The sequence below is a fragment of the Streptomyces sp. NPDC096310 genome, from assembly GCF_044763125.1.
Lineage (GTDB): Bacteria > Actinomycetota > Actinomycetes > Streptomycetales > Streptomycetaceae > Streptomyces.
This window is the reverse complement of the sequence record NZ_JBIWFO010000029.1, coordinates 1-85,629: the sequence shown is the minus strand read 5'-3', so window position 1 is coordinate 85,629 and position 85,629 is coordinate 1. Positions and strand designations below refer to the sequence as shown.

General features: G+C 71.8%; 73 protein-coding genes, 1 pseudogene and 1 riboswitch. Of the genes and pseudogenes, 21 read left to right on the top strand and 53 right to left on the bottom strand.

Annotated features, from left to right (window positions below):
- Positions 1–83 precede the first annotated feature (83 nt).
- Positions 84–674, top strand: coding sequence for a recombinase family protein (locus ACIQ7D_RS33590; RefSeq protein WP_403944283.1), 591 nt, complete (start codon positions 84–86; stop codon positions 672–674).
- Between the two features lie 26 nt (positions 675–700).
- On the opposite strand, the gene ACIQ7D_RS33585 is transcribed toward ACIQ7D_RS33590, so the two are convergent.
- Positions 701–1,303 (bottom strand): recombinase family protein, encoded by a 603-nt coding sequence (locus tag ACIQ7D_RS33585; protein WP_403944280.1) that lies wholly within the window; start codon positions 1,301–1,303, stop codon positions 701–703.
- 225 nt (positions 1,304–1,528) lie between these two features.
- Positions 1,529–2,368, bottom strand: a complete 840-nt coding sequence (locus tag ACIQ7D_RS33580; protein ID WP_403944278.1) for a helix-turn-helix transcriptional regulator — start codon at positions 2,366–2,368, stop codon at positions 1,529–1,531.
- A 109-nt stretch (positions 2,369–2,477) separates the two neighbouring features.
- Between ACIQ7D_RS33580 and ACIQ7D_RS33575 the strand changes: the two genes are divergently transcribed.
- The gene (locus ACIQ7D_RS33575) at positions 2,478–2,678 is read left to right on the top strand and encodes a hypothetical protein (protein WP_403944277.1); all 201 of its coding nucleotides are present in this window, start codon (positions 2,478–2,480) and stop codon (positions 2,676–2,678) included.
- Positions 2,656–2,997, top strand: a complete 342-nt coding sequence (locus ACIQ7D_RS33570; protein ID WP_403944275.1) for a hypothetical protein — start codon at positions 2,656–2,658, stop codon at positions 2,995–2,997. The genes ACIQ7D_RS33575 and ACIQ7D_RS33570 overlap by 23 nt, the downstream gene beginning before the upstream one ends.
- 233 nt (positions 2,998–3,230) lie before the next feature.
- Here the strand turns inward: ACIQ7D_RS33570 and ACIQ7D_RS33565 are convergent, their stop codons facing one another.
- Positions 3,231–4,247, bottom strand: a complete 1,017-nt coding sequence (locus ACIQ7D_RS33565; protein WP_403944273.1) for a helix-turn-helix transcriptional regulator — start codon at positions 4,245–4,247, stop codon at positions 3,231–3,233.
- 61 nt (positions 4,248–4,308) lie between these two features.
- Between ACIQ7D_RS33565 and ACIQ7D_RS33560 the strand changes: the two genes are divergently transcribed.
- Complete coding sequence (locus tag ACIQ7D_RS33560) at positions 4,309–4,764, top strand: VOC family protein (protein WP_403944270.1); 456 nt, start codon at positions 4,309–4,311, stop codon at positions 4,762–4,764.
- 208 nt (positions 4,765–4,972) lie between these two features.
- On the opposite strand, the gene ACIQ7D_RS33555 is transcribed toward ACIQ7D_RS33560, so the two are convergent.
- Positions 4,973–6,397, bottom strand: coding sequence for a DUF4158 domain-containing protein (locus ACIQ7D_RS33555; protein WP_403944295.1), 1,425 nt, complete (start codon positions 6,395–6,397; stop codon positions 4,973–4,975).
- A 351-nt stretch (positions 6,398–6,748) separates the two neighbouring features.
- Between ACIQ7D_RS33555 and ACIQ7D_RS33550 the strand changes: the two genes are divergently transcribed.
- On the top strand, positions 6,749–6,886 hold the full coding sequence (locus ACIQ7D_RS33550; protein ID WP_403944268.1) for a hypothetical protein: 138 nt from the start codon (positions 6,749–6,751) through the stop codon (positions 6,884–6,886).
- A gap of 154 nt (positions 6,887–7,040) precedes the next feature.
- Here ACIQ7D_RS33550 and ACIQ7D_RS33545 read toward each other — a convergent pair whose 3' ends face one another.
- The 6 genes from ACIQ7D_RS33545 to dut form a co-directional block, all read right to left on the bottom strand.
- Entirely contained in the window at positions 7,041–7,829 is a 789-nt protein-coding gene (locus ACIQ7D_RS33545; protein WP_403944266.1) for a DUF3159 domain-containing protein, read from the bottom strand.
- 3 nt (positions 7,830–7,832) lie between these two features.
- Entirely contained in the window at positions 7,833–8,219 is a 387-nt protein-coding gene (locus ACIQ7D_RS33540) for an OB-fold nucleic acid binding domain-containing protein (RefSeq protein WP_385006388.1), read from the bottom strand.
- A gap of 69 nt (positions 8,220–8,288) precedes the next feature.
- Positions 8,289–8,978 carry a response regulator gene (locus ACIQ7D_RS33535; protein WP_365819145.1) on the bottom strand — a complete coding sequence of 230 codons (690 nt, stop codon included), beginning with the start codon at positions 8,976–8,978 and terminating at the stop codon, positions 8,289–8,291.
- A gap of 26 nt (positions 8,979–9,004) precedes the next feature.
- Entirely contained in the window at positions 9,005–11,548 is a 2,544-nt protein-coding gene (locus ACIQ7D_RS33530) for an ATP-binding protein (RefSeq protein ID WP_403944264.1), read from the bottom strand.
- A 260-nt stretch (positions 11,549–11,808) separates the two neighbouring features.
- Complete coding sequence (locus ACIQ7D_RS33525; RefSeq protein ID WP_403944262.1) at positions 11,809–12,600, bottom strand: DUF3710 domain-containing protein; 792 nt, start codon at positions 12,598–12,600, stop codon at positions 11,809–11,811.
- 1 nt (position 12,601) lies between these two features.
- On the bottom strand, positions 12,602–13,156 hold the full coding sequence (gene dut / locus ACIQ7D_RS33520; protein ID WP_403944294.1) for a dUTP diphosphatase: 555 nt from the start codon (positions 13,154–13,156) through the stop codon (positions 12,602–12,604).
- A 67-nt stretch (positions 13,157–13,223) separates the two neighbouring features.
- Between dut and ACIQ7D_RS33515 the strand changes: the two genes are divergently transcribed.
- Entirely contained in the window at positions 13,224–13,682 is a 459-nt protein-coding gene (locus ACIQ7D_RS33515; RefSeq protein ID WP_403944260.1) for a DUF3093 domain-containing protein, read from the top strand.
- A gap of 92 nt (positions 13,683–13,774) precedes the next feature.
- Here ACIQ7D_RS33515 and ACIQ7D_RS33510 read toward each other — a convergent pair whose 3' ends face one another.
- From ACIQ7D_RS33510 to ACIQ7D_RS33495, 4 genes are all read right to left on the bottom strand, one after another.
- Complete coding sequence (locus ACIQ7D_RS33510; protein WP_403944258.1) at positions 13,775–14,698, bottom strand: hypothetical protein; 924 nt, start codon at positions 14,696–14,698, stop codon at positions 13,775–13,777.
- Positions 14,699–14,711: 13 nt separating this feature from the next.
- Positions 14,712–15,008, bottom strand: a complete 297-nt coding sequence (locus tag ACIQ7D_RS33505; protein WP_030350183.1) for a DUF4193 domain-containing protein — start codon at positions 15,006–15,008, stop codon at positions 14,712–14,714.
- A gap of 406 nt (positions 15,009–15,414) precedes the next feature.
- Complete coding sequence (locus ACIQ7D_RS33500; RefSeq protein ID WP_403944257.1) at positions 15,415–16,647, bottom strand: sensor histidine kinase; 1,233 nt, start codon at positions 16,645–16,647, stop codon at positions 15,415–15,417.
- Between the two features lie 4 nt (positions 16,648–16,651).
- The gene (locus ACIQ7D_RS33495; RefSeq protein ID WP_329821498.1) at positions 16,652–17,305 is read right to left on the bottom strand and encodes a response regulator transcription factor; all 654 of its coding nucleotides are present in this window, start codon (positions 17,303–17,305) and stop codon (positions 16,652–16,654) included.
- Positions 17,306–17,640: 335 nt separating this feature from the next.
- Between ACIQ7D_RS33495 and ACIQ7D_RS33490 the strand changes: the two genes are divergently transcribed.
- Positions 17,641–17,814, top strand: coding sequence for a hypothetical protein (locus ACIQ7D_RS33490; protein WP_329821500.1), 174 nt, complete (start codon positions 17,641–17,643; stop codon positions 17,812–17,814).
- 208 nt (positions 17,815–18,022) lie between these two features.
- On the opposite strand, the gene ACIQ7D_RS33485 is transcribed toward ACIQ7D_RS33490, so the two are convergent.
- Positions 18,023–18,823 (bottom strand): inositol monophosphatase family protein, encoded by an 801-nt coding sequence (locus ACIQ7D_RS33485; RefSeq protein WP_403944254.1) that lies wholly within the window; start codon positions 18,821–18,823, stop codon positions 18,023–18,025.
- A gap of 11 nt (positions 18,824–18,834) precedes the next feature.
- Positions 18,835–19,962, bottom strand: coding sequence for a ferrochelatase (locus ACIQ7D_RS33480; RefSeq protein ID WP_403944251.1), 1,128 nt, complete (start codon positions 19,960–19,962; stop codon positions 18,835–18,837).
- 165 nt (positions 19,963–20,127) lie between these two features.
- On the opposite strand from ACIQ7D_RS33480, the gene ACIQ7D_RS33475 reads away from it, so the two are divergent.
- Both ACIQ7D_RS33475 and ACIQ7D_RS33470 read left to right on the top strand, forming a co-directional pair.
- Positions 20,128–21,390 carry an MFS transporter gene (locus tag ACIQ7D_RS33475; RefSeq protein WP_403944292.1) on the top strand — a complete coding sequence of 421 codons (1,263 nt, stop codon included), beginning with the start codon at positions 20,128–20,130 and terminating at the stop codon, positions 21,388–21,390.
- On the top strand, positions 21,335–22,669 hold the full coding sequence (locus tag ACIQ7D_RS33470; protein ID WP_403944249.1) for a D-arabinono-1,4-lactone oxidase: 1,335 nt from the start codon (positions 21,335–21,337) through the stop codon (positions 22,667–22,669). The genes ACIQ7D_RS33475 and ACIQ7D_RS33470 overlap by 56 nt, the downstream gene beginning before the upstream one ends.
- Positions 22,670–22,698: 29 nt before the next feature.
- Here the strand turns inward: ACIQ7D_RS33470 and ACIQ7D_RS33465 are convergent, their stop codons facing one another.
- Positions 22,699–23,745 carry a hypothetical protein gene (locus tag ACIQ7D_RS33465; protein ID WP_403944247.1) on the bottom strand — a complete coding sequence of 349 codons (1,047 nt, stop codon included), beginning with the start codon at positions 23,743–23,745 and terminating at the stop codon, positions 22,699–22,701.
- Positions 23,746–24,243: 498 nt separating this feature from the next.
- Here ACIQ7D_RS33465 and sepH point away from each other — a divergent pair, with 498 nt between their 5' ends.
- A complete protein-coding gene (sepH, locus tag ACIQ7D_RS33460) occupies positions 24,244–25,272 on the top strand; it encodes a septation protein SepH (RefSeq protein WP_403944245.1) in 1,029 nt (342 codons plus the stop codon).
- Between the two features lie 102 nt (positions 25,273–25,374).
- Here sepH and ACIQ7D_RS33455 read toward each other — a convergent pair whose 3' ends face one another.
- Positions 25,375–26,199: a sulfurtransferase gene (locus tag ACIQ7D_RS33455; RefSeq protein WP_403944243.1), complete on the bottom strand. Its 825-nt coding sequence runs from the start codon at positions 26,197–26,199 to the stop codon at positions 25,375–25,377.
- 288 nt (positions 26,200–26,487) lie between these two features.
- Between ACIQ7D_RS33455 and ACIQ7D_RS33450 the strand changes: the two genes are divergently transcribed.
- Positions 26,488–27,258, top strand: coding sequence for a VOC family protein (locus tag ACIQ7D_RS33450; RefSeq protein ID WP_403944240.1), 771 nt, complete (start codon positions 26,488–26,490; stop codon positions 27,256–27,258).
- Between the two features lie 42 nt (positions 27,259–27,300).
- On the opposite strand, the gene ACIQ7D_RS33445 is transcribed toward ACIQ7D_RS33450, so the two are convergent.
- The 4 genes from ACIQ7D_RS33445 to ACIQ7D_RS33430 all read right to left on the bottom strand — a co-directional run bounded on the left by ACIQ7D_RS33445 (position 27,301) and on the right by ACIQ7D_RS33430 (position 32,800).
- Positions 27,301–27,942: a thymidine kinase gene (locus tag ACIQ7D_RS33445; protein WP_403944238.1), complete on the bottom strand. Its 642-nt coding sequence runs from the start codon at positions 27,940–27,942 to the stop codon at positions 27,301–27,303.
- An 89-nt stretch (positions 27,943–28,031) separates the two neighbouring features.
- Complete coding sequence (locus ACIQ7D_RS33440) at positions 28,032–29,228, bottom strand: alkaline phosphatase family protein (protein WP_403944236.1); 1,197 nt, start codon at positions 29,226–29,228, stop codon at positions 28,032–28,034.
- Complete coding sequence (locus ACIQ7D_RS33435; RefSeq protein WP_403944234.1) at positions 29,228–29,833, bottom strand: DUF5998 family protein; 606 nt, start codon at positions 29,831–29,833, stop codon at positions 29,228–29,230. Before ACIQ7D_RS33435 ends, ACIQ7D_RS33440 begins: the two co-directional genes overlap by 1 nt.
- An 81-nt stretch (positions 29,834–29,914) precedes the next feature.
- Positions 29,915–32,800 carry a GNAT family N-acetyltransferase gene (locus tag ACIQ7D_RS33430; RefSeq protein WP_403944232.1) on the bottom strand — a complete coding sequence of 962 codons (2,886 nt, stop codon included), beginning with the start codon at positions 32,798–32,800 and terminating at the stop codon, positions 29,915–29,917.
- Positions 32,801–32,929: 129 nt separating this feature from the next.
- Between ACIQ7D_RS33430 and ACIQ7D_RS33425 the strand changes: the two genes are divergently transcribed.
- Entirely contained in the window at positions 32,930–33,211 is a 282-nt protein-coding gene (locus ACIQ7D_RS33425) for an HPr family phosphocarrier protein (RefSeq protein ID WP_385007999.1), read from the top strand.
- A 151-nt stretch (positions 33,212–33,362) separates the two neighbouring features.
- Here the strand turns inward: ACIQ7D_RS33425 and ACIQ7D_RS33420 are convergent, their stop codons facing one another.
- From ACIQ7D_RS33420 to ACIQ7D_RS33405, 4 genes are all read right to left on the bottom strand, one after another.
- A complete protein-coding gene (locus ACIQ7D_RS33420) occupies positions 33,363–34,064 on the bottom strand; it encodes a GntR family transcriptional regulator (RefSeq protein WP_403944229.1) in 702 nt (233 codons plus the stop codon).
- Positions 34,065–34,261: 197 nt separating this feature from the next.
- Complete coding sequence (locus tag ACIQ7D_RS33415; RefSeq protein ID WP_403944227.1) at positions 34,262–35,056, bottom strand: M23 family metallopeptidase; 795 nt, start codon at positions 35,054–35,056, stop codon at positions 34,262–34,264.
- Positions 35,057–35,068: 12 nt separating this feature from the next.
- A riboswitch (cyclic di-AMP (ydaO/yuaA leader) is annotated at positions 35,069–35,245 on the bottom strand.
- Positions 35,246–35,431: 186 nt separating this feature from the next.
- Positions 35,432–36,814 carry a M16 family metallopeptidase gene (locus tag ACIQ7D_RS33410; RefSeq protein WP_403944290.1) on the bottom strand — a complete coding sequence of 461 codons (1,383 nt, stop codon included), beginning with the start codon at positions 36,812–36,814 and terminating at the stop codon, positions 35,432–35,434.
- Positions 36,815–36,831: 17 nt separating this feature from the next.
- Positions 36,832–38,196 carry a M16 family metallopeptidase gene (locus ACIQ7D_RS33405; protein WP_403944289.1) on the bottom strand — a complete coding sequence of 455 codons (1,365 nt, stop codon included), beginning with the start codon at positions 38,194–38,196 and terminating at the stop codon, positions 36,832–36,834.
- 226 nt (positions 38,197–38,422) lie between these two features.
- Between ACIQ7D_RS33405 and ACIQ7D_RS33400 the strand changes: the two genes are divergently transcribed.
- A complete protein-coding gene (locus ACIQ7D_RS33400) occupies positions 38,423–40,873 on the top strand; it encodes a DNA topoisomerase (ATP-hydrolyzing) subunit A (protein WP_403944225.1) in 2,451 nt (816 codons plus the stop codon).
- Positions 40,874–40,889: 16 nt separating this feature from the next.
- Here ACIQ7D_RS33400 and ACIQ7D_RS33395 read toward each other — a convergent pair whose 3' ends face one another.
- Complete coding sequence (locus tag ACIQ7D_RS33395; protein WP_403944222.1) at positions 40,890–42,113, bottom strand: CobW family GTP-binding protein; 1,224 nt, start codon at positions 42,111–42,113, stop codon at positions 40,890–40,892.
- A gap of 195 nt (positions 42,114–42,308) precedes the next feature.
- Between ACIQ7D_RS33395 and ACIQ7D_RS33390 the strand changes: the two genes are divergently transcribed.
- Both ACIQ7D_RS33390 and ACIQ7D_RS33385 read left to right on the top strand, forming a co-directional pair.
- Positions 42,309–44,045, top strand: coding sequence for an ATP-binding protein (locus ACIQ7D_RS33390; RefSeq protein ID WP_403944219.1), 1,737 nt, complete (start codon positions 42,309–42,311; stop codon positions 44,043–44,045).
- Positions 44,042–44,728: a response regulator gene (locus ACIQ7D_RS33385; protein WP_403944217.1), complete on the top strand. Its 687-nt coding sequence runs from the start codon at positions 44,042–44,044 to the stop codon at positions 44,726–44,728. The genes ACIQ7D_RS33390 and ACIQ7D_RS33385 overlap by 4 nt, the downstream gene beginning before the upstream one ends.
- Before the next feature lie 101 nt (positions 44,729–44,829).
- Here the strand turns inward: ACIQ7D_RS33385 and ACIQ7D_RS33380 are convergent.
- The 7 genes and pseudogenes from ACIQ7D_RS33380 to ACIQ7D_RS33350 all read right to left on the bottom strand — a co-directional run.
- Positions 44,830–45,630, bottom strand: a pseudogene (locus tag ACIQ7D_RS33380) (cation acetate symporter); the annotation flags it as partial.
- 44 nt (positions 45,631–45,674) lie between these two features.
- Complete coding sequence (locus ACIQ7D_RS33375; protein WP_403944215.1) at positions 45,675–45,986, bottom strand: hypothetical protein; 312 nt, start codon at positions 45,984–45,986, stop codon at positions 45,675–45,677.
- 19 nt (positions 45,987–46,005) lie between these two features.
- Positions 46,006–46,545, bottom strand: a complete 540-nt coding sequence (locus tag ACIQ7D_RS33370; protein WP_403944287.1) for a DUF485 domain-containing protein — start codon at positions 46,543–46,545, stop codon at positions 46,006–46,008.
- 82 nt (positions 46,546–46,627) lie between these two features.
- Positions 46,628–47,296 (bottom strand): response regulator, encoded by a 669-nt coding sequence (locus tag ACIQ7D_RS33365; protein ID WP_403944212.1) that lies wholly within the window; start codon positions 47,294–47,296, stop codon positions 46,628–46,630.
- The gene (locus tag ACIQ7D_RS33360) at positions 47,293–48,492 is read right to left on the bottom strand and encodes a sensor histidine kinase (protein ID WP_403944211.1); all 1,200 of its coding nucleotides are present in this window, start codon (positions 48,490–48,492) and stop codon (positions 47,293–47,295) included. Before ACIQ7D_RS33360 ends, ACIQ7D_RS33365 begins: the two co-directional genes overlap by 4 nt.
- Positions 48,489–49,091 (bottom strand): DUF1453 domain-containing protein, encoded by a 603-nt coding sequence (locus tag ACIQ7D_RS33355; protein WP_403944208.1) that lies wholly within the window; start codon positions 49,089–49,091, stop codon positions 48,489–48,491. Before ACIQ7D_RS33355 ends, ACIQ7D_RS33360 begins: the two co-directional genes overlap by 4 nt.
- 153 nt (positions 49,092–49,244) lie before the next feature.
- Positions 49,245–51,368 (bottom strand): type IIA DNA topoisomerase subunit B, encoded by a 2,124-nt coding sequence (locus ACIQ7D_RS33350; RefSeq protein WP_403944205.1) that lies wholly within the window; start codon positions 51,366–51,368, stop codon positions 49,245–49,247.
- Positions 51,369–51,826: 458 nt separating this feature from the next.
- Here ACIQ7D_RS33350 and ACIQ7D_RS33345 point away from each other — a divergent pair, with 458 nt between their 5' ends.
- Entirely contained in the window at positions 51,827–52,057 is a 231-nt protein-coding gene (locus ACIQ7D_RS33345) for a hypothetical protein (protein ID WP_114662714.1), read from the top strand.
- Positions 52,058–52,222: 165 nt separating this feature from the next.
- Here ACIQ7D_RS33345 and ACIQ7D_RS33340 read toward each other — a convergent pair whose 3' ends face one another.
- From ACIQ7D_RS33340 to ACIQ7D_RS33315, 6 genes are all read right to left on the bottom strand, one after another.
- Positions 52,223–53,080 (bottom strand): serine protease, encoded by an 858-nt coding sequence (locus tag ACIQ7D_RS33340; RefSeq protein ID WP_403944203.1) that lies wholly within the window; start codon positions 53,078–53,080, stop codon positions 52,223–52,225.
- Between the two features lie 221 nt (positions 53,081–53,301).
- Positions 53,302–54,846 (bottom strand): RNA polymerase sigma factor, encoded by a 1,545-nt coding sequence (locus ACIQ7D_RS33335; protein WP_403944200.1) that lies wholly within the window; start codon positions 54,844–54,846, stop codon positions 53,302–53,304.
- A gap of 340 nt (positions 54,847–55,186) precedes the next feature.
- A complete protein-coding gene (locus ACIQ7D_RS33330; protein WP_403944197.1) occupies positions 55,187–56,074 on the bottom strand; it encodes a FadR/GntR family transcriptional regulator in 888 nt (295 codons plus the stop codon).
- Positions 56,075–56,233: 159 nt separating this feature from the next.
- Entirely contained in the window at positions 56,234–58,048 is a 1,815-nt protein-coding gene (locus tag ACIQ7D_RS33325) for an ATP-binding cassette domain-containing protein (protein WP_403944194.1), read from the bottom strand.
- Between the two features lie 149 nt (positions 58,049–58,197).
- On the bottom strand, positions 58,198–58,962 hold the full coding sequence (locus tag ACIQ7D_RS33320) for an NUDIX domain-containing protein (protein WP_403944192.1): 765 nt from the start codon (positions 58,960–58,962) through the stop codon (positions 58,198–58,200).
- A gap of 211 nt (positions 58,963–59,173) precedes the next feature.
- A complete protein-coding gene (locus ACIQ7D_RS33315) occupies positions 59,174–60,481 on the bottom strand; it encodes a DUF4192 domain-containing protein (protein ID WP_403944190.1) in 1,308 nt (435 codons plus the stop codon).
- A gap of 110 nt (positions 60,482–60,591) precedes the next feature.
- Here ACIQ7D_RS33315 and ACIQ7D_RS33310 point away from each other — a divergent pair, with 110 nt between their 5' ends.
- Together ACIQ7D_RS33310 and ACIQ7D_RS33305 are read left to right on the top strand one after the other, a co-directional pair.
- Positions 60,592–62,763: a RecQ family ATP-dependent DNA helicase gene (locus ACIQ7D_RS33310; protein WP_403944188.1), complete on the top strand. Its 2,172-nt coding sequence runs from the start codon at positions 60,592–60,594 to the stop codon at positions 62,761–62,763.
- A 235-nt stretch (positions 62,764–62,998) separates the two neighbouring features.
- Positions 62,999–63,628, top strand: a complete 630-nt coding sequence (locus ACIQ7D_RS33305) for a hypothetical protein (RefSeq protein WP_403944185.1) — start codon at positions 62,999–63,001, stop codon at positions 63,626–63,628.
- A gap of 156 nt (positions 63,629–63,784) precedes the next feature.
- Here ACIQ7D_RS33305 and ACIQ7D_RS33300 read toward each other — a convergent pair whose 3' ends face one another.
- The 6 genes from ACIQ7D_RS33300 to ACIQ7D_RS33275 form a co-directional block, all read right to left on the bottom strand.
- On the bottom strand, positions 63,785–64,459 hold the full coding sequence (locus tag ACIQ7D_RS33300; protein WP_403944183.1) for a hypothetical protein: 675 nt from the start codon (positions 64,457–64,459) through the stop codon (positions 63,785–63,787).
- A gap of 229 nt (positions 64,460–64,688) precedes the next feature.
- On the bottom strand, positions 64,689–65,399 hold the full coding sequence (locus ACIQ7D_RS33295; RefSeq protein WP_403944181.1) for a ribonuclease HII: 711 nt from the start codon (positions 65,397–65,399) through the stop codon (positions 64,689–64,691).
- A gap of 167 nt (positions 65,400–65,566) precedes the next feature.
- Positions 65,567–67,366, bottom strand: a complete 1,800-nt coding sequence (locus ACIQ7D_RS33290) for a DUF4153 domain-containing protein (protein ID WP_403944179.1) — start codon at positions 67,364–67,366, stop codon at positions 65,567–65,569.
- Positions 67,367–67,687: 321 nt separating this feature from the next.
- Positions 67,688–68,602, bottom strand: a complete 915-nt coding sequence (locus ACIQ7D_RS33285; RefSeq protein WP_403944177.1) for an ADP-ribosylglycohydrolase family protein — start codon at positions 68,600–68,602, stop codon at positions 67,688–67,690.
- A 42-nt stretch (positions 68,603–68,644) separates the two neighbouring features.
- A complete protein-coding gene (locus tag ACIQ7D_RS33280; RefSeq protein WP_403944174.1) occupies positions 68,645–69,304 on the bottom strand; it encodes a histidine phosphatase family protein in 660 nt (219 codons plus the stop codon).
- A 14-nt stretch (positions 69,305–69,318) separates the two neighbouring features.
- Positions 69,319–69,924, bottom strand: a complete 606-nt coding sequence (locus tag ACIQ7D_RS33275; protein ID WP_403944172.1) for a YdbC family protein — start codon at positions 69,922–69,924, stop codon at positions 69,319–69,321.
- Between the two features lie 200 nt (positions 69,925–70,124).
- Between ACIQ7D_RS33275 and ACIQ7D_RS33270 the strand changes: the two genes are divergently transcribed.
- Positions 70,125–70,646, top strand: coding sequence for a TerD family protein (locus ACIQ7D_RS33270; protein ID WP_403944169.1), 522 nt, complete (start codon positions 70,125–70,127; stop codon positions 70,644–70,646).
- 118 nt (positions 70,647–70,764) lie between these two features.
- On the opposite strand, the gene ACIQ7D_RS33265 is transcribed toward ACIQ7D_RS33270, so the two are convergent.
- Both ACIQ7D_RS33265 and nrdR read right to left on the bottom strand, forming a co-directional pair.
- Positions 70,765–73,662 (bottom strand): vitamin B12-dependent ribonucleotide reductase, encoded by a 2,898-nt coding sequence (locus ACIQ7D_RS33265; protein ID WP_403944166.1) that lies wholly within the window; start codon positions 73,660–73,662, stop codon positions 70,765–70,767.
- 145 nt (positions 73,663–73,807) lie between these two features.
- Positions 73,808–74,317, bottom strand: coding sequence for a transcriptional regulator NrdR (nrdR, locus tag ACIQ7D_RS33260; RefSeq protein ID WP_403944164.1), 510 nt, complete (start codon positions 74,315–74,317; stop codon positions 73,808–73,810).
- Between the two features lie 646 nt (positions 74,318–74,963).
- Between nrdR and lexA the strand changes: the two genes are divergently transcribed.
- A complete protein-coding gene (lexA, locus tag ACIQ7D_RS33255; RefSeq protein ID WP_384995502.1) occupies positions 74,964–75,755 on the top strand; it encodes a transcriptional repressor LexA in 792 nt (263 codons plus the stop codon).
- A gap of 181 nt (positions 75,756–75,936) precedes the next feature.
- Here lexA and ACIQ7D_RS33250 read toward each other — a convergent pair whose 3' ends face one another.
- The 5 genes from ACIQ7D_RS33250 to ACIQ7D_RS33230 form a co-directional block, all read right to left on the bottom strand.
- The gene (locus tag ACIQ7D_RS33250; protein WP_403944161.1) at positions 75,937–77,907 is read right to left on the bottom strand and encodes an ATP-dependent DNA helicase; all 1,971 of its coding nucleotides are present in this window, start codon (positions 77,905–77,907) and stop codon (positions 75,937–75,939) included.
- 38 nt (positions 77,908–77,945) lie between these two features.
- Positions 77,946–79,784, bottom strand: coding sequence for an IucA/IucC family protein (locus tag ACIQ7D_RS33245; RefSeq protein ID WP_403944285.1), 1,839 nt, complete (start codon positions 79,782–79,784; stop codon positions 77,946–77,948).
- A gap of 198 nt (positions 79,785–79,982) precedes the next feature.
- A complete protein-coding gene (locus ACIQ7D_RS33240; RefSeq protein ID WP_403944159.1) occupies positions 79,983–80,648 on the bottom strand; it encodes a GNAT family N-acetyltransferase in 666 nt (221 codons plus the stop codon).
- Positions 80,649–80,693: 45 nt separating this feature from the next.
- Positions 80,694–82,565, bottom strand: coding sequence for an IucA/IucC family protein (locus tag ACIQ7D_RS33235; protein WP_403944157.1), 1,872 nt, complete (start codon positions 82,563–82,565; stop codon positions 80,694–80,696).
- A 27-nt stretch (positions 82,566–82,592) separates the two neighbouring features.
- The gene (locus tag ACIQ7D_RS33230; protein ID WP_403944155.1) at positions 82,593–83,897 is read right to left on the bottom strand and encodes an aminotransferase class III-fold pyridoxal phosphate-dependent enzyme; all 1,305 of its coding nucleotides are present in this window, start codon (positions 83,895–83,897) and stop codon (positions 82,593–82,595) included.
- A 329-nt stretch (positions 83,898–84,226) separates the two neighbouring features.
- Between ACIQ7D_RS33230 and ACIQ7D_RS33225 the strand changes: the two genes are divergently transcribed.
- Positions 84,227–85,453, top strand: a complete 1,227-nt coding sequence (locus ACIQ7D_RS33225) for a trypsin-like serine peptidase (RefSeq protein ID WP_403944152.1) — start codon at positions 84,227–84,229, stop codon at positions 85,451–85,453.
- The last annotated feature ends 176 nt before the right edge of the window (positions 85,454–85,629 follow it).

Sequence of the window (85,629 nt, the reverse complement as noted above, 5' to 3'; positions counted from 1 at the left end):
GGAACAACTCCCACAACTCATCCGGCACCAGCCGCTCAACGATCCCCACCATGACTCACAGAATACCGAGTCGCCCAAATGAGATGACTTCTAAGTTCGGCGAGCTGCTGACGTACGCGCGGCCAGGCGACACGGTGCACATCTCCGAGATGTTCCGCCTCGTACGCGGCACCGGCCACATTCTCGACGTGCTCGACGTCCTGCACCGCGACCGCCTCGGCCTGCGCATCCACGACGGCGCGTTCTCCGCAATGGACCTCACCGCCCGCCACCCGCGCACCGGCGAACTGCTGTCCACCGTGAAGTTCATGGTGCAGACCCTCGCCGCTGCAGGCGAACTCCAGCGCGACCTCCAGCGCGAGCTGACGTACGACGGACTGCGGGCCGCCGAGGCCAAGGGCAACAAGGGCGGGCGCCGCCCGGTCGTCACGGCAGCGAAGGCCGCCGCCGTGCGCACCGCGTACCTGGAAGGCCGATCCATCGCTGCCCTCGCCCGCACCCACGACGTCAGCCGCGGCGCCATTCGTACCGCCGTCTCCGACCTCCTGCCCGAGTACACCGCCGCCGACCAGGACGCTCCGGCCCCGGAGCAGTCGGTCGCCCTCGACATGCCGGGCAAGGTCGCCGACTTCCTCCGCGCCGCCGATCTGGACGACTTGGCCCCGGAGTCCTAGCTCAGACACCAGCCGCAAGGTAGCGCTCAGGGCTTCGTGACCTTGGTCTTCTTCGGTTGGCGGGGGACGGTCTTGGCTCTGTCGAGGTGCCCGTACACCGTCGACCTCGGCACGCTGAACATGTCGGCGATCTGCTGGACGGTCTTCTCCCGCTCGTCGTAGAGCCGTTGGGCAAGCGCGGCCTGGTCCTCGGTGAGCTTCGGCCGGCGCCCGCCCACCCGGCCGCGGGCCCGAGCGGAGGCAAGCCCGTCGTTCGTGTTCGCCACGATCAGCTCCCGCTGGAGCTCTGCCAGTACGGACAGCATCCCGAACATGGCCCGCCCCTCCATCGAGGCGGTGTCGATGCCCTGCTCGATAACGTGCAGGCCGATGCCGCGCTCGCGCAGCTCGGCGCCGAGGGTCACCAGGTGCAGCACGGAGCGGGAGAGCCGGTCGAGCCGGGTCACCTTCACCGTGTCGCCCTCGCGCAGCAGATGCATGACGAGATCGAGCTTCGGGCGGGACGCCTTCGCGCCGCTGGCGACGTCGACGTGGATGTTGTCGCGGTCGACTCCGTTGCGGAGTAGTGCGTCGATCTGATGATCGGGGTTCTGGTCGGCCGTCGATGTGCGGCAGTAGCCGATGAGCATTGTCGGAAACTACCCGAAGGACCGTTCTCCAACGTTGATTTCCGACGCGAGTTGCCGACACTGCCCACCTGCGGGTTCTTGATCGCGAGGCCGAGTGTCGACAGACGTTCGTTTGCCGACACTCGGGGTCAGCCCAAGATCGAGGCGAAGGCGTGGAGGCAACCCTAGTAATCCCCTTCCTTGACGGCGGCGCGTCACGTGGACGTGTCTCGCGTGGGCGGCGGGTCAGTGGGTGAACTGCTGGTTTCCTATGACCGAGAGCCGTTGGAGTTTCCCGTGGCTTTCCGTGCCGGGACGCGTAGTCATCACCAGCAGGGTCTGCGCGCGATTGTCGGTGAACAGGATCTGGCAGTCGACCTCGATACGGCCCAGCGCGGGGTGAACGAGGGTTTTGTGGTCCTCGAACCGCTTGGCGACCTCGTGCCGATCCCACACGCGGACGAATTCGGGGCTGCGTTCGCGTAGTTCGGCGACGATCCGCGCGGCTCTGGGGTTGCTGTGGTCGGCGGTCAGCGCGGCCCGCAGGGCGGCTGCCTGAATCCGGTTCTGCCTCGGGTGGTCTTCGTCCGGGTAGTGGGTCCGCTCGGCCGGGTCGGTGAACCATCGGCAGTAAGCGCTGCGTGCCAGACCGGTGTGGCGGGTCTGGTCGCCGAGCAGTGCGATCGCAAGCGGGTTCTGCACCAGGGTGTCGGCGAGATCGGACAGCACCAGGGCCGGGGTGTCGTCGAGGCGGTCCAGGACCCGCATCAGGGCGGGGCTGACGTGCTCGGAGCGAAGGAAGCGGGCCGGGGCATTGTGCCCGATGAGGCGGAAGAGGTGATCGCGTTCGTCCAGGGACAGGCGCAGAGCGCGGGCGAGGGCGGCTACGATCTGCTCGGAGGGCTGCGGGCCGCGCTGCTGTTCCAGCCGGGCGTAGTAGTCGGTGGACATGCCCGCGAGTCCGGCGACCTCTTCCCGACGCAGTCCCCGGGTGCGCCTGCGTGGGCCGTCGATCAGTCCGACATCGCCGGGCTGCAGCGTCTCACGCTGCCGACGCAGGAAATCCGCCAGTCCTTCTTTGTCCATGCCCTCCATGGTGGCTGCTGCCTGCCCATTCGGTGCCTGTTAGTGAGCTGGGCATGACACTGTGGTCGGCGTTTGCCCAGCTCAGGATTCGAACGGCAGGGCTGGGGCGATGAATCTGCTGGTGCACGAGGGGGCGCTGCTGGCGGCCGCGCACCGCATCGCCGTCGACGACCGCCAGGACGTCGCCGCCGTCATGGCGTGGGCCGAAAGCGTCGGCCGCGCCGAGGTCGAGGCCGCGGTGGCGCAGCTGGGTGAGCAGGGCGCGGTCGACGCCACCCTCGCGCTGCATGCAGGCCGAGCAGGTCCGTGACCGGTTCTGTGCCGACGCTCTAGCGTACTTCGCGCTCAGCTCACAGGCCGACACCGAGGCGGAACTCGCCCGGGCGGTGAAGATGCGCACCCGGCACTTGCACTGCGACACCTATCAGGCTGCCGACGATGCCGCAGAACAAGCCCGTTGGCGCACCGCCCACCACCTGCTCCAGACCCGCCTGGCCACCGTGCGCGCCATGGCCGGTGCACCCGCGGCAGCTGCGCCGCAGCGTCCGGTCCAGGCTCGGTGGGCCGACCGGCTCGCTGACGTTGCCCGCCGGCCGCTGAGCACCGAGCAGCCGAAGGAGAACGCATGACGAATCACGGCCCGGCAGGCGAACACAGGTCCGGTCGCAGCGGGTTGGAGGTGCCGTCGTGGCTGGCCGGTGACGCCGGTTGGTGGGCGCATGCCCTCGAGGCGCCCAAGGCCACCGACTGCCTGGAGCCGTTGGGCGTCGACCACTGGCGGCGTCTGGGGCAGGCCGCCCGCAATCAGGTCGTCCTGGCCGAGGGCGGCATCGAATCGTTCCTCGTCGTCGGTGACTTCGCGTTACTGGGCGGAGCGTTCAGCCAGTCGGCGTCCGAGTGCGAGAACCACCGTTTTGAGAGCTTCCGGCTGTTGGATGATGAAGGGCCGGTCCAGCATGGCGAGTGTGCCGGCGACCCACTCGAGGCGTTCAGCCCGCAGAAACACCTGCAGCCAGTCATGACCGTCCGCAGCATCAGGAGGAGACGCTGGCGCAACTGACCCGAGCGTTTCCGGAATCCAGCGCCGAACATAGGCCGGATCAGCGCGGATGAGCACGGAGACGTCGTATCGCGAAGGTGCCGCCGACAGTGGTCCCAGCACCTGGGCCACTGGGTCGATGTTCGCGGGCGCTTCAAAGGTGCCTGGCAGAAGCCGCAGATCGGCCATCCTGTCCAGGCGGTAGGTACGCTGCGCCTGGCGGTCGGCGTCGAAGCCGGTGAGGTAGAGCAGGTTTCGGTACGCCACGATGCCGTGCGGCTGTACGTGCCGCGTAGCCGCACGCCCCTGACGCGTCCGGTACGCGAACGCAACCGGACGCTGGTCCCGTGCCGCCTCAGCCAGACCGAGCAGCGTCTGAGCACCTTCGTCAGCACCAGGACGAGCTTCGGCGTCGTCGTGGTCTTCCGCGCCCGGGCGTCGCTCACCGGTGAAGTCCACTGCCCGGAGTACCGCGTCGATGCGGCGGGCGAGCGCGGCAGGCAGCACTCGGCGCACCTTCGCAGTGGCCGTCTCCATCACCAGCGGGGTTACCGGACCACTGTGCGCATGTTGGTTGACCAGCAACGCCCACACCACGGCAAGGCCTTCCTCGTCGTTCAGCATCAGCGGCGGCATGCGGTAGTGACGGGCCAGACGGTAACCGCCGTACCGACCGCGAACCCCGTCCACTGGAATGTCCATCTCGCGTAGCTGCTCGACATAGCGACGCACGGTGCGCTGATCGACTCCGAGGCGCTCGGCGAGGTCGACAACAGTGCGGGTTCCTCCCGCCTGCAACAACTCCAGCAAGGCGAGAACGCGTGCGGTTGGTCGGGCCATACCTGCGATGATGCGGCATTTCCGGGCGGAATATGACCTGTATTCATTCTAAGGTGACCACATGACCGCCTCAGCCGCAGTGCAGCTCGCCTCCGTCCGTCTCATCACCGATGACATTCCGCGGCTCGTCCGCTTCTACAAGGCCCTCACCGGTGCGACTCCGCGGTACCTCACCGAGGATTTCGTCGAACTGGTGACCCCCTCAGCCACCGTCGCTGTCAGCGGCTCCGCCCGCGTCGCTTTCATCACCACCAACACGCCCCGTGGGGGTGCAAACAACAGTGCGATCGTCGAGTTCCTCGTCGACGACACCAACGCCGTATACGAGAGGCTTGCGACCGATTTCGGCGACGATCTTGATGTCGTTCAGCCTCCGACCATGATGCCGTGGGGTAATCTGTCGGCTCTTGTCCGCGACCCCGACGGATCCCTTGTCAACCTCTACACGCCAGTCACACCCGAGGCATGGCAGCTTCAGCGCAACCGGACACCGAAGCCACCGCACGCAGGCCTGTAAAGCGAGCGGTGTAACCGATGCCGGCGGCGAAGCTGGCGACGGTACCGGCGGCGCGGCGGACCTGATAGAGGCGGGTCGGGCGAGTGCGGCCTGCTGATCGGGTCCGGGTCCTGCGGGTTGCCGGGCGCACCACCCGTGAGTTCGGCTACGAACCCCTCTTCGGAAAGCTCGAACCCGCGGCCTTCCGCCATCTCGTGCAGCCGCTCGATCACGGCACGGCAGTCGCCGTGAGCCGGTCCAGGCCGTTCGTCATCCGCTGCTTCAGGTCCGTGATGAACTCCGCCGCGTCCAGCGGCTGACGGATCGCCGCGTAGTGCACGGTGCGGGTGGCCTCGAAGTCGCCGGGCAGATCGTCCTCCGGGTTGCCCCACCGCCTCCCGCCCTCGCCGTAGATCTCACGGCGGCGGATCGCGTCGCGCAGCGCGACCAGGACGCACAGCTCGTACGGGATGCGCTCGACCCTGCCCTTGTCGTCGACGACGGCCTCGCGCCAGTCCTTTCGTACGACGCCGTCCATCGGCACCGCGTCCGCGGCGTCGTAGAAGCGGGTCTTGCCGTCGATGTCGGCGTACTTCTCCAGCAGCGCGAGCGCGTCCATGACCGGCCGGTAAGCGGTGTTGTTGCAGCGGAAGCCCAGCGTGCGCAGCAGCGGCGGCAGCATCTGCCGGTAGTACGAGCTGTACGACGAGCGCAGCGTGGTGCGGACCTTGGCCTTGAAGACCTTCTCGTTCGCCTTCGCCTCGGCCACCAGGTCGCGCAGCGTCTTCTCCCCGACCACCGGGTAGAGGGCCGTGCGTACGGTCTTGTCGGGCTGGCCGATCGCCGCGTCGGCGAGCCGGAAGAGGATGCCCTCCTTGCCCCGGACCTTCTTCAACTCGGCCGTGAGCTGCCTCTCCACCCGCCGCTCGGCCCGAGCGTTGATCTTCTGCACCAGGGCGATCAGCAGGTCCCCCAGGGCGTCGGTGATCTCCGCCTGCCGGGAGGAGCACAGCGCCGCGAGCAGCGTGATCCGTACGTCCTCGGCGGTGTCGCGGAAGTCCGAGGGGTACATCTTGATCGCCCGCGCCCGCCACGCGGCTATCAGCTTCTCCGAGCAGTCCGCGAACAGCCCCTCGGGCAGCCCGAGTCTGCGCATGTCGTTCAGCTTGTTGACCTCGGTCAGCAGGGAGTCCAGGCCGACCGCGCCCGGGTCACGCTTGAGCAGCGCCAGCAGTGCGGCGCCATCCTCGTTGCCCTCCGCGACCAGGGCCAGAAGCCGGGACACCCCGACCTCACCCAGGCGCTCGATGGCCCGCGCGCAGAACACCCGCTCCCACCGGTTGCGGGCCGCGATCAGCACCTTCTCAATCCGAGTCCGGCCCGGCGGCTCGATACTGCGCGCCCGGCACTCGACCAGCAGGGCCTCCCGCTGCCGGTCCTCCACCAGCTCGACCGGGCACACCTCCGTGGCCAGCCACGCGGTGAGCTGTTCCTCGTCCTCCAGCGTCGCCGACCGGAACCCCAGCGCTTCCCGGACCTGGGCGCGGTGGTACTCGGCGGTCCGGCCAGCCAGGGAGTACTTCGCGAAGTCGGCGGCTGGGACCTTCGCCAGCCCGGCGACGTACGCCACCGCGGCCTGTGGGACCTCTTCCAGCAGGTCCGGGAAACCGGCCCTCCAGCTCGAAGAACTTCAGCATCAGGCAGAAGCCGAGCCGCGTCGCCCCGGTCTTGTTGGCCGCCACCAGTCGCCATCCAACAGCGTCCAGCTCGCCAACAGCTCTTCCGGCGACCACTCCTGACGCCCTTTTCGCCCCTCCCTCGCCGAGCCTCTAATCACTCGATCAGCTCAACGAGGCGTCCGATGCCGGGAAACGGGATGTCTGACGACGCGAAAGCTACCCGCCGGTCACCTTGCGGCTGGTGTCTGAGCTAGGACTCCGGGGCCGACTTCGAACGGGTCGCGCTCGACCAGGGCGTCACCGTACGGCGCGGCCAGGGCTACACCTTGCGCGTCACCGCTGTACCCACAGTCCACCGCCAGCTCCTCGACCGCTGCCAGCCCCTCGACGGCACCGCATCGGTCCCGGCCCAGCGCAAGGCCCGCCGCGAGTACGCGAACCGCGTCAGCGCCCTCATCGAGTGATCACCGCCGTTTGCGGCTGGTGACAGCGTTCTTACCGGCACCCCTACACGCACGGACGGTCCGTACACGCGGACCGTCCCGTACACCTGGAGGACGGACACACGCGGATCGCCGGGGAGGTCGTGACCTGCCCGGCGATTCGTCCGTACGTGTCCTACCGGCGGTGGCGGGCCGGTCCCCGGTCCCCCGTCGTGGCCGCGGCGGCGGCCGCGCGCTCCTTCTCGGCCTGCTCCTCCGCCTCCATCTCGGCGAAGACATCGATCGGCGGCGGCGCCTTCGCGAGGAAGACCCAGGTCAGATAGACCGCCAGCAGGAACGGCGGGATCTTGAGCGAGATCAGCACCCAGCCGAGCTGTGTGGTGTCCGCCCACCAGTAGAGCGGGAAGAGGATCGCGCACTTGGCGAGCAGGATCAGCCCCCAGGCCCAACTGGCCTTGGCGTACGCCTTCTTGCGGCCGGGGTTGCGGGTGCGCCAGGAGAGGTTCTCCTTGAAGACCGGGCCCAGGATCAGGCCGATCAGCGGCACGCCCGCCAGCGTGGTGATGATGTAGGCGAGCGCCAGCCCCAGCGTGTAGAGCATGCCGGGGAGGTAGAAGTCCTTGGCGTTGCCGGTCATCATCGCGAAGACGACACCGAAGGCGACACCGAAGACCCCGCTGAAGGCGTGTTTGACGGTGTCCCGGCGGACCAGCCGTACCACCACCAGCAGCAGCGAGACGCCGAGCGCCGCGATCGCCGAGGTGTGCAGGTCCTTGTTGACGGTGTAGATCGTGACGAAGAGCAGACCGGGGAGGACCGTCTCCACCATGCCGCGCACGCCGCCGAACGCCTCGAAGAGCGCCGCCTCCGTGACGGCTTTCGCATCACCGTCCGGGTCGGGTGACGCGGCTGAGGACGGTGCGGGGGAAACGGTCGGGGCGGTGGGCTCGTCGGGTGACGTCACCGGCTACTCCTGTCCGAGCGGTCGGAGTTCGTATGTGGGATTGAACAGCACGCGCCGGCCGTGGCTCAGGGAGATCCGGCCGGAGGCGATCAGCTTGCGGCCCGGTTCGATGCCCACGATGGAGCGCCGGCCCAGCCACACCACGTCCAGCGGCGCGGTGCCGTCGAACAGCTCCGCCTCCAGCGCGGGCACACCGGCCCGGGGTCGCAGGGTGACCGTCCGCAACGTACCAGCCACCCGGACGATCTGGCGGTCGTCGCACTCGGAGATACGGGTGCAACCGGACGCCTGGGCGTCCTCGCGCAGCTCCTCGGACTCCAGATCCTCCTGGGAGCTGGAGAGCCGGTCGAGCATCCGGCGGAAGCGGCCGGTCGGCTTCTCAGCACTCATGTCTGAAGGGTACCGGGGTACGGGTGCGACAGGAGTACGCGACGACGTGTCCGGACCAACGGAATCGGATCACCGTTCGAAGCGGTAGCCCATGCCCGGCTCCGTGACGAAGTGCCGGGGATGCGAGGGGTCCGTCTCCAGCTTCCGCCTGAGCTGGGCCATGTAGACCCGCAGATAGTTGGTCTCCGTGCCGTACGAGGGGCCCCAGACCTCCTGGAGGAGCTGTTTCTGGCTGACCAGCCGGCCCGTGTTCCGTACCAGGACCTCCAGCAGGTGCCATTCGGTCGGGGTGAGGCGTACGTCGCGGCCCTCGCGGTGGACCTTCTTCGCCGCCAGGTCGACGGTGAACCCCGCCGTCTCGACCACCGCGACGGTCTCATCGCCGTCCCCGCCGAGCGGTTCGGCCCGGCGGACCGCGGCGCGCAGCCGGGCCAGCAGCTCGTCCATGCCGAACGGCTTGGTGACGTAGTCGTCGGCGCCCGCGTCCAGCGCTTCGACCTTCTCGTCGGAGGTGTGGCGCGCGGAGAGCACCAGGATCGGGACGCGTGTCCAGCCGCGCAGCCCCTTGATCACCTCGACGCCGTCCATGTCCGGCAGCCCGAGGTCGAGCACGACCACGTCGGGGTGGCGGGCCGCCGCCAGTTCCAGCGCGGTCGTGCCGTCGGAGGCCGCGTCCACCTCGTACTTGCGTGCCCTCAGATTGATCACGAGGGCCCGTACGATCTGTGGCTCGTCGTCGACCACGAGCACCCGGGTCATAGAGGTCCGCCTTTCTGCTGTCCCGGTCATGAGCCGACGCGGGCGGGAGGTTCGATGCGCGCCGGTACGGGACCGGCGGCAGCGGAGAGGGTGAGCACCATGGTCAGACCGCCGCCGGGGGTGTCCTCGGCGGCGAGCGTGCCGCCCATCGCGTCCACGAAGCCGCGGGCGACGGCGAGCCCGAGGCCGACCCCGGCCCCGCGCGGGGCGTCCCCGTGGCGCTGGAAGGGTTCGAAGATACGTTCCTTGGCGTCCTCGGGGACACCGGGGCCGCGGTCCACCACCCGTACCTCGACCCGGGCGCCGAGCGCGCTGGCGGCGATGGTGACGCGCCGTCCCTCGGGGCTGTACTTGACGGCGTTCTCGACGATGTTGGCGACCGCGCGCTCCAGCAGCCCGGGGTCGACGGCCACCATGGGCAGCGACTCGGGGATGTCCAGCTCGACGCTGTTCTCCGGTACGCCGCCGAGCGCCATGGGGACGACCTCGTCCAGGTCGATCTCGCGCATCAGCGGGGTGACGGTGCCGGTCTGGAGCCGGGACATGTCGAGGAGGTTCCCCACGAGGTGGTCGAGGCGGTCGGCGCCGTGCTCGATGCCCTCCAGCAGTTCCGCCCGGTCCTCCTCGGACCATTCCACGTCGTCCGAGCGGAGCGAGGAGACCGCGGCCTTGATACCGGCCAGCGGGGTGCGCAGATCGTGGCTGACGGCCGCGAGCAGGGCCGTGCGGATACGGTTGCCCTCGGCGAGCGCGCGGGCCTGCTCGGCCTCACCGACCAGGCGCTGGCGGTCGAGTACGACGGCGGCCTGCGCGGCGAACGCGGCGAGCACCCGGCGGTCCTCGGCGGGCAGCACCCGCCCGGAGAGCGCCAGCGCCATATGGTCGCCGACGGGCATGTCCACGTCGGCGGACTCGGGGCGGTCGACGGGCTGGGGGCCCACGCTGCCGGCCCGGGTCCACGGGTCGACGTCGCTCTTGCGTTCGAGCAGCGCCACGGACTCCATGGCGAAGGTCTCGCGGACCCGCTCCAGCAGGGCGTCGAGGGCCGTCTCTCCGCGCAGCACGCTGCCCGCGAGGAAGGACAGGATCTCGGACTCGGCGCGCAGCCGGGAGGCCGTATGGGTACGGCGCGCCGCCAGGTCCACCACGGAGGCCACCGCCACGGCCACCGCGAAGAAGATCACGATGGCGACCAGGTTCTTCGGGTCCTGGATGGTCAGGTTGTGGGTGGGCGGCGTGAAGTAGAAGTTGAGCAGCATCGAACCGACGGCGGCCGAGGCGAGCGCCGGCCGCAATCCGCCCAGCAGAGCGGCCAGCACGGTCAGGAAGAGGAAGAGCAGGACGTCGTTGGCGAGCCCGAGGGTGTTGTTCAGCGCGGTCAGCAGCACCGCCAGCAGCACCGGCGCGACGACCCCGGCCAGCCAGCCCCAGATGAGCCGGGAGCGGCCGAGCCGGGCGCCGCGCGCGCCGGGCAGCCCGCGCCCCTTCGCGGCCTCCTCGTGCGTGACGATGTGCACGTCCAGGTCGGGCCCCGACTCCCGTGCCACGGTGGCGCCCACCCCGGGACCGAAGATGTACTGCCAGGTCTTGCGGCGGCTGGAGCCCAGCACGATCTGTGTGGCGTTGACGCCGCGCGCGAACTCCAGCAGCGCGGAGGGGATGTCGTCGCCGATCACATGGTGGAAGGTGCCGCCCAGGTCCTCGACGAGGGTGCGCTGGACCGCCAGCTCCTTGGGCGAGGCGGCCGTGAGGCCGTCGCTGCGGGCTATGTAGACGGCGAGGATCTCGCTGCCGGATCCCTTGGCGGCCATGCGGGCGGCACGGCGGATGAGCGTACGGCCCTCGGGTCCGCCGGTGAGGCCGACGACGATCCGCTCACGCGCCTGCCAGGTGGTACGGATGTTGTGCTCGCCGCGGTACTGCTGGAGGTACTCGTCCACCCGGTCGGCGACCCAGAGCAGCGCCAGCTCACGCAGCGCGGTGAGGTTGCCGGGGCGGAAGTAGTGCGAGAGCGCGGCGTCGACCTTGTCGGGCTTGTAGACGTTGCCGTGGGCCATCCGGCGGCGCAGCGCCTGGGGCGACATGTCGACCAGTTCGATCTGGTCGGCGCGCCGGACCATCTCGTCGGGGACGGTCTCGCGCTGCCGTACACCGGTTATCGACTCGACGACGTCACCGAGCGATTCCAGGTGCTGGATGTTGACGGTGGAGACGACCTCGATGCCGGCCTTGAGCAGTTCCTCGACGTCCTGCCAGCGCTTGGCGTTGCGGGAGCCGGGCACGTTGGTGTGGGCCAGTTCGTCCACCAGCGCGACGGCGGGCCGACGCGCCAGGACGGCGTCGACGTCCATCTCGGTGAAGACGCTTCCCCGGTACTCCAGTTCGCGCCGCTCGACCGCCTCCAGGCCGTGCAGCATCACTTCCGTACGCGGCCGGTCGTGGTGCTCGACGAACGCGACGACGCAGTCCGTGCCCCGCTCCACGCGGCGGTGCGCCTCGGAGAGCATCGCGTACGTCTTGCCGACGCCCGGTGCCGCGCCCAGGTAGATACGTAGCTTGCCGCGTCCCATGGCCCCATTGTCTTCCAGAAGGGCCGGCGTGCCCGACCTGCCGACCGTCCTGACGAAACTACCGCCGGTGACGACGCGGACGGCCGCCGTGCGGGGGTCCGGGGGCCGGTTTTGACACGATTCTGACGGCGAGGGGCGGGAGGTGACAGCGTACGGCGGGGGGCGTACGGCAGGGGCGCGGGGCCCGGGGCGGTCGCCCCGGGCACGCGAAGGGGCCGCACCCCGCCTGGGGTACAGCCCCTCGCATGCCCGTACGGGTGTCAGCGCACCTCGGTGATCTCGGGACCGCGCTGGAGCTGTCCCATGCCGCCGGAGAAGCGGGAACTCTCCTGGTCCTCCTGCTGGACGCCCTCGGCGACCATCTGCGCGTCGTCCGGGAGCTGGAGGACGATCGGGTCGCGGGGGGCCATCGGGCCCTCCCCGCGGACGACGACGGTGTCCCGGAAGATCTGCTCCAGCAGCCCCGCGGCCTCGGGCTGCACCGCGCCCTGCCCGGAGATCACGCCGCGCAGGAACCAGCGCGGGCCGTCGACCCCGATGAAGCGCACGAGCTGTACGCCTCCGGTGCCGTCCGGAAGCTGTACGGGGACCTGGGCGCGCAGCTCCCAGCCCAGCGGACCCTCGACCTCGTCGATGATGCCGCCCTGCTGGGTGATGCCCGTGGCGATCTCCTCGCGGACCTCGCCCCAGATGCCCTCCTTCTTGGGCGCGGCGAACGCCTGGAGCTGCACGGCGCTGTCGCGCACCACGACCGTGGCGGCGACGATCGCGTCACCGGCGACCTCCACGCGCAGCTCCATGCCCTCGACCGCGGGAACGAAGATGCCCCCGAGGCCGACACGGCCCTCCTCGGGCCTGGAGACCTCGGAGATGTCCCAGGGGCCGTCGGGCCTGGGCGCCGGCGGAAGGTTCGCACGGCGGGGCGCGGGCGCCGCCTCCGTGTCGTCGGCGTCCCCGGCGTCCTCACCGGCCTCGTCGACGAACTGCTCGGTCTCGCCCGCTGTCCCCGCCTCGTCCTCGGCGGAACCACTCTTCTTGCGACGTCCGAACACGTCACTGTCCTTCCCGGTCGGATACGACCGAAGCGTATCGATTCCCACCCTGTACCCCGCCGCCCACGGCGGCATGACCGCCGGTGGACCCGAAGCCCCCCTCGGCCCGCGCAGAACCGGGAAGCTCCGCCACCTCGTGGAAGCGCACCTTCTCGACCTGCTGGACGATGAGCTGGGCAATCCGGTCGAACCGCTCGAACCGCACGCTCTCGCGGGGGTCCAGATTGACCACGATCACTTTGATCTCCCCACGGTACCCGGCATCCACCGTCCCGGGGGCATTCACCAGCGCGACCCCGCAGCGGGCGGCGAGCCCGGAGCGCGGGTGCACGAAGGCCGCGTAGCCGTCGGGCAGGGCCACGGAGAAGCCGGTCGGCAGCACCGCGCGCTCGCCGGGGGCCAGCTCGGCGGCCTCGGTGGTGACCAGATCGGCCCCAGCGTCGCCGGGGTGCGCGTACGAGGGGAGCGGGACCTCCGGGTCGACACGGCGGATCAGTACGTCCACGGGGCGGCCGGGCGCCGCGCGGGGTGCGGGGGGCGTCCCCGGGGATGGCACGTTACTCACAGGCGCAGACCTTACCCGCGCGGTCGCCCGCGGGGCGCACCATGCCAAGCTTGGCCCCATGGAGCCTTCCCTCGCGCGTTACGACGAACGCCTGACCGCGCCCCCTTCCTGGTGGGGTATCGCCGCTCTCCTCGCCGTGGCGGGCGGCCTCATGACGCTGCCGATGGGCACGCTGCCGATGCTCGGCGGCGTGCTCGTCGCGGGCGCGCTCGCGACGGCCGGGGTCAGCGGTTACGGCTCCGCGCGGATCCGGGTGGTGGCGGACTCGCTGGTCGCGGGCGACGCGCGGATCCCCGTGGCGGCGCTCGGCGCGGCCGAGGTGCTGGATCCGGAGGAGGCGCGGGCCTGGCGGCTGGAGAAGGCCGATCCGCGCGCCTTCATGCTGCTGCGCAGCTACGTACCGACGGCACTGCGCGTGGAGGTCACGGACCCGGACGACCCGACACCGTACGTCTATCTCTCGACCAGGGACCCGCGGGCGCTGGCGGCGGCGCTGGACGCGGTCCGTACGGGCTGAGCACGGACACGGCGGCGGCCCAGGGGCCTCCCGAGGGGCGTACGGGGACGGCCGGGGTGGGGCCTGACGGTCCTGGTGGCCCTGACGGCCCCTCAGTGGCCCAGTTCCCTGGGCAGCCCCGGGGGCAGCTCGTCCGGCCGCTCCAGGGGCGGCAGGGCAGGCAGCGCGTCCCAGGGCACCTGGCGGGTCCGCAGGTCCTTGCGGACGTGTTCGGCGACCTTCTTGGTGTCCCGCCGGTTCATCAGGGCGCCTACGGCGGCCCCGATCATGAAGGGGATCAGGTTCGGCAGGGTACGGACCATGCGCTTGGTGATCTGGTGTCGCAGCTCGCGCTTCATGGGGCCGCTGAGCGCGCCGTTGAAGGTCGACGGTTTGGTGATGTCGACGCCGCGCTCCTCGGTCCAGGACGTCAGATAGGCGGCGCTGCGCTCCCTGAGGGTGCCGGGCGGGCGCTGTCCGTAGACCTCGTGCAGCTCCGCGATGAGCTTCAGCTCGATCGCGGCGACGGCGATGATCTCGGCGGCCAGTTCGGCCGGCATCGCGGGGGGTACGGGCATCATCGCGGCGGCGCCGACCCCGGCCCCGACGGTGGAGCTGCTGTTCGCGGCGCCCGCGACCAGCTTGTCGGCCAGTTCCTCGGGGCCGAGGCCCGGGAACTGCGTGCGCAGGGTCGCGAGGTCGCGTACCGGGATCCGGGGCGCGTTCTCGATGATCCGGTCGGCGACGAACGCGAGGGCCGCCTTGGCCCCGTCGCTCCCCTTGCGCACGCCCCGTTTCACGCTGTCCAGGCGCCGGCCCCCGGTCGTGGGGCCGCCGTGGTCCTCCCGGACGGCTTCGAGCGAGGCCGGCCGGCCTCGCTCGTCCTCGTGCGCGCCGTGCTGGGGCAGCGGGGCGGAGTGCTCGGCAGCGGGCTGATCGCCTTCTGCCGGGCCCGAGCCGCCCTGATACGTCTCCGGTGCCTCCGGGGCGTTCCTGCGCCGGAAGCGCCGTTTCCGGAACGGTGTGTCGCCTGCCACGGCCTGTCGGACCTCAGTCGCAGTCGCGGCAGATGGGCTGGCCGTTCTTCTCCCGGGCGAGCTGGGAGCGGTGGTGCACGAGGAAGCAGCTCATGCACGTGAACTCGTCGGCCTGCCGCGGCAGGACCCGGACGGACAGCTCCTCGTTGGAGAGATCCGCGCCGGGCAGTTCCAGGCCCTCGGCCTGCTCGAACTCGTCGACGTCGACCGCTGAGGTCGACTTGTCGTTCCGACGGGCCTTCAGTTCCTCAAGGCTGTCCTGATCGACGTCGTCATCGGTCTTGCGTGGGGTGTCGTAATCCGTTGCCATGTCGTCGCTCTCCCCCTCTGGGTGTCTGTGGTGTCTCAGCGCACGTAACGCGTGAGAGGCCGGACTTGTGCCCGACCTGAGGCGGAGATTTTGCCTCACATCAAGGTCTGTTACTCAATCGACACCCAACCGGACTCCTCAGGAGTGATCGGCTTCGGGTGGCGAAGGGGACCGTACACGGTCCCTCTTTCCTGCCGCACGGGCGCCACCCCGTGTACTTCCCGTGATCACGACCCCCGGAAACCCGGACTTTACCGGCTTTCCGATGAAGGCTTGATCACACAGAGTCGATAGGCGGGAATTCGCCCCTGTGATCGATCACACAAAGATCCGGCAAAAACCCACCACGGAAATTCCGCGCAAAGCGAACAAACTAATCCGCCGCGTGAATACCGAGCGCAGTCTCTCAGATCGGGAGAGTGACGCGCATCACCAGTCCACCCCCTTCACGAGGCTCCGCGAAGATCCGTCCGCCGTGGGCCCGGGCCACCGAGCGGGCGATCGACAGGCCGAGGCCCACCCCCTTGTCGCTGCCGGTCCGCTCCGTACGCAGGCGCCGGAACGGCTCGAAGAGGTTGTCGATCTCGTACGCGGGCACCACGGGCCCCGTGTTCGACACCACCAGGACCGCCTGGCCCTGCTGGAGCTCCGTGCTGACCTCCACCCAGCCGTCCTCCTGGATGTTGTACCGCACGGCGTTCTGCACCAGGTTCAGGGCGATCCGCTCCAGCAGCACGCCGTTGCCCTGGACGACCGCGGGGACGCACTCCGTACGGATCTCCACGCCCTTCGTCTCGGCCTCGGAGAGCGCCTGGTCCACGGCGCGGGTGGCGACCTCCGCGAGGTCGACCGGTTTGCGCTCCACGAGCTGGTTGTCGCTTCGGGCGAGCAGCAGCAGCCCCTCCACCAGTTGCTCGCTGCGCTCGTTGGTCGCCAGAAGGGTCTTCCCGAGCTGCTGGAGCTCCATCGGAGCCCCCGGATCGGAAAGGTGGACCTCCAGGAGGGTCCGGTTGATCGCGAGCGGTGTACGCAGCTCGTGCGACGCGTTCGCGACGAAGCGCTGCTGCGCGGTGAAGGCGCGCTCCAGCCGCTCCAGCATCTCGTCGAAGGTGTCGGCCAGCTCCTTCAGCTCGTCGTCCGGGCCGTCCAGCTCGATCCGGCGGGCGAGGTCGGTGCCGACCACGCGGCGGGCGGTACGGGTGATCCGGCCCAGCGGCGAGAGCACCCGGCCGGCCATCGCGTAGCCGAAGGCGAACGCGATGACGCTCAGCCCGACCAGCGCGAAGAGCGAGCGGCTGAGTAGATCGTCGAGCGCCTGCTGGCGCTGGTGGTTGACGCACGCGTTCATCGCGGTGTTGAACTGGTCGGGCGCCGCCTGGTCGGGGAAGTTGCAGGAGTCGCTGCGTACCTTGCCGCTGACGATCTGGAACGGCAGCTCACTGCCGACGTGCAGGGCCTGCGCGGCCAGCAGATAGATGATCGAGAGCAGCAGGATGCCCGCGATCAGGAACATCCCGCCGTAGAGCAGCGTCAGGCGTATGCGGATGGTGGGGCGGACCCAGGGGAGCGACTGGTCGGGCCTTCTCGGGTCCCAGGTCGGCTTCGGAGGCGCCGCGGGCGGCGCCGGGGTGGTGGCCACGGCATCAGATCCGGTAGCCGGAGCCGGGCACGGTGACGATCACGGGCGGCTCACCGAGCTTGCGCCGCAGCGTCATCACCGTCACGCGGACGACATTGGTGAACGGGTCCGTGTTCTCGTCCCACGCCTTCTCCAGAAGCTGCTCGGCCGAGACCACCGCGCCCTCGCTGCGCATCAGGACCTCCAGGACCGCGAACTCCTTGGGCGCGAGCTGGATCTCCTTGCCGTCGCGGAAGACCTCGCGGCGGTTGGGGTCGAGCTTGATCCCGGAGCGCTCCAGGACGGGCGGCAGCGGCACCGTCGTACGCCGTCCCAGCGCCCTGACCCGGGCGGTCAGCTCGGTGAACGCGAAGGGCTTGGGGAGATAGTCGTCCGCGCCCAGCTCCAGGCCCTCGACCCGGTCGCTGACATCGCCCGAGGCGGTCAGCATCAGGACCCGGGTGGGCATCCCCAGCTCGACGATCTTGCGGCAGACGTCGTCACCGTGCACGACCGGGAGGTCACGGTCGAGCACCACCACGTCGTAGTCGTTGACCCCGATCCGCTCCAGGGCCGCCGCACCGTCGTACACGACGTCGACGGCCATGGCCTCCCGGCGCAGTCCGGTGGCCACCGCATCGGCGAGCAGTTGCTCGTCCTCGACGACGAGTACGCGCACGTCGTTTTTCCTTCCTCCGGGCCCGTCTTGCGTGATCAGGGCAGCTTGAAGCACTCGTTGTGCGGGCCCATCCTGCCTGTATCGGCCATAAACCGGCGGTAAGACGATGCCGGGTGACCAGGCACGTCCGGGCCGCCCCCGGATTGGTGGGGTCAGGGAGGTTTCTCGACGACGGACCCTGGGGAAGACGACTTCACACCCGAGATCACGCCCTGTTTGTGGCATGCCACACCCTTATCTGCCCGCCGGATAACTGTCCTCCAGAAGACAGTGGGCGCCTGATCTTCCCGCCGTCGGCACACCCCCGTGCCACTGACCCACGACGAGGGGGCGCAATGGACGCGTTCACCGCCGGGCTTCTCCAGCGTATAAAGGCCACGGAAACCGACCTCACCCGTGCACGTGAGACGGGTGACGACTTCCTCGCGGATGTCGAACAGGAAGAGCTGGACGACCTGCGTCGGCTCGCCGCCGAGCACGGTGTGGAGGTCGGCGCCGCCGGCGTCTGATCCGATACATCCGAGTCGCACAGACATAGTCGAACAGACATACGAAATATCAGAGCCGCAAACGATCTGCTGAGAAGGGCCCCGGCGCCGAGGGGACGGCGCCGGGGTCCTTTCGTGCGGTTCCTTCCGTGCAGGTCCTTCCGTGCGGCTTTCCGTGTGCTTTCCCGGGGTGCGCGGGGCCCCACCCGGACCGGGCGCGGTACCGGGTTCAGTCGTGCCAGGCTCCGTACCCCTCCAGCAGCTCCTGAAGGGGCTCGAAGACGCCCGGCGAGGCCGCCACGGTCAGCTCGAAGCCGGGGCCGCTACCGGGGCGGCCACCCGTACGGGCGCCCGCCTCGCGGGCGACGAGATCGCCGGCCGCGAGATCCCAGGGGTGCAGCCCCCGCTCGTAGTAGCCGTCCAGCCGGCCGGCCGCCACGTCGCAGAGGTCGATGGCCGCGGAACCGCCGCGCCGGATGTCCCGCAGCCGCGGGATCAGCCGCTGGGCGACCTCCGCCTGGTGGGTCCGTACGGTGGTGACGTAGTTGAAGCCGGTGGAGACCAGGGCCTGCTCCAGCGGCGGGGCGGGGCGGCAGCGCAGCGGCCGGTCGCCCAGGAAGGCTCCGCCGCCCCGCACGGCACGGAAGGTCTCACCGCGCATCGGGGCCTCCACGACGCCCACCAGCGTCTCCCCATCGCACTCGGCCGCGATCGAGACGGCCCAGGTGGGCAGCCCGTAGAGGTAGTTGACGGTGCCGTCCAGCGGGTCGATGACCCAGCGGACGCCGCTGCTGCCCGACGTGGCGGCGCCCTCCTCGCCGAGGAAGCCGTCCTCGGGGCGGTGGTCCGCGAGATAGCCGGTGATCAGCTTCTCCGCGGCGATGTCCATCTCGGTGACGACATCGATGGGACTGGACTTCGTGGCGGCGACGGCCAGATCGTCGGGGCGTCCGTCGCGCAGCAGCGCGCCGGCCCGGCGGGCCGCCTCCAGGGCGAGCGCGAGCAGTTCACCGGTGAGGGCGTCGGTCACAGCGGGCTCCTTCAGGCGTACGGACTGTCGGCGCCCGCGGCGGCGGGCTTGGGGGCGCGCGCCGGGCAGCAGCCGACGGGGCAGAGATCATGGCTGGGACCGAGCGCGCCGAGGGCGCACCGCTCCACGGCGCGTCCGCGCTCGGCGGCGGCGCGCTCCAGGACGAGATCGCGTACGGCGGCGGCGAACCGGGGGTCCGCGCCGACGGTGGCGGAGCGGCGTACGGGCAGCCCCAGCTCGGCGGCCTTGGCGGTGGCCTCCGTGTCGAGGTCGTACAGGACCTCCATGTGGTCGGAGACGAAGCCGATGGGGGCCATCACGACGGCGGGGACGCCCTCGCCGCTCAGCGTCTCCAGGTGGTCGCAGATGTCCGGTTCCAGCCAGGGGATGTGCGGGGCGCCGCTGCGCGACTGGTAGACGAGCCGCCAGGGGTACGCGATCCCGGTCTCCTCGCGGACCGCGGCCACGACCAGCCGGGCTACGTCGAGGTGCTGGGCGACGTACGCGCCGCCGTCCCCGTGGCCCTCGGCCGGGCCCGAGGTGTCGGCCGCCGCGGTCGGGATGGAGTGGGTGGTGAAGGCGAGATGAGCGCCCGACCGTACGTCCTCGGGCAGATCGGCGAGCGAGGCGAGCACCCCGTCGATCATGGGCTCCAGGAAGCCGGGGTGGTTGAAGTAGTGGCGCAGCTTGTCGACGCGGGGCGGTTCGACCCCCTCGCCGGCCAGGGTGGCGAGGGCGCCGGCCAGGTCTTCGCGGTACTGGCGGCAGCCGGAGTACGAGGCGTACGCGCTGGTGGCGAGGACGGCGATACGGCGCCGACCGTCGGCGGCCATCTCGCGCAGGGTGTCGGTGAGGTACGGCGCCCAGTTGCGGTTGCCCCAGTAGACCGGCAGGTCCAGGCCGTGCCCGGCGAAGTCCTTGCGCAGCGCGTCCAGCAGCACCCGGTTCTGTTCGTTGATCGGGCTGACCCCGCCGAACAGGAAGTAGTGCTGCCCGACCTCCTTGAGCCGTTCCCTCGGGATGCCACGGCCCCGGGTGACGTTCTCCAGGAACGGAACCACGTCGTCCGGGCCTTCGGGGCCGCCGAAGGACAGCAGGAGCAGAGCGTCGTAGGGCGAAGTCGCCGACTGTTCTGGCATGGTCCGATCCTGCCACCCGCCCCGGTACGCCGGGCGGCGGCCCCGCCCGGCCGGGCCCCGGGAGCGCCGGCGGACCCGGCGGGAAAAGCGGAGGCGCGCGGTGCCCGTGCGGCCGTAGGCTGCCGGGGCCAGATTCATCGCTTACCGGAGCGTCCGTTGCCTGCGTTGCCCCGTTCCTACCACGCGCTGTTCGACGTTCCCGGTACGAAGGGATTCAGCGCCGCCGGGCTGATCGGCCGGATGCCGCTCGCGATGCTGAGCATCGGCGCGGTCACGATGATCTCCCAGCTCACCGGCCGGTACGGCCTCGCGGGCGCCGTCTCGGCGGCCATGGCCATGTCGGCCGCGGTGCTCGGCCCGCAGATCTCCCGGCTGGTGGACCGGCACGGCCAGCGGCGGGTGCTGCGCCCGGCGATGCTGGTCTCGGTGACGGCCATCGCGGGGCTGCTGCTCTGTGCCCAGCGCGGCGCCCCCGACTGGACGCTCTTCGTCTTCGCGGCCGGGACCGGGTGCATGCCGAGCGTCGGGGCGATGGTGCGGGCCCGCTGGGCGGCCGTCCACCACAACTCCCCGCGCGCGCTGCACACCGCGTACTCCTGGGAGTCGGTGGTCGACGAGGTCTGCTTCATCTTCGGCCCGATCATCTCGATCGGGCTCTCGACGGCCTGGTTCCCCGAGGCGGGCCCGCTGGTCGCCGGGGTCTTCCTGGTGACCGGTGTCCTGTGGCTGACCGCGCAGCGGGCCACCGAGCCCGTGCCGCGGCCCCGAGCGGAGCACACCGGGGGTTCGGCGCTCGGTTCGGCCGGGCTGCGGGTGCTGGTGGCGACGTTCGTGGCGACGGGGGCGATCTTCGGCGCGGTCGACGTGGTCACGGTCGCCTTCGCCGAGGAGCGGGGTCACAAGGCCGCGGCGAGCCTGGTGCTCTCCGTCTACGCGCTGGGGTCCTGCTGCGCGGGCATGGTGTTCGGGCTGCTGCATCTCACCGGTCCCCCGGCCAGGAGGTGGCTGGTGGGTGTCTGCGCGATGGCCGTGAGTATGATCCCCCTCCAACTGGCCGGGAGCCTGCCGCTCCTGGCCGTGGCGCTCTTTGTCGCGGGCCTCTCCATCGCACCGACGATGGTGACCACCATGGCCCTCGTCGAAGCGCATGTACCGCGCACCAAGTTGACCGAGGGCATGACCTGGACCAGTACCGGGCTCGCGGTCGGCGTGGCGCTCGGCTCGTCGGCAGCGGGCTGGGTGGTCGACGCCGCCGGGGCACGAGCGGGGTACAGGGTGCCCGTGGTGGCGGGCGCCGTCGCGGCCGCGGTGGCGTTCCTGGGGTACCGCCGGCTGCGTGAGCCGGTGCCGAGGCGGGGAGGGCATGGGGCGGATGACCGGGGACCGGACAGTCCTGAGGAGTACGAGGGCCACGAGCGCGTGGCGTAACTGGGCGGGGACCGTGACCGCCCGGCCGGCCCGTACGGTCTCGCCCTCCTCCGTGGAGGAGCTGATCGGGGAGGTACGCGCGGCGGCGGCCGACGGGCTGCGGGTCAAGGCGGTCGGCAGCGGGCACTCCTTCACCTCCGTCGCCGCCACGGACGGCGTGTTCGTACGGCCCGACCTGCTCACCGGTATCCGGGAGATCGACCGGGCCGCGGGCACCGTCACGGTGGCGGCCGGCACCCCGCTCAAGCGCCTGAACACGGCGCTGGCCCGGGAGGGCCTGTCACTGACCAACATGGGCGACATCATGGAGCAGACCGTCGCGGGCGCCACCTCCACCGGCACCCATGGCACCGGCCGTGAGTCGGCGTCGATCGCCGCCCAGATCCGCGCGCTCGAACTGGTCACGGCGGACGGCACGGTGCTGCGCTGCTCGGCCGAGGAGAACCCGGAGATCTTCGCCGTCGCGCGGATCGGCCTCGGCGCGCTGGGTGTGATCACCGCGGTCACCTTCGCGGTGGAGCCGGTCTTCCTGCTGACGGCCCGTGAGGAGCCGATGTCCTTCGGCCGGGTCGCGGCGGAGTTCGACCAGCATGTCGCCGAGAACGAGCACTTCGAGTTCTACTGGTTCCCGCACACCGGCAACTGCAACACCAAGCGCAACAACCGCAGCGCCGGTCCCGCGGCGCCGCCCGGCCGGGTCCCCGCGTGGATCGAGGACGAACTCCTCTCCAACGGCGTCTTCCGGGCGGCCTGCGCGCTCGGCCGCGCCGTGCCCGCGACGATCCCGGCGCTGGCCCGGGTCTCCAGCCAGGCGCTCTCGGCCCGTACGTACACGGACATTCCCTACAAGGTCTTCACCTCGCCGCGCCGGGTGCGCTTCGTGGAGATGGAGTACGCGCTGCCGAGACAGGCGGCCGTCGGGGCGCTGCGCGAGGTCAAGGCGATGATCGAGCGCTCACCGCTGAAGGTGAGTTTCCCGGTGGAGATACGGACGGCGCCCGCCGACGACATCGCGCTCTCGACGGCCTCGGGCCGGGAGACCGCGTACATCGCCGTGCACCTGTACCGGGGCACGCCGCACCGCTCGTACTTCACGGCGGTGGAGCGGATCATGACGGCGCACGGCGGCCGGCCGCACTGGGGCAAGATCCACACACGGGACGCGGGGTATCTCGCCGAGGTGTACCCGCGCTTCGCGGAGTTCACGGCGGTACGGGACCGGCTCGACCCGGACCGGCTGTTCGGGAACGACTATCTGCGCCGGGTCCTCGGGGACTGACGGGACCGATGCGCACCGTACGCCTTCCCCTACCGCCCTGTGGCCGTCCCGGCGTCGCCGCCGCCGGCCGGGGCGCCGGCGGTGCCCGAGGGTGCCGGGGCCGGGGCGGACGACCCACCGGAGCCGCTGTCTCCGGTGGCGTCCTGGCCGGGACCGGAGGAGGCCGTCGGGTCGGGGGCCGAGGCGGACGGGGTGCCCGCCGGGCCGGTGCCGGTGCCCTGGCCGGTGCCGGTCTCCTGGCCGCTCCCGTCGCTCCGTCCGCTGCCGGAGGGGGACGGCGAGGTCCCGCCCTCCGTAGTGGTGCCCGTGTCTCCGCCGGCCGGGGCGCCGCTGCCGGTGGAGGGGGTGGCGGAGGGGTCGGTCGTGGTGGAGGGGGTGGACCGGTGCCCGCCGCCGCTCACGACGGAGCCGACCGTCGTTCCCGTGCCACCGCTCAGGTCCTGACCGGAGATCAGCTCGTATCCGGTGATACCGCCCATCGTGACGCCGAAGGCGATCCCGGCCGCGAGGAGCGGGCGCTTCCAGCCACGGACCCGCGTGCCATGGGTCGTGGCCCGGGTGAACTCCTCACTCGGGAACACGGGGGGCACCGGGGGCACCGGGAACGCCGGAGACCGCTGAGGCACCTGGGACAGCAGCCGGGTCGCGTCGACGCTCCGCACGAAATCGGTGGAATCAGTGGAGCCGGTGGAGTCGACAGAGCCGCCGGAACCGTCCCGTCGACCCGGATCACTCGGTTCGGGCATCGGCACCTGCCGCCCGCCCGGCTTCGTCTGGACCGCCACGACGCGGATCTGTTCCCCCGTACGGCGGAACAGGTGCTGGAAGACCGAACCGCCGCAGGTGGCGACCACGCTGACCACGCCCGCGCCGATGATCGTGCCGTACACGCCGAGCCGGGAGGCGAGCACCGCGGCGGCGATCGCCGCGAGCGCGCTGCCCGCGACCTGCGGCAGGCTCAGTTCGAGCCGGGGCGCCGTCCGCTTCCGCTCCTCCGGCTGTCCGTCCGTCCCGCCGTTTTCCGGCCTGTCGTCCGTTCGCGTACCGGTCGTCCTGGTCGTCGGCCTCTGATCCATCTACAGCCCCTGCCTGCACATCTGTCCCACCTTGCACCAGGGAGTGACCTCTGAGCGAAGCGGATAGTTCCACTTCGGTGGGTTCTGTGAAGCAGGACACCCGTACCGGGCCGCCCGTGGACCGCACCGGGCGTCAACTCCCCGGCGCGGTGAGAACTTGGGCGGCGCGCCGGTCCACCCGGATGGCCCGAATGGAGTACTGTGGCGAGCCCTGGGGCCGGACTCCCTCATGGGTGTCCGGGACTAACGGGAAGGGGGCCGAACGTGGCACTCGATACCGGCGGAGCCGCGGCACCGCACGGGCGCCCGCTGCACGGAGTGACCAGGTTCGTCACTCTGCGTCGCAAAGGGTAACCGTGCCATCGGCGATCCAGGGCCCATGCCCGACACGCCGGGCAGCACGGAAAGGTTGTGGCAGGCTGCACCCGGGCAGGCCACACTCGACTAGCGGAAGCAGCGACGCACGTGACGTCGGCAGGCACCACCCGGGAGGTTCCCATGCCCGAACTGCGTGTCGTGGCCGTCTCCAACGACGGCACACGACTGGTGCTCAAGGCTGCCGACAGCACGGAGTACACGCTCCCCATCGATGAGCGGCTGCGTGCCGCCGTCCGCAACGACCGTGCGCGTCTGGGCCAGATCGAGATCGAGGTGGAGAGCCACCTCAGACCACGGGACATCCAGGCGCGGATACGAGCCGGTGCCACCGCCGAGGAGGTCGCGCAGCACGCCGGGATCCCGGTGGACCGCGTCCGGCGCTTCGAGGGCCCGGTGCTCGCGGAGCGCGCCTTCATGGCCGAGCGGGCCAGGAAGACCCCCGTACGCCGCCCCGGCGAGAACACCGGACCCCAGCTCGGCGAGGCCGTCCAGGAGCGGCTGACGCTGCGCGGGGCCGACAAGCAGACCGTCCAGTGGGACTCGTGGCGCCGTGACGACGGCACCTGGGAAGTCCTGCTGGTCTATCTGGTCGCCGGCGAGCCGCACTCGGCGAGCTGGACGTACGACCCGCCCCGGCGGCTCGTCCAGGCCGTCGACGACGAGGCGCGCGCGCTGATCGGCGACACCGACGACACGGTCACGAAGGAGCCGAGCTTCCCGTTCGTGCCCCGGATCGCCCGGCTGCCGCGCGACCGGCCACTGGACCGTTCCCTCGACCGGCAGTTGGAGCGCCCCGTCGCCCCCGAGCCGGACGACGCCGACGAACGCGACTCGCTCACCAGCCTGCTGGAGGCCGTGCCGAGCTTCCGCGGCGACATGGTCGTGCCCGACCGCACCGCGCCGTCCGATCCCGGGTCCGTCGACCCGGAGGACGAACCGGACGCGGAGGAGCCGCCCGCCGCCTCGGCGGGCGCCGGTTCGGCCTACGCGGACGTGCTGATGCCGCGTTCGGTGGCCGGTCACCGCGACCGGCTCACAGGCACGACGGACCGCCAGGCCGAGGCGGACGGCGTCCGCCCCGGGCGGCGGGCCGCGGTGCCGAGCTGGGACGAGATCGTCTTCGGCACCCGGCGCAAGAAACAGGACTGACCGGGTTCGCACACCCTCCTATACGCAGTCCGAGGGGCCCGTACTCACCGCGGGTGAGGAGTACGGGCCCCTCGGGTGCTCTCCTGGCGCCCGGCGCGCCGATTACCGGGGGGCCGGGCCCTTGGCGACGGGACGGTCGGGGTCCGAGGACCACTCCGACCACGAGCCGGTGTAGAGCGCCGCACCGATGCCCGCCAGCTCCAGGGCCAGCACCTCCTGGGCGGCGGAGACACCCGAGCCGCAGTAGACGCCGACGCTCCCGCCCGTGGCGCCCAGCGCCTCGAAGCGGGCGGCGAGTTCCGCCACCGGACGGAAGGTACCGTTTTCGGCCATGTTCTCCGCCGTGGGGGCCGAGACCGCGCCGGGGATGTGACCGCCGATCCGGTCGATCGGCTCGACGTCACCTCGGTAGCGCTCGGCCGCGCGGGCGTCCAGCAGCAGCCCGTCCCGGGCCAGCGCCGCCGCACCGTCCGCGTCGAGCACCGGGAGCGCGCCCGGCTCGGGGCGGAAGTCGCCCTCCGCCGGCTCCGGGACCTCGGTGGAGAGCGGGCCCGTCCAGGCGGCCAGACCGCCGTCCAGGACCCGGACATCGCGGTGGCCCGCCCAGCGCAGCAGCCACCAGGCGCGGGCCGCCGCCCAGCCGAGACCGCCGTCGTACGTGACCACCGGCGTGTCCGCGCCGACACCCGCACGGCGCATCGCCGCGCCGAAGACCCCCGGGTCGGGCAGCGGGTGACGGCCGCCCTCGCCCGGCGCACCGGCCAGCTCCGTGTCGAGGTCCACGTATACGGCGCCGGGCAGATGCCCCGCCTCGTACGCGGGCCGGCCGGGCGGTCCGCCGAGCTGGTAGCGGATGTCGAGCAGGACGGGCGGACGCGGCCCCGCCGACTCGCCGGTGAGTTCGGCCGCTGTGATGATGGCTGTCATGGACGTCATCCTCCCGTACGGCCGCCCCGCGGCGGGAGCGGCGGTGGTCCGTGCGATGTAACGGGCCGTGAAACAGCCGGTAAACAGCGAATCGAGATCCCGCCAAGTGCGGCGCGGCCGGGCGGCGCCGCGCGCCGCCGGGTGCGAGCATCGGCACGGGCGTACGGCCGCTTCCGTCCCGCTTCCTCCCCCGGTGCCTCCCGTGTACTTCCGCGGTTCCACCGGCAGTTCCTCTCGCGGCGCGCCCGGTCCGTACGGCCACCACGAAGGTCCGAGGAGACAGTGACGATGACCGAGGCAGCGACCCGGCGCACCCCTGGAACACCCTGCTGGGTGAGTCTGATGGTGCACGGACTTGCCGCGACGGAGGAGTTCTACGGAGCGCTGTTCGGCTGGGAGTTCGAGCCGGGGCCGCAGCAGCTCGGACCGTACGTCCGCGGGCTGCTCGACGGCAAGGAGATCGCGGGGATCGGTCAGCTGCCGCCCGACCGGCATCTCCCCATCGCCTGGCTGACGTACCTGGCCACGGACAACGCGGATCTGACGGCCGACACGATCAGGAGCTGCGGCGGCACGGTCGGCGTCGGCCCGCTGGACGCGGCCGAGGCCGGCCGGATGGCCATCGCCTCCGACCCGACGGGCGCGGTCTTCGGGATCTGGCAGGCGGCGGCGCACACCGGGACGGCGGTGGCCGGGGCGCACGGCACGCCCGTCTGGAACGAGCTGATCACCCACGAGACGTCCTCGGTCGGCAAGTTCTACGCGGCGCTGTTCGGCTACGACCTGGAGGCGGTGGTCTCGGCCGACCTCGACTTCCTGACCCTGCGTCTGCGCGGACGCCCCGTCGCCTCGCTGCACGGGGTGGGGCGGGCGCTCACCCGGGAGCGGGGCGCGCACTGGATGACGCACTTCGAGGTGGCGGACACCGACGACGCCGCGCGGCTGGTCACGGAGCTGGGCGGGCAGGTGCTCCAGCAGCCGCGCGAGGGCGTCAACGGACGGTACGCGACGGTCGCGGACCCGGAGGGCGCGGTCTTCACGATCGTACGGTCGGCCTGAGCCCGGAGGGGCGGACCGTACGCTCGTGAAGTCTCCAGGAACCTAGACCGGCAGGACGTCCGGGGAGAGCGCGGCGGCGCGTGCGCTCGCCGCGGTCATCCGGCGCCGGTGGTGGCGCCGGCACAGCACCTCGTAGCCGATCTCGTCGCGGCTCTGATGGACGTCCCCGACGACGACCTGGGCGCCCTCGACCACCATGGCGCCGCCGACCGTCCGCGCGTTGTGCGTGGCGCGGGCGCCGCACCAGCAGAGCGCCTCCACCTGGAGGACCTCGACCCGGTCGGCCAGCTCCACCAGCCGCTGCGAGCCCGGGAAGAGCTTGGAGCGGAAGTCGGTGGTGATGCCGAAGGTGAAGACGTCCAGCTCCAGGTCGTCCACGACCCGGGCGAGCTGGTCGACCTGGGGCGGGGCGAGGAACTGCGCCTCGTCGGCGATGACGTAGTCGCACCGGCCGCCCTGGGAGAGCCGGTCCACGAGATACGCGTAGAAGTCGAAGCCCTCGGCGGCCTCGACGGCGTCGGTGACCAGGCCGAGGCGGGAGGAGAGCTTGCCCTCGCCGGCCCGGTCGTCGCGGGTGAAGATCATGCCCTGGAGCCCGCGCGCCGAGCGGTTGTGCTCGATCTGCAGAGCGAGGGTGCTCTTTCCGCAGTCCATCGTTCCGGAGAAGAACACCAGCTCTGGCATGAGGGGGTGACGGCCTTTCAGGTCTTCGGCTGCTGCGGTCGACGGGCGCCGCACCGCGATCGACGGGCGTCGTACGGGCGTACGAGCGGTTACGAGCGTACTTCGAGGAGGGGGACCAGTTGCTCGACGGGGGTCATCGAGCCGTGCATCCCGACCATCAGCGACTCGTGCGGCTCCCGGACGGAGGCCGTGATCACCACGTCGTCATGGGCCGCGGCGACCACGTCGCCGATCCGGCCGTACACCCGCTCGTCCATCGCGCCCGGCGGGCCGAACCAGCCCTCCGCGATCGCCTCGTCGCGGCTCGCCACCCAGAACCGCTCGCCGAGCACCTCGCGCCAGACCGCGAGGACATCGGCCGTGGCACCGGGTACGGCGTAGACATGCCGGGCCCGGCCCTCGCCGCCGAGCAGGGCGACCCCGGCGCGCAGCTCCCAGTCCTCGTCGAAGTCGATGCGCGACTCCTCGTCGAAGGGGATGTCGATCATGCCGTGATCGGCGGTGACATAGAGCGCGGTACGGGGCGGAAGCTGCTCGGCGAGGCGCTGGACGAGCCGGTCGACGTACATCAACTGGCCGCGCCAGGCGTCGGAGTCGACCCCGAAGCGGTGGCCCTTGCCGTCGACCTCGCTGTAGTACGTGTAGACCAGCGACCGGTCGCCCGCGGCGAGTTGTTCGGCGGCCAGGTCCATCCGGTCCTCGCCGGAGAGCCGGCCGAAGAAGGAGCCGCCGCTCAGCGCGATTTTGGTGAGCGGGGTGTGCTGGAAGGTCGGCGAGGACACCTGCGCGGTGTGCACGCCCGCCGCGTCGGCCAGCGCGAAGACGGTGGGGTACGGCTGCCAGACGTGCGGCGCGGTCCACGGCTTCCAGCGGAGCTGGTTCATCAGCGCGCCGGTCGCGGGGTCGCGGACGGTGTAGCCGGGCAGGCCGTGGGCGGAGGGCGGCAGCCCCGTACCGACGGAGGCGAGGGAGGTCGCGGTGGTGGCGGGGAAGCCCGCGGTGAGGGGGCGCCCGGTGGAGCCGCGCGAGGTGGCCAGCAGCGACGTCATGTACGGCGCTTCGTCCGGGTGGGTCTTGAGCTGCTCCCAGCCGAGACCGTCGATCAGAAAGACGCAGTTCCGGTCGGCGGGGGTCAGTTCTGAGATCGTCGCGGTCAGATCCGGTACGCCCTGGCCCGCGGCGAGCGTGGGCAGCAGATCGGCGAGCGAACCGCTGCCGTACTGCGGCAGCGGCGCGCTGGAGAGGGCGAGCGGGACGGACTCCGGCCAGCAGGGCTCGGCCGCCATCAGCGGCCGGTCGCCGCGGTGGCCGCCGTCGCCGCGATCGCCTCGGAGAGCGCCTGCGCGAACGCGAGCGTCTGCCGCACGGCGTCCGGCCCGTCGCCCGCCTCGCTGACGCGCAGGCTCAGGTCGTCGGCGGTGGAGCTGCCCGTGTAGCCGTGGTCCGCCTCGCAGTTGGGGTCACCGCAGGCGGCGGGTTCCAGATCGATCCGGGCGACGGCGCCCCAGCCGATGGTGAGGACGACCTCGCGCGGCAGGGTGCCGGGCTTGTACGACTCCGGGTTGGCGACGACACGGCTGACCACGACGGAGGAGATGCGGTCGGTCTTGACCGACTCGGTGGAGGTGGTGGCGTACGGCGTCGGGGAGCTGGAGTCGGCGGCCTGCTCGTCGGTGTGGCTGACGATGAAGCGGTGGGCCGTCAGCACGAGGACGGTGACATGCCGCCGCACCTCGTTGGCGTCGAACGTGGTCTCCTGGTGCACCAGGTACGACGAGATCGGCTCACCGCCGACAGCGGCCTCCACCGCCTCGGCCACGAGAGCCGGGTAGTAGCCGCTGCGCTCGATCGCCGTGCGCAGCCCCTGGGTCGTCGTACCGGTCTTCGCCATGCGCTCATCCTACGGTGGCCGGATGGCTGCCGGAGACGCCCTGCTCCGGGGGGTGACCGCCGAGCGACGGGCGGAAGGGCCTCAGTAGTAGCTGGGGAGGGTGCGCGGGCCGAGATCGTCGCGGGCGGGCGGCGGCGCGAGACGGACGGTGGCGCCGAGCACCGATACCCCTTGCGTGGCGACAACGACGGGCTCCAGGGTGACGGAGACGACCTCGGGGTGGTCGTCGACCAGCCGGGAGACGCGCAGCAGCACCTCCTCCAGGGCGGCGGTGTCGACCGGCGCGGAGCCGCGCCAGCCGAAGAGGAGCGGTGCCGTACGGATCGACCGGATCAGCTCGGCGGCGTCCCGGTCGGTGACGGGCACCAGCCGGTGGGCGAGATCGCCGAGGAGTTCGGAGGGGGCGCCGGCCAGCCCGAAGGAGAGCACGGCGCCGGCGGCGGCGTCGATGGCGGCCCGTACGACGGTGTCCACGCCGCGGGGCGCCATGGCCTGGACGACGGGGCGCAGCTCGACGGCGGTGCCGAGCGTCTCGGTCAGCTCGCGGTGGGCCAGCCGCAGTTGCGCCTCGTCGGCGAGGTCGAGCCGTACGCCGCCGAGGTCGGCGCGGTGGCGCAGATGCGGCGCGGTGGTCTTCAGGGCGACGGGGTAGCCGAGGCGCGCGGCGGCGGCGACGGCCTCGTCGGGGCCCGGCGCCGGCAGGGTCGGCCGTACGGGGATGCCGTACAGGGCGAGCAGTTCGTGGGCGTCGGCGGTGGCGAGACGGCGTGTGTCGGGGTCCGCGCCGAGGAGCCGGTCGATGAGGGCGGCGGCCGCGCTCCCGTCGATGGCGTCGTCCAGGAACTCGGGGACCTTGCCCGGGTCGGCGGCCTGGCGCCGCCACTGCGCGTACCGGACGGCCTCGGCGAGCGCGCGGACGGCGCGTTCGGCGGCGGGGTAGGCGGGGAGGCGGCGTACGGCGTCGGGGGCTGGGGGGTCGGCGGCGAAGGGGTCGGCGCCGGCCGTCGGTGTCTTCTCGGGCGCTGTCTCCTCGGGTGGTGACGGCTCCGGCGACGGTGGTTCCGGGAGCGGCGTCGCCGTGGCGCACGGTGACGGGCGGCCCGGGCCGCTGTCCGCCGCCGCGGACAGCGCCTGCGCGAGGCCGCCGATCTCGACGTGGACCACCGCGACGGGCTTCGCCGGGGCCGTCGCCGCGGCTGTTCTGAGCGCGGTGCCCAGCGCGCCGCCGCCGTCGGGGCCGGCCGTGCCCGTCTCCCCCACCCGGGGGATCGCGGTCACCACGACGGCGTCGCAGCCGGGGTCGGCCAGCGCCGCCGTGAGCGCCGTACGGAAGTCGTCGGGCGCCGCGGCCGTGGTGAGGTCCTGGGGCGGCAGGGGGCGCAGGCCCTCCGTGAGGCAGGCGTCGTACGTGAGGAGGCCGAGCGATTCGGAGTTGCCGAGGATCGCGACCCGCGGGCCCGCGGGGAGCGGCTGCGAGGCGAGCAGCAGGCCCGCGTCGACGAGTTCGGTGACCGTGTCGACGCGGATCACCCCGGCCTGCCGCAGCAGCGCCGAGACCGTGGCGTCCGGTATGCGGGTGACGGGGACGGTGTGTCCGGGCGGGGCGCTGCCGCTGTGGCGGGCGCCCTTGACCACGACGACCGGCTTCACCGCGGCCGTGCGCCGGGCGAGCCGGGTGAACTTGCGCGGGTTGCCGATCGATTCGAGGTAGAGCAGCGCGACATCGGTGTCCGGGTCCTCGAACCAGTACTGGAGGATGTCGTTGCCCGAGACGTCCGCGCGATTGCCCGCCGAGACGAACGAGGACAGCCCCGCGCCGCGCCGGTGCAGCGCGGCGAGCAGGGCGATGCCGATCGCGCCGGACTGGGTGAACAGGCCGATCCGGCCGCGCGCGGGCGGCTTCGGTGCGAGGGAGGCGTTCAGCCGGGCTCCCTCGGCGGTGTTGATGATCCCGAAGGCGTTGGGGCCGATGATGCGCATGCCGTACGAGCGGGCCTGCCGCACCAGCGCGTGCTGGCGTTCGCGGCCCTCGGCCCCGCTCTCCGCGTACCCGGCGGAGAGGACCACCAGGCCCCGTACCCCGGAGCGGCCGCACTCCTCGACCGCTTCCGGCACCCGGTCGGCGGGGACGGCGAGGACCGCGAGGTCGACGGGTTCCCCGATCCGGGTGACGGAGCGTACGGCGGGGGCGCCGTCGAGCGTCGCGGTGGACTCGGGGAACGCTCTGTTCACCGCGTACAGGCGGCCGGTGAAGCCCGCGTCGCGCAGATTGCGCAGTACGGTGCGGCCGACGCCGCCGGGGGCGCGGCCGGTCCCGACGACGGCGACCGCGCCGGGGGCCAGCAGCCGCTGTACGGAGCGGGCCTCCGCGCGCTGTTCACGGCCGCGCTGGACGGCCAGGGACTCGGCGGTCGGTTCCAGGTCGAGGGTGAGCCGTACAGCGCCGTCCTCAAAGCTGCGCCGCTGGGTGTAGCCGGCGTCCCGGAACACCTTGATCATCTTGGCGTTGGCGGGCAGCACCTCGGCGGCGAACCGGCGGATGCCCCGCTCGCGGGCGACGGCGCCGATGTGCTCCAGCAGGGCGGAGGCGACGCCGCGGCCCTGGTGCGCGTCCTGCACGAGGAAGGCGACCTCGGCCTCGTCGGCGGGGGCGGAGGCGGGCCGTCCGTGCTCGTCGGTGCGGTCGTAGCGTACGGTCGCGATGAACTCACCGCCGACCGTCGCCGCGAGTCCCACCCGGTCCACGTAGTCGTGGTGCGTGAAGCGGTGGACGTCACGGTCGGAGAGGCGCGGATAGGGCGCGAAGAAGCGGTAGTACTTCGACTCGTCGGAGACCTGTTCGTAGAAGCTGACCAGGCGCTCCGCGTCCTCGGTGGTGATGGGCCTGATCCGGGCGGTACCGCCGTCGCGCAGCACCACGTCCGCCTCCCAGTGCCCTGGATACGCGTGGTCCCGCGGGTGCTCCATGGGGCAAGCGTACGGCGGGGGCGGGGCCCGTGACCGGCGATCGGGGGTGACGGGGAGCTGTTCGGCGCCCCATGAGAGTCTGGTCCGGACATCTGTTTTGAGACTTTTTGCGACTTGAAGGGCAACACCATGGCTGAGCGCCGCGTCAATGTCGGCTGGGCCGAGGGCCTGCACGCCCGTCCCGCCTCCATCTTCGTCCGCGCCGCCACGGCCGCCGGCGTTCCCGTGACGATCGCGAAGGCCGACGGCAACCCTGTCAACGCCGCGTCGATGCTCGCGGTGCTCGGTCTGGGTGCGCAGGGCGGCGAGGAGGTCGTGCTGGTCTCCGACGCCGAGGGCGCGGACGCCGCCCTGGACCGGCTGGCCAAGCTGGTCGCCGAAGGGCTCGACGAGCTGCCCGAGACGGTCTGATCGGACCGGACTCCCCGGAGACCGGCCCGGAGAGCATTTCCACGACGGAGCCGTGGTCCACCGAATTCGGTGGACCACGGCTCCGTCTTTTCGTGCGGGCAGCAAAAAATAGGCCGCGCCAATTTCTCTTTCTTTGTATACGGCTCGATTGTTAATGCTGTGCGCTCGCAGTGTTTACGCCGTGTTGCGAAGCCCTCACCTTTTCGCGGCCGTGGCCGGGGCCGCGTCCGGGGCGGCGCAGCCGGTGCACCGGCATCGTGCGCTCCGCGTGCAGGGTGGTGAGCGCCCGCGCGCGTTCGCCGTCGCCGCGCGCCACGGCGTCCACGATCGCGCCGTGCTCCGCCCAGGACTCCACCGGGTGGCTGGGCTGCTCGACCACGTACATCCAGGCGATCTTGTGCCGGAGCTGGGTGAGCAGCGAGGTGAGCGCGGGGCTTCCGGACGCCTGGGCCAGCGTCTCGTGGAACCAGGCGCCCAGCGCGCGCAGATCCTCGCCCTGGCCCCTGCGGGCCCGCTCCTGGCCCAGTCTGACCAGTCCGCGCAGGACCTTGAGGTGGGCCTCCGTACGGCGCTGGGCGGCGCGCGCCGCGCCCAGCGGCTCCAGCAGCAGCCGTACCTCCAGCAGGTCGGCGGCCTCCTGCTCGGTCGGCTCGGCGACACAGGCGCCGACATGGCGGCGCGTGGTCACGAAGCCCTCGGACTCCAGCGTGCGCAGGGCCTCGCGCACCGGGACGCGGGAGACGCCGTAGCGCCGTGCGAGCTGCTCCTCGGTGAGCCGGCCACCCCGCTCGAACTGCCCGGAGACGATGTCGTCGCGAATAGCTGTGCATACCGAGTGCGCCGGAATGCGCATGTCCGAACCTCCGCCTTAATCCGCGCGAAACGCAGCCGATTGACGCCTGTTCCGTGACTCTATTGCAATCAACGCGAATTTCCGATGGGTGCCCGGAATCCATGGATATCTTTTGGCCGTCGGCAGGGCGGCGCGAAGGCCCCGTCGGGGAGCCGGGGCCTTCGCGGGAAGCGGTGCGCGGGTGGGGCGGCGAGCGGTCAGACCGCCACGCCGTGCGTACGGAGATAGGCGACCGGGTCCATGTCGGAGCCGTAGTCGGCGCTCGTCCTGGCCTCGAAGTGGAGGTGCGGTCCCGTGACGTTGCCGGTGGCGCCCGAGAGGCCGATCCGCTGCCCCGGGGTGACGCTCTGGCCGACGGAGACGCTGATCGAGGAGAGGTGCCCGTACTGGGTGTAGGTGCCGTCCGTCATCCGGAGGACGATGTTGTTGCCGTACGAGCCGCCCCAGCCGGCCTCGACGACGGTGCCCGCGCCGACGGCCACGACCGAGGTGCCGGACGCGGCGCGGAAGTCGACGCCCGAGTGGCTGCCGGAGGACCAGAGGGAGCCGCCGGAGTGGTAGCCGGTGGTGACGTACGAGCCGGCGACGGGGAGCTGGAAGGTGTTCAGCCGCTTGCGCTCCTCGGCGCGCGCGGCGCGCTCCCGCTCCGCGCGCAGCTCCTGCGCGCGGGCCTCCGCCTTGCGCTCCGCCTCGGCCTTCGCGGCGGCCCGCGCCCTGGCCTCGGCCTTCAGCCGCTCGGCTTTCTCGGCGGCGTGGCGCTGGGCCTGTGCCTGGTCGTCGACCGCTCCGGCGACGGCGTCGCCGATGGCGATGACCTGGGTCAGTCCGGTGTGTGCGGCGGCCTCGGTGGAGCTGTCGGCGGCGAGCGCCGGGGAGGCGAGAGAGCCGATGACGCCGGTCGCGGTCAGCGTCGCGAACCCGGCGGCGCTCGCGCCCTTGCAGGTGACGCGGTTCGGGGCGCGGTGCTTCCCGGTGGCACGGGTGAACGCCATGGAGTGGCTGGTCCTTTCCTTCCCTCTCGCCTACCGGGTTAGCTGACGGGTTCGGAGCAGGAAGGTCTCCTACGGACCCCTCCGCGCGCGGTGTGCCCGCGAAGGCCGTCCGATTCACCCCAGGGACGGTGGGTCCCCGGCTCCCGGGCAGCCTGGTAGCGGCTGACGGGGACTCGGCGATGGCTGTTCGGTGCCACGGATGCGGCGCAACGGCGAACAGCCGGACCGACGCTAAGCGGCTCGTCTTTCAATAACCAAACAGACAAGGTTTTTTGTAGCGCACACCACAGGGCAGACGAGCACGCTCCCCACCAAAGGTGGACATAAAGCAGAACCCCGGCGACCGCGGTCGCCGGGGTTCCCTCGAAAGCCGGATCAGCCTGTGACAACCGTCACTTCGCCGATTCCGAGCGCTTCGACCGGCTCCTTGATCTGCGCCGCGTCCCCGACCAGGACGGTGACGAGCCGGTCCACGGGGAAGGCGTTGACGGCGGCCGCCGTCGCCTCGACCGTGCCCGTCTCGGCCAGCCGCGCGTAGAGCCGCGCCTGGAAGTCGTCCGGGAGGTGCTGCTCGACCTGGTCGGCCAGCGTGGCCGCGACGGAGGCGGCCGTCTCGTACTTCAGCGGCGCTACCCCCACCAGGTTCTGCACGGCCACATCGCGCTCGGCGTCCGTGAGCCCCTCGGCGGCGAGGGTGCGCAGCACCGTCCAGAGGTCGTCGAGCGCGGGGCCGGTGGACGCGGTGTCAACGGAGCCGCTGATGGCGAGCATCGCGGCGCCCGTCCCCCCGTCCGGGGAGGACGGCGCGGAGGAGCGCAGGACCTGGCCGAAGGCGCGTACGCCGTAGGTGTAGCCCTTCTCCTCGCGCAGGACGCGGTCGAGCCGGGAGGTGAGCGTGCCGCCCAGGCAGTACGTGCCCAGCACCTGCGCGGGCCAGACCCGGTCGTGCCGGTCGGCGCCGATCCGGCCGATCAGGAGCTGCGTCTGGACGGCGCCGGGGCGGTCCACGATGACCACCCGTCCTGTGTCGTCGGCGGTGATGGCCGGCACGGGCCGGGGCGCGGCCGTGTCGCCCGTCCAGGCGCCGAGGGTGTCCGCGAGGATCGCGTCCAGGTCGACGCCCGCGAGGTCGCCCACGACGACCGCGGTGGCCGTGGCGGGGCGTACGTGCGCCTCGTAGAAGGCGCGGACGCCCGCGGCGTCGATGCGCTCCACGGTCTCCTCGGTGCCCTGGCGCGGCCGTGACATGCGCAGGGAGGCCGGGAACAGCTCCTTGGAGAGCTGCTTGGCGGCGCGGCGGCCCGGGTTGGCGGTCTCGTGCGGGATCTCGTCGAGCCGGTTCCGTACGAGCCGTTCGACCTCGCTGTCCGCGAAGGCGGGGGCGCGCAGCGCCTCGGCGAGCAGGCCGAGCGCCTTGAGCAGCCGGGAGACGGGGACCTCCAGGGAGACCCGCAGGCCCGGGTGGTCCGCGTGCGCGTCGAGGGTGGCGCCGCAGCGCTCCAGCTCGGCGGCGAACTCCTCGGCGCTGTGCTTGTCGGTGCCCTCGGAGAGCGCCCTCGCCATGATCGTGGCGATACCGTCGAGCCCTTCGGGCTCGGCGTCCAGCGGGGCGTCGAGATTGATCTCGACGGCCACCACCTGCTGGCCGGGGCGGTCGCAGCGCAGCACCGTCAGGCCGTTGCCGAGCGTGGAGCGCTCGGGGGCGGGGAAGGCCCAGGGCCTGGCCTCGCCGGCGGTCGGCTGCGGATGGAACTCCATGGTCACGGCAGCGTCGGTCACTGGTCCGCCCCCTCGTGCTCGTCGGTCTCGTCCTGGTCGGCGGCGTCGGCGTCTTCGGGGGTGACCGGTTCGTAGACCAGCACCGCCCGGTTGTCGGGGCGCAGCCGCGCCGCGGCGACGGCCCTGACCTCGTCCGCGGTGATGTCCAGGACGCGGTCGACGGCGGTCAGCGCGAGCTGCGGGTCGCCGAACAGCACGGCGAACCGGCACAGTTCGTCGGCACGGCCGGCGACCGTGCCCAGCCGGTCCAGCCATTCGCGTTCGAGCTGGGCCTGGGCCCGCTCCATCTCCTCGGCGGTGGGGCCCTCTGCGGCGAACCTGGCCAGCTCCTCGTCGACGGCCGTCTCGATCCCGGGGACCTCGACCCCGCCGGACGTCTTCACGTCCAGCCAGCCGAGCGAGGGGGCGCCCGCCAGCCGCAGCAGCCCGAAGCCGGCGGCGACGGCGGTGCGGTCGCGCCGTACCAGCCGGTTGTGCAGACGGGAGGACTCGCCGCCGCCGAGGACGGTGAGCGCCAGGTCGGCGGCGTCGCACTCGCGGGTGCCGTCGTGCGGCAGCCGGTAGGCGGCCATCAGCGCGCGGGCCGGGACCTCCTCGTGGACCTCCTCACGGAGCTGCTCGCCGATGGTGTCGGGGAGGGTGCCGTCGCGCGGCGGCTGCTTGCCGTCGTGCGAGGGGATGGAGCCGAAGTACTTCTCGATCCAGGCGAGGGTGCGCTCGGGGTCGATGTCGCCGACGACGGAGAGCACCGCGTTGTTCGGCGCGTAGTTCGTACGGAAGAACGCGCGGGCGTCCTCCAGGGTGGCGGCGTCCAGGTCGGCCATGGAGCCGATCGGCGTGTGGTGGTACGGGTGGCCCTCGGGGTAGGAGAGCGCGGTCAGTCGTTCGAACGCCGTACCGTATGGCACATTGTCATACCGCTGGCGGCGCTCGTTCTTGACGACGTCCCGCTGGTTCTCCATGGACTCCTCGTCGAGCGCGGCGAGCAAGGAGCCCATCCGGTCGGCTTCCAGCCAGAGCGCCAGTTCGAGCTGGTGGGTGGGCATGGTCTCGAAATAGTTGGTGCGTTCGAAGCTGGTGGTGCCGTTGAGGGAGCCGCCGGCCCCCTGCACCAGCTCGAAGTGACCGTTCCCCGACACCTGCGCCGAGCCCTGGAACATCAGGTGCTCGAAAAGGTGGGCCAGGCCGGTACGGCCCTTGACTTCGTGGCGCGAGCCGACGTCGTACCAGAGGCAGACCGCGGCGACCGGGGTCAGGTGGTCCTCGGAGAGCACCACGCGGAGGCCGTTGGCCAGGCGGTGCTCAGTCGCTGTCAGGCCGCCGGAACCGGCCTGCGCTGTGGCCGTGTGACCCATGGGCATGTACGTCCCTTCGATCGCGATATGGAGAAGTCCTGCCACTGTATGCAAGCGTGCCGACACCTGGCGAAGTTCCCCTAACAGGTCCGGGATCTGGCACCCTTCCGACACGCGCCCCTTCCTGTCCCAACGACGGGTCGAGGTCGGCGTTGTCAGTGGCGCGGTCCACAATGGTCCGCGTCAGTTCCAGAAGTTGCCGTACAGAACTTGTGAAGGAGCCGCAGCCGCGATGGCCCGCCGCAGCACCAAGACCCCGCCGCCGGAGGACTTCGAGGAGAAGATCCTCGACATCGACGTGGTCGATGAAATGCAGGGCTCCTTCCTTGAGTACGCGTACTCGGTGATCTACTCCCGGGCCCTGCCCGACGCCCGGGACGGCCTGAAGCCGGTGCACCGCCGCATCGTGTACCAGATGAACGAGATGGGCCTGCGCCCCGACCGCGGTTACGTGAAGTGCGCGCGCGTGGTCGGCGAGGTGATGGGCAAGCTCCACCCGCACGGCGACGCGTCGATCTACGACGCCATGGTCCGCATGGCGCAGCCGTTCTCGATGCGGCTGCCGCTGGTGGACGGCCATGGCAACTTCGGCTCCCTCGGCAACGACGACCCGCCGGCCGCCATGCGGTACACCGAGGCCAGGATGGCCGACGCGACGTCGCTCATGACGGAGTCCATCGACGAGGACACCGTCGATTTCGAGCCGAACTACGACGGCCAGGAGCGCGAACCGGTCACACTTCCGGCCGCGTACCCCAACCTGCTGGTCAACGGTGCCACCGGCATCGCGGTCGGCATGGCGACGAACATGCCGCCGCACAACCTGGGCGAGGTCGTGGCGGCCGCCCGCCACCTCATCAAGCACCCGGGCGCCGACCTGGAGACGCTGATGCGTTTCGTGCCCGGTCCCGACCTGCCGACCGGGGGCCGGATCGTCGGGCTGACGGGCATCAAGGACGCGTACGAGAAGGGCCGGGGCACCTTCAAGATCCGGTCCACGGCGACGGTGGAGGACGTCACCCCGCGCCGCAAGGGCATCGTCGTCACGGAACTGCCCTTCACGGTCGGCCCCGAGAAGGTCATCGCGAAGATCAAGGACCTGGTCTCCGCGAAGAAGCTCCAGGGCATCGCCGACGTCAAGGACCTCACGGACCGCTCGCACGGCCTGCGCCTGGTCATCGAGATCAAGAACGGCTTCGTGCCGGAGGCGGTGCTGGAGCAGCTCTACAAGCTGACGCCGCTGGAGGAGTCCTTCGGCATCAACAACGTGGCGCTGGTGGACGGCCAGCCGCTGACGCTGGGCTTGAAGGAACTGCTGGAGGTCTATCTGGACCACCGGTTCACGGTGGTACGCCGCCGCAGCGAGTTCCGCAGGACGAAGCGGCGCGACCGGCTGCACCTGGTCGAGGGGCTGCTCGTCGCGCTCATCGACATCGACGAGGTCATCCGGCTGATCCGGTCGAGCGACAACTCGGCACAGGCCAAGGAGCGGCTGATCGAGCACTTCTCGCTCAGCGACATCCAGACGCAGTACATCCTGGACACGCCGCTGCGCCGGCTCACCCGCTTCGACCGGATCGAGCTGGAGAGCGAGCGCGACCGCCTCAACGGTGAGATCGACGAGCTGACCGGCATCCTGGAGTCGGACGCCGAGCTGCGCAAGCTCGTCTCGACGGAACTGGCCGCGGTGGCGAAGAAGTTCGGCACACCGCGCCGCACCGTCCTGCTGGAGTCGGGCTCCGCCACGGTGGCCTCGGTGCCGCTGGAGGTCGCGGACGACCCGTGCCGTGTGCTGCTCTCCTCCACCGGGCTGCTGGCCCGTACGGCCAACGGCGAGCCGCTGGACGCGGGCGAGGGCCGGCGCGTCAAGCACGACGTGATCGTCTCGGCCGTCCCGGCGACCGCGCGCGGCGACATCGGCGCCGTGACCTCCACCGGCCGGCTGCTGCGGATCGCGGTGATCGACCTGCCGCGGCTCCCGGACACCGCCGCGACACCGAACCTGTCGGGCGGGGCGACGGTCTCGGAGTTCCTGGAGCTGGACGACGGCGAGGACCTGGTCTGTCTGACGACGCTGGACGAGTCGTCCCCGGGGCTCGCGCTGGGCACGCTCCAGGGCGTGGTCAAACGGGTCGTACCGGACTATCCGTCCAACAAGGAGGAGCTGGAGGTCATCTCCCTCAAGGAGGGCGACCGAGTGGTCGGCGGCGCCGAGCTGCGGACCGGCGAGGAGGACCTGGTCTTCATCACCTCCGACGCCCAGCTTCTGCGGTATCCGGCGGCGCAGGTACGGCCGCAGGGGCGGCCCGCGGGCGGTATGACTGGCATCAAACTGGCCGACGACGCCACGGTGATCTCGTTCACCGCGGTCGACCCGGCGGCGGACGCGGTGGTCTTCACGGTCACCGGGTCGCACGGGACGCTGGACGACTCCGTACGTACGGCGAAGCTCACCCCGTTCGACCAGTACCCGCGTAAGGGCAGGGCGACGGGCGGGGTGCGCTGCCACCGGTTCCTCAAGGGCGAGGACATGCTGGCCCTGGCCTGGGCGGGTCCGAGCCCGGCGCACGCGGCGCAGAAGAACGGCACACCGGTCGAGCTGCCGGAGCCCGATCCGCGCAGGGACGGTTCGGGTACGCCGTACGCGGCGGCGGTACACGTCCTGGCGGGGCCCGCGCACTGACGGCGACCGGAGCCGCTCAACGGCAGCCTTCGGGGGCCAGGTCCTCGGACCCGGCCCCCGAAGGGTCTCCGGGCTCCCAGGCTGCTCCGGCGTCGGACAGGTTCCCGGGGCCGGACAGCCCCCCGGCCTCCGACGGATCCCCGGGTTCCGAGGAGTCTTCGGCCTCCGAGGGGTCCGGTACGTAGCGCAGGACGCCCCACATGTCACGCTGGTCGACCCTGGCCCCGGCGGCCTCCGCCTCGGTCTCCTGGCACGCCTCCAGCTCCTTCAGCAGCGCGTCCGGGTCGATGCCGGAGCCGATCAGGACGAGTTGGGTGAGCCGCTCCGTACCCCCGCCCCAGGGCTCCGGCCGGAAGCGCAGGAAGCGGCCGACCGCGTGCACCCCGTACCGGTGGTCCGGGTCGCCCGTGCCGAAGTCCACGAAGCCCTTGATCCGGTAGAGCCCCGGGGGCCGGGAGTCCAGGAACGACATCAGCCGGCGCGGACGCATCGGGGCGGACGCGGTGAACGACAGGCTCTCGTACGCCGTGTGGAGATGCCCCTCGTGCCCGGCGCCGTGGTCCGCGTCATGGCCGGTGTGGTCCGCGTCCTCGTGCAGGTCCTCGAAGGAGAGCTGGCGTACCTTCTCCTCCTCGGCCGGCCGGACCGCGGGGTCGAAGAGCAGCTCGGGGTCGATCCGTCCGTACGACGCGGAGACCACCGGCGTCCCCGGGCCCAGCCTCTCCACGACGTCGAGGATCCGCGTGTGGTCCGCCTCCGCAACCCGGTCCGTCTTGTTCAGGACCACGAGATCCGCGAGCGCGAGATGGCGGTCGATCTCCGGATGGCGGCGGCGGGTCGCGTCGAACTCGGCGGCGTCCACCACCTCGACCAGTCCCCCGTACACCGTGTACGGGTTGTCCCCGGCGAGGATCATCCGGACCAGTTCCTGCGGCTCGGCCAGGCCGCTGGCCTCGATGACGATCAGGTCGATCCGCGCGGACGGCCGGGTCAGCCGCTCCAGATAGCCGTCGAGTTCGCTCGCGTCGACGGCGCAGCACAGACAGCCGTTGCCGAGCGAGACCGTCGAACCGACCTGCCCCGCGACCGTCATGGCGTCGATCTCGATGGCCCCGAAGTCGTTGACGACCACCGCGATCCTGTTGCCGGCGCGGCGGCGCAGCAGATGGTTGAGCAGGGTCGTCTTCCCCGATCCCAGAAAGCCCGTGAGAACGACCACCGGGATCTGCTTCCTGCTCACGCCTGGCGCCTCCGTGCCGCGTCGTCCGGTCCCGCGCACCTGCGGCGGGCCACCGGGCGGACGATCATGAAGTCCGCCGCCCGCTCCAGGATATGGGCGCGCCACCCGGCGGGCGGCCGCCCGGCCACCGGCCGCCGGCCACCCGATTCCGCCGAAATTTCGGAAAGCGCGCCGCGCCCCTTACCGTTCGTGTACATGAGTGCCGGACCGAGCACCGCAGGCGGACGACGGCGACTGGGCTGGCCACGCCGGGTCTTCTCCCAGGTGCTGCTGATGCAGCTCGCCATCGCCGCGGGCGTCACCGTGCTGGCCACCGGCCTCTTTCTGGCCCCTTTCAGCGCCGAGCTGGACGACCAGGCGATGCGCCGCGCGCTCGCGATCGCCGAGACCACCGCCTCCGTACCGGTCGCCGAGGACCTGCTGGCCACCCGGCCGGCGGCCGGCGGCCCCGTACAGGCCGAGGCCGAACGGATCAGGCGGGCCACCGGCGCCGAGTACGTGGTGATCATGGACAGGCGCGGGGTGCGCTGGTCGCACACCGACCTCGACGAGATCGGCCGGGTCGTCTCCACCGACCCCAGCGACGCCCTCGCGGGCAAGGACGTCATGGAGCTGGACAGCGGCACACTCGGCCGCTCCGCCCGGGGCAAGGTGGCGCTGCGCGACCGCCACGGCACGATCGTCGGCGCCGTCTCGGTCGGGATCGCCTACGACAGCGTCCGCGACCGGCTCCTCGCCGCGATCCCGGGGCTCCTCGCGTACGCGGGCGGCGCCCTGGCGGCCGGGGCGCTCGCCGCGTATCTGATCTCCCGGCGCCTCCAGCGCCGGACCCATGACCTGGCGTTCTCCGACATCTCGGCGCTGCTCACCGAGCGCGAGGCCATGCTGCACAGCCTGCGCGAGGGGGTCGTCGCGCTGGACGGTTCCGGCCGGATCCGGCTGATGAACGACGAGGCGCAGCGGCTGCTGGAGGTCGGTCCCGACGCGACGGGCCGCCCGCTCGGCGAGGTGCTGGGCGAGGGACGGACCACCGAGGTGCTGACCGGGCGGGTACGGGGCGAGGACCTGCTCACCGTACGGGGCAGCCGCGTCCTGGTCGCCAACCGGATGCCCACCGACGACGGGGGCGCGGTCGTCACCCTGCGCGACCGTACCGAGCTGGAGCGGCTCGGCCGGGAGCTGGACGCCACCCGCGGCCTGATCGACGCCCTGCGCGCCCAGGACCACGAGCACGCGAACCGCATGCACACCCTGCTGGGGCTGCTGGAGCTGGAGCTGCACGAGGAGGCGGTGGAGTTCGTCACCGAGGTGGTCGGGGTGCACCGGGCCACCGCCGAGCAGATCACCGAGCGGATCCACGATCCGCTCCCGGCGGCGCTGCTGGTCGGCAAGGCGACGGTCGCCGCCGAGCGCGGCGTGTCGCTGCGGCTGGCGCCCGCCACCCTGCTGCCCGACCGGCTGGTGGACCCGCAGGGGCTGGTCACGATCGTGGGCAACCTTGTCGACAACGCGCTGGACGCGGCGGTCTCTTCCACGGATCCGCGCATCGAGGTCGAGCTGCGCGCGGAGGGCCGTACCGTCGTGGCGGTGGTCTGCGACAGCGGCCCCGGTGTCCCCGAGGACCGGCGCGAGCTGGTCTTCACCGAGGGCTGGTCGACCAAGCAGCCACCGGCCCACGGCAGGCGCGGGCTCGGCCTCGCCCTGGTCCGCCGGCTCGCGGAGCGGCAGGGCGGCAGCGCGCGGGTGGAGGCGGCGGCGGACGGCGGCGCCCGGTTCACGGTCGTCCTCCCTGAGGCGCTGACCGAGGCGGGGCGGGAAGGGGCTGCCGGACAGGGGGACCCCCCGGGACCCGAGGGGTCCGGCGGGTCACCGGGACCCGATTCCCCGGCCGGTACGTCACAGGAGCAGACGACGGCAGGGGAGAGACGATGAGCGGTGTACTGGATGTACTGGTCGTGGACGACGACGTCCGCGTCGCGCGCATCAACACGGCCTATGTGGCGAAGGTGGCCGGCTTCCGTGTCGTCGCGCAGGCCCACTCCGCCGCCGAGGCGCTGGCCCGTATCTCCGAGCACTCCGTCGATCTGATCCTGCTCGACCACTACCTGCCGGACGAGAACGGTCTCGCGGTCGTCCGTGAGCTGCGGCGGCTCGGCCACCAGACCGATGTGATCATGGTGACGGCCGCGCGCGACGTGGCCACCGTCCAGTCGGCGATGCGTCACGGCGCACTTCAGTACCTGGTCAAACCGTTCAATTTCGCCGGGCTGCGGGCCAAGCTGGAGGCGTACGCGACGCTCCGCCGCACGGTGGAGAGCGGCGGGGAGGCGGAGCAGTCGGAGGTGGACCGGATGTTCGGGGCGCTCTCCGCGGCGACCGCCCCCGCGCTCCCCAAGGGCCACTCCCCCACCACCGCCGAGCTGATCCGCCAGGTGCTCATGAAGGCCGAGGGGCCGCTCTCGGCGCAGGAGATCGCGGAGCACGCGGGGATGAGCCGGCAGACGGCGCAGCGCTATCTGAAGCTGCTGGAGCGGTCGGGGCGGGTACGGCTGACGCTGCGGTACGGCGAGACCGGGCGCCCGGAGCACCGCTACGCGTGGGCGGCGAGCGTCTGACGCGGTGAGCGTCCTCCGTACGGGGCCGGCCCGCCCCGTACGGAGGACGTGCGGCACGTCGTACGGACGCCGCGCGGTCGTACGCCCGCGCGGCGGGTCCGTCAGACCGCTCCCGCGCCGGTCAGCGGACCTGACCTCGGCCTCCGCGTGGCGGGCCGCGTCCGGCGGCTCGGTGGAGGTGACCGTACCGATCCATCCGGCGAGGAAGCCCAGCGGGATCGAGACCAGCCCCGGGTTCTCCAGCGGGAAGACCTGGCAGTCGGCCCCCGGGAAGACGGCCGCAGGGGTCCCCGGCACCACCGGGGAGAGCGCCACCGGCAGGAGCGCCGGGATCAGCCCGCCGTAGACGGACCAGACGGCGCCGCGCGTGGTGAAGTTCCGCAGAACAGCGAGTAGAGCAGCACCGGCAGATCGGCGGACGCGGCGACGGCGGGCCCCACCAGGAAGGCGACGTTCAGCTCCGGCGCGAGGAGGCTGAGCGCGATGGCGACGGCGCCGGTGCCCGCCGCGGCGACCCGGGCCAACGCGACCTCGCCGCGCGGTGTGGCGCCCGGGCGGCGGCGCCGCAGCGAGGCGTACAGGTCGGTCGGCACGGTGTAGAAGCGGGACAGGATGTGCGGCAGCCCGGCCGTACCGAGGACCAGGGCGAGCCCCAGGCTGATGAAGTCGAGCCGCGCATCCCGTCCGCGGCGATCCGGACGGGCCGTTCCGCCATCCGGGAGGCGACGACGTCGGCGAGGGTGAACCGGCCGCGGTTACGGACGAGTTCCGCGACCAGGAGGAGGACGACGAGTCAGGCGGACGAGGAAGCCGACCGAGTAGAGCATGCCGTCGTGGCCGAAGAGTGCTATGAGACCCGAGATACCGAAGAAGGAGGCGGCGGACATGTAGTCGCCTGCCAGGGTCTTTCGTTTGGGTCTGGCTGGATCAGGGAGCGCCCGCCGCGTCAGCGGCTGATGTGGCCCGTTGGTGCCGTGGATCGCAAGGCGCAGGAGGGAAGCGACGCGGGAGCATCGGTTCCCCCGACATCACCGACAACGCCGCGAATGTGCGTGCATGACGCCTCCCCGCAGACGGGACTCCGGAATGACTCGTCCAGGGCGAAGCCGTTCTCCATGGGCGAGAAGAGCCGGCCGCCGGCGTAGAACTCCTCGGCGGTGCCGTGGCGGTGGCGGCTCACCCAGGTGGTGATGGTGAGGGTGACCGCGACGAACGCGCTGAACAGCAGAAGTGCCAGGGTGTGGTGGTCGCCGCTCATCGCCCGCCCCTGCCGCTCTTCAAGGACGCTCCGGACGTCTCGCCGCGCTCGGCCTTCCCCGCGCGCTCCCGTCGAGGACCGCCCAGCGCACTTCGAGCGCCGCGCGGTCCCGGTGCAGCCGGGCGTGGCAGGCGTACGCCCAGGTCAGCAGGAAGGTGGAGAGGAACTGTCCGAGCCCGGCGGCCATCGCCACGTTCACCGCGCCCACCACCGGCCGGGCCATCAGCCCCGGCGCCGCGGTCGCCGCGACGACGTACGCGACGTACCAGACGAAGAAGGCGAGCGAGGCCGGGACGACGAACCTCCGGTACCTGGCGCGGGCTTCCTGGAAGGCGGCGCCGCGCTGGACCTCCCGGTAGATGTCGGCGGCGGCCCGGCCCCCTACCGCCGCGTCGTCCGCCCGGCCGGGGCGGGGCCGGGACCCGGGGGCCGCGGCCGCTCCCGTACCGTCCGGATCGCCCCGGTCCGAGGCCGGCGCGTCGTACCACGGGTCGTCGGGCCGCACCGCTGCGGCCTCACGCCCCTTCCTGCTTCTCCACCGGTCAACTCTCCTTGTCAGCGAACCGTTTCGGCGCGCGTAGCAAGGAAGGATGGTCGGCCCGTGGGGGCGGGCTGCCGGTCTCTCCGCCGACTTCACCCCATCAGGTGATGTTCGTCCCGGGTGGCGGGATGAATCCGCGCTGATAGGCATAGCGGACGGCCTGGGCGCGGTCCCGCACTCCGGTCTTGGCGAAGAGGTTGTTGATGTGGGTCTTCACCGTGGCCGCCCCGATGTGCAGACGCTCGGCGATCTCCTTGTTGGAGAGGCCCTCGGCGACCAGGGTGAGCACCTCGGCCTCCCGCGCCGTCACCCCGTCGGGCAGCTCGGCGGGGACGGGCGCGGCGGGCGGCGCCGTGACATGCTCCAGCAGCCTGCGCTGCACGGCGGGAGCCAGCCCCGCCTGGCCCGACAGCACGTCCGCGACGGCCTTGACGATCTCCTCGCCCCCCGCGTCCTTGGTGAGGTAGCCGCGCGCGCCGGCCTGGAGCGCGGCGAACAGCGAGTCGTCGTCCGCGTACGTGGTGAGCACGACGACCTGGGTTCCCGGGTGCTCGGTGCGGATCCGGCGGGTGGCCTCCACGCCGTCGCAGCGCGGCATCCGCAGATCCATCAGGACCACGTCGGGGGCGAGTTCGGCGACCAGGGCCACGGCCTCCTCGCCGTCCCGCGCGGCGCCGACGACCTCGATGTCCGGCAGCAGCCCGAGCAGCATCACGATGCCCTCGCGCACCACGGACTGGTCGTCGGCCACGATCACCCGGGCCGTCATGCGGGCACTCGCAGTCGCACGCTGAAGCCTTTCCCCTCGGAGCGGCCGGACCCCGGCCCGTCGCCGGGACCGGCCTCCAGGGTGCCGCCGAGCAGTTCGGCGCGCTCCCGCATCCCCAGCAGACCGTACCCGGAGCCGGATGCCGTCAGACCGCTCGGGGCCGCTTCCGGGCCCCGGCCACCGGAGTTCCGTACGTCCAGGGTCACGTCGTCCGCCCCGTACGTCAGCAGGATCCGCACCCGCGCGCCGGGCGCGTGCTTGCGTACGTTGGTCAGCGCCTCCTGGACGACGCGGCGCACCGTCTGGGACGCCTCGGCGCGCAGCGGCCTCGGCTCCCCCGCCACCTCGACCTCGGCGCCGTCCAGCGCGGCCAGCTCGCACAGGTACTCCCCGAGGGGCGCCAGATCGCCGCGGAGTGCGGAGAGCGCCTGCCGGGTCTCGGCCAGGCCCTCACGCGCCATGGAGCGCGCGGCGACGACCCGCTCAAGGATCTGGTCGCGGAACGGCCCCGGCGGCTCCTGCTCGATCCGCAGCCGCGCCGCCTCCAGGTGGACGAGTTGCGCGGAGAGGCTGTGTGCCAGGACGTCGTGGATGTCCCGGGCGATCCTGGCCCGCTCCGCGAGGGCGGCGGACTCGGCCTCCGCGACGCGGGCGGCGCGCTCCTGTGCGAGCAGCCGCTGCGCGGTGCCGCGGGCCTCCGCGTCGAGCCGCAGGGCGTAGCCGCCGAGCACCACGCCGATGGTGGTGAGCACGAGGTTGAGCCAGGAGCCGTGCTGGACGACCGCGTATCCGCCGAGCGTGGCGATCGTGGCGGGCAGGGCGGCGGCGAGCGGCAGCCGCTGCATGCCGATGACGGCGCAGACGCACCAGAACACGGTGGCCGCGACGACGAACCCGGCGCGCTGCGCGGCCAGCGCCCCGCCCATCAGCACCACCAGCAGCCCGACGGAGGGCCACAGGTCGTGGCGCAGGGTGGTGCGGTAGAAGGCCCAGCCGCAGAAGGCGACGGCGCCGAGCACGGCGACGGCCGCGACCACGCCCCAGCCGCCGACATGGCACCCGCTGAAGGTGGACCACAGGAGCGCGGCCAGCACCACAAGGCGTACCGCACGCGCCAGCCACCGGCGCGCATCGGTCAGGCCCTCGCGGGTGAGCGCCTCCCGTGAGGGCCATTTCGTCCAGGCGTCGGTCGTCACACGCGGTCCTTCCACGGCGCGGGGGCCCCGCCGCCACCGTACGACGCGCCCCGGTCGTCCGACACGCCGTCCGCCGGGGCGCCGTCGTGCCCGGGCCCCCGCCCGTCGTCCCCCTGTCCGGGCCCCTGTCCGGCCGGTACGGCGGCGGTACGGGCCCGCCGGGCCAGGACGACCCCGCGGACCAGCACGGACGAGGCGAGCGCGAGTATGAGCGCGCCGCTGCCCTGGTGGATCCCCAGCAGGGCGCCGACGCCCATCAGCCCGAGGCGTACGGCGATCCCGGCGACCCAGACGAGGAGGGTGGCCCGGGTGCCCTTCGACCAGACGGTGCCGTCCTGGCCGGCCCAGAGCCGGCTCGTCCGGGCCCAGCCGACGCCCATCGCCACACCCACCACCAGTTCGGCGCCGAGCAGTACCAGGGACAGCGCCCGGTCGTCCGCGTCCAGCGGTCCGGGCTGGCGCAGGGCGAGGAGGACGAGTACGGCGGGGACCAAGAACACGCCGCGCCCGCCGGTGGCGACCCGCCGGGGCCTGGCCTGGCGCGCCACCACCAGGGCGACCACGGCGGCGATCAGCAGCACATCGATCAGCGACGACATCGGGGACCTCCGGGGACGAAGAAGTTCAACGCCTTCGACGTTACGGAGAAAGCCCAGGTCACAGCATCGGCTCGGGGGTTGATCGCGGGTGGAGGAACGGCCTCCGCCCGTGGGTGGAGGCCGTGTCCCGCGAACCGCCCGGAGCGGTGGTGGTCAGGCGTCGATGCGCGAGCGGTCCAGGGTCGCCGCGGAGCTGGTGATGAACTCCTTGCGGGGCGCCACCTCGTTGCCCATCAACAGGTCGAAGATCTGCTCGGACGACTCCAGGTCGCCGATGTTGATGCGCCGCAGGGTGCGGTGGCGCGGGTCCATCGTCGTCTCCGCGAGCTGGTCGGCGTCCATCTCTCCGAGGCCCTTGTAGCGCTGGATGGAGTCCTTGAACCGGATGTTCTTGCGCTGGTACTCCAGCAGCGTCTGGCGCAGCTCGTTGTCCGAGTACGTGTACACGTACTTGTCCTGGCCCTTCTTGGGCTGGACCAGCTCGATCCGGTGCAGCGGCGGTACGGCGGCGTAGACGCGGCCCGCCTCCACCATCGGCCGCATGTACCGCTGGAAGAGCGTGAGCAGCAGGATGCGGATATGGGCGCCGTCGACATCGGCGTCGACAAGGAGCACGATCTTGCCGTAGCGGGCGGCGTCGATGTCGAAGGTCCGGCCCGAGCCCGCCCCTATGACCTGGATGATCGCCCCGCACTCGGCGTTCTTGAGCATGTCCGTGACCGAGGCCTTCTGGACATTGAGGATCTTGCCGCGGATCGGCAGCAGCGCCTGGAACTCACTGTTCCTGGCGAGCTTCGCCGTACCGAGCGCGGAGTCCCCCTCCACGATGAACAACTCGCTGCGGTCCACGTCGTCGCTGCGGCAGTCGGCGAGCTTGGCCGGCAGCGAGGAGGACTCCAGCGCCGTCTTCCTGCGCTGCGCGTCCTTGTGCTGGCGGGCCGCGATCCGGGTGCGGGCGGCGGCGACCGCCTTCTCCAGTACGGCGCGGGCCTGCGCCTTCGCGTCGCGCTTCGTCGAGGTCAGGAACTCCTTGAGCTCCTTGGCGATGACGTTGGCGACGATCCGGTTGGCCGCGGAGGTGCCCAGGACCTCCTTGGTCTGACCCTCGAACTGCGGCTCGGCGAGCCGCACCGTGACCACGGCGGTGAGGCCTTCCAGGGCGTCGTCCTTGACGATGTCGTCCTCGGCGACGCGCAGCATCTTCGCGGAGCGCAGCACCTCGTTGACCGTCCTGGTCAGGGAGCGCTCGAATCCGCTCACATGGGTGCCGCCCTTGGGGGTGGCGATGATGTTGACGAAGGACCTGACCGTGGTGTCGTACCCGGTGCCCCAGCGCAGGGCGACATCGACGCCCAGCTCGCGGGTGACCTCGGTGGGGGTCATGTGGCCCCGGTCGTCCAGGACCGGCACGGTCTCCTTGAAGGTGCCCTGGCCGGTGAGGCGCAGTACGTCGCAGACGGCTTTGTCCTGCGCCAGGTACTCGCAGAACTCGCTGATGCCGCCGTCGAAGCGGAAGGTGTCCTCGACCGGGCCGCCCGCGCCCTCGTCGATGCCCCGCTCGTCCCGGACGACGATGGTCAGCCCGGGGACCAGGAAGGCTGTCTGGCGGGCGCGCTGGTGCAGCGTCTCCAGGGAGAGCTTGGCGTCCTTGAGGAAGATCTGCCGGTCGGCCCAGTAGCGCACGCGGGTGCCGGTACGGGTCTTGGGCACCCGCTTCGCCTTGCGCAGCCCGTTCGCGGGGTCGAAGGGGCTGTCGGGGCCCTGCTCGGTGAACATTCCGGGGACACCGCGCCGGAAGCTGATCGCGTGGGTGGAGCTGTTGCGGTCCACCTCGACGTCGAGACGGGCGGAGAGCGCGTTGACGACGGAGGCGCCCACGCCGTGCAGCCCGCCCGAGGCGGCGTACGAGCCACCGCCGAACTTTCCGCCCGCGTGCAGCTTGGTCATCACGACCTCGACGCCGGAGAGCCCCGTCTTGGGCTCGACGTCGACGGGGATGCCCCGGCCGTTGTCCTTGACCTCGACCGAGCCGTCCTCGTGGAGGATCACGTCGATGTGGTCGCAGTACCCGCCCAGGGCCTCGTCGACGGAGTTGTCGATGATTTCCCAGAGGCAGTGCATGAGGCCGCGGCTGTCGGTCGACCCGATGTACATCCCGGGGCGCTTGCGGACCGCTTCGAGTCCTTCAAGGACGAGCAGGTGCCGCGCGGTGTAGTTGGAACCGTCACGGTCTGCTGTCAGCAGCGCTGTGGACGGCACGGACGTATCGGCGGTCACGCGGGTTCGCTCCTCGCTGAATTTGAGATGTGGCCCCGTGGGGTAAAGGCCCGGCGTCTGTCACCGGTCAGAGGGTACAGAGGCCTGGTAGAGCCGTTGTCACGCCACCCTCGCGAATTCTTATGCTAGTCCAAGGTCGCATACGTGTTCGATCCTTCGATGGAGTGAAGCACACATCACGTTCCCTTCCAGGCATGAACCATTTAGGCTCCGGGCACGTCCTCATCAACAACCGGCAAGCCGGCCGGCGCAGGACGCACCTCCTGACCACTATCTGCAAGCAACGCGAAACCCGTAGTGCGAAGCCCAGCTATGCAATACGGCTCATTCGCCGCCAACCGCCAGCAGCCAGCCACGACGGAAGAAATTTTCGAGGAAAAGCCGCGAGCGGGAACGTTTTCGGCCTGGTTGGATGTTGACCCTGGTACGACAGCTCGTCGAGCTAGAGAAGAGGCGACGTGACTACTGTTCTGACCCCCGCGAGCCCCCTGACGGCGGCTGACCGCTGCGACCGGTGCGGCGCCCAGGCCTATCTGCGCGTCCTCCTGTCGAGCGGTGGTGAACTGCTCTTCTGCGCCCACCACGGACGCAAGTTCGAGCCGGAACTCAAGAAGATCGCCGCGGAAATACAGGATGAGACCGACCGACTGACGGCCGTCCCGGCCGGCGGTGGTGAAGAGGAACGCTGACACCTCGCATCCACACGACGAGCCAAGGGCCGGCCCGCTGACCGGCCGACGGGCGGCCACCCCGCGACAGCGCGGGGTGGCCGCCCGTTCTCGTGGCCTCCGTGCTCCGGGCCCGGAGGCGGCTGCCCCCGGGCCGGGACGCCCTGTACGGCCGGTCAGGGGTCCTCAGGAGCTCCTTCGGGTCCCCAGCGCGTCGGCGACCGGGTCCACGGCCGTGGAGACCCGGGTGTAGACCCCCGGGTTGCCCGCCCGTCCGCAGCCGCTGCCCCAGGAGACCAGCCCGATGAGCCGCCCCTCCGCCACCAGTGGCCCGCCGCTGTCGCCCTGGCAGGCGTCGTGCCCACCCGAGGGGTCGCCCGCGCAGAGCATCGTGGTGGCGTCGTAACGGCTTCCCTGGGCCCCTGAGCCGCCCGGGTAGGCCCGCGCGCACTCCGCGTCCCGGAGGACCGTGACAGGCGCCGAGCGCAGCGCCTCCGCGTACGCACCGCCGCCCGTGGTGTCGCCCCATCCGTAGACCGCGGCGTCCGTGCCGGGCGCGGTGGCGGAGTCGTCCGGGTCCGCCGGCCGGATCGCGTACCCCGCGGGCAGCGCCCGCGAGAGGGTCAGCACCGCGAGGTCCGCCGCGTTCGTCCCCGGGTCGTACGCCGGGTCGACCAGGACGGAGCGTACGGGCACCTCACGCCCGCCCTTGCCGCGCAGCCGCTCACGCCCGGCGATGACCCGCAGGTCGCTCACGGACTCCGGAGCCGCGCCGAGGACGTCCCGGCCCATGCAGTGGGCGGCGGTCAGCACTTTCGTCGGCGCCACCACCACACCTCCGCAGAACTGGCCCGCCCGCGTCCCCCCGAAACGGTCCCGGCTGGACAGGGCGACGACCCACGGGCTGTCCTCCGCCCGGACCGGCTGCCCTCCGATGATCACACTGTCGGCGGTGGCGGAAGCGGGCGTGCCGAGCGGCAGCAGGGCCCCCGCGGCGATCACGGCCAGACCTCCGGTCAACACGCGGGCAAGGGAACGGCGCATACAAGCTCCTGACTCTCGGTGGACAGTGATCTACCCAGCGTCAGTCACCCGGACGGGTCTCGCACCCCCGCGCACAGCGTGAAGACCCGGCTGCCTGGTGGCATCCGGGTCTCCCGCCGTGCTTCGCGCGCCCTCTGGCGCGCCGTGGACCGGTCCGGGTAAGGGACCCCCGGTCCGCCGCGCTGTCGACCGGGTAAGGAACCGGCCCACCGCGCCTTCGACTAGTCCAGGTAGTCGCGCAGGACCTGCGACCGGGACGGGTGGCGCAGCTTCGACATCGTCTTGGACTCGATCTGGCGGATGCGCTCGCGCGTCACCCCGTAGACCTTGCCGATCTCGTCCAGCGTCTTGGGCTGGCCGTCGGTGAGACCGAAGCGCATCGAGACCACGCCCGCCTCCCGCTCGGAGAGCGTGTCGAGCACCGAGTGGAGCTGCTCCTGGAGAAGGGTGAAGCTCACGGCGTCGGCCGGGACGACCGCCTCGGAGTCCTCGATGAGGTCACCGAACTCACTGTCACCGTCCTCGCCGAGCGGGGTGTGCAGGGAGATCGGCTCACGGCCGTACTTCTGGACCTCGATGACCTTCTCGGGGGTCATGTCGAGTTCCTTGGCCAGCTCCTCCGGGGTGGGCTCGCGGCCCAGGTCCTGGAGCATCTGGCGCTGCACGCGCGCGAGCTTGTTGATGACCTCGACCATGTGCACCGGGATACGGATGGTGCGGGCCTGGTCGGCCATGGCGCGGGTGATCGCCTGCCGGATCCACCAGGTGGCGTACGTGGAGAACTTGTAGCCCTTGGTGTAGTCGAACTTCTCGACCGCGCGGATCAGACCGAGGTTGCCCTCCTGGATCAGGTCCAGGAAGAGCATGCCGCGGCCGGTGTAGCGCTTGGCCAGCGAGACGACCAGACGGAGGTTGGCCTCCAGCAGGTGGTTCTTGGCGCGGCGGCCGTCCTCGGCGATGATCTCCAGTTCGCGCTTGAGCTTGGGCGCGAGCTTGTCGGAGTTGGCCAGCTTGTCCTCGGCGAAGAGACCGGCCTCGATGCGCTTGGCCAGCTCGACCTCCTGCTCCGCGTTGAGGAGCGGGACCTTGCCGATCTGCTTCAGATAGTCCTTGACGGGGTCGGCGGTGGCACCGGCGACGGCGACCTGCTGCGCGGGCGCGTCGTCCTCGTCGTCGTCGGAGAGGACGAAGCCCTTGTTCTCGCCCTCGGTCTCCTCCTCCTCGCCTTTTCCTGCCTGGATCTCCTCGGTCGGCTCGTCGCCGTCGACGATCTCGTCGGAGTCCTTCTTGCCCGTGGTCTTCTTCGCCGTCGTCTTCTTGGCGGCGGTCTTCTTGACGGTCGCCTTCTTCGCGACCGTCTTCTTGGCCGCCGCCTTCTTGGCGGGTGCGACGGAGTCGTCGGCGGCGGCGACGCTCTCCGCCGTCGGGGCGGCGGTGGCCGCGACGGTCCTGGTCACGGTCGTCTTGGCCGTGACGGTCTTGGTGGCGGTGCGCTTGACCGGGCTCTTCGCTGCGACGCTCTTGCGGGTGCGCTTGGGCGACTCCGCGGCACTGACCATCAGCGTCACACCCTCTTCCTCGAGGATCTGGTTGAGGCTGCGCAGAACATTCTTCCACTGGGTTGGCGGAATCTGGTCGGCCTCGAAGGCGCGACGCACGTCATCGCCGGCGATCTGCCCATCAGCCTTTCCCCGCTCGATGAGCGCCATCACAGACTCGGACTCGGCGATCTCCGGCGGGAGCGTACGGGATGTGCTGGCCGACACGAACAACCTCTCGGAACGATGGAAACGGCTTCCGGCCCCGCCCATGATCGGGCCGGAGCCGACGACCGTCGGCTGGGGATGTCGCCGACGACGCGGGCTGGACCTCGGAGCTGAATACAGCGCCACACGCGGCGCTCGCATTCCCTCCTCGGCTGTCACCTCTTAGGTCATCGCCCTGCCTCCAGGAGTGTTACGCCCAATCCACGTGGCCCGAGTCACACCCCATTTACGGCAAAGCGGCCAGAAGCGGGATTCACCGTCCCACCGTCGCGTCGCCGGACCTCCGGGTCCGGCGACACACGACGCGTACATCCCCGTACGCCCTGGCCCCGGGGAGCGCTCAGTGCTCGCGCGGCGCCGGTACGACACGCTCCACATCGGGCTGCACGGTGAGAAGTTGGCGCATGGCCGACTCCGCGGCGTGCGCGTCACCGGAGGCGAGGGCGTCGGCGATCCGCGCGTGGTGGTCGAGCGACGCCTCCGTGGGGCGGTCACAGCCGGTGACCGGGCCGCCGGAGACCTGGAGCGCGGCGGACACGATCCCCGAAAGGTGCTCCAGCATCCGGTTGCCGGCGAGCTGGATGAGCAGGGAGTGATATTCGGTGTCCGCCCGCGCGAAGGTGATCGCGTCACCCTGGGCGAGGGCGTGGCCCATGATCCCGACCATGTCCGCGAGGCGCTGCTGCACATCGGCCCGGCCGTGGCCGGCCGCCAGCCGCGCGGCAAGGGGTTCGATCGTCCAGCGCAGCTCGCTCAGCTCCCGGCGCTGGTCGTCGCGCTGCGGCCCGAAAGCGCGCCATTCGATGATGTCGGGGTCGAGCAGATTCCAGTCACTGACCGGCCGGACCCGGGTACCGACATTGGGCCGGGCGCTCACGAGCCCCTTGGCCTCAAGGACGCGCAGCGACTCCCGCACCACCGTGCGGGAGACCTCGAAGCGCTGGCCGATCTCCTCGGGGACGAGCGGCCGGTCGGCGCCCAGATCCCCGGAGACGATCATCTGTCCGAGCTGCTGGACGAGTTGGCCGTGCAGTCCACGGCCCCGACTGCTCGTCGTACGCCGTCCCACCCGGCCCAGATCGGTGTCGGCGCCGTCCCAGACGGGTGCGGCCCTACGGTCGGCGCCGGGCGCCTCGGCAAAGGGGTAGCGGTCGAGTTCACCCGGCTCGGCGAGGCCGGACTCGGCGGAGCGGGCGGCGGTCATCATGGTGTGCGCAAGGGTACTCACGCATCCTTTGTCGGCGTTGCTTCCGTGCGCCTTGAGGTCTTTGGTGAAAAGCACACGAAAGGGTGATCGGCGCCCGCCCTTCGATTGACGCCTTATCGGAAAGAAGTGGGCTTTATCAGGGGAGTTACCGCCATGACCTGACGCTCCGGTCATACGCGGTCACCAACGAGCCCTGCGGCGAAGCCCGGTGAGCAGATAAGCGCAGAGCAGGGCCGACAGCGACAGGGTGAGCGCGGCGGCGACCGGCTGGGCCGCGAGCCTGAACGTCGCCGCCAGCCACTGGTCCGCCTGGTGCGGCCAGAGCGGCCACGCCATGTCGCGCAGCCTGCCCGGGAGTCCGGCGACCGAGCGCACGGAGGGCCCGGCGAACGCCCTCTGGAGCAGCGGGACGACCAGGGTCGGTACGGCGACGACGGCGGCCATACCGGCGATCGCGATCCGGAAGACCCCGGCGCCGAGCAGCCCGGCCCAGGCGCAGCCGACCGCGAGCCCGGCCCAACCAGCCGCATGGGAAGCCCAGTTGTCCGGTACGGGGACGGCGTTGGCGCCGTACACAAGGCGGAGCGCCGCGCCGTCGGCCAGCACCGCGAGGAGGGCGAGAAACAGGGCCGCGCCGGCGGTGACGGCGAGCTTGGCGAGGAGCAGGGCGAGCCGGCGCGGGACGGTGCCCCGCGCGCCGGCGAGGGTGGGGTGGCGGTACTCGTCGGCGAAGGAGAGCGCGCCGATCAGTCCGGCGCCGAGGACGGCGGGCGGCAGGGGCAGGATCGCCGGCCAGGCGGTGAGCAGTCCGGGCAGCGGGGTCCCGCCGGTACGGCCGAGGGGGACGGCGAGGGCGACGGAGGCGAGGAGGACGGCGACCATGATCAGCGGCGCGGTCCGTACGCCCAGCATCCGGCGCAGCTCGTAGCGGACGGGCCGGAGCGGGGAGCGGGCCGGGCGGCCCGGCAGGGGCGGCGGGAGCGGAACGGGCCCGTCGGCGCGGGATCCCGTGCGGATTTCCGTACGGGCTTCCGTACGGGCTTCCGTACGGGCTTCCGAGGCGGCGGGGCCGGGTACGGAGCCGGTGGTGGTCGCGGGCGACGGCGCCGGGCCGGTCCTTGGACCCGTGTCCCCGATCTCGTCCGCGAGCTGATGGACGAGGACGCCGTGCCGGAAGGCGGTCTCACCGATCTCCGGGCAACTACTGCCGTAGACGGTGAGCAGGCTGCCGGCCTCGGCGACCACCTCGACGGAGCGCCGGGCCGCGCGCGCCTCCCGGCTCAGAGCGTCGGCGAGCCGCGCGGCGTGCGGGGTCCTGACGGCGACCCGGGGCCGCAGCCGGGTGCGGGCGAAGGAAGCGGTGTCCTGGTCGGCCACGAGGCGGCCCTCGTCGAGGGTGACGACGCGGTCCGAGACGCGGGCGGCCTCCTTGGGGTCGTCCGTGGTGTAGAGCACGGTGCCGCCCTGGCCCGCGTGGGCCCGCAGCAGCCCGTGCAGCCAGTTCTTCTCGCGCGGTGAGAGCTCCGCGGACGGCGCGTCGAGCAGCAGGGTGTGCGGGTCGCCCAGCAGCGCGACGGCGAGCCCGAGCCTGCGGTCCGTACCGAGCGACAGGGCCCCGAGCCGTTCGTCGCCCAGGGGGGCGAGCCCGACGACGTCGAGGAGTTCGTCGGCGCGGGACGCGGGCACACCGGCGGCGGCGCAGACCAGTTTGAGCTGGCCGCGGACGGTACGCGCGGGATGGCCGGGCACATCGCCGAGGAGGACCCCGATCTCGCGGGCCGGGTGGACGACGCGGTGGAGCGGACGCCCGCGGAAGTAGGTGACACCGCGGCCCGGTTCGAGTTCGAGCATGAGCCGGAGCGCGGTGGTCTTGCCCGCGCCGGGGGCGCCGAGAAGCGCCGTGACCGCGCCCGGCCGCGCCTCGAAGGTGAGATCGTCCACCGCGGGTGGCAGGTCTCGACGGGGGGAACTGGTCAGTCCGATGGCCTGGAGCATCGCTTCTCTCGCGGGGAGGTGAGACCGCTCGACGGCAGTGGGTACCGCAGCACGATAACGCGATATATCCGATTTGCCAGGTAAGGGCGTCCGTTCGAGTCTCCACTCGTCGGATCTTCCCCGCCGGACCGCGCGGGTCGGACTTCGGGTCAGACCTCGGGGCGGAGCATCGGCGGGTTGAGTACGGTCGCACCGCCGGCCCGGAACAACTGCGCGGGCCGGCCGCCCTGACGGGTGGTGGTGCCCCCGGACGGGACCAGGAAGCCCGGGGTGCCGGTGACCTTGCGGTGGAAGTTGCGGGGATCGAGCACCACCCCCCACACCGCCTCGTACACCCTGCGCAGCTCGCCGACGGTGAACTCGGACGGGCAGAACGCCGTGGCGAGCGAGGAGTACTCGATCTTGGAGCGGGCCCGCTCCACCCCGTCCGCGAGGATCCGCGCGTGGTCGAAGGCGAGTGGCGCGGGCTGCTCGTCCTCCCGGGCGAACCCGCCCTCCTGGCTGAGCAGCGCGTCGACGGGGGCCCAGCGCGCGCTGTTGGCGTCTCCGCCGGCCCGGGGCGCGGGCAGGTCGGGCGAGAGCGCGAGGTGCGCCACGCTGACCACCCGCATACGGGGATCCCGCCCGGGATCCCCGTACGTGGCGAGCTGTTCGAGATGGGCGGCGTTCCCGGGCGCCGGGGAGACCGGGTCGTGGGCACAGAGCCCGGTCTCCTCGACGAGTTCGCGCGCCGCGGCCCCCGCCAGGTCCTCGTCGGCCTTGACGAAGCCGCCGGGCAGCGCCCACCGCCCCTGGAACGGCGGCTCACCGCGCCGCACGACCAGCGCGCAGAGCGCGTGACGGCGCACGGTGAGCACCACCAGATCGACGGTGACAGCGAATGCCGGGTAGGCCGAGGGGTCGTAGGGCGACATGCCGCGATCTTAGTCGTCTGCCTGACGATAAACACTCCTTCCGTCATTCGCGCCCACCGCCTTTCACGCCCGCGCCCTTCACGCCCACTGTTCTTTCACGCCCACCGCCCTTCACATCCCCCTCCTTCACGCCCACCGCCCTTGATGTCCACCGCACTTGATGCCTACCGCACTTCACCCCCGACACCGTTCGCCCGCTGCTTCCCGGCCGTCACCGCCGGCTCCTGGTCCCGCGCTGTCCGCCCCGCCGTACCGCGCCGTGGTCACGCCCCGTGCCGGCGCCGGGGCGCGGCTGCTTCGGCTCGGGGGTCTTCCGTGCCCTCGGCGGGCGCGCGGACCGGGGCTTGCTCCTGCCGGCCGTGGCGCGCGGGCCGGGCAGGGCGCGGGCGACCCGCTCCTCGCGCAGACAGTGGCGCAGCGTCTCGGGGTCGAGGCCCTCGTTGCAGGCCTGGTGAAGCAGTTGGGCGAAGACGTAACTCGGGTCGAGGCGCAGGGCGAGCCCGAGGGCGACCCGGGCCCCCACGTCGTCCCCGGTGGACCAGGCGACCCAGCCGGCCAGGGTCAGCGGGGCGGTGGCGTGTTCCGCGTACGGTCCGACACAGCGGCGGGACAGCGCGCGCCAGAGCCGTAACGCGGGCGCGGCGTCCGGCCCCTCCATCCACTCCGCGGCCCGGTCCCGGGTCTCACGGTCCTGGAGGCCGAGGATGACGGCGGCGGCCTCGTCGTCCCCGATGAGCCGGTCGTCCTCGGCGTCCGCGCCGGTCCGGTCGCCGGTCCCTGCCCCGCCGAGCCGTTCGAGGAGGGAGCGGGCCAGTGTCAGAGTCTCGGCGCCGACCTGTTCCCTGCTCCCACTGATCAGGATTCTGGGCACGAGGGAGGCGCCGGCGCGGTCGAGCGCCCGTTCCTGCGCCTCGACGGAGGCAGGGGCGGACCAGGGCGTCAGCGCTGCCTCCATCTCCCGCAGCGACCCCCGCACCCGCACCCCGGCGTAGGCGGCGGCAGCGGCCATCACCGATGTCCCCGGCAGGGCGAGGCCGGTCCCCTCGGGCGGACAGCAGCGCCGGTCGGGGCAGCAGTAGGACCAGAAGCGGCCGTCGGAGATGCAGAGCACCTCGTGCACGGGGACGTCGAGGCCGCCGCACGCGGTGCGCAGCCGCTGGGCGAGGGGGCGCAGCCGTTCCATCACCTGCCGGCCCGTCTCGTCGGGGCCCGGGTCCTGGCAGAGGAAGGCGACGATGCCGTCAGGACGGGCGCCCCGGCGCTCGCTGCCCTCGATCAGGCACTCGGCGAGCTGGCCGGCGACGGGCGGCCACTCCTTGGGCGAGCGGGGGATGCCGAGCCTGAGCCGCCCGCCGAAGCGGCCGCGCTCGCCGTGCAGCGCGACCATGACGACGGAGTCGGTGGGATGGAATCCGAGGAGATAGGGCAGGGCGTCGGCGAGCTCCGCGGGACTGCGCAGGGTGATCTGCTGCTGGTCGGCGGATCCGGTCGGTTCGTGGTGTTCGCGGTGCTGGTTCATGACTCGACCGTGCCGGAATCCGCCGGATCCCGCTGGAGCCTGTGGATAACTTGTCCACAGGCCGTCGGCCGCATTCGCGCTTTGCCGGACCCATCGGGTTGCATGGGGCCATGACCAACGCAGACCGCGCAGCTCTCCGGGCCTCCGCCGACGCCGTCCTCGCACGCCTGGTCGGTGACGCCACCGGCGGCGCCCGGCTGCGCGAGGACCAGTGGCGGGCCATCGAGGCGCTCGTCGCCGACCACCGCCGCGCGCTCGTCGTCCAGCGCACGGGCTGGGGCAAGTCCGCGGTGTATTTCGTGGCGACGTCGCTGCTGCGCGCCCGGGGCGCGGGTCCGACCGTGATCGTGTCGCCGCTGCTGGCGCTGATGCGCAACCAGGTGGAGGCCGCGGCGCGGGCCGGGATCCGTGCCCGGACGATCAATTCGTCCAACGCGGAGGAGTGGGACGCGATCCAGGACGAGGTGTCCGCCGGCGAGGTCGACGTCCTGCTGGTGAGCCCGGAGCGGCTCAACAACCCCGACTTCCGAGACCAGGTGCTGCCCCGGCTCTCGGCGGCGACGGGCCTGCTGGTGGTGGACGAGGCGCACTGCATCTCGGACTGGGGCCATGACTTCCGCCCCGACTACCGGCGGCTGCGCACGATGCTCGCCGAACTGCCGTCGGGTGTCCCGGTCCTCGCCACCACGGCCACGGCCAACTCCCGTGTGAGCTCCGATGTCGCCGAGCAGTTGGGCACGGGCGCGGGGACGGACGCGCTGGTGTTGCGCGGGCCGCTGGACCGGGAGAGTCTCAGCCTCCATGTGCTCCGCCTGCCGGACGCGGCGCACCGGCTGGCCTGGCTCGCCGACCACCTCGGGGAGCTGCCGGGATCGGGGATCGTCTACACGCTGACGGTCGCGGCGGCCGAGGAGGTCACGGCGTATCTGCGGCAGTGCGGGCACACCGTGGCCTCGTACACCGGCCGTACGGAGAACGCGGAGCGGCAGCAGGCCGAGGACGATCTGCTGGGGAACCGTGTGAAGGCGCTGGTGGCGACGTCCGCGCTGGGCATGGGGTTCGACAAGCCCGATCTCGGGTTCGTGGTCCATCTCGGTTCGCCCTCCTCCCCCATCGCCTATTACCAACAGGTGGGGCGCGCGGGGCGCGGGGTGGCCCACGCCGAGGTGCTGCTGCTGCCGGGCAAGGAGGACGAGGCGATCTGGCAGTACTTCGCGTCGGTGGCCTTCCCGCCGGAGGAGCTGGTCCGCCGCACCCTCGACGTGCTGGAACACGCCGACCGGCCGCTGTCGCTGCCCGCACTGGAGCCGCTGGTGGAGCTGCGGCGGACCCGGCTGGAGACGATGCTCAAGGTGCTGGACGTGGACGGGGCGGTACGGCGGGTCAAGGGCGGCTGGACGTCGACGGGGCGGCCGTGGGTGTACGACACGGAGCGGTACGCGTGGGTGGCGCGGCAGCGGCAGAGCGAGCAGCAGGCGATGCGCGACTACGCGTCGGCGTCGGGGTGCCGGATGGAGTTCCTGCGGCGGCAGCTCGACGACGGGGAGGCGGTGGCCTGCGGGCGGTGCGACAACTGCGCGGGGACGCGCTTCGAGCCCAAGGTGACCACCGCCGCGCTCGACGCCGCCCGCGGCGAGCTGGGCAGGCCCGGGGTGGAGGTGGAGCCCCGCAAGATGTGGCCGACCGGCCTCGCCGCGGTCGGGGTCTCCCTCAAGGGGCGGATCGCCCAGGGCGAGCAGTCCTTCCCCGGCCGGGCCCTGGGGCGGCTCTCCGACATCGGCTGGGGGAACCGGCTCCGTCCCATACTGACGGCGCGTGCCACGGACGGTCCGGTGCCCGACGATGTGGTGAGCGCCGTGGTGAGTGTGCTCGCCGACTGGGCGAAGGGGTCCGGCGGTTGGGCCTCGGGCGCCGAGGACGCGCCACCCCGGCCGGTCGGTGTGGTCACGGTCGCCTCGCGTTCCAGGCCCCGGCTGGTGGACTCGCTCGGTGCCCGGATCTCGGAGATCGGCAGGATGCCGTTGCTCGGTACGGTCGCGTACGCGCCGGGGGCGGCCGACGCCCGGATCTCCCGCACCAACGGCGCGCAGCGGGTGCGCGGGCTGCACGAGGCGCTGACCGTGCCGCCGGAGCTGGCGGCGGCGCTGGCGGCGGCCGGCGGTCCTGTGCTGCTCGTCGACGACCTCTCGGAGAGCGGCTGGACGCTCGCGGTGGCCACCCGGCTGCTGCGCAGGGCCGGAGCCGAGGGGGTGTTTCCGCTGGTCCTCGCCGTTCAGAGCTGAGGCGGAGCCGGGGCGGGGGCAACTGTCTCACGAGGCGACGGGAGTGCGCAGTTATATAGCCGCCATATCTACACATTCCCACCAGTGGCGCCAATTGCTCGTTGCCGCGCGCCCCCGCGCCGGTGAGAATTGGAACTGCCCCCGCATGGTCTCCTCGCGCTCCGCAAGGGCCCTGCCGCGGCGCGTCCCCACTCGACTCTGCCCGCACCATGGGCGCGTATGCGAAGGGAGGAACGTGACCTTCGGATTCGCTCCGTCCGCAGCCACTTCGATCAGTGCCCAGGCCGCTTCCGTCAGCCGCCTCGCCAGAATGCTCGAACCCGCCGAGTGGGCCGCCGCCGGAATTCCGCTTCTGCGCAATCCCCGTGAGGTCGTCAGCGGTCTGCACAGCCGTCACACGCCGACCCCGGCGACCGCCGTGGTGGCCGTGCTCGATCCCGAGGAACGGCTGGCCGCCAGCGCGTCGTTCGTGCCGCGCGCCGCGCCGGTGGACGGCTGGGAGTTCCGCAACGCGTTGTTGGCGCACCTGCGCCGGGTCATCCCGCACGATCTGCGTCGGCGTACGCCGGTGCGCACGGCCGTGCTGCTCTACTGCCGCGAAGGCGACGAGCGCTGGACGGAGGAGGACGGCGCGTGGATGTGGGGGCTGCGCGACGCGTGCACGCTGCACGGGCTGCGCTGCGGTGCGTACATCACGCTGACGCGCGGCGGCTGGCAGGTGCTGGGTGAGGGCCGAGGGGGCCGCCGCCCCAGCTCGGACTCGCCACCGGCGAGCCTGGCGGAGACGGCGGCCGACCCGGTCCTCGCACCGCCGCGCGGTGGTGGCGGCGCGGTGGAGGCGCAGCGCCGTACCGCCGCGCGCTGAACGGCCGCCCGCCGAAGACGGAGCGGCCGTCGCGTACATCCCTTCGGGCGGCTCCCCGAAGCGGCCCGGCCACCCTCCTGAGGAGGCGCGGCCGGGTCACCACCGGAAACGTGCCGACGTGGACGCGCCCACCGGGCGCACCGAGTGCCGGACGGCTCAGACGCCCGCGCCGAACACTGCGTTGATCCGCTCGGCGTCACCGCACACCACGAGGAGCGCGGTGGCGCGGCCACGGGCCAGGGGCAGCGCCTTGACGACGGCGTCGTCGTCACCGCCGTTGACGGCGACGACCACGACGGGCCGGGACTGCGCGCGGGCGACGGCGGCGGCGTCCGCGAAGAACACGTCCTCACGGGCGTCGTGCTGGGCCCAGTACGCGCTCTCACCGAAGGACAGCTCGTGGGTGGCCCACGGGTGCTGTTCGCCGGTGGTGAGCACCAGGATGTCGCCCGGCGCCCGGCCCGCGTCCAGCAGCAGGTCGATCGCCCCCTCGGCGGCGTCCAGCGCACCGGCCACCGGAGCCGGGATCACCTGGACCTGGGGGACGGCGGAAGCCTGAGGGGTGGCGGAAGGGGTCGAAGGGGCGGAGTCGGCGGTGCCGGACGCCTTCGGCTGACCGGCGGAGCTGTGCGAGCGCTGCGCCGGCGGCGCGGGCCTCGCGGGACCGGGACCCGGACGTCCGGGCCTCGGTGTCGTCGCGGAGCGCGGCCCGGGGACGGGACGCGGACCGGGTACGGGACGGGGGGTCGAAGCGGTGCGACCGGTGGCCGGCGTGGCGCTGGGACCCTGGGCTCTCTCGTGAATCTGAGGCTCCTGAGGGATGAGAGGCATGACTGGATGTCTATCAAACACCGGTGCGAAAAGCATCGGTGGGTGGGCTCATTCGTGCCCGTGCCCGAGGCCGCGAGGCACCCGGGCGGGGGTTCGCCGGACGGGTCACCGGGTGTCCCGGAGGCCCGCACCGGAAGTCTCGCGTTCCGAAAGGTTCACGTTCCACGGCCGGACGTTCCGGAGCCGGATGCTCCGGACGCCGGATGGTCCGCTGTCGGGTGGTCGGCGGTCAGAAATCGAAGCCGAGTTGGCCCCCGCTTTCCATGGCGTCGGCCTGCGCGGGGACCCGGACCTTCTTGAGGTGCCGCCACCGGGGCAGCGCGTCGAGATAGGACCACGACAGCCGGTGCTGCGCTGTCGGCCCCCGTTCTTCCAGCGCCGCCCGGTGCACCGGTGAGGGGTAACCGGCGTTGGCGCCGAACGCGAACGGTACGTACTCCTCGGACCCCGCGCCCAGTTCGGCCATCATCGCGTCCCTGCGCACCTTGGCGAGCACCGAGGCGGCCGCCACGGAGACACAGGACTGGTCGCCCTTGATGACCGTACGCACCTGCCAGGGTCCTCCGAGATAGTCGTGCTTGCCGTCCAGGATCACCGCGTCGGGCCGTACCGGCAGCGCCTCCAGGGCGCGTACGGCGGCGAGCCTGAGTGCCGCGGTCATCCCGAGGGCGTCGATCTCCTCCGGGGAGGAGTGCCCGAGGGCGTACGACGTGACCCACGCCCCCAGCGCATCGGCCAGCTCCGTACGGCGCTTGGGCGTGATGAGCTTGGAGTCGGTGAGTCCCGCCGGGGGTCTGCGCAGTCCGGTGACGGCCGCACACACCGTGACCGGACCTGCCCACGCTCCGCGTCCGACCTCGTCGACGCCGGCGATGATCCTGGCGTCTGTGGTGGCGCGCAGCGAGCGCTCAACGGTGTGCGTGGGTGGTTCGTACGGCATGGCACCTGCCAGGTTACGCCGCCCGCACGCCGCGCGACAGACCGGGTACCGGCCGTGCCGCGGGGCGGAGCCGGCCAAGGCGTCGCGCACCGTCCGGGTCCGCCCTTGTCCGGGCGGCGCGGCGGCCCGAAGTCCCGTCCGTGGACCGGTTCATGAGGCCACCGGGTTCACCGCTCGGAGCGGTACTCCCCAGGGCAGGAGGCGACACTCCGTACGCCGCGCTCCGCCAGCAGGTCTCGGGCCCTGCTCTCGGACAGGCTGGTCGCGTACCAGGGCTTGTCGGCGCCGTTCCGCAGTTCGACGGCGATCCCGCGCAGGGAGCACGAGCGCAGCGGCTCGGGGAGCCGGTCCAGCGCCGGCACCGCGTCGGCCGACAGTTCGCGGACGTACTCGCTGTCGAGCGTGCCGGTGCGTTCGTACCGCTGTACGTTCCGCTCCGCGACCAGCGCGTCCGGCGAGACCAGGCCGAAGGCGAGGACCCCGGCCCCGACGCTCGCGGCGACGGCACGCGGCAGCCAGCGGCCCCCGATCGCCCCGGCCACCAGCATCAGGACGATCACGAGCCCGAGCCACAGCTCCACCGCCGCCACGGAGACCCGCAGCCGGGTCAGGCCGAACGCGTCGACGTACAGGTCCATCCGGCGCAGCGCGCTGGCGACCACGACGAGGGTCAGCACGCCGAGCGCGCCCAGGACGGTGCGGACCAGGACGGCGTCGCGCGCTCCGCCTCGCGGGGCCCAGCGCCCGGCGACCACCATGACCACCAGGACCAGCACCGTGACCCACAGGAGCTGCCAGAAGCCCTGGCGGGCGTACTGAGCGGGCATCAGGCCCGTCTCCGCCACCACCTTGTCGTAGCCGCCGAGGAGCACCACGAGCTGAACGGCGATGAACGCCGCGAAGAGCAGATTGAGGACGATCAGCGGAAGCGCCCACTCCGTACGGCCTCGGGGCCGCCCCGGGCTTACGGTCACCCGGTCCCAGCGCAGCGGCGACGCGGCGGTGTGCGCGGCGGCCAGGGCGCCGAAGAGTCCGAGCGCGAAGAGGACGCCCTGCCAGGGCCCCTCGGAGACGGAGACGTCGGGGGTGAGCGAGCCGAGGATCTCGGCGAACGCGGCGTCGGCACTCGCGAAGAGCGTGCCGAACACGATCAGCAGGCCGGCGGCGACGACGACAGCGCGCAGGACGGGGGCCACCCGCCCCCGGGTACCGCCCGCGCGCTCACGCAGCCCGCGCAGGGCCCAGACCGTGCCGGGGCCGGCCGCGCCGAACAGTCCGGGCAGACCGAGGAGCGCCCCCGTCCAGGTGCGGCTGCCGCCCAGCGCCAGCGCGCCGAGCGCCGCGGCGGAGACGACCGCGAGAAAGGTGGGCAGACCGGCGTCCCGCAGCGCGGGCACGGTCAGCAGGGCGAGGCCGCCGACCGCCCAGACCAGCGTCCAGGGGCGGGGCAGCCGGCCCGCGGCCTGAGCGGAGAAGAACGCGGCGAGAGCGGCGGGGACGGCCACGAGCAGCAGGTTCACCCCGAGACCGTCGCGCAGCAGCAGGGAGCTGAGCAGCGCGGTCGCCAGGACCGACCAGAGGGTGGCGGTCCTGATCCGGGCGGGCGGCTCGGGCCTGACCTCGGCCAGCCAGGCGGGCGGTTCGGCGCGCCGGGGCTGCCACTGCTGCCACGGCTCCGGGTACGGGCGCGCGGGCGGGGGCTGGGCCCCCCGGTGGGGCGGCTTGACGTGCGTGTACGGCCGTGCGGCGGACGGCGAGGGCACGGCGTCCCGCGGTTCGGCCTCCGCGTCCCGTGGTTCGGCTTCCATGCCGCGCGGTTCGGCCTCCGCGTCCCGCGGTTCGGCTTCCATGCCGCGCGGTTCGGCCCCCGTGCCCCGCGCGGCGGCTTCTCCCGCCGGGTCCGGCTCCGGTTTCCCGGCCGGCCCGGGTGTGGACACTCTCTCTGGTACGGACGGTGAATCTGTCACGGGACCCCCTCCCGACCGGGCCCGTACGCGGCGGAGGAGCGGCGCGCGGAACCCGGTGTCTCGATCGGCGCGCGCCAGTGGAAGATCAACACGGCGGCGTGGCCGAAAGAGTAGGCACACGTCGCGCGGAGGCAGGCCTCCGGGTGGACGGCTGTGGCAGGGCCGTGACAATGAACGGCGCATACTGCCCCGTAAGCCGCACGCCCCGGCGCGTACGCCCGCCCGTACTCCGGCGTACGCGCCCGCATGTCACGGGTCCGACGACAGGCAAGCGGCCCGTCGCCGGGCTGCCGTCAGCGAGCGGCCGTCACCAGGCCGCCGTCAGCGGTCGGCCCGTACCGTCAGCCACCCCGGCAGCGCCTCCGTACGCTCCCGCCACTGCTCCGGCGCCGCCCCGCGCGCCCCCTCGGCGGCGACCACTCCTCCGACGATGGCGCAGTTGGTGTCGACGTCGCCACCGGCCTGGGCCGTCGTCCAGAAGGCCCGCTCGTAGTCGCCGAGGCCGCGCGCCGCCGACCAGAGGGCGAACGGCACGGTGTCGTGGGCGGAAGTGCGGCGCCCGCAGCCGAGCACGGCGGCGACGGTGCCCGGGTCGTCGTAGTCCAGCAGGTCCCTGGCCCGGCGCAGCCCCGCCCCGACCGCGCTGCGCGGCACCAGCGCCACCACCCCGTCGAGCAGCGCCTCCGCCGTGGGCGGTCCGTCCGGGGCGGCGGCGAGGGCGGCCGCCGCGGCCACCGCCATGGCGCCCGCCACGGCCTCGCGGTGCTGGTGGGTGGTGTACGCGGAGATCTCCGCCTGGTGCGTGGCCTGCTCGGGGTCGTCCGCGTACCAGGCGCCGAGCGGCGCGATCCGCATTGCCGCCCCGTTGCCCCAGGAGCCCTGGCCGTCGAAGAGCCCGGCGGCCAGCTCGCGCCAGTCGCCGCCCTCCCTGATCAGCCGGAGCATCCGGTTCACCGCGGGGCCGTAGCCGCGGTCGAAGTCGTGGTGCACGGCGAAGGAACGCGCGAGGGCGTCCTGGTCGACGCGGTGGTGGGCGGCCAGGACGGCCACCACCGACGCGGCCATCTCGGTGTCGTCGGTCCACTGCCAGTCGCCGGTCGGCAGCGCGCGGCGGCCCAGCAGCGGATAGTTGGCGGGTACGAAGAACTGGGAGCCCAGGGCGTCTCCCACGGCCAGCCCCCGGAGGCTGGCCAGGGCGCGTTCGAAGCGCCGGCCGGATACGGAATCAGAGGTCATCGAACAGGCATTTTAGCCGGTACAAGCCCCACCTGTGCGGGTTTATCCGGTGCGGCCGTACGGCTCGGGGACTCGCCACTGTTCGAACGGCCGGTCGAGGGTGTAGCGGCCGTCGGCGCCGATCTTCAGGATCCGGTACTCGGCGTTGCCCGGGTTGGACAGCGACTCGAACTCCGCGACCGACCAGTGGAACCACCGCATGCAGAACAGCCGCATGGTCAGCCCATGCGTCACCAGCAGGACGTTCTCCGGCGAGTCGGGAGTCTCGAAGCTGCGGTGCAGCGACTCCAGGAAGGCCCCGACGCGGTCGTAGACATCGGCCCCCGACTCCCCCTGGGCGAAGCGGTAGAAGAAGTGCCCGTATGCGTCGCGGTAGGCCTTCTGGAGGCGTACGTCCTCTCTGTCCTGCCAGTTTCCCCAGTCCTGCTCGCGCAGCCGGGGCTCCTCGCGTATCCGCACCTGGCCGGGGTCGAGACCGAACGCCTCGAAGGTCTCGTGGGTACGGCGGTAGGGCGAGACGAAGACGCTGACCGGTTCCCGGCCGAACAGCTCGCGCAGCCGTACCCCGGTCTCCTCGGCCTGTCTGCGGCCCTTCTCGGTCAGCCTCAGGGCATGGTCGGGCTCGCGCTCGTACACCGTGTCATCTGCGTTGCCTTCCGACTCGCCGTGCCGGACAAGGACAATGCGCCGCGGTCGTGCCATGACACGACCCTAGATCACACGGTCCAGGAAGGCTCCAGGTCGATGACGTCCCCGGTCAGCGCCGCGACATCGGTGGCCGTCTGGGCACGGAGCGTCAGCCGTTCGACCCGCTCGACGCGGTACTTGCCGTGCTCGGCCGCCGACTGCCACATGGAGAGGACGATGAACTCGTGTCCCGGCGCCTCACCGAAGAGCCCGCGCACCATCCCGGGCGAGCCGGCCATCGCCGGGTTCCACACCTTCTCCTGCATGAGGGCGAAGTGCTCCACCCGTTCCTCGTGCACCCGGGAGTGCGCGACCCGGACCACGTCCGCGTCACTGAAACGCGGCTCGAAGCCGGTCTTCACATCGAAGCGGTAGTCGAAGAGCTTGACCTGGATGTCCTTGTACGTCCCGGACTGCGAGGCGGACAGCCGGTCGTGCGAGCGCGCCATGAACGAGTCGTAGAACGCGCGGCTCTCCCAGAACGTGAAGACATGGACGACGGCCGGCCGCGACCTGCTCCATCCCCCGCCCTGCCCCCTGAATCCCGGCTCACCGAGCAACCCCGCCCATTTCCGCTGCCCGCGTTCAAAACCTCGACGGTCGATCACGGTGCAGCGAATCCACTTGACCAGCACCGCGCCATCGTACGGGGCGGGACGTGGCCTCGGTCACGCTCGGACGGCGCACGGCAGGGTCCCCGCGGCGGCGCCGGACCTGTCGAGTATCGGCCAAGGTGGCGTCAACTGGCCAGATGCGGCGGCGGCTTGTCGGTGGCGCGGTCTAGCCTTGTACACAGGTCCGGAGATCCGCACCGGTTCCGAGGAGGGGAAGACTGGTGAGCAGTTTCAACAGAGGCGTGTCCAAGATCGAGGTCACCCTCAAATGGGATCCCAGCCCCAGGGGCCAGGCCCCACACGACCTGGACCTCGTCGCCGCGACCTACACGTCGGACGCCCCCGACACCCCGGCCTATCTGGTCCACTTCGGCAGCCGTTCCCCGGACGGGACGATCACGCTGGACCGCGAGAGCCGTACGGGCCAGGGCTTCGGCTCCGACGAGGAGATGACGCTGGAGCTGGACCGTCTGGGAGCGGACTACCGCCGCGTGGTGGTGGGCGTCGCCATCCAGCAGCAGAACGGCCGCCGGACGTTCGGGGACATAGCCAACGCCTCGGTCCGTCTGGCGGAGGGGTACACGGAGCTGTCGGCGCACGGCTTCACGGGCGTGGGCGACGCGACGGCGGCGACGTTCGCCGAGTTCACCCGGGACGGGTCGGGCACCTGGCGGTTCGGTCAGGTCCTGCGCGGCTTCGACACGGACCCGCAGTCCTTCGGCGCCCTGATGGGCACCGCCTGAGGGGCGGCGGGCTGCTTCGGCCCACCGCCCCTCGGAGTGTTACGGGACTACCCCTGCCACCGGACCGCCTCGTCGCCGCGGCGACGGTTCGGCCCGTCGCGGCCCGGTCCCCCGCGGCTCAGCTGCAGCCGCTGGTGGAGCCGCACCCCTCGCAGATGTAGCAGGACCCGGCCCGCTGCATCTTCGTACCGCAGGAGAAGCAGAGCGGTGCGTCGGCACTGATACCGAGCTGCATCTCGACCAGTTCGGCCGAGGTGTGCGCCTCCTTGGGGGCCGGGATCACCGTCGCCGCGGGCGCGGCGGGCGCCGGCGGGGCGGTGGCCGGACGGGACGGGGCCGGGGTGGCCAGGCTCTCGCTGTCGAGGACGCCCTCGACGCCGGAGTCGTGGACCGGCTCGTACGAACCGGTGTCCAGGTGTCGCTGGCGCTCCTCGGCCGAGTGGATGCCGAGCGCGGAGCGGGTCTCGAAGGGCAGGAAGTCCAGGGCGAGACGGCGGAAGATGTAGTCGACGATCGACTGCGCCATCCGCACGTCCGGGTCGTCCGTCATCCCGGCCGGCTCGAAGCGCATGTTCGTGAACTTGGAGACGTACGTTTCCAGCGGCACGCCGTACTGCAGACCGACCGAGACGGCGATCGAGAAGGCGTCCATCATGCCCGCGAGCGTCGAGCCCTGCTTCGACATCTTGAGGAAGACCTCACCGAGACCGTCGTCCGGGTAGGAGTTGGCGGTCATGTAGCCCTCGGCGCCGCCCACCGTGAAGGAGGTGGTGAGGCCGGGCCGGCCCTTGGGGAGGCGCTTGCGGACCGGACGGTACTCGATGACCTTCTCGACGGCCTCGCGGATGGTCTCCTCGGCCTTCTCCGCGACCTTCTCCTCCTTCTTCTTGGCGGAGAGCGGCTGGCCGACCTTGCAGTTGTCGCGGTAGATCGCGAGCGCCTTGACGCCCATCTTCCACGCCTCGAAGTAGACCTCCTCGACGTCCTCGACGGTGGCGCTCTCCGGCAGGTTCACCGTCTTGGACAGCGCGCCGCTGATCCACGGCTGGATGGCCGCCATCATGCGGACGTGGCCCATCGCGGAGATGGAGCGCTCGCCCATCGCGCAGTCGAAGACCTCGTAGTGCTCGGGCTTCAGTCCGGGCGCGTCGACCACCACACCGTGCTCGGCGATGTGCTCGACGATCGCCTCGATCTGCTCGGCCTGGTAGCCGAGCCGGCGCAGCGCCTGCGGCACCGTGCCGTTGACGATCTGCATCGAGCCGCCGCCGACCAGCTTCTTGAACTTGACCAGCGCGAGGTCCGGCTCCAGACCCGTGGTGTCGCAGGACATCGCGAGACCGATGGTGCCGGTGGGCGCGATGACCGACGCCTGGGCGTTGCGGAATCCGTTCTTCTCACCGAGGCGCAGCACGTCCTGCCACGCCTCCGTGGCGGCGGCCCAGACCGGGCTGTCCAGGTCGTCGACGCGGACGGCCGCGCCGTTGGCGTCGGAGTGCTGCTTCATGACGCGCTTGTGCGGCTCGGCGTTGCGGGCGAAGCCCTCGTACGGACCGACGACCGCGGCCAGCTCGGCGGAGCGGCGGTAGGACGTGCCCGTCATCAGGGAGGTGATGGCGCCGGCCAAGCCCCGGCCGCCGTCCGAGTCGTACGCGTGGCCCGTGGCCATCAGCAGCGCGCCGAGGTTGGCGTAGCCGATGCCGAGCTGGCGGAAGGCGCGGGTGTTCTCGCCGATCTTCTGCGTCGGGAAGTCCGCGAAGCAGATGGAGATGTCCATCGCGGTGATGACCAGCTCGACGACCTTGGCGAAGCGCTCGGACTCGAAGGACTGGTTGCCCTTGCCGTCGTCCTTGAGGAACTTCATCAGGTTCAGCGAGGCCAGGTTGCACGAGGTGTTGTCCAGGTGCATGTACTCGCTGCACGGGTTCGAGCCGTTGATCCGGCCGGACTCGGGGCAGGTGTGCCAGTGGTTGATCGTGTCGTCGTACTGGATGCCCGGGTCGGCGCAGGCCCATGCGGCCTCGGCCATCTTGCGGAAGAGGGACTTCGCCTCGACCTCTTCGATGACGTCACCGGTCATCCGGGCGCGCAGCCCGAACTTTCCGCCGGCCTCGACGGCCTTCATGAACTCGTCGTTGACCCGGACGGAGTTGTTGGCGTTCTGGTACTGGACGGACGTGATGTCGTCGCCGCCCAGGTCCATGTCGAAGCCCGCGTCGCGCAGGGCGCGGATCTTCTCCTCCTCCTTCACCTTGGTCTCGATGAAGTCCTCGATGTCGGGATGGTCGACATCGAGGATGACCATCTTGGCCGCGCGCCGGGTAGCGCCACCGGACTTGATCGTTCCGGCGGAGGCGTCGGCGCCGCGCATGAAGGAGACGGGACCGGAGGCGTTGCCACCGGAGGAGAGGAGTTCCTTGGAGGAGCGGATCCGGGAGAGGTTCAGGCCCGCGCCCGATCCTCCCTTGAAGATCATCCCCTCTTCCTTGTACCAGTCCAGGATCGAGTCCATGGAGTCGTCGACGGCCAGGATGAAGCAGGCGGAGACCTGCTGCGGCTGGGGCGTGCCGACGTTGAACCACACGGGCGAGTTGAAGCTGAAGACCTGGTGCAGGAGGGCGTACGCCAGCTCGTGCTCGAAGATCTCGGCGTCGGCGGGCGACGAGAAGTACTGGTGCTCCTCACCGGCCTTGCGGTACGTCTTCACGATCCGGTCGATGAGCTGCTTGAGCCCGGTCTCGCGCTGCGGGGTGCCGACGGCCCCGCGGAAGTACTTGCTGGTGACGATGTTGACCGCGTTCAACGACCAGAAGTCGGGGAACTCGACGCCACGCTGCTCGAAATTGACCGAGCCGTCGCGCCAATTGGTCATGACGACGTCACGGCGCTCCCAGGCCACCTCGTCGTACGGATGCACGCCGGGGGTGGTGTGGATCCGCTCGATACGCAGCCCCTTACCGGCCTTGGTCCCCTTGGTGCGGGAACCTCGTGCCTGGCCGCTCGCCGTCTCTGTCATGCCGCCTCCCATATACGTACAAAAACGCCCTGCCGCGCCCTGTTCTTCCCAGGCACGGAGTGTGTGTCTGATGCCTCGGGCACGCGAACAGCGCACCCGTGACGGGTCTTGGTCGCCGCGGAGCGGCCGGGATCGAGCCGGCCGGTCAGTCCGCGGCGGTGGCGGGCACGGGGACCTCAAGGGTCTCGCCGGTGCCGCTTTCCTCCGAGGGAGGCCGCTCGCGCAGTTCCGCGATGGCGGCCTCGAAGTCTTCCAGTGAATCGAACGCCCGGTACACGGACGCGAACCGCAGGTACGCGACGAGGTCGAGTTCCTGCAACGGGCCGAGTATGGCCAGCCCCACGTCGTGGGTGGTCAGCTCGGCGCTGCCGGTGGCGCGCACCGCCTCCTCGACCCGCTGGCCGAGTTTGGCGAGGGCGTCCTCGGTGACCGGCCGCCCCTGGCATGCCTTGCGCACGCCGGAGATGACCTTGGTGCGGCTGAAGGGTTCGGTGACGCCGCTGCGCTTGATCACCATCAGCGACGCGGTCTCCACCGTCGTGAAACGGCGGGAGCAGTCGGGGCACTGGCGGCGGCGTCGGATGGACGTCCCGTCGTCGGTGGTGCGACTGTCGACGACCCGGCTGTCGGGGTGCCTGCAGAAGGGACAGTGCATGGCTCCCAACCCCTCCTTCACAGCACGACTGAATAGCCCCGTCAGGGCCCGGAAAAGGCCCTCGAAGCAACCCCCAGCATAGGCGATGACCTCGGAGCCCGAAGACCCGGGACCACAACTTCTGGGTGGCTGCGACAATCCAACCACTAGATCTGGGGTTTGGCCGCCATCCTAGGCCCAGCGCGTGTCGCGCGTCGGGGCGGGTGCGGCGGGGCCGCGGCGACCGGCCACGAGAGTACGGGAAGGGCGCGGCGCCAGGGATCGCGGGCCGCCGGATGCGAGACTGGAGTGGCCCGGAGGGCATGTTCCCGCGCCCCCGGGGCAGCCGTGCGAACGGCTCACGGGCGGCCCATGGACGGCTCGTCGACGGGTCCCGCACGCCCCAGCGACGGCCCGTCGACGGGGCGCGGCAGATGTCGGCGAGATGGCCGGAAGCGGCCGGCGAAACAGCTCGGGACCGGGCCCGCATCGACCGCCGTGAGCGGGCTCCGCACCCGGCGCGCCACCCGGAAGAACCTGCTCATACACCCAGTCGGCCGCCCAGGGCAGACACTCCGCAATTTTTCACTCGAACGTGTGTTTGGCGCAACCTTTCGAAAGCTACTACCGTTGTCCAGCTAGGGAGAACATTTCGAGAGGGGCCACCGTGACCACCACCGCAGACAGTGCCACCATCACTGCCCAGGACCGCTCCCAGGGCCGACTCGATCCGGTGCATGCCATGAATGTGAATGACACAGCCACGAACCCGGAGGGCGCCAAGCCCACCCGTTCGATGCCCGGCCGACCTCCGGGGATCAGGGCGGACAGCTCGGGCCTCACGGACCGGCAGCGCAGGGTGATCGAAGTCATCCGTGACTCCGTGCAGCGGCGGGGATACCCGCCCTCGATGCGGGAGATCGGCCAGGCCGTGGGGCTCTCCAGCACCTCGTCGGTGGCGCACCAGCTGATGGCCCTGGAGCGCAAGGGCTTCCTGCGCCGCGACCCGCACCGGCCGAGGGCGTACGAGGTCCGGGGGTCGGACCAGCCGAGCACGCAACAGACGGACACGACGGGCAAGCCCGCCGCCTCGTACGTCCCGCTGGTCGGCCGGATCGCCGCCGGCGGGCCGATCCTCGCGGAGGAGTCCGTCGAGGACGTCTTCCCGCTCCCCCGCCAACTGGTGGGCGACGGCGAGCTGTTCGTACTGAAGGTCGTCGGTGACTCGATGATCGAGGCGGCGATCTGCGACGGCGACTGGGTGACGGTCCGCCGCCAGCCCGTCGCGGAGAACGGCGACATCGTGGCCGCGATGCTGGACGGCGAGGCGACGGTCAAGCGTTTCCGCCGCGAGGACGGCCATGTCTGGCTGCTCCCGCACAACGCGGCGTACCAGCCGATCCCCGGTGATGAGGCGACCATCCTCGGCAAGGTGGTCGCCGTCCTGCGCCGTGTCTGAGCCGAGCCTGAGCCGGGCCTGAAAGGCGACCAGCCACACCGGGCTCCACCGGGCTCCACCGGGCACGGTACGTACGGGGAATGCGCGGCCCGCGCCGTTCATACGGTCGGGGTACGTGGCACAGCAGGATCCAGTTGCGGTACACGCCGACCTCACGTGTACCGCAACGTCATGGGGGGGGCTACCGCCCGTCCGCCCGGGCGGCCTCGTCGATCGTCGCCAGCGACCGCCGCACCTGATTGAGGTCCGTGGTGTACCAGAAATCGGGCAGCGAGGCCCGCAGAAAGCTGCCGTAGCGGGCATTGGCCAGCCTCGGGTCGAGGACGGCGACCACACCCCGGTCCCCCGTCGCCCGGACCAGACGGCCGGCGCCCTGGGCCATCAGCAGCGCGGCATGCGTGGCGGCCACGGCCATGAAGCCATTGCCGCCGCCTTCCTCCACGGCCTTCTGCCGCGCGCTCATCAGCGGATCGTCCGGACGCGGGAACGGGATCCGGTCCATCACCACGAGCTGGGAGCTGGGACCCGGCACATCGACGCCCTGCCACAGCGACAGTGTGCCGAAGAGACAGGTCTTCGGATCGGCGGCGAACGCCTTGATCAGCTCGCCCAGCGTCTCCTCGCCCTGGAGCAGGATCGGCGCGTCCAGTCGGCTCCGCAGCTCCTCGGCCGCCGCCTGGGCTCCCCGCATGGACGAGAAGAGCCCCAGCGTCCGTCCGCCCGCGGCCTCCACCAGCTCCGCCAGCTCATCCATCATGTCGCCGCGCGTCCCCTCCCGCCCCGGCGGCGAGAGATGGCGGGCGACATAGAGAATGCCCTGCTTGCGGTAGTCGAAGGGCGAGCCGACGTCGATGCCCTTCCACTGCGGGACATCGTCGCCCTCCGTGCCCTCCGGTGCCAGACCGAGCGACGCGCCCACCCCGTTGAAGTCACCGCCGAGCTTGAGTGTGGCGGAGGTGAGCACCACCGAACGGTCGGTGAACAGCTTCTCCCGCAGCAGCCCCGACACGGAGAGGGGCGCGACCCGCAGGGACGCCCCGAACCGGTCGTGCCGCTCATACCAGACGACGTCCCACTCGGAGCCGTTGGCGATCCGCTCCGCCACGCCGTGCACGGACTCCACGGATGCGAGCGCCTGCTTCCGTACGACGTCCTCGTCCTGCACGGACTTGTCGCGGGTCGCGCCGATCGCCGAGATGACCGTGCGTGCCGCGTCCCGCAGCGCCATCAGCGCGAAGCCGAGATCCTCGGGGATCTCCTCCAGACGGCCGGGCAGGGCCAGCTCCATCAGCCGCTCGAAGGTCTCGGCCGCCGTCTGGAGCGCGTCCGCCGCCTTCTCGTTCACCAGCTTCGCGGAGCGGCGTACGGCGCGGTTGACCTGCCCCGGGGTCAGCTCCCCGGTGGCCACGCCGGTGACCCGGGAGACCAGCTCATGGGCCTCGTCCACGATCAGCACCTCGTGCTGCGGAAGCACCGGGGCGCCCTCGATCGCGTCGATCGCCAGCAGCGCGTGATTGGTCACCACGACATCGGCGAGCTTGGCCCGCTCCCGCGCCAGCTCGGCGAAGCACTCCGCGCCGTACGCGCACTTCGACGCGGACAGGCACTCCCGGGACGAGACGGAGATCTGCGACCAGGCGCGGTCGGAGACACCCGGCGTCAGGTCGTCCCGGTCGCCCGTCTCCGTCTCGTCCGCCCAGTCCCGCATCCGCAGCAGGTCCTGGCCCAGCCTGCTGGTCGGCGCGGCGGCCTCGAACTGATCGAAGAGGCCCTCCTCCTCGTCCTGCGGCACGCCCTCGTGCAGCCGGTGCAGACAGAGGTAGTTGGACCGCCCCTTGAGCATGGCGAACTCGGGGCGGCGGCGCAGCAGCGGATGCAGCGCGTCGACCGTGCGCGGCAGATCGCGCTCCACGAGCTGGCGCTGGAGGGCCAGCGTCGCGGTGGCCACCACGACCCGCTCTCCGTGGGCCAGGGCCGGCACCAGATAGCCCAAGGACTTTCCGGTGCCGGTGCCGGCCTGGACGAGCAGGTGGGAGGGGTCGTCGATGGCTTGGGCGACGGCCTCGGCCATGGTGACCTGGCCTGGCCGTTCCACGCCGCCGACGGAGCTGACGGCGGCGTGGAGGAGCTCGGGGAGTGATGGCTTCGTCATAGCCCGACCACCCTACGGGGCACCACCGACAACGACGCTCAATCGCTCGGCTGTACGACGGCAAGCGGATTGGGCACCGTACCGTGCACCGCGGCGTGCGGACGGTCGGAGCGGTCCCGGTAACCGTCGAGATGCAGCCGGTTACGGTTGAGGCAGAGACGCTCGATACGCGGCGTGAGCAGGTCGAATGTCTCGAAGCGCTCCTTCAGCTCCGGGAACCTGGCCTGGTGGCGCAGGATCTCCGCCCGTACGAGGGACCAGAACACGTCCTCCGGCACGTCCAGTTGGTCGGCGCACAGCGGTGCCAGGTAGCGGAAGACGCCGACGAAGAGCCCTGAATGGATGAACTGCGGGAGAAAGCCGGGCTCTTCCGTGAGAAGAGTGGCCTTCACGTCGTCGGGCATCGCGTCGTGCTCGGGCAGCGGCCGGGCGCTGAGGTTCACGTCGTCGACGAAGTCCTTCATCGCGAGCCGTACGGGCACGTCCTGGTCGTCGAAGACGACGATGGCGTTCTCGCCGTGCGGGGAGAAGACCGTCCCGTAGCGGTAGAGGAAGTGCAGCAGCGCGGGGAGCAGCGCCGCGAAGAGGCGGCGCAGCCACTCCTCGGGGGTGAGCCCGGAGCGCGCGACCAGTTCGGCGGTGAACGCGCGGCCCGCCGGATCCGTATGGATGAGCGAGGCGAGCGTACGGGCGCGTTCGCCCAGGGCCAGTTGGGTCTGGAGGGGCTCGCGCCAGATCGTGCCGAGCAGTTCCTTGTACTGGTAAGGGACTTCGGGGAGGTGGTCGTAGAGAGGGTGCTCGACGGTCACGGAGGCGACTTCGCCGAGGAGGATGACCCGGCACTCGTCGCGGAGGAACGGGTCCGCGTCGCGTACGCCGTGCATCCACGCGGTGACGGCGGGGGCGGCGAGGGTGCGTTCGGTGGGCAGTCCGCGCCAGACGAGGGTGTTGAGGATGGACAGCGGCAGCTTGACCGTGTGCCGGTCGGGCCGCCGGACGTTGAGGAACGTGCGGATCGACTGCTGCGGCAGCCGCAGGTCACCGTCGGTGAGGAGCGGGACGATCGCTCCGCCGGCTATGGCGGGCGCGTAGAGCTGGAGCAGCACCTCGTCCCACTGCCAGGGGTGGACCGGCAGGTAGAGATAGGCGGCGGGGTCGAGGCCTCGGTCCCGGAGCACGGTGTCGAAGCGGTCGCGTACGGCGTCGTCGAGTTCGAACGCGTAGAGCTGTTCCGGGGTGGCGAGCGAGGCGACGCCCCGGTAGGTGGCGAGGGTGGTGCTGACCGCGATCCAGGGAAGGGTGGCCGGGGCGCGGCCCTCGGGCGCCCAGCGGTCCGCGTCGGTGGCGGAGAACCCGACGCGGCCCTTGTTGAGAACGATCCAGGGATGGCCGGTCTGATGCCCTTCCAGCTCCGCGTAGCCGAGGTCGGCGAGTTCCGCGGCGCTCAGGGCGGTGTGGTCGAGCTTGGCGTCGGCGGCGAGGGTGGTGGTGAGTTCCCGCACGAGATGGCCGAGGGTGGTGCCGTCCAGCCCGAGCAGCCGCCGCGCCAGCAACAGGAAGCGCAGGGGGTCGGTGAAGGGCTCTTCGTCGCAGCGTATGGAGCCGGGGTCGACGCGCCAGTGTCCGTACGCGCCGCGCTCGGCCCGGAAGGTGAGCGTCTCGCCGTCGTCGAGGGTGAGGACGTGGTGGCCGGTCCCGGATCCGGGCGCCGGTACGGGCTCGGGATCGATGATGCCCTCGTACGCGAACTCCCCGAGCGTCTTGGCGAGCAGTCGGCCGGCGGCGCGCTCCCACGCGGCCGGGTTCAGCTCGGGCGGGGCGTAGAGCGTGCCCGGGGCGGGCGAGCCGTCTGCGGCCGCCGTACCGGGGGTGGCTATGGAGCCGGTGGGGTCGGATATGGCGAGGGTGGCAGGAGTGGTGGAGGAGGCGGGCGATGCGGGGGAAGCAGGGGAGGTCGGCACGAGAACTCCTCGGGAGGGAACCGATGGGCAGGAGCGGGACGTACGGGGTGAGCGGGGTGGTCCGCGGGAGCGGACCCGAACGGATGTACGGGGCTGGGGGGAACGGCGGGTCATTCACAGAAGGTCGCGCAGGGCACGGTCGCGGACCATGAGGGCGGCGCGTTTGTCGGGCAGGTCGATCTCCGCGGCGAAGCGGAAGCCGGCGCTGAGAAACGCGGAGACGGAGGGGGTGTTGCGCAGATCGGGCTCGGCGACGACACGCGCGCACCGGGGCCGGTGGTCGAGGACCAGATCGGCGACGGCCCGCAGCAGGAGGGTGCCGACCCCGCGGCCACGGTCCGCGCCCCCGCCGAGCAGCAGATGGACCCCGGTGTCGTGGGGGCGCGCGGGGTAGTGGCGTGCGAGGGGGTCGAGGTCGGCGCGGTACAGCTCCCAGTAGCTCATGGGGACCCCGTCGAGCACGCCGAGGAAGGGGATCGTGCGTCCGTCGCCGTCGACCTGGGGCCGCACATGGGCTTCGGTGACGGACTCCGGGCCCGGGAGGTGCCAGAACGCGGCGACTGCCGGATCGTTCATCCACCGGCTGACCAGGGCGAGGTCACGCTCCATCCGGACTGGGACGAGTTGGAGGACCCCGGCGGCGGTGGCGGTGGGACCCCACGCCGCCGGGGTGTCGAGCAGATCACCGGTGGGTGCGTCGTCGGACGGCGGGGGGACGGCCCCGCGCGGGGGTGACCCGGGGCCGGTTCCGGTGTCGGTGCTCGCTTCGGTGGAAGGCACAGTGGCGCTCTCCTCTCAGCAGTACTGACGGGTCCTCATGTTCCATTACGTACGCAGGGGGTTGGCGAGGGTGACGTAGACGGACTGGGTGTCCACCGGGCCGACGAGTTCGTCCAGTCCGTGCAGCCGGGTGAGCAGATTGGCCTTGCAGCGGAGCGTGGCGCTGTCCAGGAGCAGGCCGGGGAGGGACGAGCCGAGGTCGGCCGCGCCGGCCAGGAAGCGCCGCAGGGCCGCGATGAGGACGCGTTCGTCGGCGAGGCCCTGGGAGCCGAACGCGCCGATCAGGCCGAGGACGTTGTTGATGCCGAGGTAGTAGGCGAAGCGTTCGTCGGTGACGGCGTCGGACACGAAGGTGTCGCTGACGGATCCGATGCCCGGGAGCCTGCGCTCCAGCGCGGCGCGGTGGGACTCGCGGAAGTAGTAGCCCTGGTTGTCGCGGTAGCGTCCGCCGACGGGCCAGCCGGCCGGGTCGAGGATGACCAGCGTGTTCTGCTGGTGCGCCTCCAGGGCGATCCCGGCCGTACCGTCCAGCCACAGTACGGGGCGTACGACCTGGTCCAGATAGCGCAGGAACCACTCGGCGGCGACCGCGCCCTCCGGGCGGCCGGTACGGGCCGCGAGCCCGGAGACGATCTCGGCCAGACGCGAGTACGTCCCGGTACGGCCGGGGTACGGGCGCGGCGCGGTCAGCCCCGCGATGCAGACGGCGTCGTCCGCCGGTCCGAACGGGTTGTGGCGCAGCATGACGTCGAGTCCGGTGACGGGTTCGCCGTCCGTGGTGTCCACGGCGAGCCAGGCGGGGTCGCGGACGATGTCGAAGCCGGGGTGCGCGGCCCCCCACTCCTTGCCGAGGCCGCTGCGCAGCAGCCGGTGGACCTCGACGCCGCGGTGGAGTTCCTTGCGGAGGTTCTCCCGGCGGGAGTTGGTGATGCGTACGCCGAGGGAGAGCTTGAGCATGGCGGGCGCGCCGGGGCGGTGCACCGTACGGATGGAGGAGGTGGGGTGCCAGGGGGCTCCCAGGGGCCCGAGGTCGTGCAGCAGGCCGGCGTCGAGGAGCTTGCGTACGGCAGGACGGTGGGCCAGGTCCCGGGCCTGCCACGGGTGCAGGGGCAGCGCGACGGTGCCTTCGGGGAGGGGGTGATCGCCGAGGAGTCGGCCCGTGAGCACGTCTGCGGGGAGCACACGGCCCTGTTCGGTCCAGGCCGAGTCGGTGGCGAGTACGGAGCGGTCGACGGCCATCCAGTGGAGCGGGAAGGAGCCGCGCAGCTCCGGCGAGTAGAGCCGGGCCTCGGCCTCGGAGAGCCCTTCCCTGCTCTTGGGCGTGGGGTGCAGGGGGTGCCCGAGGAGCAGGGACTGCTCGGCGGTGAGGAACAGGTCGGCGTCGGCGGCGGGTTCGGGGTGCGCGCGACGGTCGGCGAGGAAGTCGGCTGTGTGGCCGAGGGAGTTGGCGACCCGGCCCACCAGGTCGGCGCCCTGGTAGCGGCCCGACTCGCGGCCGAGGAGCGCGGCCACGGTGACGGCTTCGGCGGCGGGCGCGTCCCGCGGGCCGCCCTCCAGGAAGGGCATCCCGAAGCGGTGCCAGCCCGTCGCGGACCAGTGGTGCACGGGGACGAGGAGGGCGGTGCCGCTGGCATCGAGCGGGACGCGCAGCACCGTACTGTCGGGGCGGGGCAGTCCGGCCTCCCGGACCCAGCAGCGCAGCAGGTTCTCGGTGGCCGCCGCGTCGGCGGCCTTCCGCGGGTCGGGGTGGTCGAGGTGGTCGGGGTACGTGACGGCCGCGGCGGGGCCCGACGAGGCGGCGGGGCCGAGGAGTTGCCCGTCGGTTCCGCCCGCGGCCTGCCGTGGCACCGTGACCGACTCCGCGGTGGTGGGAGGGCCGTCGGCCTCGGACGCGTCGGGTGAGGGAGTGGTGTTCACGGAGGGCTTCCTTGTGAGGGGTCGGGGTCAGCGGGAGAGACCGGCTTCTTTTCGGCGGGGCCCGGCTGATGCTTCGCGGGACGGTGCCGCTGCTTCGCGGGGCGCGGCGGGTCCGGACGTGGTGGGTCCGGACGTGGCGAGGGCGGCGTCGAGCGAGTCGGCGAAGCGGTCGAGGACCGCGTCGGCCTGTTCGTCGGTGAGGGTGAGCGGTGGGAGCAGCCGTACCACGGACGCCCGGTGCCCGCCGAGTCCGACGATGAGGCCGCGACGGAGACATTCCTGCTGGACGGCGGCCGCGAGTGCGGGGGCCGGCGGGGCAGGATCGCCGGCTGCCGGGGCGACGAGTTCCACACCGATCATGAGACCACGTCCGCGTACGCCGCCGACGCGGGGGTGGTGGACCGCCAACTCCCTTAGCCGTCTCAGCAGGTGCGCGCCGAGCGACGCGGCGCGCTCGGCGAGCCGGTGCTCCCGTACGTACGCGAGCGTGGCCGCTCCCGCCGCCATGGCGAGCTGGTTGCCGCGGCAGGCGTCCGGCCGGCCGTCGGGCAACGGCCCGTCCAGGTCGGGGTGGTGGACGATCACGGCCAGCGGGAGGGAGCCGCCGATCGCCTGGGACAGCACCATGACGTCGGGGGTGATCCCGCTGTGTTCCACGGCCCAGAACGCACCGGTGCGCCCCACGCCCGTCCGGGTCTCGTCGGCGATGAGCGCGATGGAGCGGTCCGCGGTGATCCGGCGCATCGCGCGCAGCCACGCGTCGGGCGCGGCGAGCACCCCGCCCTCGTCCTGGACCGGTTCGAGGAGCATCGCGGCGGGGGCGGGCCGCCCGCCCCGGGCGCCGAACAGGTCCGCGCTCCACGCGTCGTGGTCGGACCCGGTGAAGGTGAGCACCGTGTCGCGGCCGGTGGCGGTACGGGCGAGGGCGAGCGCGTCCTTGACGGCGTCGGCGGCCGTGGGACCGCAGAACCGGACCCGGGCGCCGGCGGCGAGGCCGGCCGGGAGCGTGGCGAGGAGTTCGGCGGTGAAGGCGTCCTTGACGGGCGTGGCCAGATCGGGCACGTGCAGCGGCGCACCGGAGTCCAGGACCTTCCTGATGGCCTCCAGGACGACCGGATGGTTGTGTCCGAGGGCGAGGGTGCCCGCCCCTGACAGGCAGTCCAGATACCGCCGGCCGTCGGCCCCCTCGATCGTCAGCCCCCGGGCGCGTACGGGGACGACGGGCAGGGAGCGCGCATAGGTACGGGCGGACGGTTCGCGCGGGGTCTGGCGCCGCAGGATGCCCGCGTGGGCGACGGTCGGCGCCGCCGGAACTGGTTCGGTGACGGCCACAGCGTTCGGTCCTCCCGTTGGCATCGTTCGGTCCCCCGTCAGTACGGCGCCCGCTTCCCGAATGTTCGACGGCGCGCCGCGGCCCGGCGCCCGTCGTACGTACCAACGACGCGCCGCGCTCAGGATCACGGGCAGTGGGAAGATCCTTGCGCCCGCGATCGAGGGCCCCTGCCCGGCGCCGTCCGGACGGGAACCGCGGACCTGCCCGACGCCGTCCCCAACGGCACCGGCATAGTGGGGGCGCGTCCCGGCGCCGGTCGCCGTCGCCGGGTGCGCCACATGTGTTTCTTTGTTGAGAACTGTCCAGAAGTACACGGGGGGATATCTCCATGCGATCCATACGTCCGACGCTCGCCGCTCGCCGTGGAAGGAACTTGCGGCGCAGAACCTCCCCCGCTCTCGCCGCCGTGTCGATCGCCGCGGCTCTCGCGCTGACGGCGACGGGCTGCGGCCCCGACGAGGACCAGGCCGCCGCGCAGGCGAGCGAGTCCGCCGCGGCCGCCTCCGACGGCAAGATCACGATTCCTGACGATCTCAAGGACCGGCTCAAGGAGCACGGGATCGACATGGACAAGTGGCGGGGCGGCGAGTGGAAGAACTGGGACCGCGAGACCTGGCTGCGCGAGGCCAAGGACTTCGTCAACCCGATCATCGAGGGCCTGTGGGACCCGGACCGGATGCGCGACGCGGAGAAGCCGCCGGAGAAGTCCGTGGACGACCAGGACATCTCCGGGGACGCGGGCGTCACCGACCCGGAGCCGGCGCCGGTGACCGCGCGGGCGGTGAGCGCGCCGTACGGCGAGAACGCGGCGCAGGCGGGCAAGTTGTTCTTCGACGGGCCCGAGGGCTCGATGGTCTGCTCGGCGACCGTGGTCGAGGACCCGGCGAACCCCGGCAAGTCCAACATGGTCTGGACGGCCGGTCACTGCGTGCATTCCGGCAAGAGCGGCGGCTGGTACCGGAACATCGCGTTCGTGCCCTCGTACAACGACAGCGCGCTGTCGACGGCCGAGCTGGAGACCGCGTCCAAGGAGCGGATCGCGCCGCACGGCGTGTGGTGGGCCGACTGGGCACAGACCTCCGCGCAGTGGATCGCCCAGGGCGGTCCGACCGGCGGGCAGGGCGCGTCGTACGACTTCGCGGTCATCCATGTCACCCCGGAGAAGGGCGGTGCGGGCACGTCACTGGAGGAGACGGTCGGCTCGGCGCTGCCCGTCGAGTTCAACGCCCCGGCGACTACGGATATCACCGCCATGACGGCGACCGGCTATCCGGCGGCGCCGCCGTACGACGGCCAGAAGCTCTTCCAGTGCGAGGACAAGCCGGGCCGGCTGTCGCTGACGGCGGAGGATCCGACGATGTACCGCGTGGGCTGCACCATGACCGGTGGTTCGTCGGGCGGCGGCTGGGTCGCGGCCGGCCGGGACGGCAAGCCCGCCCTGGTCTCCAACACCTCCATCGGCCCGGTCACCGCGGGATGGCTGGCGGGGCCGCGCCTCGGCGACGTGGCCAAGAACGTCTTCGACGGCGTCAGCGAGAAGTTCGCCGGACGGTGAGCGGTCGCGGGGGGGGGGGGCGGGGGGGGCCCCCCCCCCGGGGGGGGGGGGGGGGGGGGCCGGGGGGGGGGGGGGGCCCCCCCGCGACACTGACCGCCGAGGAGTTGCTCTCGCTGACGGCGCGCAGCGACTCGGCGCTGGTGTGGGCGCTGGTGCTGCGCCGGCTGCGGGCGGGC

Coding starts and splice junctions, on each gene's coding strand:
- ACIQ7D_RS33505 (WP_030350183.1), bottom strand. CDS start 15,008: ATGGCAACGGATTACGACACCCCACGCAAGACCGATGACGACGTCGAT.
- sepH (WP_403944245.1), top strand. CDS start 24,244: ATGCCCGAACTGCGTGTCGTGGCCGTCTCCAACGACGGCACACGACTG.
- ACIQ7D_RS33405 (WP_403944289.1), bottom strand. CDS start 38,196: ATGCCCATGGGTCACACGGCCACAGCGCAGGCCGGTTCCGGCGGCCTG.
- ACIQ7D_RS33225 (WP_403944152.1), top strand. CDS start 84,227: ATGCGATCCATACGTCCGACGCTCGCCGCTCGCCGTGGAAGGAACTTG.
- ACIQ7D_RS33585 (WP_403944280.1), bottom strand. CDS start 1,303: ATGCTCATCGGCTACTGCCGCACATCGACGGCCGACCAGAACCCCGAT.
- ACIQ7D_RS33540 (WP_385006388.1), bottom strand. CDS start 8,219: ATGAGTGCTGAGAAGCCGACCGGCCGCTTCCGCCGGATGCTCGACCGG.
- ACIQ7D_RS33265 (WP_403944166.1), bottom strand. CDS start 73,662: ATGACAGAGACGGCGAGCGGCCAGGCACGAGGTTCCCGCACCAAGGGG.
- ACIQ7D_RS33365 (WP_403944212.1), bottom strand. CDS start 47,296: ATGACGGCCCGGGTGATCGTGGCCGACGACCAGTCCGTGGTGCGCGAG.
- ACIQ7D_RS33315 (WP_403944190.1), bottom strand. CDS start 60,481: ATGAACCAGCACCGCGAACACCACGAACCGACCGGATCCGCCGACCAG.
- ACIQ7D_RS33450 (WP_403944240.1), top strand. CDS start 26,488: ATGACCGAGGCAGCGACCCGGCGCACCCCTGGAACACCCTGCTGGGTG.
- ACIQ7D_RS33310 (WP_403944188.1), top strand. CDS start 60,592: ATGACCAACGCAGACCGCGCAGCTCTCCGGGCCTCCGCCGACGCCGTC.
- ACIQ7D_RS33430 (WP_403944232.1), bottom strand. CDS start 32,800: ATGGAGCACCCGCGGGACCACGCGTATCCAGGGCACTGGGAGGCGGAC.
- ACIQ7D_RS33425 (WP_385007999.1), top strand. CDS start 32,930: ATGGCTGAGCGCCGCGTCAATGTCGGCTGGGCCGAGGGCCTGCACGCC.
- ACIQ7D_RS33355 (WP_403944208.1), bottom strand. CDS start 49,091: ATGTCGTCGCTGATCGATGTGCTGCTGATCGCCGCCGTGGTCGCCCTG.
- ACIQ7D_RS33340 (WP_403944203.1), bottom strand. CDS start 53,080: ATGCGCCGTTCCCTTGCCCGCGTGTTGACCGGAGGTCTGGCCGTGATC.
- ACIQ7D_RS33320 (WP_403944192.1), bottom strand. CDS start 58,962: ATGTCGCCCTACGACCCCTCGGCCTACCCGGCATTCGCTGTCACCGTC.
- ACIQ7D_RS33580 (WP_403944278.1), bottom strand. CDS start 2,368: ATGGACAAAGAAGGACTGGCGGATTTCCTGCGTCGGCAGCGTGAGACG.
- ACIQ7D_RS33295 (WP_403944181.1), bottom strand. CDS start 65,399: ATGCCGTACGAACCACCCACGCACACCGTTGAGCGCTCGCTGCGCGCC.
- ACIQ7D_RS33300 (WP_403944183.1), bottom strand. CDS start 64,459: ATGCCTCTCATCCCTCAGGAGCCTCAGATTCACGAGAGAGCCCAGGGT.
- ACIQ7D_RS33400 (WP_403944225.1), top strand. CDS start 38,423: ATGGCCCGCCGCAGCACCAAGACCCCGCCGCCGGAGGACTTCGAGGAG.
- ACIQ7D_RS33440 (WP_403944236.1), bottom strand. CDS start 29,228: ATGGCGGCCGAGCCCTGCTGGCCGGAGTCCGTCCCGCTCGCCCTCTCC.
- nrdR (WP_403944164.1), bottom strand. CDS start 74,317: ATGCACTGTCCCTTCTGCAGGCACCCCGACAGCCGGGTCGTCGACAGT.
- ACIQ7D_RS33375 (WP_403944215.1), bottom strand. CDS start 45,986: ATGAGCGGCGACCACCACACCCTGGCACTTCTGCTGTTCAGCGCGTTC.
- ACIQ7D_RS33385 (WP_403944217.1), top strand. CDS start 44,042: ATGAGCGGTGTACTGGATGTACTGGTCGTGGACGACGACGTCCGCGTC.
- ACIQ7D_RS33515 (WP_403944260.1), top strand. CDS start 13,224: ATGGAGCCTTCCCTCGCGCGTTACGACGAACGCCTGACCGCGCCCCCT.
- ACIQ7D_RS33325 (WP_403944194.1), bottom strand. CDS start 58,048: ATGCTCCAGGCCATCGGACTGACCAGTTCCCCCCGTCGAGACCTGCCA.
- ACIQ7D_RS33445 (WP_403944238.1), bottom strand. CDS start 27,942: ATGCCAGAGCTGGTGTTCTTCTCCGGAACGATGGACTGCGGAAAGAGC.
- ACIQ7D_RS33575 (WP_403944277.1), top strand. CDS start 2,478: ATGAATCTGCTGGTGCACGAGGGGGCGCTGCTGGCGGCCGCGCACCGC.
- ACIQ7D_RS33415 (WP_403944227.1), bottom strand. CDS start 35,056: ATGGCGTTCACCCGTGCCACCGGGAAGCACCGCGCCCCGAACCGCGTC.
- ACIQ7D_RS33410 (WP_403944290.1), bottom strand. CDS start 36,814: ATGGAGTTCCATCCGCAGCCGACCGCCGGCGAGGCCAGGCCCTGGGCC.
- ACIQ7D_RS33480 (WP_403944251.1), bottom strand. CDS start 19,962: ATGCCAGAACAGTCGGCGACTTCGCCCTACGACGCTCTGCTCCTGCTG.
- ACIQ7D_RS33530 (WP_403944264.1), bottom strand. CDS start 11,548: ATGGGACGCGGCAAGCTACGTATCTACCTGGGCGCGGCACCGGGCGTC.
- ACIQ7D_RS33420 (WP_403944229.1), bottom strand. CDS start 34,064: ATGCGCATTCCGGCGCACTCGGTATGCACAGCTATTCGCGACGACATC.
- ACIQ7D_RS33465 (WP_403944247.1), bottom strand. CDS start 23,745: ATGGATCAGAGGCCGACGACCAGGACGACCGGTACGCGAACGGACGAC.
- ACIQ7D_RS33590 (WP_403944283.1), top strand. CDS start 84: ATGACTTCTAAGTTCGGCGAGCTGCTGACGTACGCGCGGCCAGGCGAC.
- ACIQ7D_RS33565 (WP_403944273.1), bottom strand. CDS start 4,247: ATGGCCCGACCAACCGCACGCGTTCTCGCCTTGCTGGAGTTGTTGCAG.
- ACIQ7D_RS33435 (WP_403944234.1), bottom strand. CDS start 29,833: ATGGCGAAGACCGGTACGACGACCCAGGGGCTGCGCACGGCGATCGAG.
- ACIQ7D_RS33390 (WP_403944219.1), top strand. CDS start 42,309: ATGAGTGCCGGACCGAGCACCGCAGGCGGACGACGGCGACTGGGCTGG.
- ACIQ7D_RS33535 (WP_365819145.1), bottom strand. CDS start 8,978: ATGACCCGGGTGCTCGTGGTCGACGACGAGCCACAGATCGTACGGGCC.
- ACIQ7D_RS33285 (WP_403944177.1), bottom strand. CDS start 68,602: ATGACCTCTGATTCCGTATCCGGCCGGCGCTTCGAACGCGCCCTGGCC.
- ACIQ7D_RS33560 (WP_403944270.1), top strand. CDS start 4,309: ATGACCGCCTCAGCCGCAGTGCAGCTCGCCTCCGTCCGTCTCATCACC.
- ACIQ7D_RS33570 (WP_403944275.1), top strand. CDS start 2,656: ATGCAGGCCGAGCAGGTCCGTGACCGGTTCTGTGCCGACGCTCTAGCG.
- ACIQ7D_RS33455 (WP_403944243.1), bottom strand. CDS start 26,199: ATGACAGCCATCATCACAGCGGCCGAACTCACCGGCGAGTCGGCGGGG.
- ACIQ7D_RS33470 (WP_403944249.1), top strand. CDS start 21,335: ATGACCGGGGACCGGACAGTCCTGAGGAGTACGAGGGCCACGAGCGCG.
- ACIQ7D_RS33250 (WP_403944161.1), bottom strand. CDS start 77,907: ATGACGAAGCCATCACTCCCCGAGCTCCTCCACGCCGCCGTCAGCTCC.
- ACIQ7D_RS33280 (WP_403944174.1), bottom strand. CDS start 69,304: ATGGCACGACCGCGGCGCATTGTCCTTGTCCGGCACGGCGAGTCGGAA.
- ACIQ7D_RS33490 (WP_329821500.1), top strand. CDS start 17,641: ATGGACGCGTTCACCGCCGGGCTTCTCCAGCGTATAAAGGCCACGGAA.